Source organism: Streptomyces sp. NPDC046261, assembly GCF_040646235.1.
Taxonomy (GTDB): Bacteria; Actinomycetota; Actinomycetes; order Streptomycetales; family Streptomycetaceae; genus Streptomyces.
Map to the genome: position 1 here is coordinate 58,097 of NZ_JBEYZU010000014.1, position 105,160 is coordinate 163,256.

Genomic DNA, 105,160 nt, shown 5'->3' on the forward strand with positions numbered 1-105,160 from the left:
GGCTCCCGGCTCCCGGCTCCCGGCTCCCGGCTCCCGGCTCCCGGCTCCCGGCTCCCGGCTCCCGGCTCCCGGCTCCCGGCTCCCGGCTCCCGGCTCCCGGCTCTTCGTATGCTGTCGCTCATACCGTCTCGCACACCGCCCCCGCAACCTTTCCCCGGCACCGTCACCGGCGCCGTGCCCCCGCGCCCGTCGTGCCCCACGGTAGACGAGCGACCCGCGGTCCGGACCTTCTCAACTCCCGGTTAAGTCCTTCACCTGCTCGTAACCACGGGCGGACTAGTGCTCGGCATTCATCCCGTGACAGGATGCCTCTCGCGGCTGGACAGCACTTAACTGGCCGTGAAAGACCTAGAAGCCGTGTGACTCAGCAGGCTCGAAGGAACGGGGCAGATGGCAGCCGGGGGGGACAGGACGGCCGGTGACGCGGGCAGCCCGCTCGCGCAGCGGCTCAACTACCTGTTCGCGAACATGCACCCGCCCGGTGCCCCCTACACCAACGGGCACGTGGCCGAGGAGATCAGCCAGGGGGAGGAGTACGGCGACGTCAGCCTCACCGAGCAGTATCTGTCGATGCTGCGCAACGGCAAGCGCGCCAACCCCAGCCCCGACGTCCTGCGGGCGCTGGCGAAGTTCTTCGCCGTGCCGGTGGGCTATCTGATGGGGGATCTGTCGGCGTCGCAGGCGGCACGGGTGGAGGAGGAGGTCCGCTTCCTCGTCGCCATGAGGGATCAGCGCGTCCGGGCGATCGCCCTGCGTTCGGTGGGTCTGCCGCCGGAGGTGCAGGACAGCCTGACCACGATCATCTCGCAGTTCCGGCAGCAGATGAACCTTCCGTCCGACCCGCCCGACGCGGGTGGTGAGGAGCGCCCGTGACCGTCATCGCGGAGGACCGGCTCTTCACTTACTGGCGGCGTAGCGAGGACGAGGACGGTGCAAGCATGCGGGTGGGGCGCATACGCCGGCGCTGCAAGCAGCTCATCGCTGAGCTCGCGCTGCCCGCGTCGACCGATCTGCAGGGCATGTGCGACGCCGTCGCCCGGCACGTCGGCCGGCCCATCCACCTGGTGCCGATGAGCCTGGACGGCGTCGTCTCGGGCATGACGGCCACCACCGACGACGCGTTCTGGGTCGTCTACGAGCAGAAGACCTCGCCCTGGCACCAGGTCCACATCGTGCTGCACGAGATCGGCCATCTCCTGCTGGGGCACGACCAGGACCCCGTCGTCACCGAGGACGCCCTCAAGGTGTGGACGCCGTCGGTCGACGTGGCGACCGCCATGCGGCGCATGGGCCTGACCATGGGCCTGGCGCGCCACCACTGCTACGACAACCTCACCGAGCGCGAGACGGAGATCCTGGGCACCCTCCTCATGGCGAAGGTGGTGCCCCCTCCGCCGGGCCAGGAGCAGCCCCTGGAGGGCGACGCCGCCGAGCTCGCCGCCTCGCTCGGGCCGGCCCTGCAGCACGTACGCGGCAGTCTGCGGCGCCAAGACGGCGCGAGTGGCGCGACCGGCGCTAGCGGCGACGCGGGTGACGCCGGGGGAACGGCAGGGGGCGAGGCCGGTGTTTGACGTCCTCTACCTGGCGTTCAGCGCCGTCGCCTGGGCCATCGTCGGCTACAAGGCCCGTGCCTGGTTCCGCGACCGCGGCAACACGGACCTGGGGCTGACCGCCCTGATGACCTCGGGCGTCCCGGTCGTCTTCCTGTTCTCGGCGCCCAGCGTCTACCGCGCCTTCGACCGACTGACCGGCGTGGCGAACCTGGCCATGGTCTTCCTGTACTCGGCCGTCGTGCTGTTCGCGTCGGGCGCGAGCGTGCTGCTGCTGCGCTGGACCAGCAGGGGTGACGCGGCCGCCCACGCCCGCGCGGCCGTCCGGTCCCGGTGGGCGGTGGCCGCCCTGGCGGTCACCTGGACCACGGCGATCGTCTGCTTCGCCGTCGGCCGGCCCGACGACGTGGAGCATCCCCGCGACTTCAGCACCGCCTACGCCCACGCCCCCGGCGTGGTGGCCTTCCTGGTGCTGTACCTGGCCATCTTCGGCATCAGCCTCGCCGGCCTGGGCACCCTGTGCCCGCGCTACGCCGCCCAACTGGGCCGCTCCTGGCTCGCCAAGGGACTACGGACGCTGGCCGCCGGCTGCTGGCTGGGCCTGCTCTACTGCGCCTGCAAGCTGGCCGGCTTCGTCCTGACGTGGGCCGGGCACGATGTGTACTGGCTCTCCAACGGGGTGGCGCCGATGAGCGCTTCGGTGGCCGCGCTGCTGGTCCTGCTGGGGTTCTCGCTGCCCGCCGTCGGACCCCGGGCGGCCGCCTGGCGCCGGCTGCGCCGGCTCGGCCCGCTGTGGCGGGAGGTCACCGCACACGCCCCGGAGGTCACCATCGGGGAGTCCCGCTGGACGAACCGCTGGCCCTTCGCGGACCTGGAGTGGCGGGCCAACCGGCAGATGGCGGAGATCCGTGACATCCAGCGCGGCGTCCGGCGCCACGTCGAGCCCGCCGCCCTGGAGATCGCCCTGCGCCGGGCGGGCGAGGCGTCCCTCGACGAGCACCGGCTCGCCGCCGTGGTGGAGGCGGCCGCACTGCGACGGGGCCTGGCCAACCAGCAGACCGGACACGTACCGATGCCGCACGCCGACAGCGTGGTGATGACCGTCAGCGCCGATCCGGCCGAGGAGCACGAGCACTTGGCGCGCGTCGCGGACGTCTACCACGATCCGCTGGTGGACGCCGTGCTCACCGAACTGAGAGAGGTCAGCGCGGCCCGCCGTCCCTGACGGCGCGCGACCCATGGACGAGGCGGCCCTGGACGGGGGTCAAGGCCGCCTGCGACACAGGCCGGTGCCGGATCCGTACGGATCGACGATTCGTACGGATCCGGTGCCGCCCGTGCGACCGATCCGCCCGGAACCGCACCACCGGTCCCCTCTAGAGTCGGATGCCATGCAGCCCATCGACGTCAAAGCGCTGATCGACGACCCGTACGGCACGTACGACAAGCTCCGCGAGGCCGGGCCCGTGCACCGTGTCACCGGCCCGGACGGCAAGCCGGCCTGGCTGGTCACCCGCTACGAGGACGTCCGCAAGGGCCTGGCCGACCCGCGGCTCTCCCTCGACAAGCGCAACGCCCTTCCCGGCAACTACGGCGGCTTCTCGCTGCCGCCGGCGCTGGACGCCAACCTGCTGAACATGGACCCGCCCGACCACACCCGGGTGCGCCGCCTGGTGGTGAAGGCGTTCACGCCCGGCCGGGTGGACAAGCTCCGCGCACCGGTGCGCCGGGTCGCCGACGAACTCCTGGACGCCGTCGAGGCCGACGGCCGGACGGACCTGCTCGCCACCTACGCGGGACCGCTGCCGATCATCGTCATCTGCGATCTGCTCGGCATCCCGCCGCGCGACCGACGTGACTTCCGGGCCTGGACCGACGCCCTGATCACCCCGGACCGTGAGCGGCCGCACCTGATGAAGGAAGCCGTCGTCAGCATGATGCGCTTCTTCACCGGGCTCATCGAGACCAAGCGGGCCGAGCCCGGGGACGATCTGCTCTCGGACCTGATCGCGGTGGAGGACGGCGGGGACACGCTCTCCCGGGACGAGCTGACCTCGCTGGCCTTCCTCATCCTCTTCGCCGGTTACGAGAACACCGTCCACCTCATCGCCAACGCCGCCCTCGCCCTGCTGGACCACCCCGCGCTCCTGTGCGAGCTGCGAAAGAATCCGGACGGTCTCGCGACGGCCGTGGAGGAGCTCAGCCGGTGGGACGGGCCGGCCCCGCTGGCCATCCGCCGCTTCCCGCTGGAGGACATGGAGATCGGCGGAGTGACGGTCCCGGCCGGCGAGACCGTGCTGCTGTCCGTCGCCTCCGCCAACCGCGACCCGCGCCATTTCCCCCACGCGGACCGCCTGGACCTGCGGCGGGAGCGGTCGGGCCACCTCGCGCTGGGGCACGGCATCCACTACTGCCTGGGCGCGCCGCTGGCCCGGCTGGAAATGGAGACGGCGCTGGCCGCGCTGCTGGAGCGCTTCGAGAATCTGGAACTCGATGTTCCGAGGGAGTCGCTGACGTGGCGTCCGACCATCAGGGCGCGTGGCCTGATTTCGCTCCCCGTTCGCTGGTAATCGACGAGCCGAACAGGTTTTTGATGCATAACCCATCCTTGATGAGGTAGAACTGTCCTCGAGCCCGCCCGGTGTGCATCCCCCGTCGCACCGGGCGGGCCTTCGGCGTTCCGGCGCGCCTCAGCCGCTGCCGGGCGGGAACTTCAGCAGGACCACCGCCGCCAGCATCTGGACGCTCACCGACGCCGCGGCCCGGTGGGTCGGCAGATGGTGCTGTCCGCGGATCAGCAAGGTGGCCAGGGCGCAGCCGAACGCCGCCGTCACCGAGGCGGCGGCCCGCACCGGGACCGAGCCGGCCGGCAGCCAGGTGTCGAGCGCCAGCCGGGGCAGGTCGCTCGCCCAGAAGATGACCACGAACAGGCTCGCGGTGGGCGCGAAGCGGCCGTTGCCCCCCAGGCGGCGGGCGATGGCGTGGGTGGCGGCGCCCAGGAGCAGGCTGGCCAGCATCATCACGGCGGAGCCGATGGCCATCGCCTCCAGCGCCAGCACGGGACTGACCCCCCACTGCCCCCAGAAGGAGTCCTTGGCCAGCGTCCCGAGCGCCCCGCACAGCAGGGAGACGAACGCGGCCGCGCCCCACACGCTCCGGTCCCGTGCCTCGTCGAGCACTTCGACGGGCCGGTACCAGAGCCCGAATATCAGGCGGTGCCACAACAGCTTGCGCGGCTTGGCGGTGGGAACGGGCGGGGGAGGGGCAGTGGTCACGGGCATGGGTGCCGTTTTATCACCGTTCGGCCGGACCGTCGGAGTCCGGCCCATGGGCCGGGGGCGACGGACGCCCCGTCAGGCCGGGGTGGGCTCCTTCGTGTCGGGGTCCGTGTCGGGGTCCGTTCCGGGGCCCGTCCCCGGCCCCGTCGCGTCGTGGCGGGCGTCGGGATCGGGGGCGTCCAGGAACTCCTCGCTGATCTCACGCGGCCCGAACGGCCAGACCTTCTCGTACGCCGCCCAGAGCACGAAGGCCACACAGCCCGCCGCGACCCAGGCCAGCGACCACTCGATCGGGTGCCGTCCGGGGGAGTTCTTGTCCGCGTAGCCGTAGATGACCAGCCAGCCCGTCAGGGCCACCAGGCTCGGCAGCGGGTAGAGCCACACCCGGTACGGCCGGCGCAGCCCCGGCTGACGCCGACGGAGCACGGTCAGCGCCAGCACCTGGGCCAGGGCCTGCACGATCACCATCACGGCGGTCAGCAGGGAGATGAGCGTCGCCAGATCGGTGTGGCGGCCGATCAGGAAGCCGACGGAGGTCAGCAGGCCCATCGTCGCCAGGCCCAGCACCGGGAAGCCGTGGCGCGGATGGAGCTTGGCGTACGGGCGGAAGAAGACCTTCTCGCGGGCGGCGTCGTAGGGCGCGCGCGAGCCGCCGAGCAGCCCGGTGAAGACCGAGGCGACGGCCGTGACGAGGATCAGCACCGTGACGGTGTTCGCGGCGCCCTTGCCCCAGGCTTCCTCCAGCACGGCGGACGCGACGGAGGAGTGGGCCGTCGAGGTGGGATCGAGCATCTCCCGCCAGTCGATCACGCCCAGCGTGCCGATCTGCAGCAGGAGGTAGATGCCCATGATGCCGAGGATCGAGTACACGATCGCGCGCGGCATGGTGCGCCCGGGGTTCTTGATCTCCGCACCCAGGTAGGCGACGGTGTTGTAGCCCATGTAGTCGTAGATGCCGATCGTCAGGCCCGCGGCGAAGCCGATCCAGAACTGATGGCTCGTCACCTCGAAGGCATCACCCGGGTAGGTGAAGGCCCGTTCGGCGCTGAAGTGGGTGAAGGCGGCCACGATGACGAGCGCGACCGAGGTGAGCATGACGCACCACAGCACGGCCGTGATGCGGGCGATGTGGTCCACCCGCCGCCACAGCAGCGTGATGATCAGCGCGATGACGGCCAGCCCCGTGAGGTCGCCCTCCGTCTGCCCCATGCCCGGCCACAGATAGCCGAGGTACTGCACGAAGCCGATGATTCCGGTGGACATGCCGATGGGGATGAAGAGCATCGCCGTCCAGACGAACAGGAACGGCACCAGCTTGCCCGTCCGGTACTGGAACGCCTGCCGCAGGTAGACGTAACTGCCGCCGGCTCTCGGCATGGCGGCCCCCAGCTCCGCCCAGATCAGGCCGTCCGCCAGCGCCAGGATCGCCCCGGCGACGAAGCCGATGACGGCCTGTGGCCCGCCGAAGGACGCCACCATCAGGGGGATGGTCACGAAGGGCCCGATGCCGCACATCTGGCTCATGTTGATGGTCGTGGCCTGGAACAGTCCGATGCGGCGCACGAAGCCGCCCTGCCGGTCCGCTGCCACCGCCTCGCCGGGCCCCTGCCCCGCGCCTGCTGCCGAATCCGTCATGGCGTCAGCCCCTTCGCCCCTCGTTTAGGTCCACTGCACTCGTACACCGGCCTGCCGGACGCGTCCATCACCTGCGGAGTGTCGGCGACTCTGGTGCCGCGGACGACGGACAGTCAAGATCTGTGCACGAAGCGCTCGACGGAGAGGAGAGGCGAGGGTGACAGTGCACGGAGGAAGAGTGGCCGTGGTGGGCGGCAGCATCGCGGGATGCGCCGCCGCGCTCGCGGCGGCGCGGGCCGGCGCCGGGGAGGTCGTGGTCTACGAGCGGACCCCCGGCGGGCTCCAGGACCGGGGCGTCGGCCTCGCCGTCCGCGACGAGCGCTACCGCGAACTGGAGGCGGCCGGCTACGTCGACGCCGCCATGCCCTGGGTACGACTCACCAAGCGCACCTGGCTCACCCGGGACGGCGGCGACCGCGCCGGACGCCGGCTGGGGGAGCTGCCGTTCCCGTTCCGCTCGTACAACTGGGGTTCGCTGTGGCGGGAGTTACGCGAGCGCGTCCCCGCCTCCGTCGACTACCGGCAGGGCGCCGCCGTCGAGCGGGTCGTCCCCGAACCCGACGGAGCCGTGGTGCGCCTGGCCGACGGGCGCGAGGAGCGCTTCGACCTGGTCGTCGGCGCGGACGGCTACCGCTCGGCCGTACGGGCCGCCACCCGGGCCGCCACCGTGCCCGCCTACGCCGGCTACCTGGCCTGGCGCGGCACCGTGCCCGCCGACGCGCTGCCGGGCCCGCGCACCGCCTGGCCCGAGGACGAGGCGGCGACCGTCACCTTCCCCGGCGGCCACATGATCGTCTACCGCATACCCGGCGCCCACGGCGCCGGCACCTGCGCCAACTGGGTCTTCTACACCGCCCCGCCGCCCTCCGCCGCCGCGGCGCTGCGCGAGGCGACGAGCCTGCCGCCCGGCACGGTCACCGAGGAGCTGATGGCCCACCACGCCGCCGTCGTCGAGCGGTACTTCCCGCCGTACTGGCAGGAGTTCGTCCGCCTCACCCCCAAGGAACAGACCTCCGTCCAGCCCCTGTACGACCTCGCCGTGCCGCGCTACGGCGAGGGCCGGCTCGTCCTCGCCGGCGACGCGGCCGCCGTCACCCGCCCCCACACGGGCAGCGGCGCCGTCAAGGCCCTCCAGGACGCCACGGTGCTGGAGCGCTGTCTGCGCTCGGCCACGACCTGGGACGAGGCGGTACGGGCGTACGACGCCGGGCGCTCGGCCGCCGGCCTGGCCGTCGTCGACCTCGCCCGCCGGCTGGGCCGGGCCCAGGTGGAGGCCACACCCGACTGGGCGGCCATGGACCAGGGCGCGCTCGAGCGGTGGTGGCGGGAGGCGGCCGACGGGGAACGGGTCTTCGGGGGTCACGAGCTGCGGTGACCCGGCCGGCGGTCAGGGGCGCGCGCATCCCCCGCGCTCGCATTCCTTGCGCGCGCTGATGACGGGCGGGCCGCTGCCCGCGGGCTCCTCCCGCACCACCACCCGGGTCGGCCCGCCGCACGTCAGGCACGTCCGCGAGGAGGGATCCCGCTCCCGGTCGATCGCCGCCGCGATCCTGTGCAGAGGGTCCGCGGCGGTGCCGGTGTCGGACATGGGCCATCCCGTTCGCTTCCACGGTTGTCGCACTGCCAGAGGGCTGCATCGTGACGCACGCCCCCTGATCACGTCAGCGCCTTGCACCGCCATCACCCTCAGGGGGTCAGGTGGCGCCCGGCTGACGCCGCGGCGGCCCGCGCCTAGGCGCGGGCCGCGGGCAGCGTCACCTCGAAGCGGCAGCCGCCCGGGACGTTGCGGACCGTCACCCGGCCCGCGTGCGCCTCGACGATGCCGCGCACGATGGCCAGGCCCAGGCCCGCGCCGCCGTGACCGTGGGCCGAGGGCGTACGCGCCGCCGAACCGCGCCAGCCGGTGTCGAAGACGCGCGGCAGGTCCTCCTCCGGGATGCCCCCGCACTCGTCGGTGACGGACACCACCACCGTGCCGGCCGCCCGCCGCGCGGCGACCGCCACCGTGCCGTCGGCGGGGGTGCGGCGGATGGCGTTGACGAGGAGGTTGCCCAGGACCCGGGTCATCTCCTTGCCGTCGACCTCGACCGGTACCGCGTCGACCTCCCCGCCCACCAGACGCACCCCGTGCTCGCGGGCCAGCGGCCCGGCGCCGGCCAGGGCGTCGCCGACCAGGTCGTACACCGACATGCGGGCCGGGCTCAGCGGCAGCGCCCCGGCGTGGATGCGCGAGAGCTCGAAGAGGTCGCCGACCAGCGCGTTGAGCCGGTCCACCTCGGTGCGGATCTGACGGAAGTAGCGCTCCGGATCCTCGGCGACGCCGTCCTCCAGTGCCTCGGACATCGCGCGCAGCCCCGCCAGCGGGGTCCGCAGGTCGTGCGAGATCCAGGCGACCAGCTCCCGCCGGGACGCGTCGAGGGCGCGTTCGCGCTCCCGCGACTTCGCGAGCCTGGCACTGGTCGCCGCCAGCTCCCGGGCCAGCTCGGCCAGTTCCGCCGTGGCCCCGCCGTCCGGGGCGGCGAAGCCGCCCTCGTCGAAGGAACGGGCCGCACGGGTCAGGGCGTTGCTGCGCGCGACCACCCAGCGGCCCAGCAGCAGGGCCGTGGCCAGGGAGACGACGGCGGCCATCGCGCACACCGTCGTCACGACCGTCAGGTCGTGCGAGGACAGGAACATCGCCCATGCGACGGCCAGCGTCCCGGCCAGCATCGCGGTCACCGGAACCGCGGCCACCACCGCCAGCGACACCGCGACCGACCGGTGCCGCAGGGCCCGCAGCGCGAGGGCCCCCAACAAGCCGGCGGCGACCGCGCCCAGCAGGGCGTAGAGGGCGATGAGCAGGACGTCACGCACGGCCGGGCTCCCGGTGCGTGCCCGGCGCGGCGAAGCGGTAGCCGACGCCCCAGACGGTCTGGATCAGCCGCGGGTGCGCCGGGTCGTCCTCGACCTTGCCGCGCAGCCGCCGCACGTGGACGGTCACCGTGGACAGGTCGCCGAACTCCCAGCCCCACACCTCCCGCATCAGCTCCTCACGGGCGCAGGCCCGGCCGGGGTGGCGCATCAGGAACGCCAGGAGGTCGAACTCGCGGACGGTGAGGGAGAGTTCGGTGCCCTCCTTGGTGACGCGCCGGGCCGCGGGGTCCAGCGTCAGGCCCGCCGCGCGCAGCGGCGGCGTGCCCGCCGGGCCGGGCGCCCCCGTCGCCCGGGCGCGGCGCAGCACCGACCGCACCCGCAGGACGAGTTCGCGGGGGCTGAACGGCTTGGTGACGTAGTCGTCCGCGCCGACCTCGAGGCCGAGAATGCGGTCCTCTTCCTCGCCACGGGCCGTCAGCATGATCACCGGGAGGGCGCCGTGCGCGCGGCGCAGCGCGTGACACACCGCGAAGCCGTCCATGCCGCCGGGCAGCATGAGGTCGAGGACGACCAGGTCGGGGCGGGCCCCGGCGGCCGCCGCCAGGGCGGCGGGGCCGTCCGCGGCGCGGGAGGTGGTGAAGCCGGCGCGGGTGAGGTAGCCCGCCACGATCTCGGCGACGGTGGGGTCGTCGTCCACGACGAGGACGTGGGCGGGGGACGTGTCGTGCATGCCCTCAGCTTGGCACTCCGGAGGGCTCTTCCCCGATCCCGCCCTTTCACCGTTTCTTGTCCTCAATCGCCGGACGGGCTGAAATTCAGCCGGGGTCTGGGGCGGAGCCCCAGTTACGGGGAGGGGCGGGGTGGGGAAATAGAATCGGTCCGCCCCGCACCGTGCGCCGACCCGAACCGCGGAGACCCCCCATGCACGACCCCTACGTCCGCGTGCGCGGCGCCCGCGAGCACAATCTCCAGGCCGTCGACGTCGACATCCCCCGCGACGCCCTCGTCGTCTTCACCGGCGTCTCCGGCTCCGGCAAGTCCTCCCTCGCCTTCGGCACCCTGTACGCGGAGGCCCAGCGCCGCTACTTCGAGTCCGTCGCCCCCTACGCGCGCCGCCTCATCCACCAGGTCGGCGCGCCCAAGGTGGACGAGGTCAGCGGACTGCCGCCCGCCGTGGCGCTGGAACAGCGACGGTCCGCGCCCACCTCGCGCTCCTCCGTCGGCACCGTCACCACCCTCTCCAACTCGCTGCGCATGCTCTACTCCCGCGCCGGCACCTACCCCGACGGGGCCGCGCGGCTGGACTCCGACGCCTTCTCGCCCAACACCGCCACTGGGGCCTGCCCCGAGTGCCACGGCCAGGGGCGCGTCCACCGGGTCACCGAGGACTCGCTGGTCCCCGACCCGTCGCTGTCCATCCGCGAGGGCGCCATCGCCGCCTGGCCGGGCGCGTGGCAGGGCAAGAACCTGCGGGACATCCTCGACACGCTCGGGTACGACATCGACCGGCCCTGGCGGGAGCTGCCGCGGGCCGAGCGCGAGTGGATCCTCTTCACCGACGAGCAGCCCGTCGTCACCGTGCACCCCGTGCGGGACGCCGAACGCATCCAGCGCCCCTACAAGGGCACGTACATGAGCGCCCGCCGCCATGTGCTGCACACCTTCGCGGACTCCAAGAGCGCCGCCCTGCGGGCCCGTGCCGAGCGACACCTGGTCAGCGGGGCCTGCCCGGTGTGCGACGGGCGGCGGCTGCGGCCCGAGGCGCTGGCCGTCACCTTCGCCGGGCGGGACATCGCCGCTCTCGCCGCGCTGCCGCTGGAGGCGCTGGCGCGCACCCTGCGGCCCGTACAGGACGGCGAGACGGTCGCCGCGGCGCTCGCCCGGGACCTTCTCGCCCGCATCGAGGTGCTCACCGAGCTCGGCCTGGGCTACCTCAGCGTCGACCGCCCCACCCCGACCCTGTCGGCCGGCGAACTGCAGCGGCTGCGGCTCGCCACCCAGCTGCGGTCCGGCCTCTTCGGCGTCGTCTACGTCCTGGACGAGCCCTCCGCGGGCCTCCATCCGGCCGACAGCGCCGCCCTCCTGACCGTCCTGGACCGGCTCAAGGCGGCCGGGAACTCGCTGTTCGTCGTCGAGCACCACATGGACGTCGTCCGCCGCGCCGACTGGATCGTGGACGTCGGGCCCGCGGCGGGCGAGCACGGCGGGCGGGTGCTCTACAGCGGGCCCGTGGCCGGGCTGGCCGAAGTGGCCGGATCCGCGACGCGCCGCTTCGTCTTCCCCGACGGCGCCGGGCCCCGGGCCCGTACGCCCCGCGAGCCCTCGGGCTTCCTGGGGCTGCGCGGCGTCACCCGGCACAACCTCCGCGACCTCGACGTGGACGTCCCGCTCGGGGTCTTCACGGCCGTCACCGGGGTCTCCGGCTCGGGCAAGTCGACGCTGGTGGGCGAGGCGCTGGCGGAGACCGTCGCCGCGCACCTGGAGGGCCGGCAGCCGGAGGTGAAGGCCGAGGGGCTCGCGGCCCTCGACCGGCTCGTGCGCGTCGACCAGAAGCCGATCGGCCGTACCCCGCGCTCCAACCTGGCCACCTACACCGGCCTGTTCGACGCCGTGCGCAAGGTCTTCGCGGCGACGGACGAGGCCCGCGCCCGGGGCTACGGCGCCGGCCGCTTCTCCTTCAACGTCGCCGCCGGGCGCTGCGAGGTCTGCCAGGGCGAGGGGTTCGTCGCCGTCGAACTGCTCTTCCTGCCCGGGACGTACGCCCCCTGCACCGCCTGCGGGGGAGCGCGCTACAACCCCGAGACGCTGGAGATCACCTACCGGGGCGCGAGCATCGCCGACGTCCTCGGCATGACCGTCGACGCGGCCGCCGTCTTCCTCGCCGACGTGCCCGCCGCCCGGCGCGGCCTGCGCACCCTGCGGGAGGTGGGCCTGGGCTATCTGCGCCTGGGCCAGCCGGCCACCGAGCTCTCCGGCGGGGAGGCCCAGCGCATCAAGCTGGCCACCGAACTGCAGCGCACCCACCGCGGGCACACCCTCTACGTGCTGGACGAGCCGACGACCGGACTGCACCCGGCCGACACCGAGGTGCTGCTGCGCCAGCTGCACGGCCTGGTCGAGGCGGGCAACACCGTGGTGGTCGTCGAGCACGACATGACCGTCGTGGCCGGCGCGGACCGGGTCCTGGACCTGGGGCCGGGCGGGGGCGCGGAGGGCGGCCGCCTGGTCGCCGCGGGCACGCCGCAGGAGGTGGCGCGGGCGCAAGCGAGCGTGACGGCGCCCTATCTGGCCGAGGCCCTGCGGGCGTAGCCACGCGCTCTGGACGGAGTGCACCCCTTCTGGTTACGTCATGGTCACGTGTTCGACATGGCTCGACGTGTGAGGGCGGAGCGACACCATGGCCCATGTCCTGATCATCGGCGGCGGCATCGCCGGACCCGTGACCGCGATGGCCCTGCGCAGGGCCGGCATCGACGCGACCGTCTACGAGGCGTTCCCGGCCGGCGCGGACGACGTCGGCTCCTTCCTCACCCTCTTCGCCAACGGCCTGGCCGCCCTGCGCGCCATCGACGCCGACGGGCCCGTGCGCGAGGCGTCCTGCGTCGCCGAGACGGTGGAGTTCATCAGCGACACCGGCAGGCTGCTCGGCCGGCGGCCCCTGTCGGGCTCCTGGGACGACGGACTCGGCCCCCGCACCCTGCGCCGCTCCGAACTGTGCCGCACCCTGCGCGCCGAGGCGGCCCGCCGCGGCGTGCGCGTCGAGCACGCCAAACGCCTCGTCGACCTCACCGTCCGCCCCCGGGGCACGGTCGTGGCCCGCTTCGCGGACGGCACCCGCGCCGAGGGCACCGCGGTCGTCGGCGCCGACGGCCTGCGCTCGCGCACCCGTACCCTCCTCGACCCGGGCGCGCCCCCGCCCCGCCACACCGGCCAGCTCACCGTCTGCGGCCGCACCCGCGACGCGCACGCCCCCGTCCCGGACCGCACGTACCGCATGTACTACGGGCAGCGGGCCTTCTTCGGCTGCACCAGGGCACCGGACGGGACCACCTACTGGTTCGCCAACATGCCCGGCCCCGAGCTCCCGCGGGCCGCCCTCGCCGCCGCCACCCCCGACCAGTGGCGCCACCGCGTCACCGAGGCCTTCGCCGGCGACCGCACGCCCGCCGCCGCGATCGCCGCCGCCACCGGGGACGACATCGTCGGCATCAACGCCTACGACATCCCCACCACGCCCGTCTGGCACAACGCCCACACCGTCCTGGTCGGCGACGCCGCCCACGCCACCGCCCCCAACGCCGCCCAGGGCGCCTCGATGGCCATCGAGGACGGCGTCGTCCTCGCCCGCTGCCTGCGCGACCTGCCCGGCAACGAGCAGGCGTTCGAGGCGTACGAGGGGCTGCGGCGCGAGCGCGTCGAACGGGTCGTGGCCCTGAGCGCCGCCATGGCCGGGCGCGCCCCCGGTACGGCCGAGGAGCGGCGGACCCGCGACGCGGAGGTCGAGCGCCGCATGGCCGAGGACCCCCGCCCGCGCATGAACTGGCTCACCGGCTACCGCATCGACTGGGCCGCCCCCGTCCACTGAGTTGCCGCTCCCGCCCGCTGCGGCAGACTTGAGCCATGCCGGAACTGCCGGAGGTCGAGGCCCTCACCGACTTCCTGGCCGAACGCCTCGTCGGCCGCGGGATCGAGCGCGTGCTGCCCACGGCGGTGAGCGTCCTCAAGACCTACGACCCGCCCCTGGTCGACCTCCAGGGGCGTGCGGTGACAGCCGTGCGGCGGCACGGCAAGTTCCTCGACGTGGTCACCGACGACGGCCCCCACCTGGTCTTCCACCTCGCCCGCGCGGGCTGGCTGCGCTGGCGCGAGGACCTTCCCGAGGCACCCCCGCGCCCGGGCAAGGGCCCCCTCGCGCTGCGGGTGCGGCTGGCCGGCGGCGACGGCTTCGACCTCACCGAGGCCGGCACCCGCAAGCGGCTCGCCGTGTACTGCGTCCGCGAACCCGCCGACGTACCGGGCATCGCCGGGCTCGGCCCCGACCCCCTCGCACCGGAGTTCACCCTCGAAGCGTTCGCCGCCCTGCTGCGCGACGAGCGCCGGCAGCTCAAGGGCGTCCTGCGCGACCAGAGCGTCATCGCCGGCATCGGCAACGCCTACTCCGACGAGATCCTGCACGCCGCGCGCATGTCGCCGTTCAAGCTCGCGGCGAGCCTGACGGACGAGGAGACCGCCGCCCTGTACCAGGCCCTGGGCACCACCTTGCGGGAGGCCGTCGAGCGCTCGCGCGGGCACGCCGCCGCCGAGCTGAAGGCCGAGAAGAAGGGCGGCATGCGCGTCCACGGCCGCACCGGGCAGCCCTGCCCCGTCTGCGGCGACACCATCCGCGAGGTCTCCTTCAGCGACTCCTCCCTGCAGTACTGCCCCACCTGCCAGACGGGCGGCAAGCCCCTGGCCGACCGGCGGCTGTCGCGGCTGCTGAAGTAGGCGGCCCTCACGCCAGCGCCAGGGCCGTCAGCACGGCCGACACCAGCGCGGTGAGCGCGGCGGCCAGGCCGAGGCCGGTGCGGCGCGCGGAGACGGCGGCCTCGGTCAGCAACTGCGCCACGACCGCCAGCGCCGTGGCCGCGGCGAGCCGGAATCCGCGCTCGCCGGCCGCCTCGGCCCGGTCCACCTGCCGGTGCTGGTGCGCCAGCAGCGCGCGCCACTCCCGCGGTTCGGTCCGCAGCGCCGCCGCCGTGGCGCCATCGACGCGGTCGGCCCCTTCCGCGGGCCGGCCCATGTACCGCGCCGTCCGCACCATGCGGCCGGCGGCCTCCGCCTCGGCCACCGCCACGGCCTGCTCGTGCGCGGCGTCCTGGGAGCTCCCGGCGTCCACCGCCGCCGACAGGCGTGCGGTCGACTGGAGGTCCGCCGCGAGCGCGGCCTGCACGCTCGCGGTGAGGAACGCCGTGCGCTGGCCGCTCACCTCGACGGCCGTGGAGATCCCCGCGGCCCGGCGCGCCGCCTCGGCCTGCGCGCGCTGCTCGTCGCAGGCCGCCACCATCTGGCCGAGGGGCAGCGCGAGGAGGATCGCGGCCAGGAACAGCCGGAAGCGTGCGACGCGGCGGTCGTCACGAGACGGGGCGGTGGCCGGCTGCGGGAGGAGTTCAGGCCCCCGCAGCACCCGGGGCGCCGGTGGCGGGGCCGGCGGGCGGCGCCACCGCACGGGCCGCAGGACGTTCGCCGCCGCCGCGGCCAGGAGGAGGGCCGTGACCGCGACCCACACCGAGATCCGCCCCCACACGGCCCGGCGGTCCCCCTCGCGCAGCGTGGCGCCCGGGTCGAGGGCGTAGAGCGCGGCCGACCGCTTCTGCAGGTCGGCCAGTCGGCGCGGGACGTCGTAGCCGAGCTCGCGGTGGACGTAGACCTCGTCACCGAGGGACCCGGCTGTGGCGCGCGCCGCGAGCGCGTCCTGGGTGGCGAGGGCGTACTCGGACGCGGCCAGCCGCCCCCGGCCCTCCAGGGGCCGCAGGGCATCGGCCCGTATCCGGGCGGCGGCCGCCCGGAACGCCCCCGGCGCCTCGTCGCCGTAGACATGGCGGACGTCCTCGCGCACCGCGGCCTGGCGCTTGACCTCTTCGCGCACCGCGTCCTGGTAGGCGCCCCCGGCACCGCTGAACTGCCAGGTGGCCGCCAGCGTGGCCAGGGCCACGACGCTCAGCACCACGATCTGCAGCCGGATGCGGACACTGAACCGGCTCCCGCCGGTCACGGGCGCACCCGCTCGACGTCGTCCGGAGTGAAACGATGGGCGAGCGTCACCGACCGCATCATGCGCCCCCGTCGGTTGTCGCACCGCCGCCTTTCATGGAGCGGCGGCGGTTCGGTTCACCGACGGTAGCGCGGCCGGGGAACGAAAGGAACGGGCCATGGCCGGAAAGTCATATCTTTGTCAGTCATGCAGAAAGGCCGGTCAAAAGAGACCGGCCTCCTGTCATTTATGGCTGCGGTGCGCATCCGATCCGCGGCTAATCCCGGGGGATACCGCGCTCGTCCGCCTTCGCCAGCTCCGAGTGGCGGTAGGAGTAGGCGAAGTAAATCACCAGCCCGAGCGCGAACCACACCGCGAACCGCGCCCACGTCTGCCACGCCAGATAGGTGATCAGCCAGAGCGACGCCGCGACCCCGATCGCCGGCACCACCGGCATCCAGGGGCAGCGGAAGCTGCGCGGCAGGTCCGGTCGGCGGTAGCGCAGCACGATCACGGCGGTGCACACCACCGCGAAGGCCAGCAGGATGCCGATGTTGGTCAGCTCCGCCGCCTCGCCGATCGGGACGAACCCCGCGATCGCCGCCGAGGCGACACCCACGATCCACGTCACCCGCGTCGGCACGTGCCGCGTCGGGTGCGTGTGGGCGAACCACTTCGGCAGCAGCCCGTCCCGGCTCATCGCGAACCACACCCGGGTCACACCGAGCATGAACGTGAACATCACGGTGAGAATCCCGATGATCGCGCCGACGGCGATGACGTCGGCGATCCCGCTCAGCCCCACCGACTTGAAGGCCGTGGAGAAGCCGCTCTCCTTGTCGATGTCCTGATAGGGCTGCATGCCGGTCAGGACCAGGCAGGCCAGGACGTACAGCACCATCGAGACGGCGAGCGAGTACATGATCGCCTTCGGCATGTGGCGCTGCGCGTCCTTCGACTCCTCCGCCGCCGTGGACATCGCGTCGTAGCCGAACACCGCGAAGAAGACCGTCGCCGCTCCCGTGAACGCCCCGCTGATCCCGAACGGGAAGAAGGGCGTGTAGTGCTCGCTCTTGACGTGGAAGAAGCCCACGACGATCACCAGCAGCACCACCAGGACCTTCAGCACCACGACCACGGTCTCGAAGCGGGCCGCGTTCTTGATGCCCATCGTCAGCAGATAGGCGATCAGCAGACACAGCACCGCCGCGAACAGGTCCACCCGGTGCCCGTCACCCGTCCCCGGCGCCCCCAGCATCCAGTCGGGCAGCTCGGCGTTCATCTCCCCCAGCAGGAAGTTGATGTAGCCGGAGATACCGATGGCCACGACCGCGACGATGGCCGTGTACTCCAGCAGCAGGTCCCAGCCGATGAACCAGCCGCCGATCTCGCCGAGCACCGCGTAGCCGTACGTGTAGGCGGAGCCGGCGCGCGGGATCAGGCCCGCGAACTCGGCGTAGGAGAACGCCGCCGCCGCGCTCGCCACGCCCGCGATGAGGAAGGAGACCAGCACCGCCGGACCCGCCACGCCGTTGGCGATCGTGCCCGCGAGGCTGAAGATGCCGGCGCCGATGATGCCGCCGACGCCGATCGCGGTGAGCTGCCACAGCCCCAGCGTGCGGGTCAGATGCTCGCCGTGGGCCTCGGTCTCCTCCGCCTCCTCGATCGTCTCGATCGGTTTGCGGCGCAGTACGCCCTGACCAACCCGGAGCCCGGCCATGCCTTGTCCTCTCGTCGATCCTTCAGGGCGGGACCGCGGTCATCATGGCCGAGCCGGGGCGGCGACGGAAGGCGCCGCCCCGCACCGGCCCCGGGGATCAGCCGATGGCGGGCGGCACGGCCCGGGCGGACGTCCCCCAGCCGGAGGGCTCCGGCCCGACGGTGAAGTCCAGCCGCTCGCCCTGGCGGATCGCGTCCGTCGTCAGATACGTGCGGTCGTACGCCTGGCCGTCCAGCCGCACCGCGCGCACGTACCGGTCCTCCCGCGAGGTGCCCGGCGCGCTGACGGTGAAGCGGCCCCGCGGGTACCAGCGCCGGTCCAGGCGCAGGTCGACCCGGTCGAAGACCGGCGTGCTCAGCCCCCACACGTCCGCGCCCGGCTGCACCGGGTACACCCCGATGGCCGACAGCACCATCCACGCCGACATCGTGCCCAGGTCGTCGTTGCCGGTCATCCCGTCCGGGCTGTCGGTGAACAGCGTCAGCGCGGCGTGCACCACGTCCGTCGTCTTCCACGGACGCCCGGTGGAGAGGTAGGTGTAGGGGGCGATGAGGTCCGGCTCGTTCTGCGGGTTGTACTTGTCGGCGTTGTAGTAGTCGTACGGGCCGTTGACCCACACCTCGCGGGCGGTGCGCGCCGGGTCGGCGAGCAGGCGGTCGTAGGCGAAGAAGGAGTCGAGCCGCTTGTCGGTCGCGTCCTTGCCGCCGATCAGCCGCACCAGGCCGGGCAGGTCCTGCGGCACCAGCCACTGGTACTGCCAGGCGGTGCCCTCGTGGAAGCCGGGGCTCTTGGCGGGGTCGGCGGACCCGGTGAAGGCCCCGGAGGCGTCCCGGGGCCGGAAGAAGCCGGTGGCCGGGTCGTGGAGCTTGCGGTAGTTCAGCGACCGCTTCGCGTAGCGGTCGGCGTCCGCGCGGTGCCCCAGATCGCGGGCCATCCGGGCCAGCACGCCGTCGGCGAGCGCGTACTCCAAGGTGGCGGAGGCGCCCTGGTGCAGGTCGGAGTCCCCGGGCTTGCGCTTGGGGCGGTCGGGCAGATGGGGCACGTAACCGTCACGCAGGTACTGGACGTTGCCCTCGCGGCCCACGTACGGGGAGGCGGTGGGGGGCACGCCGTCCGCGTTCTTCTTCAGGACCCGGTAGGCCTCCTCCTCGTGCCCGGCGAGCAGTCCGTGCTGGAAGGCGTTGGTGAGGTAGGGGGTGACGGGGTCACCGGTCATGATGTTGGTCTCGACCGGCCCGTAGCCCCACTTGGGCAGCCAGCCGCCCTCCGCGTCGATCCGCAGCACCGACAGCGCCATGTCCCTGGACTCGCGCGGTGCGAGGAGGGCCAGCAGCTGGGCCTGGGTGCGGTAGGTGTCCCACAGCGACCAGTTCTGGTAGTAGGTGAAGCCCCTGGCCTGGTGCGTCTTGTGGTCCCAGCCGGTGTAGCGGCCGTCGACGTCGCTGCCGATGTTGGGCGCGAGGAAGGAGCGGTAGAGCGAGGAGTAGAAGGTCCGGCGCAGGGTCGTGCCGCCGCCCTCGACCGTTACGTCGCGAAGCCGCCGCTCCCATGCCTCGTGCGCCGCCAGGGCCGTGCGGTCGAAGCCGTCCTCCTCGGCACGCAGATTGCGCCGCGCGCCCTCCGCGTCGACGTAGCTGACGGCGGTGGTGGCCTCGACGTCCCGGTCGTCGGTGGTGTCGAAGCGGACCCAGGCCCCGTTGCGGGTGCGCGAGGTGGAGGCCCGTGAGCCCTCGGCCAGCGCGTCGCCGTTCCAGGTGCCGTAGCCGGTGAAGGGCCGGTCGAAGCGGGTGAGGGTGTGCAGGGTGTACGGGCGGGTGTCCTGGCAGAAGCCGCGCCCGGTGATGGTGGTGCGGACCGTGCGGCTGTCGACGATCTCCACGCTGGTGGAGACCGTCTTGTGCAGCGACTGGCCCGTGTTGAACAGGACGTTGGCCTTCTGCGTGGCGGGGAAGGTGTAGCGCTGCCGGCCCGTGCGCTCGGTCGCGGTGAGCTCCGCCGTGATGCCGCCGTACGAGCCGAGCTTGACGCGGTAGTAGCCGGGGCGGGCCCGCTCGTCGCGGTGGCTGAACTCGGCGGCGTAACGGGCGTTGTCCGTCTGCTTCACATCGCCCGTCGTGGGCAGCACCGGCAGGTCGCCGCCGATGCGGCAGCCCACGCCGGACAGATGGATGGTGCTGAAGCCGCGGATGTGGTGGTCCTGGTAGTCGTAGCCGGTGTTGTGGCCGGTGTCGGGGGAGAGCTGGACCATGCCGAAGGGCACGGCGGCCCCCGGAAAGGTGTTGCCCTCGTTCTGGGTGCCGATGAAGGGGTTGACGAGGCCGGTGAGCTCCTCGTCCGCGGCCGTCGCCGAGGCCGGCTCCGGGGGGACGAGGGCGGTGGAGCCCAGCATCGCCACGAGGGCGAGCGCCATCACGCCGGTGCGGCGCAGCAGTGGGTGTACGGCCCGTCTCATCCGACCACGCCCCTTGAAGCGACATCGATGTCAGCTGAGGCTACTAAGCCGGGGCGCGTGACAGTGAGTCAAGTACCCGGCGGACCCGGGCGCGCCCTTTGCCGGCGGCCATCACCTACTCGGGTGACTGCCCGACCCGTTCCGTTTCGCTCCGGCCGCAGCGGGGGAGTTGCCCTGGGCAGGCGGGAAGTGATGGGTCTTCAGGGGGCGGGGCCATGGCAGACGCCGGTGTCAGGCGTGCGCGAAGGACGGGCCGGGCCGGCGGCCGGCGCACGCTGCGGGCCACGCTGGCGATGCTCGTCACGGCGGTCACGGTGGCCGTGGCCGCGCCCTCCGCGGTCCCGGCCGGGGCGGGCGCCGGGCACGAGCGCACCCGGGCCGCCATGGAGGCCGCCGTCCGCGACGGCATACCCGGAGTGCTGGCCCGGGCCCACGACGGGCGGGGCCCCTGGCAGGACTCGGCCGGGGTCTCCGACCTCACCACGCGCCGGCCGTACCTGCCCGGGGACCACTTCCGGACCGCCAGCATCGCCAAGACGTTCGTCGCGACCGTCCTGCTCCAGCTGGAGGCGGAGGGCAGGCTCGCCATGGGCGACACCGTCGAGACGCGGCTGCCCGGCGTGGTGCGCGGCCACGGCCACGACGGACGGAAGATCACCATCCGCCGGCTGCTCAACCACACCAGCGGAGTCTTCAACTACCTCGACGACCCCACCGTCCGCGAGAAGGCCTACGGCAAGGCATTCCTCGAACACCGCCACGACGCCTGGAGCGGCGAACAGCTGGTCCGGCTCGCCATGACGCACGCCCCCAACTTCGCGCCGGGCACGGGCTGGTACTACTCCAACACCGAGTACACCCTCGCCGCGATGATCGTCGAGCGGGTCACCGGCCACCCGTACGCCACCGAACTCCGACGCCGCATCACCGAACCCCTCGGCCTGCACTCCACCACCCTGCCCGGCGCCGACAGCAGGCTCCCCCGGCCCAGCGGACGGGCCTACACCCGCTTCCACGACGACCCGGGCACCACGCACGACGTCACCGAGTTCAACCCGTCCCTGCTGTGGGCCGTCGGCGACCTGATCTCCACCACCGCCGACCTCGACCGCTTCCTGGGCGCGCTGCTCGGCGGCCGCCTGCTCCCGCCGGCGCAGCTGGCCGAGATGACGACCACCGTCCCCCTGGGGGACGACGCGGACAGCGCCACCGGACTGGGGCTGTTCCGGTACAGGCTGCCGTGCGGCGTGGAGGTGTGGGGCCACGACGGCCTCTTCTACGGCACGCAGAGCATCGCCTACGCCACCCGGGACGCGGCGCACCGGCTGGTCCTCGACTTCAACGGCGACTGGCTCGCCGGGACCAGGGCCGCGGGGGACGTGCTGCGGGCGGAGTTCTGCTGACGGTCCTGGCCACCGTGGTCGAGGGCCCCAGCCGAGGGTCGACAGGCGAAAATGATCAAGACATTCTCGGCCGCCCACTCCACTGCCAGCGCCGGACCGACAACCGTGCGGTTTACGGCGACAGCCGGTGTCACGCTGCGCGATCTTGCGCTCACCGCGGTGGCCGGATCGCTGCTGACAGGCCGGGCGGGCTTTGCCTCACCGGCGCGGACGCTGATGACATGTCCGCAGAAGGCCGTGCTGGGGGAGCCGTCTTCCGCGCGGCGCTGCCGCGCGTCTCCAGCCCGATGCCAACCCGGTGATCTGCTCCGTGCCGCCGCGTAGCCCATCGGGCGGTCGTGTCGGAATCAGGGGCGGAAGGCGGCGGCATGCCGGTCGAGGTCATCTTCTTCAACGTCGGGCAGGGGGACTGCACGTTCCTGTGGTTCTACGAGGTGCGGGGCGGTGGCGGTGGCGGCACCTCCAGCCTTGCGAACCGGGTGGGCGTGGCAGCTGCGCTGATCGACTGCGGGTCGCTGCTTCCGACTCCCCACCACAGCACGATCGGCCAGCCGGGCACCGACGAGCAGCGCATGGTCGGTCACATCCGGCAGGTCATCGCCGACCGGCTGGGGCGGAATCGCGGAGCGGCCAAGGACCGGCTGGACTACCTCTTCCTCAGTCACCCTGATACCGATCACCACAACATGCTCGGTGCCCTCCTGTGCAACTCGGCCGGCAAGCTCGACTTCGGGATCCAGGAGGTCTGGTACACCGGAAAGCCGAAGGACTACTACGGCAGCCGGACCTCAGGATTCATCTACGAGTTGCTCGCGCCGGGGCGGCGGGGGCGCCTCGACAACGGCGCGCACGTCGTGGCGAAAGACCCGTGGCTCGCCCGCCTGTACGAGAGGGCTCTGCCCGTCCCGATAGTGCCGGGCACGGCCGGAATGCCGGAGCTTCTCCTCATCAGTTCCTCCTTGTACGCGGAGCCGGGCGGCAATAAAGCGGTCTCCAAGGTTCCGGGGAAACGCAGCTCCACCTGGAAGAACGCGGCCAGTCTCGTCTTCCTGCTCAGGGGACAACCCGCGCCCGGCAGCGGCCTGCGGCAGAAGGTGCTGCTCATGGCTGATGCCGAGCAAGGGGTCGAGGAATTCCTCATGGGCTCGGACGTGGTGGAGCAGAAATACCGGAGGGAGAACAACCTCTGGCTGAAAGCCGGTCACCACGGCAGTGCCTGGGCCACGAGTGATGCATGGGTCGACTACACCTCTCCTGACGCCCTGCTCATCAGTTCCGGACGAGCCTCGTTCGGTGGCACAGGGATGCCCGCCGAATCGCACCTGAACGACATTCGCAAGACCCTCGCTCCGCACAAGATTCCCCAGCCGGCCATAGCTCCACGCCAGCAGCACGCCTACGCCTCGTTCCAGCGTCGGGCGCTGCCGTCGCCGTTCGTGGTCCAGAACACGGCGGAGGGTATCTGCACGACCCTGGCGGAAAGCCCGTCCGGTGGACGCGGCTGGTACGGAGTCGACTGGCACCTGATCCTGGACGACCCCCGGCCCGGCGCCTACCACCTCGCCTACAACTGAAGGAGCAGGAGCAGCCCGTCATGGCACTCACGGTCGCCGCGCTGCAAGCGGTTCTCGACCAGACGCAGGGGACGTTCCGGCTCGACACCGGCACCCTCGAACTGCCCGACTTCACCACGCAGTGCACCACCTACCTGGGCGCCGGTGAGCTCGTCGTCACCGACGTCACCCACGTCGACACCGCCGGCTTACGGGTCGACGGCACCGTTTCCCTCAAGAGCGGGGTGACGACCCCCGGCAGCGTCACCTTCACCGCCGACGACCAGGGCACCACCGTGACCGGCGCCCGGGTGGAAGCGGACGTCCCGGCGGACAGCGCACTCCTCTCCGACGCCGCCCGCGCGGCCGTCGCGAGCCTGGCCGTGCTCAAGCCGGGCGCCCGTCGCCTGGTCTTCGGCTGCGAGCCCGGCCGCGACGCCCGGGTCGCCGCACGCACCGGCGTCGGTGTCACCCTGGACTTCCCCGCGCCCGACGCCACCGCCAAGCCGTACCTGTGGGCGTACGAGCCCGCGCGGGACGGCGAGGCGTGGCAGATGGCGGGGGAGTTCGACGGCGTGCCGCTCGCCGGCCTCTCCCACCTCGCCGAGCTCACCGGCACCCCGGACGGCGACGGATTCACGCTCCCGCAGGACGCTCCGGCCCCCGCTTTCCTCTCCCTCACGGCGCTGTCGGTCTCCTTCGCCCCCGGCAAGGAGGGGGACGCGGCGAGGCTGCTGTCGATGTGGACGCGCGTGGCTCTGGGTGTCCGGTGGCAGCTGTTCGGCGGTCAGCTGGTGGTCGAGGACCTGCACGCGGAGTTCGGGGTCGTCCTCCCGCAGAGCGCCAAGCCCAAGCTGACAGCTCTGCTCGGCGGCGAGGTCGTGCTGGCCCAGGACGTCGCGGTGGACGTGGAGCTCACTCTGCCGGGCCGCGAGATCCGCGCGCGGCTCGACCACCCTGTCGCCCTGAAGCCTCTGGTGGAGAAGCACTTCCCGGGCGCCCCGGCACCGGACATGACGGTCGACGACCTGACCCTGTGGGGCACATTCGGCGGCGACGAGCCCGGCTACGGATTCGACCTCGGCCTCGCGGACGTCTGGCAGATCACCGACCAGGCCGCGCTGTCCCGCGTCACCCTCTCCGTCGGCACATCCGGCACCGAGACCTCGGCGTCGCTCGACGCGCTGTGGAACCTCGGCGGCGCCGACCTGGACGTCCACGGCGAGTGGGCGTCGGGCTCCGGCTGGAAGCTCTCCGCCCACGCCTCCAGCCTGTCCCCGGCCGACCTGTTCGCCGCCTTCGGCATCGCCCCGCCGCCGGTCCTCAAGGACGTCACCCTTGAGCAGGTGGCGGTCGACTACGACAGCCAGGCCGGCTCCTTCCACCTCGGTCTCAGCGGCGGGTTCCCGATCGGCACGGCCCGGGCCGCACTCGGGCTGACCGTCGACCTCACCAAGCGCTCCGGCGAGTCCGGCTACGACCAGCGGTACGAAGGCAGCATCTCCCTGGCGATCCCCCGCGAGCAGGGGGACCCCCGCGTGCTCACCTTCACCGTGAAGGACGTCCAGCAGGCGGAGTTCACCGCCACCTGCCAGGACTCCACGGGCGTCTCCTTCGCCGACCTCGCCCGGCTGCTCGGCGTCACCGACCCCTCCGCCGGGCAGATCCTCGCCGCCCTCGGCACTTTCGACGCGCTCACGGTCTCCTACGCCTCCGCCCGCAAGGCGATCGTGCTCGCGGCCAAGGAGAAGAGCGGCGGCTCGCTGGTCGTCGTGTCGGACAAACCGGCCGCCGGCAGCCGCGCCTGGGCCGTGCGCGTCGGCGTCGGGCTGGACGCCCGGCTCTCCCAGGTGCCGCTCCTGCGGGGACAGATACCCGAGGCCGAGGACGTCGGCCTGTGCGGTCTGGGCGCCCTGGTCGCCTCCGAGGCCCTCACCGCCGCCCGCGTCACCGAGCTCAACAAGGTGCTGACCGCGACCGACCCCGCGCTGCCCCTGCTGCCCGCCGACGGCCTGGCCCAGGGCATGGCCGTCACGGTCGAGCTGAAGCTCCCGGGGAAGGCCGGGACCACCTCGCTCGCCGTCCGCGGCGCCGGCGGAAGCCACAAACCCGAGGCGCTCCCGCACCCGCACCCCGAACAACACCCGGACCCGCATCCGGACCCGACGCCGCCCGCGCCCCCGCGGACCGTCACCCAGGACGGCACGCCCGTCACCCAGGACGGCACGCCCGTCACCGGGAGCGGCAACGGCGGCGCCACCGGCCTCCCGCTCGTCGCCTGGATCGGCGTCCAGCGCTCCGCCGGCCCGCTGACGCTGCGCCGCGTCGGCGCCGGCTTCGCCGACGGCACGGTCTGGGTGCTCTTCGACGCCTCCCTCGGCATGGCCGGGCTCACGGTCGGCGTGGACGGACTGGGTCTGGGTGTCCCCCTGTCCGACCCGGCACACCCGCAGGTCCGGCTCGACGGCCTGAGCGTCGCCTACTCCCGGCCGCCGCTGTCCATCGAGGGCGCGCTCGTCGTCAAGGAGAACCAGGACTACGACCCGCTGGTCGAGGGCGTCCTGGCCGTCAAGGCCGAGGACTTCGGGCTCACCGCCCTCGGCGCGTACGCCCGGCCGACAGACCCCGCCGCGCAGCCGTCGTTCTTCCTCTTCGGCAAGGTCAGCGGCGAGTTCGGCGGGCCGCCGCCCGTCCAGGTCACCGGCATCTCGGCGGGCTTCGGGCTCAACACCGACCTGCGCCTCCCCGAGGGCGACAAGGTGCTGGACTTCCCCTTCCTCCAGGACCTGGGCACCACCGACCCGCTGCGGATCCTCGACACGCTCATGACGGGCACGGACGCCTGGGTGCGGCCCGCGGCCGGACAGGTGTGGTTCGCCGCCGGACTGGCCTTCCGGGTCTTCGAGTTCCTCGACGGGCAGGCACTGCTCGCCCTGGAGGTCGGCGACGACTTCGCCGTCGCCGTTCTCGGCACGGCGGAGGCCAGGTTCCCCAAGGACCAGTCCCTCGGCACCTACGCGAAGGTGCGGCTCGGCATCTCCGCGAAGTACCGCGCGAGCGAGGGCGCCCTGAAGGCGACCGCCCAGCTGGCTCCCGGCTCCTTCCTCCTCGACCCGGACTGCGTGCTCACCGGCGGATTCGCGCTCGCCACCTGGTTCGACGGCCCGCACGCCGGGGACTTCGCCCTGACCTTGGGCGGCTACCACCCCAGGTACCCCGTCCCCGCCCACTACCCGAAGGTGCCGCGCCTCGGCTTCAACTGGCCGGTCACCCCCGAGCTGACCATCAGCGGCGGCTCCTACTTCGCCCTCACCCCCGGCGCGATCATGGCCGGTGGCGCGCTGGACGTGAACTTCCGCTCCGGCGACCTGCACGCCTGGCTCAACGCCCACGCCGACCTCCTCATCGAGTGGGCCCCCTTCCACTTCGACGCGGAGATCGGCGTCAGCATCGGCGTCAGCTACGTCCTCGACCTGTGGCTGGTCCGCGAGACCATCAGCGTCGAGGTCGGCGCCTCCCTGCGCCTGTGGGGGCCGCCGACGGCCGGCGAGGTCACCGTCCACCTGTGGTTCATCTCCTTCACCATCGGCTTCGGCGACGGCAGCGCCCGCGGCGACAAGGCCGCCCCCTGGGCGGACGTCGTCAAGCAACTCCCCGCCAAGGAGGACGCCGTCCGCCTGGTGCCCAGGGACGGGCTCCTGCCCGCGCGCGCCGCGGACGGCAGCGGCGGCGAGCTGTGGGTCGTCGCCCCCGGCGCCTTCTCCTTCGCCGTGCGGACCGCCGTCCCGCTCTCCCGGCTCGACCTCACGCGGGGCACGGACGCCCAGGAGATCGCGGGCGCGCAGGTCAACATCCGGCCCCGCCGCGACGAGGGCACCGGCCTGGACTCGGTCCTCACCGTCACCCTCACCAAGGGCACGGACGTCCACGACCTGAGCACCTGGTACGCCGGTCGGGCCGCACAGGACCGGGCCGCCCTGCCCGCCGCCCTGTGGGGCGCCTACGACGGCAAGCTCACCACGCACAGCGCCCAGCAGGTGGGCGACCAGCTCATGGGCGTCGACCTGCGGCTCCCGCCGCCCGGGCGCGGCAGCACGCCCGGGCCGGTCAGGGCCGGGGCGATCGCGTTCGACGACCGGACGCCCGACGGGACCCTGCCCCTGCAACAGCCCGCGGTGCCGCGCACCGTGGCCCTGCAGGCCGCCACCCCGGAGGACACCGCTGTTCCGCGGCCTGCCGGACCGGAGACGCCCGCCTCCGCGCCCGCCGTCGAGACCCTGCCGGCCGCCGGCAGGCGCCCCAGGATGAGCTCCGTCACCGCCGGCATGACCGGCACCGTGGTCGACCAGTCCCGCGACCGCCTCTTCGCCGCCATGGCGGAACTCGGCATCAGCCCCGGCACCAACGACACGCTCACCGCCACCGACGGACTGGTCGCGGGCGACATCGACGCCACCCCGGCACCGCCCGTCCCCGGCACGCCGACCGCCAGCGAGCGCCTGTACGTCCTCGGCGCGGCGCGGACCGTCACCCCGGTCGACGCCCAGAGCCTGACGGCGTACGAGCCGATCACGACGGCGTACCCGAACCCGGAGCACCTCGCCACCGGCCCCGACGGCAGCCGCCTCCTCGTCACCGCCCCGGCCTCGCAGCACGTCGCCGCCTTCGACATCACCGCCAACCCGCCCGGCCCCGCCGTCGACCTCAACGGCGCCTCCCCGGCGTGGCTGGGGCTGAACGCCCGCGGCGTGGCCTTCTCCCCGGACGGCGCCTGGGCGTACGTCACCTACTCCGACCCGAACCAGCTGATCATCCTCGACGTCCATGACGGCGCCCCGGCCTCCCGCCACCAGTACGGGACGCTCACGGCCGGCGGCGGGCCGGCCGAGCCCGCCGACGTCGCGCCCGCCGTGCCGTGGGACGCCGACCATCAGTCGGTCTACATCGCCCTGCCCCAGGAAGGCAGCGTGATGCGGGTGGACGTCCGCAACCTGGACAACCCCACCGCCCAGGCGTACCTCCCGGCCGGCCCCGCGCCCACCCGGCTCGCCGTGGATCCCCGCGGCCGCTGGCTGTACGCCCTCAACAAGGGCCACGCGACGGTGACCGTCGTCGACGTCGCCACCGGAAAGGCCGTCACCACCCTCCGCACCGGCACGGGCCCCGGCGCCCTGGCCGCCTCCCCGGACGGCAACCGCCTGTACGTCGCGAACGCCACCACCGGGACCGTGTCCGTGTTCGACACCTCCGGCACCCTGCCGCAGGAGGCGGGCGAACCGGTGTGGGTCGGCCCCGGGCCGAACGCCCTGGCCGTCTCCGCCGCGAGCGACCGGCTCTACGTCGCCCGTGAGAAGAACCGGGCGGTCCAGATCGTGGACGTCGCCGCCGCACAGCCCGTGCTCCTGACCGGCACCGTCCCCCTGACCGACGACCCCGTGGCGCTCGCCGTCACCGTCCCGCCGCCGGCCGAGAAGACCCCGGCACCGACCCGTGAGACCCGAACCACCGAAGGCGGTGCGGCATGAGCCACCCCGAGCACGCCCCGGCACCCGACCCCACGCTCACCGTGGAGTTCGCCGACTCCCTCGTCCCGCAGATCACCGCCGGCCGCTACACCCTCACCGCCCACCAGACCCTCACCCGCAACGGCGCCCGCGCCGACGAGGACGGGTACCTCGACCCGCCGGCGCGCCAGGAGATCGAGGTCCGCGCCCCGCGCTTCACCGTCCAGCCCGAGTGGATCCACGGCGCCTACCCGACCCCGGGCGCCACCGGCCTCTACGACGACGTCCTGCCACACGTCACCCTCGACCGGCCGACCCTGCCCTGGGAGCGCGACGAAGGCACCGCGCCGGGCGGCGCGCGCCTGCCCTGGCTGGCCCTCCTCGTCCTCGGCGAGGGCGAACTGCCCGGCGACCCGCACTGCCTCGGGCAGACGGAACCCAGGACGGTCCAGGACCTGCTGGGCACCGAGCCCGGCGTCGTCCTGCCCGCCTTCGACCAGGCCGCCGACCCCGTCGCCGACGACGACAAGGCCACGGTCTGCCGCACGATCCGCGTCCCCCGCGCCGTCTTCCACTCCCTCGCCCCCACCGCGGCCGAACTGCCGCTGCTCACCCACGTCCGCACGGTCGACGAGCAGCACCAAGGCGTGACCCTGAGCGAGGACCGCGTCCAGGCCGGCGACTACGCCGTCGTCGTCGGCAACCGTCTGCCGCGCGCCGCCGGCGGCCGCTACGTCGCCCACCTGGTCTCCCTGGAGGGCTGGCAGTCCCGTCTCCCCGACGGCACCCAGGAGGCCTACTCCGGCCCCGACGAGACGCTGCGCCTGATCTCCCTGTGGTCGTGGTCCTTCGAGACGATCCCCGACCACGCCCCCGGCTTCGCCGCCCTCACCGAGCACTTCGTCGACACCGAGGGCGACCGGGGCTCCGGGCTCCTGCTGCGCGTGCCGCTCGGGGAGCGCCCCGTCTCCGGCGCCGACCAGCAGGAGGTCGCCGACCGCCTGCGCGCCGGATACCTGCCCGTCTCCTGCCGCACCGAGTCCGGGCGCTCCACCTTCGCCTGGTACCGCGGCCCGTTCGTCGCCGAGCCCGCCGCGCCGCACACCGACCGCGAGCGCCGGCGCTGCGCGGCCGAGGCCCTCATCCACCTGCAGGAGTACGGCGTCTACGACGTCAGCCTCGCCACCGCGTTCACCGCGGGCCGCGGCGTCGCCCTGTCGGACCATCAGTTCGGCGCGGCGCTCCTGCGGCTGCGCGGCAAGGTCCAGCGCGCGGTGCAGCAGTCCGCGGGCGCGGCCGGCGGGGCGCGGGCCCGCGTCGAGCACCTGGCGGCCAACGGCCTCGCCGGGCACCTGGGCCGGGCCCTGGCCGCACCGGCGCGGCCCCGGACCACCCCGGCAGGGTCCGGGGCACCCGCAGCCGCCCCGTCCGTCACCCCGGTGCCCGCGGCCACCGACCTGCCCGCACCGGCCGGCCCCGCCGCACGGCAACCGCGCGGCGGCACGCCGCTCGTCGACCCGCACGACGAGGACCTCGCCCTCGTCCGCAAGCGGCTCACCGGCCTGCGGAACCTGGAGGGCGTGCCGTTCGCCCACCTCGTCCCCGACGCCCGCATGCTGCCGGCCGAGAGCCTGCGCTTCTTCCACGTCGACGCCGACTGGACCGCCACCCTCCTCGACGGAGCGCTGAGCGTCGGGCTCGCCCACTCCTTCGACCTCACCTCCGACGCCCTGCTCCTCGGGCCGGACGGCCAGGCACCGCTGCCCGTGCCCGCGGGCCCGGTCACCGGCCTGCTGCTGCGTTCCCAGCTCGTCGCCGGCTGGCCCGCCCTGGAGGTCCGCCCCTACGCGAGCCCCACCGCCACCGGCGACGACGAGCAGACACTGCCGGTGCTGCGCCGCCAGGCGCTCGCCGACGACGTCCTCCTCGTCCTCTTCGAGGGCGTCCCGGGCCGCGTCGAGATCACCGAACCCCAGCAGGGCGTCCACTTCGGCATCGACGAGCCGGCCGACGGCCGCGGCGCCGATCCCCTCGACGACGGCGTCATCCGGCTGCGGGCCCTGACGGGCGACGCCCTCGGCCGGGAGACCGGCGCCGCGTTCCCGGCCGACGGCAGTGGCCTCCGCTCGTACCTGCGGGCCACCGGCGCCGGCCACCCCGGCACCGTGCTGAGCGTCGCGCGCCTCGCCGCCGCACTCAAGGGCGCCCTCGCCCTCGACCACGACCTGACGCCCGCCGAGTTCGCCCTCCAAATGATCAACGCCGCGCAGCGCCGCACCTTCACCACGGCACCGCGCACCGAGCACACCCCCGTCACGACAGGAGACACCACCGATGGCTGACCGCGACGAGACCCTCATCGTCCCGGTGGACGTGGACGCCCTGGTGGTCAACCAGATGGTGCGGGAGCGCGACGGACGGGGCTTCCGCCGCTGGCAGCCCAACTTCAACCTCCTGCGCCACAACCGCACGCCGGAGCCGGACCCCTTCACCAACGAGGAGAAGTGGAACGCCACCGGGACCGGCGAGAGCGACGACGCCTACCAGCAGTACGACGGCGTGTACGTGCGCTGGGAACTGCCCGACGCCCTGCGCCGCGGCGCCGCCCGCGAGCCCGGCGGACGTACGGAGTTCCCGCTCGTGCCCAACCGCTGGCTCGTCGTCCGGCACGTGCAGGGCAGCCCCGAGCTCACCACCGGCTGGGTGGTCGAGAGCGACTGCCTCGACCGGCAGAACGGCACCTCGCGCTTCCTCCACCCCGTCAGGCCGGACGTGCGGGACCCGGCGGCGACGCCCTACCGCTCCACGATCATCCCCACGAAGATCGGCCGGGCCCACGGCATCGGACCCGCCGGGGCCGCGTGGAGCGAGCCCGCCGACACCTCCGAGGCCCGCAAGGAACTGTTCCTCACCGCGGTCGGCCCGGGCATCATGACCTTCCACGCCTACCAGCCGTACCACGAGAACGTCTTCTCCCTGCACGACCCCCTCACCGGCATCCAGGGACAGGCCGACCTCGACTACCAGATCGTCGGCTGGTACTCCGACCCCGCACAGGAAGAACTGCGCCGCCGCCTCGGTGCCGCGGGCGCGACCGTCGACGCCGTCCTGGCCGGCCTCGGCTGGACCGTCGACGACCTGCCCGCCGGCTGGACCCCCGGCAGCACCACCTACTGCGGCCGCGCCCTCGGCGTGCGGTGGACGCCCGGCACGCTCCCGGACTCGGACCGGCCCGGGAAGAACGACGTACGCGACAAGATCGCCGTCGGCAGCAGCGCGGACGAGGCGCACACCCAGCTGATCGCCGCCTCCGGCCACGACACCCTCGCCGCCACCGACCCCGCACTCCTCCACGCCCTGGGCAGCGGCCTCCTGGACACCCTCGACGGCCCCGACGGGCCCGTCAGGACCGGCCAGGCCCTGCACAAGAGCTGGTTCCGGCGCCTGCCCGGCGGCACCCTGTGGCGCCTCGCCGACACCACCGACAAGGGCAACGCCTCCGGCGACCCGAAGTCCGTCACCTGGACCGGCGTCGATCCCGAACACGAGGAGTGGCTCGCCCGGCTCAACAGCGCACAGAGCGCCTACGACGAGAAGCAACGCGACGTCACCGCCCTCCAGCAGCGCCTGTACGCGCTGTGGTGGACGCACGGCCTGCCGCTCATCCCGCGCCAGTACACCCGCGAGCAGTTCCGCGCCGAGATCGACCCGGCGAACCCCGACGGCCTCGCCGCCCGTGTCGCCGGCGAACTCGCCGACCTCCGCCGCCTGCGGGAGGCCGTCACCGCCCTCGTCGACGGGCACACCCTGCCCGCGCACTACGAGCTCCGCAAGGAGACACTGCCGCCCTTCTACCAGGTCACCGACCCCACCGTCGTCCTGGCCGGAGCGAAGAGCCACACCGCGCACCGGGCGCTGAACGCCGACGGCGCCCTCGTCTGCCGCACCCCCGCGCAGATCCTCGGCGGCATCGCGCCGGGCGCCCCGCTCCCCGCCCCCTTCGCCTCCCTGAAGGCGAGCGGCCTGCCGCCGGTCGCGGCCGCCCTGCTCGGCGAGTTCCTCCACATCCTCGACCCCGCCCACACCGGCGGCCTGGCGCCCGGCATCCTCCCGGAGCCCTGGCGGCAGCCCTGGAAGCCCCTGCTGTTCCAGTGGACCGTCCGGCACTGGCCCGTGCCCTACGGCGACGAGAACCACCCCAACTGGACCTTCGACGGCACCCACTACGCGGTGCGCGACGGCTCCGCCGCCGGGGCACCGGTCGAGATCACCGGACGACGCTTCCTCGTCCCCCTGCCCCAGCACACCCTCGGCAGCGCACTCGAACGGCACGCCGCCGACCACCCCGACGCGGACGTCGCCGCAGCCCTCGACGCCGCCGCCGCCGACATCAAGGGCCTGGACCTCCTCTCACAGCGCCTCGACGGCCTCACCGACGCCTTCGCCCTGCGCGACCCCGCCCCCAGCCTCAGCCCGCCCGGAGCCATCGGCCGGCTCGTCGGCGACGCCTTCAGCCACCTGCCCGACCCCGGCGCCCTCCCCGAACCGTTCAAGGGCTGGCTGCCCTCCGGCTTCCAGCAGATCAGGGCCGGCCAGTTCGAACTGGTCCGCCTCAGCATCGTCGACGCGTTCGGCCAGACCCTCGACGTCCTGCTCCCAGGCGACGCCGGCACCCTCCTGCCGCACATCGGGGACAGCCTGCGCCCCACCGGCGCCGTGGTGCGGCAGGAACTGACGCACCAGCTCGTCCAGTTGCCGCCCCGCCTGCTCCAGCCCGCCCGCCTGCGCTTCGACTTCGTCGACGAGCACGACGACACCCGGCTCGTCGACCTCACCGCGCACACCACACCCGTGGGCGCGTGGATCGTCCCGAACTACGTCGACCGCTCGCTGCTGTGCTACGCGCCGACCGGCGAACCCCTCGGCGAACTGCGCCTCGAACTGCGGGAGGACTCCACCGGATCCGTGGCGGAAGTCGTCGGATGGGGACCCCTCCCCGACTCGGGAACCCGCACGATCGACGACCTCCGCACCACCCGGCCGCAGCTCCACGCCTTCGCCCGGGAACTGGCCGCCAAGGGCCCCGACGCCTTCACCGACCTGATGGCCACCGTCGACCGCGCGCTCGCCGGCATCGACCCCGGCAACCCGTACGGCGACGAGGTCCTGGGCGCCCTCCTCGGCCGCCCCCTCGCCCTCGTCCGCGCCCGCCTCGGCTTCGAGCTCGACGGCCTGCCCGTCTCCGACGCCGGCTGGCAGTACGCCCTGGACTGGAAGACGCCCACCGAGTGGCGCACCCGCCCCGGCGGACGGCCCGCGCCCCCGCAGATCGCCCACCTCGACTACCGGTGGCCCATCCGCCTCGGCAACGCCGGGCAGCAGGGCGACGGCCTCATCGGCTACTTCACGGAGAACGACTACGAGACGTTCCACGCCGTCACGACGCCGGGCGGGACAGCCCGCACCGACTACGTTGCCAAGATCGGCGCGGACGCCAAGTGGCCCGCCCTCCCTGCCGACAACACGGCGCAGACGCACCTCACCCTTCTGCTCGACCCGCAGGCCGCCGTCCACGCCACCACGGACGTCCTCCCCGTGACCGAGCTCCGGCTGCCGACCCGCTTCACCCGCACCGCCATGGCGGCCATGAGGGTGGCCCTGCGGCTCAGCCCCGTCCTGACCACCCACCGCAAGGTGCCGGCCAAGGACACCGGAGCCGGCTCCGGAGCCGACGCGCCCCGCTTCGTCGACGCCCTCGCGCTGCCGCACCCCACCTCCCCGCAGGGCACCTGGGACTGGGCCGAACTCGACACCGCCTCCGAGTGGACCCACCGGCCGATCGTCCAGATCGACCAGGACGCCCGGCTCGACGAGGACGGTCCCGTCGTCCGTACCGGCTTCCTGCGCCTGAGCGGCGGTTTCACCGACGCGTGAGCACCGCCGCCCACCACCGCCTCCCCGTGACCCCGAAAGGATCCGCCCTCGTGAACGCGCCGGACATCGGCACCACCCTGCTGGACTACGACATCATCAGCGAGCCCTTCCCGCTGTACGCGGGAACCGCCGACGCCCCGTCGACGACCGTGCACCTCGTCGTCTCCAACGGCCGCGGCGACACCGTGTACTGCCGGGAGATCATCTTCTCCCTGCCGCACGGCGACCTCGCCCAGAGCCTCGTCGACACCACCTCCGGCGACGGCGAGGCCGGCGCCGACGGCTGGACCGTCCAGGAAATCCAGAAGGGCGCCGACATCGTCGTACCGGACGGCGACTACGCCCACTTCGTCGCCAAGGCCCCGGAGGGCGGCGCGCCCGTCGACGCCTCCGGCATCACCATCACGCTGAAGAACCTCACCGTCAGCAAGCAGCCGGGCGTCGCCCGCGTCGAGGTCTGCGAGAAGGCCACGTTCGACACCGGGAACTGGCCCGAGAGCCCCGGATTCCGTTCCCTGACCATCACGAAGTTCCCGCCACCGGTCATTCCCGTCCGGGCGGTGAGCGACTTCCGCGCGGACAAGCTGGAGGTGTCGGCGGGCGACCCGGTCCGCCTGACGTGGAACGGCCCCTCCACCCTCGAGTACACGGTCCTGTACTCCGGCGGTGCCACACCGGCGAAGGACCAGAAGGACACCGTCACCGGCCACGAGTGGAGCGGGACGGTCACCCGGGACACGACGTTCTGCCTGCAGTACGTCACCGGAGAGACGACGCACTACCTGACGACGACGGTCACGGTCGCCGACCCGACGCTCACCGGACTGACGGTGCAGGGCGACGCCTCCGTGACGCATGACCTCACCGTCGGCAAGGACATGAACGTCACGGGTGCCCTGGAGGCCACTGACGACATCACCACGAAGGCCCAGTTCCTCGACCCCCGGGGCACGCCGCTGCAGGGGAAGCGGGTATGACGGGCAAGGTCACCGTGGGCGGCCGCGTCGACGTCACGGGCGACGTCACCGCCGGCGCCCGCCTGAGGATCCTCAACCCGTCGGGCAGCCAGGACTTCTCCGACAACGGCACCTTCACCGTCCCCGACCACGTGACCATCCTGTCCCTGCACCTCCAGGGCGCGGGAGGCCGGGCGGCAGGCGGAGCGAGCGGGGGCAAGGGCGCCGGCATCCAGGCCCTGCTCTACGTGAGCCCCGGGGACACCATCGGCGTCCGCATCGCGCGCGACGGCGCCTCGGGGGCCTCGGCCCAGGTCCTCCACGGCACCACGCTGATCGCGGGAGCGGGCAGTGGTGGGGACGCCGGGCAGCGGGGCGGTGACGGCTCCGGCGGCTCCGGCGGAGAACAGGGCGGACAGGGCAACACCGACGGCAGGCCCGACGGCGGCTCCGGCGGTTCCGGTGGCGGAGGAGGCCGAAGCGGCGCCGGCGGCGACGCGGGCCTCGCCACCGCCGCCGGCGGCACCGCGACCGGGGCCGCCGGCAGCGCGGGGGAGACCGGGTCCGGAGGCAACGGCGGAGGCGACGGGGGCAAGGGCTGGGGCTACTGGGGCCAGACAGCGGGTGGCGGAGGCCACGGCGGCGGAGGAGGAAACCCCTCCTGGGCCGGCTCCGGCGGTGCCGAAGGCGACAGCTCGGGCCATGACGGCGGGTCCGGAAGCGGTCAGCAGGGCGGTGCGGGTGGCTCGCCCAAGACCTCGGACGGTGACAACCGCGGCGGCTGGGGCGGCGGCGGGGGGTCCGGCGGCGGAGGCGGTTCGGGCGGCTCCGGCGGCGCTAACGGAAGCGCTGCCGGGCGCGCGTCCGACGGGGCGTCCGGCAGCGCGGGATACGGCGGTGGAGGAGGCGGTGGCGGAGGCTCCGGCACCGGCTTCGGATGGAGCTACGCCGGCGGCGGTGGAGGCGGCGGTGGCGGTGGAGGCGCCGGCGGCCAGGGCGGTGCCGGCGGCCACGGCGGCGACAGCTACTTCGACGCCGGAAGGGCCACGCTGATCTCCGCCGACGTGAGCAACACTGGGGCGGCGAAGGTGAGCATCACCTGGGGGGAGCACGTCTTTCCGGCGTGACCCCGGCGCGTTGCCGGCCCGGAGCCAGGGCTCCGGGTCGGCAGGCCCGATTCCGCGTCTGCGCAGGTAGGAGCGGATCTTCAGGGGACGAGTGGCCCCCGGTCTGCTCAGGTCACGGCGCGATGCACGCCGTCCCCGGAACCTCGGTGGGGAGAGCGATGTCGGCGGGGTCCAGGACGCCGGTCACTTCCTGGACGGCACAGTTGACGGTGGCCACCGGGTCCGGAACGGCATTGGCGGGAGCGGTGACGGCACCGAGGAGGGCGAGCGTTCCGACGGCGATGGACGCGATGCGGCGCATGAGGAGCCTTTCTGCGTAAGGGGGTGATCGCTGTGGGGCGGTGTGACACCTGACGCCCTCTCGTGGGTGTTCAGGTGACGTTGAGGAGACCGAGGACGGTGGTGAGGGAGGGGTGGTTGGCGTTGTCGGTGGCGAAACAAGTGGTGGCGCGGAGAGGGCGCATCTTCGGATCTCCTGTTTTTCAGACATGGCTCATATGCGCGGCTCAACGCGTGCGGCAGTCGCGGGGTGCGGGTGCGATGGAGGGAACGGTGAGGAGGAAGTTTGACGATCATCAGTACATCGCCATTGGGTACTCAGCGGCGTTGAACTGATGGAACAGAACTGCACCCGGCTGCCGTTCCCGGCTTATCCGAGGGGCGATGGCCACGCTGTTCTTCTCCTCCCGCTCGGTCAAAAATGGACTATCCTCCACCACGCGTACCAGCCGGGACAGGAGAACGTCTTCTTGGACGCGCCGTAGCGGAAACAGGCAGCCCAGCCCCGAAGGACCGGGTCGGGGCGGACGACCGACCTAAGGAACCGACCGGCCCATGCGCCTTCGCGAACTCGCCGACGTCGGGCCGTTCTTCGCCCTGCGCACCGGCGACGACCCCGACGGCACCGGCTATCTGCCGCTCGGCGAAGAGGCCGTACGGCTGCGCGTGGAGACCGTCGCCGGGCGGCTGGGGACGACGGACCGGCGCGTGGCCGCGTCCATCGCCTTCCAGGGCATCGCGGGACGGTTGTTGTCCATCGCGCTCGGCTCGGCCGTCCTGACCGGGCGGGTGCCCGCCCTCGCCGACGGCGATCTGCGCTGGCACCCCGCCCGTACCGCCCCCGACGACCTCCTGCTGCCCGCGCCGGCCGCCCTCGCGCCCGCCGTGGACCCGGCGGCGCGGGCCGCGCAGATCTCGGCCGTCGTCCTGCACGGCCTGCTGGTTCCCCTGCACCACGCCACCCGTGCCGTGACGCCCGTCTCCGCCCGGCTGCTGTGGGGCAACGCCGCCTCCTCCCTGGCGGGTTCCCTGCGTGTCCTGCACACCTGGTGCCTGGAGCGGGACCGCCCGCGGGACGCCGGCCAGGCGCTCGCCCTCACTCGGGCCCTGTTCCAGGACCCGCTGCTGCGCGACACCGGCACCCTGCGCCGCACGCGCGGCGGCCCGGTCTTCGAGCGGCGCACCTGCTGCCTGTACTACCGCGTGCCCCAGGGCGGCATGTGCGGGGACTGCGTGCTGCGTCACCCGCCCCGCGGGCGCTGAGCGGCGGGCGGCAGGGGCGGCCACTGCCCGGGGGTCAGCACGCCCAGCACATACGCCTTGGCCACCAGGGCCGTGCGGTTGGGCACCCGCCAGCGCCGGGTGAGCCGGCCGAGGTGGTAGTTGACGCCGTCCACGGTCAGTCCGACCGCCTTGCCTATGGCGGCCGTCGTGGCCCCGGCGGCGGCCAGCGCCAGGATCAGCCCCTCCACCTCGCTGACCTCGGGCACCGGTTCCTCCGCCGCGGGCTCGTCCCGTACGCGCAGCACCGCCAGCAGCGACGGGTACTCCGGGGACGGGTCACCGACCGGGTCCACCAGCAGCTCGCCCTCCCGCTCGGTCTCCCGCGCGCCCTCCCGCCAGCGCACCTCGATGGTGTAGCGCGACCGGCGCCCCAGCCGCAGCGCCTCGGCGAGCCTGCCGAGCTGGCCGGCGGCGCTGCTGCTGGGCCGGAAGAGATCCAGCAGCCTGCGGCCCCGCACCTGGCCGGGGGACAGGCCCCACTGGGCGGCCATGGCCGGGTTGGCGACGGTCACCACGCCCTCGCAGGTGCAGATGGCGATCGGCACCGGGACGCGGTCGAGCAGCATCAGGAAGTAATTGCGCCACGCGAAGAACTGCTCGCTGTCCACGGACCCGGTCTCCTCGCTCGTCCACCTCGGTGCCGGCACCCCGTACACGCGCAAGCGCGACGCGCCGGGAGCCACTGCACAATCATGTAGTCCCCGCGCCGGGCCGCCCGGGGCGGGGCAGCCAGGCTGAACGCATGACGCATCCGACCCAGGCCCCCGCGGCCACCATTCCCCTCGTGGACGTCTCCGCCGTCGGGACCACCGGTACCCCCCTGCAGCAGGCGATGCGCCTGGCACGCCGGCACGGCCCGATCTTCCGGCGCCGCCTGCACGACAACGACCGGCTCTTCGTCACCTCGCTCGACCTGGTCGCCGAGCTCGCGGACGAGGAACGCTTCACCAAGCACGTCGGCCCGGCCCTGGAGAACGTCCGCGAATTCACCGCCGACGGCCTGTTCACCGCCTACAACCACGAACCCAACTGGGCCAAGGCGCACGACATCCTGATGCCCGCCTTCGCCCTCGGCTCGATGCGCGCCTACCACCCGGCCATGGTCAAGGTCGCCCGCCGGCTCATCGACTCCTGGGACGCCCACCTCGCCGCCGGCACCCCCGTCGACGTCCCCGAGGACATGACGCGGATGACGCTCGACACCATCGGGCTCGCCGGGTTCGGCTACGACTTCGAGTCCTTCGCGCGCGGCGGTCAGCCGCATCCCTTCGTCGGCGCCATGGTCCGCTGCCTGGAGTGGAGCATGAACCAGCTGGGCCGGGACCCCGGCGGGGACTACGCGGCCGAGGACGCGGCCTTCCGGGCCGACGCCGCCTTCCTGACCACCGTCGTCGACGACGTCGTCCGCGCCCGCACGGCCTCCGGCGACACCCGGACCGACGACCTCCTCGGCCTCATGCTCGGCGCCCCGCACCCCGCCGACGGCACCACCCTGGACGCGGCCAACATCCGCAACCAGGTCATCACCTTCCTCATCGCCGGGCACGAGACCACCTCCGGAGCGCTGTCCTTCGCCCTGCACCACCTCCTGAAGGACCCCGTCTCCCTGCGCCTGGCCCAGCGCGAGGCCGACGAGCTGTGGGGCGACACCGAGGACCCGGACCCCACGTTCGAGGACATCGGGCGGCTGCGCTGGACCCGGCAGGTCCTCAGCGAGGCACTGCGGCTGTGGCCCACCGCGGCCGCCTTCGTCCGCGAGCCCCGCGAGGACACCCTGCTCGGCGGCCGCTACCGGCTGCGCGCGGGGGAAGGCGTCACCATCCTCACCCCGATGCTGCACCGCGACCCCGTCTGGGGCGACAACCCCGAGCTGTTCGACCCCACGCGCTTCGCGCCCGAGGCCGAGGCGGCCCGCTCACCGCACGCCTACAAGCCCTTCGGCACCGGCGAACGCGCCTGCATCGGCCGCCAGTTCGCCCTGCACGAGGCCACCATGCTGCTGGCGCTGCTGGTCCACCGCTACCGCCTCATCGACAGCGTCGGCTACCGGCTGCGCGTCAAGGAGACCCTCACGCTCAAGCCGGACGGCTTCACCCTCACCCTCGCCCGCCGCACCTCCGCCGACCGCGCCCTGGGCCGCGGCGCCCTGCCCGGCGGCCCCACCGCCACCGCGCCCACCGGCCGGGACACCGGGCCCGCCGCCCCCGCCGGCCCCACCCGCGCCCGCCAGGGCACCGGCCTGCTGGTCCTGCACGGCTCCAACTACGGCACCTGCCGCGACCTGGCCCGGGGCCTCGCCGACGAGGCCGGCCGGCTCGGGTTCGACGCCCGCCTCGCCCCGCTCGACGACCACACCGGCGCCCTGCCCGCCGACACCCCCGTGGTCGTCGTCGCCGCCTCGTACAACGGCCGCCCCACCGACGACGCCGCACGCTTCACGCGGTGGGCCGAGCACGAGGCCGGCCCGGGCGCGGCCGCCGGAGTCCCCTACGCCGTCCTCGGCATCGGCGACCGCAACTGGGCCGCCACGTACCAGCGCGTACCCACCCTCCTCGACGAGCGCCTCGAAGCCCTCGGCGGCCAGCGCCTGCTGCCCCGCGCCGAGGCCGACGCCTCCGGCGACCTGAACGGCCATGTGGAGGCGTTCACCCGGGCCCTGACCCGGACGCTGCTGGAGCACTACGGCGACCCGGCGAGCGCCGGCGCTGAGCGGCCGGCGCCCGACGGCCCCGCCCACACCGTCACCGAGGTCACCGGCGGCCCGCTCGCGGCCCTGGCGGCCCGCCACGACATGGCGCGGATGACGGTCACCGAAGCGTACGAACTCACCGACCCGGCACATCCGCGCAAGAAGTACTTCCTGCGCCTGGCCCTCCCCGACGGCGTCACCTACCGCACCGCCGACCACCTCACCGTCCTGCCCGTCAACGACCCCGCCCTCGTCGCCCGCGCCGCCGCGCTCTTCGGCGTCGACCCCGACGCCGTCCTGGCCGTCCACCCCTGCCGCACCGGACGCGAGAGCCTGCCCGTCGACCGGCCGCTGACCGCCGGCGAACTCCTCTCCCACCACCTGGAACTGTGCCGGCGCCCGACGCCCCGTCAGCTCCAAGTGCTGGCCGAACGCAACCCCTGCCCGCCCGAGCAGGCCGCGCTGCGGGCCGTCGCCGCCGACGACCCGCGCACCGTCCTGGAGCTGATCGAGGACCACCCCGCCCTGCGCGGCACCCTCGGCCCGGCCGACCTGCCGGAACTGCTGCCCCCCATGCGCCCGCGGCACTACTCCATCTCCTCCTCCCCGGCCGCCGACGCCCGCCACGTCGACCTCATGGTCTCCCTCCTGAAGGCCCCCGCCCGCTCCGGCCGGGGCGACTTCCTCGGCACCGGCTCCGCGCACCTGGCCGGCCTCCGGCCCGGCGACACCGTCCTGGCCCGCGTCCAGCCGTGCCGCGAGGCGTTCCGCGTCACCGACCACGAGCGGACCCCCGTCGTGCTGATCGCCGCCGGCACCGGGCTCGCCCCCTTCCGGGGCGTGGTCGCCGACCGCGCCGCCCTGGCCGCCGCCGGCACCCGGCCGGCGCCCGCCCTGCTGTACTTCGGCTGCGACGACCCGGACGCCGACTTCCTGCACCGCGCCGAGCTCCACGCGGCCCAGGAGGCGGGCGCGGTCTCCGTGCGCCCCGCCTTCAGCACCCGGCCGGAAGCGGGCGGCGGCCCGTTCGTCCAGCACCGCCTGGCCGCCGAGGGCGACGAGGTCTGGTCCCTGCTGGAGGCCGGGGCGCGGGTGTACGTCTGCGGCGACGGCGCCCGCATGGCCCCGGGCGTACGCGCCGCCCTGCGCGACCTGTACGCCCGCCGGACCGGCGCCGACGCCCGCGCCGCCGACGCGTGGCTGCGCGAACTGACCGACGCCGGCCGCTATGTCGAGGACGTCTACGCCGCCGGCTGAGACCTGGGTTCCCTGCCACGGCGTCAACTCCCGTAACCTGCTCATCGATCACATCAGTGATCACATCAGCGATGACAGTGCGCGGAGACGAAAGTGGTGGGGACCTTGCGGACGGCCATACGAACCGGAGTGACGGCGGTCGCGGCGGCGGCCGCACTGGCCGTGCCGACCGCCCCCGCCGGGGCGGCGCCGGCCGCCTCCGACTCGTACGCCGCCACGACGTCGGTAGGGGTGCACAACGCCTACGAACAGGCCAAGTACCCCTACTTCGCCGACGCCCTGGACTCCGGAGCCTCCCTCCTGGAGCTCGACGTCTGGTCCAACGGCTTCGGCGGCAGCTCCTTCCGCGTCTCCCACGCCAACCCGCTGCGCAACGCCAACAACTGCGAGGGCGCCGGCTCCCCGGCCGAACTGCGGACCAAGGCCCGCAACCAGCCGCTGGCCGGCTGCCTCGCCGACATCCGCGCCTGGCACGACGCCCACCCCGGCCACCGGCCGGTGCTGCTCAAGGTCGAGATGAAGGACGGCTTCAACGCCGACAGCGGCCGCGGCCCCGCCGAACTCGACGCCCTGCTGACCGAACGGCTCGGCGACGCCCTCTACCGCCCCGCCGACCTGCTGGGCCCCCACGCCACCCTCGACGCGGCCGCGCGGGCCGGCGGCTGGGCCGACCGCTCCGCCATGGCCGGCAAGTTCATCGTGGAGCTCCTCCCCGGCACCGTCGAGGAGCGCAACCCCGCCGACCGGCTGTGGACCGACCGCGAGTACGCCACGCACCTGCGCGACCTCGCCGCCGCGGGCCGGATCCGCGAGGCCGCCGCCTTCCCCGCCGTCCACGGCGCCGTCCCGGGCGACCCGCGCACCCGCTACGCCGACCCCGGCCTCCGCCCGTGGTTCGTGCTCTTCGACGGCGACGCCGCCATCTACCTCAAGGGCGGCATCGACACCGCCTGGTACGACAGCCGGCACTACCTCCTCGTCATGACCGACGCCCACGCCGTCGCCCCCGCCGTCGACATCACCCGCCCCACCCCGGCCCAGGCCCGCGAGCGCGTCTCGCTCCTGGCCAGAGCGCACGCCAGCTTCGCCACCGCCGACTGGTACCCGCTGCCGCAGGTGCTCTCGACGGTGGCGCCACGCGGCTGACGCCGCACCGGGGCGGGTGGGGAGACGGTGATCGTGGTGCGATGGCGGCTGGGACCGGGCGACAAGCGCCCGGCAGGCATCAGGGAACAGTGCGAGGAACGGGTACGGGCCCTCGGCCTGCCCACCCGGGGCACCGTGACGATCGACGAGGTCTGCGCGCACATCAGCCGGCTGCACGGCCGCCCCATCCACCTCATCCCCCTGGACCTGCCGCTCGGCAGCCCCGACGGCCTGTGGGTCTCCGCGGAGGCCCAGGACTACGTCGTCTTCGAACAACGCCTCGCCCCGGTTCACCAGCACCAGGTGATCCTCCACGAGATCGGCCACGTCGTCTGCGACCACGACGCCGCACCCGTGATGACGGCCGACTCCTCCCGGCTCCTGCTGCCCTCCCTCGACCCCGAGATGGTGCGCAGAGTGCTCGGCCGCGAACACGAGCACTCCGAGGTCGAACTCGAAGCGGAGCTCGTCGGCTCCCTCATCGGCCGGCAGATCGGCACCTGGACGACACAACGGACCTGGACCGTACCGCCGGAAGCCCGGGAGCTGGCCGCCCGGCTCGCCGCCCTGGAGTCCCCGACCCCGCGAGGGAGAGATGAATAGCGTCCTGTACCCCGTCTGCGCCGGCGTGGCCTTCGTGGCACTGCTCTACAAAACCCGGGTCCTGCGCACCGACCGGTCTGCCGCGCAACTGGCCCTGACGGGCAACTTCCTCCTCCTGTCCATCACCTACACGGTCTCCACGCCCGTCGTATGGGTGGCCACCAGCCGGGCCGCGGGCATCGTCAACTTCTCCGGACTGCTCACCCAGAGCTGCGTGGTGCTGATGTCCGCCTGCCAGCAGCTGGTGCTGCTGCACCTCACCCACGAACGGGCCACCGCCTGGCGCAAGGCCGTCCCCCGCCTCATCGGCCTCGCCCTGGTCCTCGCGACGATGGTGACGCTCTTCTCGGTGGCCACCATCCAGCGGGAGGCACCGAACGACTTCGCCCTCTCCAAGGCCCAGTACTACCCCGCGTACATCACCGTCTACCTGCTGGCCTACACGGCGAACCAGATCGACGTCGGTGTCCTGGGCTGGCGCTACGCCAAGGTCGCCCCCACCCCGTGGCTGCGCCGCGGCCTGCTCCTGATCGCCCTCACCCTGCCGTTCGCCCTCGTCTACAGCGCCTGCCGGGCCGCGGACGTCGTCGCCGGGCAGTTCGGCACCGACGGGCGCGCCTGGGAGCCGGTCGCCCAGATCGCCGTCACCATCGCCACCATCACCAAGATCATCGGCTGGACGCTGCCCGACTGGGGACGCCACCTGAGCACCCTCGGGGACGGCGTCAGGGACCGCCTCACCTACCGGGAGCTGGCCCCCTTCCACCGCCGGGTCACCGCCCTCGTACCCGAACCCGTCATCCCGCTGGACCCCCGCGCGGACCTGCGCACCCGCCTGTACCGCACGGTCGTCGAGATCCGCGACGCCCAGTGGTCCCTGCGGACCTGGATGGACCCCGCCGTCGCCGACGCCGCCCGCCGGCGGGCCGAGGCCGCGCGGCTACGGGACGACGACGTGGCCGCCGTCATCGAAGCGGCCCAGCTCCGCGCCGCGCTCCAGGCGAAGGCCGCTCAGCGGCCGCCGGCCACGCACACCCACGCCCCGCGCGTCGCCGAGCCCGGCGACCTCGCCGCCGAACTGGCCTTCCAGCGCAAGCTGGCCCGCGCGTTCGCCGGCTCGCCCCACGTCACCGCCGCCCTCGCGGACACCACGAGCCCCAGGACCGAGGAAGCAGCATGACCCTGCCCATGCCGTTCGACGCGGCGTTCTTCACCGACCCGTACCCGGTGTACGCCCGGCTGCGCGCCGAAGGCCCGGTGCACCACGTCACCACCCCGGACGGCGCCCCGATCTGGCTGGTGCTGCGCGAACGGGACGTGCGCGCCGGGCTGGGCGACGCGCGGCTGTCGGTCGACAAGGCCCACGCCCGCGGCGGCTACAAGGGCTTCGCCCTGCCGCCCGCCCTGGACGCCAACCTGCTCAACATCGGCCCCGCCGACCACCTGCGCCTGCGCCGCCTGGTGTCCAAGGCGTTCACCCCCCGCCGCGTGGAGGACCTGCGCGAGCGGGTGCGGGCCGCCGCCGGCCGCCTCGCCGACGGGCTCGCCGCGCACGACGGTCCGGTCGACCTCGTCGAGCACTACGCCAACCCGCTGCCGCTGATCGTCATCGGCGACCTGCTCGGCGTGCCCGAGGACAGCCGGCGCTCGTTCTCCGCCTGGGCCGGCGCGATGTTCGACCCCGCTCACCCCGGACAGATCGCGGAGAGCGTCGCCCACATCCACCGCTTCCTGCTGGACCTCATCGCCGTCCGCCGCGCCGCCCCCGGCGAGGACCTGCTCTCGGCGATGATCGCCGCCCGTGACGAGGGGGACCGGCTCAGCGAGGACGAACTGGTCTCCCTGGCCTTCCTCATCCTGCTCGCCGGCAGCGAGAACACCCAGCACCTCATCAGCAACGGTCTGCTGACCCTGCTCGGCCACCCCCGCCAGCTGGCCGCGGTGCGCGCCGATCCCGGCCTCCTGCCGGCCGCGGCCGAGGAGATCCTGCGCCACGCCCACCCCAACCAGTGGGCCATCCGCCGCTTCCCCACACAGGACATCGACATCGACGGCGTCCGCGTGCCGGCCGGGGACACCGTGATGCTCGGCATCGCCTCCGCCAACCGCGACCCCGAACGCCACCGGGACCCCGACGCGTTCGACATCCACCGCGAGGACAAGCAGCACCTCTCGCTCGGCCAGGGCCTGCACTACTGCCTCGGGGCGCCGCTGGCCCGCATGGAGACCACGATCGCGCTGGGCACCCTGCTGGAGCGCTTCGCGCGCGTCGATCTGGCGGCCGCGCCGCGGACACTGCGGTGGCGGGCTTCGTTCCGGTCCCACGCCCTCAAGGAGCTGCCGGTCGCCGTGGGCTAGGTGTCCTCCAGCCGGAACCCGACCTTGAGGCCCACCTGGTAGTGCGCGATCGCACCGTTCTCGAGGTGGCCGCGGATCTGCGTCACCTCGAACCAGTCCAGCTCCCGCAGCGTCTGCGCGGCGCGGTTGATCCCGTTGCGGATCGCCTCGTCCACGCTCTGCTGCGAGGAGCCGACGATCTCCGTCACCCGGTAGGTGTGGTTGGACATGCTCCCACCGTGCCCCACCTGACGCGCCGGCGCGAGGCGGGGCGGGCACGGGGGCTACGGCACGACCGTCACCGGCCACCGCCCCGCCTTCACCAGGCGTACCGCCACCGAGCCGACGATGCGGTGGCCCGCCTGCTCCGAGGCGCCCACGACCACCGCGTCGGCCTTGAGCTCGTCCGCCGTCCGCACCAGGCCGCTGTAGGGGTCGCCGCGGAAGGTGTGGAACTCCCAGCGGACCTCATGGACGCCGCGCAGGCGTTCGGTGGTCTCGCGGATCTCGGCCAGCAGTTCCTCGGCGACCTCCTCGGTCATCTCCACCACGGGTGCGCCCAGGGCGGCGCCGCCGATCAGCACGGGCTGGACGTAGACGAGCGCGAGCAGCGCGTGCTGCCGGCGGGCCAGGCCCGCGGCGTAGGCGGCGGCCCGCCAGGAGGTGTCCGAGCCGTCGACGCCGACAACGATGACCTTGGGGCCGTCCGTGCCGCGTTCGAAACCGGCCGGAAGGCTGTCGTTCCGCTTCTCCTCGTTCACAACAGGAGGCTAACCAGCCGCCACCGGTACCGACAGGGACAGGGCGAACCGGCCCTCCTCGTCCGTCCACCAGTGGGTGAGTTCCAGCCCGGCCGCCGCCAGCTCCGCCCGGACGCCTTCCCGGCGGAACTTCGCCGAGACCTCCGTGCGCAGCTCCTCGCCCGGCTCGAAGTGCACGGCCAGGTCGAGCGCGGGGATCTTGGCGACCACCGACGTACGGGCCCGCAGCCGCATCTCGATCCATTCGCGCCGCGCGTCCCACAGGGCGACGTGGTCGAAGTCGGCGGGGTCGAAGTCCGCGCCGAGCTCGCGGTTGATGACGCTCAGGACGTTCTTGTTGAAGGCGGCGGTCACCCCCCGGGCGTCGTCGTAGGCCGGTACGAGCACCCGCTCGTCCTTGACCAGGTCGGTGCCCAGCAGCAGGGCGTCGCCGGGGGCGAGGCCGGAGCGGATGCCGGCGAGGAAGGTCGCGCGCTCGGCCGGCAGCAGATTGCCGATGGTGCCGCCGAGGAAGGCGACGATGCGCGGGCCGGGGACGTCGGGCAGGGTCAGCCCGTACTGGAAGTCGGCCACCAGGGCGTGCACGGTCAGCGCCGGGTGCTCGGCCAGCAGCGTCCGCGCGGCGCCGGAGAGTGCGCTCTCGCTGACGTCCACGGGGACGTAGTACGCCAGCTCCTCCAGGGCCCGGATCAGGTGGCGGGTCTTGTCCGAGGAGCCCGAGCCCAGCTCGACGAGCGTACGGGCGCGGGTGGCCGCGGCGATGTCACCGGCCCGGGCGATGAGGATCTCGCGCTCGGCACGCGTCGGGTAGTACTCGGGCAGCAGCGTGATCTCGTCGAAGAGCTCGCTGCCGCGGGCGTCGTAGAACCACTTCGGGGGGAGTTCCTTGGGCGAGCGGGTCAGGCCTTCGGCCACGTCCGCCCGCAGGGCGGCGGCCGTCGCGTCGAGGGGGAGGGTGCGGGTGAGGACGAACGGGCTCACAGAACGGGCTCCTTGAGCGGAAAACGCGCGGGACGCGAGGGAGAAGAGGCAGCCGGGGACCGGGGGTCGAGTGGGGACAGCGTGACGCCGATGCGGTCGGCGGTCAGGAGCGTGCGGTCGGGGACCTCTCTCCAGCGTGGATCGTCGTCGTACGGCTCGGATGCCACGACCGTCCGGCGTGCGGCGGGGTCGCTCAGGTACCACAGCGAGTCACCCCAGGCCGTGGCCGCGACGGCCGCCCCGTCCGTCAGGAGCAGGTTCAGCCGCGAGCCCGGCGCCGCCTGGAGGAGCGTTGTCACCGCCCCCGCCAGCGCCCGCCCCAAGGGCTCGCCGGCCAGCAGCCGGCGCTCCACCAGCGCCCAGACGAACGCCGAGTCCGAGCGCGCCGCGAGCCGCAGCAGCGCTGTCGGCGGCAGCAGCGTGGCGAGCGGGGCGGCCGAGTCGGGCCACCCGGTCAGCGCGCCGTTGTGGCTGAACAGCCAGGGACCGCCCGCGAAGGGGGCCGCCGCGGCCTCGGCGTCCGCACCCGCGAACGTCGCGTCCCGCACCGCCGCCAGCAGCGCCGGGGCCCGCACGACGCGGGCGAGATCGGCGAACGACTCGTCCCCCCATATCGGACCGGCCCGCCGGTAGCGCGCCGGCAGCGGATCGCCCGGCGCGTACCAGCCGACGCCGAAGCCGTCCGCGCTGACCGTGCCGTTGCGCATGTACCGGGGCGCCCACGACTGGCGCACCAGCGCGTACACAGGCTCGACGAGGCTCTCACCGAGCGGGGCGTCCGGGCCCAGCACGGCGATATGACGGCACATCAGAACACTTCCGCGTCACGAGCGGTGCGGAAACCGGAGAAGATCTGCCGGCGTACCGGCAGATCCCAGTTGCGGAACGTCCCCCGGCAGGCCACCGGGTCGACGGCGAAACAGCCGCCCCGCAGCACCTTGTGGCGGTCGCCGAAGAACACCTCGGAGTACTCCCGGTAGGGAAAGGCCCGAAAGCCCGGGTACGGCAGGAAGTCGCTCGCCGTCCACTCCCACACGTCCCCGATCAGCTGCCGCACTCCCAGCGGTGACGCACCCCGGGCGTAGGCGCCGACGGGCGCCGGGCGCAGATGCCGCTGGCCGAGGTTGGCGCGCCCGGGTGTGGGGTCCTCCTCACCCCACGGATAGCGCAGGGAGCGGCCCGAGATGGGGTCGTGCCGGGCGGCCTTCTCCCACTCGGCCTCCGTGGGCAGCCGCCGCCCCGCCCAGGCCGCGTAGGCATCGGCCTCGTACCAGCTCACGTGCAGCACCGGCTCGGCCGGCGGCACGGGCTCCACGACCCCGAACCTGCGCCGCACCCACACGCCGCCCTCGCGCCGCCAGAACAGCGGGGCGGCCAGCCCGTGGCGGCGCACCTGCTCCCAGCCCCGCGGGTGCCACCAGCGCGGTTCGGCGTAGCCGCCGTCCTCGATGAACCGCAGATACGCGCCGTTGCTCACCGGCACGGTGTCGATGAAGAACGACGGTACGAAGCGCGGATGCGCCGGCCGCTCGTTGTCCAGCGCCCACGGCTCGGTGGACGTGCCCATGGTGAACGAGCCGCCCTCGACCAGCACTTCCGCCGGCAGCAGGGCCGCGTCCGGTGCCGCGGGCGGCGGCTCGGGGGCGGTGAGCGCCGGCGGGCCGCCGCGCAACTGGTGGGTGATGAGCATGGTCTCGTCGTGCTGCTGCTCATGCTGGGCGATCATGCCGAAGGCGAAGCTGTCCTCCACCAGCGGCCCGCCGCCGAGCACCGGGGTGCGCTCCAGGACGTCCAGCACCCGGCCGCGCACCTCCGCCACGTACCCCCGCGCCTCCTCGGGCGGGAGCAGGGGCAGTGACGGCCGCTCGGCGCGCGCGTGCTCGAAGGCGTCGTACACGGAGTCGATCTCGGGGCGCAGCGCCTCGTGCCCGGCCACGGCACGCAGCAGCCACAGCTCTTCCTGATTTCCGATGTGCGCCAGGTCCCACACCAGCGGGGACATCAGCGGCGAGTGCTGCGCGGTCAGCTCCCGCTCGTCGACGCAGCCGGTCAGGGCGCGGGTGCGCTCGCGGGCGGTGAGCAGGGCGCTCGCGGCGCGCTCCCGCAGCAGGGCGGGGTCCGTCCGCGGGGCGGTCATCGGCGGACCCCCTTGCCGGCGCTCTCGTCGAGCAGATCGTCGGCGGGGCAGCGGCCGCGGTCGACGTAGCGGGCGGTGAACTCGTCCACGGCGTCGAGGACGCGGACCTGCGCGCCGAGCCGGGGCAGCGCCTCGCGGGCGGCGGCGAAGCAGGCCACGGCCGCGGCGTGCAGCTCGGGGTCGGCCAGGCCGTGCCGGGCCGCCCTGCGCCAGAGCGCGTTGCGCGGCGGGGGCTGCCGGCTGGGCGTGTCCGCCAGCGCCTTGACCGCGCGGAAGGCGGCCTCCGTCGCCGACGGATCGTCGAACAGCGCGGCGGTCACCGCCAGCGGCACGATCCAGCCGTCGTCGCCCGGCTGCGCGTCGATCATGCGCAGTTCCAGGTGGCCACGCGGCCTTATGGGCGGGAACAGCGTGGTCAGGTGGTAGGCGACATCACCGACGGTGGGCCGGCGCGGGTGGCCGGTGCGGGCCCACTGGCGCAGGGGCAGCCCTTGCTGCACCGCCCAGGGCCCGTCGTCGGACCGCAGGAACATCACGTTCGCGTTCAGCGCGTACGCCGCCCACGCGGCCCGCAGGTCGCGGTTGCCCACCGGGGCCATGGTGCGGCCCGGGTCCATTCGCGCGTAGCAGGCCTGCCGGGTGGAGCGCCAGCCGCTGGGCCGGCCCAGATGGAGGGGCGAATTGGCGAACGCGGCGGACAGCACCGCGCCCAGCAGGTGCGCGAGCCGCCAGCGCTGCCCGTACCCCAGCGGCCCCGGCTCCTCGTACCCGGCGTCCACGCAGACCTGCACCGATGCCGTGCGGCACATGACGTTGCGCCCGGCGTCGTTGATCCGGTCGTAGTAGATCTCCATCGCGTTGTAGCGGGCCTCGTCCCGGACGCGAGGGGGCTCGTACCAGGGCTCCTTGCCGTATCCCGCCAGGGTCAGGCCCAGCTGGTGGAGCTCGGCTCGGGCGAGGGCGAGGTCGGCGGTGAGCTCCTCCACACAGGCGGTGAGGGATCCGGCGGGCTGTGAGCTGAATTCCAGCTGGCCGCCGGGTTCCACGGTGAACAGCGACCGCAGCGGCAGCGCTCCCACACGGTCGGCGGCGGCCGCCAGACGGTGGGGGGCGACGGGGCGGGTGCGGTCGTGCAGATCGTGGACGAGCCATTCCAGTTCGACACCGAGAAGGCGGGGCGGCCCGGTCTTGAAACAGATGCCGCGCACGAACGCGTCGGCTTCCGATTCGCCGACCGGCCTGGTGAGGCCTTCCTTGTCAGCAAAGCAGTCGGTCACGCTTGCTACCTCCCGTCCGTTGGTCCGTACCCCCAAAACACCGGCGACAGTCGGACGCGGTGGGTGACGGACGTGAACCGGTCAATCCGCGGCCCCCGGGCGGCCCGGGGAGGGGACGGCGTAGCGCGTGGTGGCATGCGCCGCCGGGCCGTCCACGCCCGCCCTGGTGAGCGTGACCTCGGCGAACAGAAGCCTGACCGGAAATCGTGTCTCCCGACGAGGATCTTGCCGGTCCCTTCCGGACTCATGGTCACGCCGACATTGTGACGACGCCTTGACGAGCCCGCCAGAGGAGGACGTACGGTCCCGCAGATGAGCACACGCGACACGAGTGCCGTGTTCGACCCCGCCACCTACGCCCGTGGCGTCCCCTACGAGCTGTTCCGGGAGCTGCGCGAGCGTGCCCCCGTCTGCCGGGTGCCGGAGCCGGCGGTCGGCCCCTGGCCGGCCGGCCCCGGCTACTGGGCGGTCTTCCGGCACGCCGACGTCCGGCACGTGCTGCGCACCCCCCGGCTCTTCTCCTCGTACCTGGGCGCCACCCAGATCCGCGACCCGGACACCGCGGGCGACCTGGCGTTCGTGCGGGCCATGATGCTCAACCAGGACCCGCCCGCCCACGCCCGGCTGCGCCGCATCGTCGCCGCCGCCTTCACCCCGCGCGCCGTGCGGGAACTGGCGGCCGTCATCGAGGAGCGGGCCCACGCCCTCGTCGGCGCCGTCGCCCACCAGGGCGCGGCCGACTTCGTGGAGGTCGCCGCCGACCTGCCGGTGTGGACCCTCGCCCATGTCATGGGCGTGCCGGAGCAGGACCGGCGGCTGCTCCTCGACTGGTCCGACCGGGTCATCGGCTACCAGGACGCCGATCACGCGGCATCGCGCACCGCCGACCCCGCCGTGCTCAGCCCCCTGGGCCGGGCCGCCCTCGCCCACCGGCCCGCGGCCACGGTGAAGCCCGACGGCACCCCGCTGAACCCGCGCTCACGCGAGGCCCTCGCCGACATGTTCGCCTACGCCCACGGGCTCGCCGACGCGCCCCGGCCCGGCAGCGTGATGGCGCGGATGCGGCAGGCCGGACTGACCCGCGAGGAGTTCGAGACCATGTTCTTCCTCTTCGCCGTCGCCGGGAACGAGACCCTGCGCAACGGCATCCCCGGCGGCCTGCTGACCCTCCTGGACCACCCGGCCGGCTGCGAAGCGCTCCGCCGGCGGCCGGATCTGACGGCCCCGGCCGTGGAGGAGGTGCTGCGCTACTGGCCGCCCGTGCTGGACTTCCGGCGCACCGCCACCGAGGACACCGAACTCGGCGGGCAGCGCATCCGGCGCGGCGAGAAGGTCGTCGTCTACCACGCCTCCGCCAACCGCGACGAGCGTGTCTTCGCCGACCCCGACCGCTTCGACATCACCCGCAGCCCCAACGACCACGTCAGTTTCGGTTTCGGACCGCATTTCTGCCTGGGCGCCCACCTCGCCCGGCTGCAGCTGCGGGCCATGCTGCGGGCGGCGCTGGACCGGCTGCCCGGCCTCGAGCGGGCGGGCGAGCCGGTCCGGCTCACCTCCAACTTCCAGAACGGCCTCAAGCACCTGCCCGTCAGATGGAGAACAGCTCGCTGAACGCGCCCGTGGCATCGCCCACGCCGTGCCCGAAGGGCGAGTTGAAGTCCCAGATGAGGAAGAGGAGGAAGGCGATCAGCGCGCTGTAGAGCCCGGCCAGCAGCAGCTCGCGCGGTGAACGCCTGATCTGCAGCGTGAAGATCAGCCCCACCGCCACCAGCGCCCCCGCGATCAGCCCGAACCACACCACGCCCGGCATCGTCGGCCCGGCGGACTGGGCCCGTGCGTGGCGTGCCGCGTCCGCCGCGCCGACCTGGTCCAGCAACGGCTGGTAGGACTGGCCCTCGTGGTCGTCGCGCGGTTCGTACGCCGTGAGGTCGGCGCGCACCTTGTCCAGCAGCCGGGTGCCCTTGTCGGTGAGTTCGCCCTCGTCGAGCATGACGGGCCACTCCTTCCTCACCACATGCGTCACATAGGCGTTCACCTGCTCGCGCGTACGGTCCCGCATGGCCGGCGCGTACGCCTGGACCCGCTCGCTGACCTCGTGCAGGGCCTGGGCCTCGGCCCGGACGGTGTCCTGTGCGGTGTTGCGCGCCTCCCAGACGCCGGCGATGGCCAGTCCCAGGACGATGGCGTAGACCACGCCGACCATCATCGTCATGTATTCGATGACGTCGGGGGTCTCGGACGGGTCGTCGTCCTCGCTGATCCTGCGCTGCCTCAGCACGGTGATGGACAGGACGACCGCGCACGCGGCGAGCATGGCGAGGGCCAGAACCAGCCACTCGGACAAGGGAAACCTCCAGAGGCGATGGTGCGGGGGTCAGCGGCTGCGGCCGCCGCCGGAACGCGGGCGCAGCAACGCGGCGGCGAGCACGGCCGGGGCGGTGAGCACCAGGGTGAGCGTGACCAGCGAGGTGCCGCCCTCGGCCGGCTTGGTGACGCTCTGGTGGTACGCGCGGGGCGCGATGGGGGCCTTGGGCAGCGGGACGGCCGCCGGGGCGGGGGCCGGTGGCGGGGGCGGTGTGGGCCGCGGGGGCGGCTGTGGCGCGCGATGGAGTACGGGCCGTGGCGCGGGCGGCGCGGGCTCGGGCGGGGCGGGGGGCTTTGGTGCCGGCTTGTGTGGTGTCGGCTTCAGCGCAGGCTTCAGCGGTGGCGGCGGTGGGGTGGGCCGGGGCGCGGGGGCCGGTGGGGGAGTGGGGGAGGGCGGTGGACACAGCGCGGCCATGGCGAAGCTGTCGCCGTTCCCCGCGAAGGCCGTCAGGCAGCCGGGCGCGATGCTCACGCGGACCGTGGCGGGGCCGTCGGTGGTGCCGGCGTGGACGCGTGCCGTCACGGACGGTGGGGCTCCGGGCGGCTCGTCGTCGGCGGCGGCCGTGGTTCCCGCCGTCGCCAGTACGGCCACGAAGGCCACGCATCCCGCCCGCCCCGCCCGACGCCATCCACTCACGACGGCGATCTTGGGCTGCCCGCGTTCCGTTGTGCGCGCGGCTTCGTCCCTATTCCTCCGAAGAGGTGAAATCAGGACACGGTTGGGTTATCGGCCCCTCACGGTTCGGTGTCGTCCCCGTGCCGTCCCGCGCCCGCCACGAAGCGGGCCGCGCCCTCGCCGGCCATCGGCAAGGAGGCGGCGGCGTGGGCGAGTTCGGCCGCCAGGGCCCGTTCCTCGGGGAGGCCCTCCTGGCCCAGCAGCGAGGCGCGGTCACCGCGCAGGCACTCCTGCGGGAAGCGGGCGATGCGGGCCGCCAACTCCTCGGCCGCCGCACGCGAACCGCCGGGCGGCACCAGACGGTTGGCGAGCCCGATGTCGTACGCCTCCCGCGCCGGCACCGGGCGGCCGGTGAGGACCATGTCCATGGCGCGACTCGTCCCGATCAGCCGGGGCAGGCGGACCGTGCCGCCGTCGATCAGGGGCACGCCCCAGCGGCGGCAGTGGACGCCGAAGACCGCGTCCTCCTCGGCCACCCGCAGATCGCACCACAGGGCCAGCTCCAGGCCGCCCGCCACCGCGTGACCGCTCACCGCGGCGATGACCGGCTTCGACAGGCGCAGCCGGGTGGGGCCCATCGGGCCGTCGCCGTCGGGGGCGACGCGGTTGCCGCGGCCGGTGCCCAGCGCCTTGAGGTCGGCGCCCGCGCAGAACGTGCCCCCCTCGCCCCACAGCACCGCCACCCGCGCCGACGCGTCCGCCTCGAACGCCCGGAACGCGTCGGCGAGCGCGCTCGCGGTGGGGCCGTCCACGGCGTTGCGGACGGCGGGCCGGGACAGCACGACCGTGGTCACCGGCCCCCGGCGCTCGCTGCGGACGGCCTCGTCGGTCACAGCTCGTCCTTGAGCCGTGCCCGGTCCAGGACCGGGCCGAAGTCCGTGCCGGCGGGCAGGGTCCCGAACGCCTGTCCCCAGTCCCCGCCGAGCCGGGAGGCGCAGAAGGCGTCCGCGACGGCGGGAGTGCTGTGGCGCACGAGCAGGCTGCCCTGGAGGACGAGCGTGATCTGCTCGGCGACGCGCCGGGCGGCCTGCTGGGCGCGCCGGTGGTCGCCGAGCGAGCCGAGCAGGTCCCGCAGGCGCGCGACGGCCTCGTCCAGCCGGCGGTCGGCGCCGGCCGCCAGGCCGACCTCCGCGAAGTAGGCGTTCAGCGCGGCCGGTTCCCTCTCCAGCACCCGCAGCACGTCCAGCGCCGCCACATTGCCGGAGCCCTCCCAGATGGACAGCAGCGGCGCCTCCCGGTAGAGCCGGGGCATGCCGGACTCCTCGACGTAGCCGTTGCCGCCCAGGCACTCGAGGGCCTCGGCGGCGTGCGTGCTGCCCCGCTTGCAGACCCAGTACTTCCCGGCCGCCAGGCCCAGCCGCCGCAGGGCCGACTCCTGGGCGTCGCCGGCCTCGGAGCGGTCGAGGGCCGCCGCGAGCCGCATCGCCAGCACGGTGGCCGCCTCGGACTCGACGGCGAGGTCGGCCAGGACGTTGCGCATGAGCGGCTGGTCGATCAGCTCGGCGCCGAAGGCCCGGCGGTGTGCCGTGTGGTGCAGGGCCTGCCGCAGCCCGGCCCGCATGCCGGCCGCGGAGCCGATGACGCAGTCCAGGCGCGTCATGTTGACCATCTCGACGATCGTGCGCACCCCGCGCCCGGGCTCGCCCACCGGCCAGGCCACGGCCCGCTCGTACTCGATCTCCGCCGAGGCGTTGGAGCGGTTGCCGAGCTTGTCCTTCAGCCGCTGCAGCCGCATCGCGTTGCGGGTGCCGTCGGGCAGGACGCGCGGCATCAGGAAGCACGTGAGGCCCTGGCCGGTCCGCGCCAGCACCAGGAAGACGTCGCTCATCGGCGCGGACGTGAACCACTTGTGCCCGGTGATGACATACGAACCGTCGCCCGCCGGCTCGGCCGTCGTGGTGTTGGCCCGTACGTCGGAGCCGCCCTGCTTCTCCGTCATCGACATGCCCGCGATCAGGCCCCGCTTGTCCAGCGGCGGGCGCGGCCCGAAGTCGTAGGTCAAGGACGCCAGCAGCGGCTCGTAGGCGGCGGCCAGTGCGGGCTGCGCGCGCAGCGCGGGAACGGCGGCGTAGGTCATGGAGATGGGGCAGCCGTGACCGGGCTCGGCCTGGGCCCAGGCGTAGAACTTCGCCGCCCGCACCAGGTGCGCGCCGGGCCGGGCCTCGGCCCACGGGGCGGCGTGCTGGCCGCTGCCGACGGCCTCGGCCATCAGGTGGTGCCAGGCGGGGTGGAAGTCGACCTCGTCCACCCGGTGGCCGTACCGGTCGTGGGTGCGCAGCACGGGCGGGTACGCCTCGGCCAGCCGTGCCCACTCCTGCACCTCCGGCGACCCGGCCCGGGCGCCCAGGGCGCGCACCTCCGCCTCGCCCCAGCCGGCGCCGTCCCGCCGCAGGGCCTCCAGCAGGGCGGGGTCGTCGGCGGTGGAGAAGCCGGTCAGGGGCGGGGCCTGGTTGAACACTTCGTGCGTGGCGCTCACGGCGACCTCCGGCGTGCGGGGTACTCGGCGGCATTACACTTTCATGATGCGTGATGGGAGACTGTAATGGACAGGGTGCGGCCGGACATGAAGGAAACGCTTTCCCTGCGGCCCCTGACGGCCCGCTCCGTCGTGCTGTCCACGCTCCTCGGCCACCATCCGCCCGCGCTCCCCGCCCGGGCCCTGGTCCGGGTGGGCGCGCTCTTCGGCACCGCCGAGGGGACCGTGCGCACCGCGCTCACCCGCATGGTGGCCGCCGGCGACCTCGAACAGCGCGACGGCACCTACCGCCTCACCGAGCGGCTCCTGGCCCGCCAGGCCCGGCAGGACGACAGCCGCGCCCCGCACACCCGCCCCTGGGACGGCACCTGGGAGATCGCCGTGGTCCGCGCCGAGCGCCGCCCCGCCCCCGACCGGGCCGCGCTGCGCCAGGCCATGACCGCGCTGCGCCTGGCGGAACTGCGCGAGGGCTGCTGGCTGCGCCCGGCCAATCTCGTCCGCGCGGACCGGCCGGCGGTGGTCGCCGGGCAGTGCACCCTGCTCACCGGCGTCCCGGAGGAGGACCCGTCGGCGCTGGCGGCCGCCCTGTGGGACCTGGCCGGCTGGGCCCGGCGGGCCCGGGCCCTGGAGGCGGCCCTCGCCGACCGCCCCGGGGACCTCGCCGAGCGCTTCACCGTCTCCGCGGCCGTCCTGCGCCACCTCCTGTCCGACCCCGTCCTGCCGCCGCCCCTGCTCCCCGCCGACTGGCCCGGCGAACGGCTGCGCTCGCGCTACGAGGACTTCGACCGGGACCTGCGGGCACTGCTGCTGCGGCACATCGCGTGAAGGGGGCGCGGCCGCGAATATGAGCACTCGGTGACAGTTCCACCGGCGGCCCGGCCCCGATGCGCGTTCGCGCGTACGCACGACCGATACTGGACCCCATGTCACGCGTGCTTCTGATCGAGGACGACCGGGCCGTACGGGAAGGTGTCACCCTCACCCTGCGCCGTCGCGGCCACGAGGTGGAGGCCGCCCCCACCGGCGGGGCCGGGCTCGCCGCCCTGGAGAGCTTCCGCCCGGACCTGGTGCTGCTCGACCTGATGCTGCCCGACATGAGCGGCTTCGAGGTCTGCCGCCGCGTCCGCGCCACCCAGCAGATCCCGATCATCATGCTCACCGCCCGCGGCGACGACATCGACGTCGTCCTCGGCCTGGAGGCCGGCGCCGACGACTACATCGTCAAGCCCGCCCGCGGCGAGGTCCTCGAAGCCCGCATCCGCGCCGTCCTGCGCCGCGCCGCCCCCGTCGACGGCGGGGCGGACCCGGCCGTGCCCCAGGCCGCCGCCGAGGTCCACGGCGACCTGGCCATCGACCGCGCCGGCCTGCTCGTCTCCAAGAACGGCCAGGACCTGGCGCTCGCCCCCTCCGAGATGAAGCTGCTGCTCTACCTGTCCGCCACCCCCGGCCGGGTCTTCAGCCGCCAGCAGCTCCTCGAACACGTGTGGGAGCACAGCTACCACGGCGACGCCCGCCTCGTGGACGCCTGCGTCATGCGGTTGCGCACCAAGGTCGAGGAGTCCACCCGCTCCCCGAAGTACATCCAGACCGTGCGCGGCTTCGGCTACCGCTTCGGCCCCCTGTAGAACGAGCGAACGAGCGGTACTGCTGTGAAACGACCGGCGCTGCGTCGCCCCACCGTGCGGCGCCCGGCCCTGCGCACCCTCGTCCGCGGGCTGCGCGCCCGGCTCGTCGTGGCGTTCCTGCTCGTCTCGGCGCTGAGCGCCCTCACCACGGCCGCGCTCACCTTCCGCGAGGCGCGCACCGCGATCCTCAAGCGCACCCAGGACACGGCCGTCAACGCCCTGCGCTCCCAGGTCGACTCCCAGGTGCCCGACCTCCGCTTCCCGCCGCGCAACAGCGACCTGATGAAGTTCACCCAGGACCTCGGCCGGGCCGGCCAGGCCCAGCGCTGGATCGTCCACGCCCGCTACCAGAACGGGCCCATGGTGCCGAACAACCTCAAGGGCACCCTGGACTCGCACCTGCCGTCCGGGGTCCGGGAGAAGGTCCGCAGCGGCATCGCCGCCTTCCAGCGCGTCGACATCGACGGATCGCCCTGGCTCGTGATCGGCCTGCCCGTCGCCTACCGCGACGACGCCGGCCAGATGTCCGGCCTGGAGGTCTACGCCCAGGTGCCGCTGCGCCAGGACGAGGCCAACGTCCGGGCACTGGTCGAGGCGGCGCAGAGCGGCGCCCTGCCGGCCATCGCCCTGGCCGTGGTGCCCGCCCTGTTCGCCGCGCGCGGAGTGCTGCGGCCCGTACGCGAGCTGCGCCGCGCCACCCAGCAGATCACCGAGGGCGAGCTGGACACCCGCCTGAAGGTGAGCGGCCGCGACGAACTGGCCGACCTCTCGCGCACCTTCAACGGCATGGCCGCGGCCCTGGAGGAGAACGTCGCCGAGCTGCGCCGCATGGAGGCCAACTCCCGGCGCTTCGCCGCCGACGTCTCCCACGAGCTGCGCACCCCGCTGGCCGCGATGACCGCCGTCGTCGACGTCCTCGACGAGGACGCCGCCACGCTCGACCCGGACACCGCCTACGCGGTCCGGCTGATCAGCGAGGAGACCGGCAAGCTCGCCCGCATGGTCGAGGACCTGATGGAGATCTCCCGCTTCGACGCCGGCGCCGCCGCCCTGCACCTGGACGAGGTCGACGTCGCCGAGACCGTCCGCAAGACCCTGCAGGCCCGCGGGTGGCAGGAGAAGGTGACGGCCGACCTGCCGAAGGACGTACGGGCCCGGCTGGACCCGCGCCGCATCGACGTCGTCGTCGCCAACCTCGTCGGCAACGCGCTGCGGCACGGCGGGGAGCCGGTGAGCGTCTCCGTGCGGGTGGAGCGCCCCGGCGACCCGGAGGCCGAGGCGCGGCTGCTGATCGAGATCGCCGACCGGGGCGAGGGCATCGACCCCGAGGTGCTGCCGCACGTCTTCGAACGGTTCTTCAAGGCCGACGCCGCCCGCGTCCGCTCCGAGGGCAGCGGCCTGGGCCTCGCCATCACCCTGGAGAACGTGCGCCTGCACGACGGAACCGTCCGGGCCGCCAACGGACCCGAGGGGGGAGCGGTGTTCACCGTCGACCTCCCGCTGCGCCGAGGAGGCGAGGAAGCGTGAGAGCGCGACGCGTGGTCGCCGCGGTGACCCTGGCCGGCGCGCTCGCCGGCGTCCTGGCCGGCTGCGGCATCGAGCCGACCGAGGTCATCGAGGTGGGCCGGCCCGCCCAGGGCGCCAAGCGCCCGGGCGCCCCGGTGAAGGAGGCCCGGCTCTACTTCGGCTACCCCGGAGGACTCCAGCCGGTGTCCCGCCCCGCCGAACAGGAGGTGAGCGCCGAGGAGGCGGTACCGCTGCTGCTGGCCGGGCCCAACGAGGCCGAGAAGTTCCGCGGGCTCTACTCCGAGCTGCCCAGGGTCACCGGACGGGTCGACGTCTTCACCGGCCAGGGCACGGTGACCATCCAGCTGCCGCTGGACGTCACCCGCCTGTCGGCGATCGCCCGCAGCCAGCTGGTGTGCACCGCCGCCCACAACGGTGTGCCCGGCGACCTGCCGGCCGAAGAGGTCAAGGTCGTCCTCACCGGCGGCGGCAAGAAGCTGGCCGACCAGGTCTGCGACAACAAATACATCGCCCCCGTCGTCGTCCCGAGCACACCGCCCCCTCTGCCCTGACGGGCGCCTTCGGGCCGGGGCGCCCCCAGGGGCGTCAGGGCTGCAGGCCGCCGAGCCTGCCCTCCAGGAGGACGAGGAGCTCGGCGAGGGTGTCCGCGAGCTCGGCCTGGCGGTCCTTGCCCAGGCCGCCCAGCAGCGCCTGCTCGTAACCGAGCTGGAGGGGGATGAGCCGGTCGATGAGCTCCTCGCCGGCCCGGGTCAGGGAAAGGTGCGCCACTCGCCGGTCGCGGTCGTCGGGGCGCCGGGCGACCAGTTCCCTGCCCTCCAGAACCCGTAGTCTTTTGGTGACGGCCGCACCGGAGGCGAAGGTCTCCCGCGCGATCTGCCCCGGGGTCAGCTCCCGGCCCGTGCGGCGCAGGGTGCCCAGGATGTCGAACTCCGCCCGGGTCAGTCCTTCCCGCACCAGTGGGGCGTCCGTCGCCTGCTGGAGCAGGGCGGCGCAGCGGTTGAGCCGGCCGATGACGGCCATCGGCGCGGTGTCGAGTCCCGGGTGGACCTGCTGCCACTGGCGCAGCACGCGCGCGACGATGTCCTCGGCCACAGTGTCGGTCCTCTCCGGTGGGTGCTCTCGGTAAAGATTCTGCCGTGGCCGGTTCCGACGGGACCCACTGGAGTACCCCCGCGTTCACGCGGCGGTCGCGGAAGCCCGTTCCCGCTCGCCCGGCGCGGCCAGGATCCGCCGGCCCTCGCGCTCCTCCAGCGCCACCCGGTCCTGCGGGAGGGCGCGCTGCCACCACTCGCCAGCGGCGACGTCCGCGGCTTCGCGCAGTTCCCGCAGCGCCGCCGCGAGCCGGTCCCGGGCCCGGGCCGCCTCGTCGTCGGGCGCCTGCTCGTGCAGGGCGGCCGCGGCCGCGCCGCGGGCGGCCGCGGCGTGCGCGAGGGCGGCGTCGACCCGGTCCGCCGCGCGCCGGTTGGTGATCAGCACACAGACCAGCAGGCCCATGGCGGCGCCGACGAGGGTGTCGGTCCAGCGGTCGGCGACGAGCCCGCCGGCGGGGTGCGCCCCGCCGAACTCGCCCAGCAGCAGGGCCATCGGTGTCACGCACAGGCTGCCCAGCCAGTAGTTCCGCGCCATGACCGCCTCGGCGCCGATCTGCAGGGCGAGGGCGACGAGCACCAGTGCCGCCTCGCCCGTCCTGACCAGCGGCAGCAGCGCGGTGAAGAGCAGCAGGCCCAGGAGGTTGCCCAGGACGCGCTGCACGGCCCGTTGCCAGGAGAGCGTGGTGTTGGCCTGGAAGACCGCGGCGGCGGTGACGACCGCCCAGTACGGGTGGGCGCTGCCCAGCGCCAGCGCGGTCCAGCCCGCGAGGCAGGCCCCGACCGCGACCCGGACGCCCACGGGCACCAGCGGCGAGCCGCGGCGCAGCCGCGCCAGGGTGCCCGGCGCGGGGCGGGGGCCGGTGGCGGGAGCGTGCGGGCGGACGAGCGCGGGGGCCATGCAGATCAGCCAGGCCAGCGTGCCGGCGGCCAGGACGAGGCCGAGGCGGCCGGGAATCTCGCCGGGCCGCTGCGGCACGAAGAACGCGGTCGACGTGATGAAGGTGAGCACGATGGGGCCGGGCGGGCCGATCCTGCTCGCGTCGCACACCACCTTCTGGACCGCCGCCACCAGCGCGGCGCACAGGACCAGCAGCGGGGCGGACGCGGTGAGGGCGGCGCAGGTCAGCGCCACCCCGACGCCGCCGACCGCGCCCAGGACGACCAGGGCGAGGGTCCGGGCGCGCAGGGCGTACGGCCGGTCGTGCCCGTAGAGCGCGCAGAGCGCCCCGGCGGCCGTGTACAGGGCCAGGTCCAGGCGGTCGAGGGCGAGCAGCGTGCCGTCGGCCACCGCCATCGCGGCCGCCGCGCTGAACGCCGGCCGGGGCCAGCCGGCCGCCGCCGGCTTCAGGCGTATCAGGCCGCGCATCGGCAAGGGCAGAGGCCGGGGCCGGGGAGAGGAGGGCTTCGCCATACAGAAGAGATTAACAGGTGTTTTACAAGTGAATGATATCTCCTTGGAGGACCCTCGCCCGGCAGTCGGCCGGGCTTCCCCAGGCCGAGCGCAGCGCCCGGGCCTTGCCGATCCACAGCGACAGGTCGTACGCGGCCGTGTAGCCGATCGCCCCGTGCACCTGCAGCGCGGTACGGGCCGCCGCGTACGCGGCCTCGCAGGCGGCCACCTTCGCGGCCGCCACGTCCGCCGCGGCCCCCGGCCCGCCCGCCGCCAGCGCCACACCGGCGGCGTCCAGCAGGGGCCGGGCGAACTCCAGGGAGACGAGGGTGTCCGCGAGGCGGTGCTTGACGGCCTGGAACGAGCCGATGGGCCGGCCGAACTGGACGCGCTGCCGGGCATAGGCGACGGTCCGGTCGAGCAGGGTCAGGCCCACGCCGAGGGCCTGGGCGGCGGTCGCGAACGCCGCCCACTCGGCGGCCCGGGCGGCCGCGTCCCGCACCGGGGGCCCCGCGGCCAGCAGCTGCCCGCCCGGGCGGGGACGGGCGAGCCGCCGCGCGGGGTCGAGCGAACGCCGCACCGGGCCGTGGCCGGGCGCCAGGCGCAGCTCGTCGTCGGCGGTCACCACGAAGAGCGCGTCCGCCACGTCGGCGTCCAGCGCGTACGGGCCCGCGGCCGGCGCCGCCAGCGTCACCCGCGCCTGTCCCTCGCACACGCGTGGCACCCACGCCCGGGCGGGCGCCGGCTCGCCCGACTCCGCCAGACGCGTCAGCAGGACCGTGGCCGCCACCGTCTCCACCAGCGGGCCGGGAACGCAGTGCCGGCCCCACGCGACGCAGGCGACGGCCAGTTCCACCGGCAGCGCGCCCACCCCGCCGAGGGCCTCCGGCGCCGCCGGAGTGAAGACGCCGGCCCGCGCGGCCCGCCCCCACAGCGCCAGCCCCGGGCCGTGCTCACCGCGGGCCCAGGCCCGTACGACCGACGGGGTGCCGGCCGCCGCGAAGATGCGCTCCAGCACCTGCCCGAAGGCCACCTGTTCGGGTTCCGGCGCGAACCTCATCCCCGCCGCCCCTTGGGAAGGCCGAGCAGGCGCTCCGCGATGACGTCGCGCTGGATCTCGTTGGTGCCGGCGTAGATCGGCCCGGCGAGGGCGAACGTCCAGCCGTCCGCCCAGCCGCCGTGCGGGTGCCGCCGCCTGTCGGCGTCGTCCGCGAGCTCGCCGTCCGGTCCCAGCAGGTCCAGCGCCGTCTCGTGCAGGGCGAGGTCGAGTTCGGACCAGAAGACCTTGGTGAGGCTGGACCGGGCACCGCCCGCGCCCCCGCCGACGCCGCGCGCGGCCTGGGCGTAGCCGTACAACTGGTAGGCCCGCGCGCCGATCACCGCGTCCGCGACCCGGTCGCGCAGCGCGGTGTCGCCGGGGTCGGCGGCCGAGTGCCACAGTGCGGCGAGCCGCCGGGCCGCCGCGGTGAAGCGGCCGGGGCTGCGCAGGGTCAGCCCGCGCTCGTCGCCGGCCGTGCTCATGGCGACGCGCCAGCCGTCGCCGGGCTCGCCGACGACGTCCGCGTCGGGCACGAAGACGTCGTCGAGGAAGATCTCCGCGAAGGCCGGCCGCCCGTCGAGCCGGCCGACGGGCCGCACGCTCACCCCTTCGGCGTCGAGCGGGAACATCGCGTACGTCAGCCCCTGATGCGGCCGCCCCGCGCCCGGGTGGCTGCGGAACAGCCCGAAGGCGCGGTCCGCGAAGGCGGCCCGCGAGGACCAGGTCTTCTGCCCGCCGAGCAGCCAGCCGCCCTCGGTGCGGACCGCGGTGGACCGCAGCGAGGCCAGGTCGGAGCCCGACTCCGGCTCGGACCACGCCTGGGCCCACACCGTCTCCCCGCTCGCCATGGCGGGCAGGAGGCGGGCGCGCTGTTCGTCCGTACCGTGCGTGAAGAGCGTGGGGGCCAGCAGATGGATGCCGTTCTGGGAGACCCGGGCGGGGGCGCCGGCCGCGTAGTACTCCTCCTCGAAGACCAGCCACCGCAGCAGCGTGGCGTCCCGCCCCCCGAAGCGGTACGGCCAGGACACCACCGACCAGCGGCCCTCGTACAGCGTCCGCTCCCACGCCCGGTGTTCGGCGAAGCCCTGCCGGGTCTCGAGCGAGGCCAGCGGCGCCGAGGGCACGTGGTCGGCCAGCCACGCGCGGGCCTCCGCGCGGAACGCGGTCTCCCCGGGGCCGAAGTCCAGGTCCATCAGGCGTCCTTCATGGCGCGGACGTCCATGCCGCCCAGCGGGTCCGCGGAGGTCTCCGCGTTGTGCGCGTGCGCCAGATGGTGCAGCCCGAAGACGGAGTCCAGTCCGGCGTGCAGGCCCTGCAGGTCCTCGGCCTGGTTGACGGCCCGCTTGGCCAGCGCGAGACCCATGCGGGGCATGCGCGCCACGCGCCCCGCCAAGGTGTCGGTGGCGGCGGCCAGTTCGGTCCGTGGCACCAGGTGGTTGACCATGCCCACCTCGTACGCGCGCCGCGCGCTCATCCGGTCGCCGGTGTAGAGGAACTCCTTGGCCACGCGCGGCGGCATCACCCACGGGTGCGCGAAGTACTCGACGCCGGGGATGCCCATGCGGACGACCGGGTCGGCGAAGAAGGCGTCCTCGCTCGCCACGATCAGGTCGCACACCCACGCCAGCATCAACCCGCCCGCCACACAGGCACCCTGCACGCTCGCCAGCACCGGCTTGGGCAGCTCCCGCCAGCGGCGGCACATGCCGAGATAGACCTCGGACTCGCGGGCGAACCGCTGCTCCGCGCCCTCCTTGTCCGAGTGGTCCCACCACAGGCCCGCCCGGCGCTCGAAGGGCAGATGGGCATCGCGCCGCGGTGTGCCGATGTCGTGGCCGGCGGAGAAGTGCTCGCCCGCCCCCGCCAGCACGATCACCTTGACCTCGTCGTCGTCGGCCGCCCGGTAGAAGGCCCGGTCCAGGGCGTAAGTCATCGCCGAGTTCTGGGCGTTGCGGTACTCCGGCCGGTTCATGGTGATCCGTGCGAGCGGGGCGCGCCGCTCGTAGAGGACCGTTGCGTCAGGGGCCATCGGACATCCTTCCCTAACAAGTGTTTGGTAGGTTAGCGTGGGGCCATGAGCAGCGTCGAGGGTCCCGGCCCCCCGCCCTACGTCCCCGCTCACGACCTGCTGTCCGGGCGCGCCGCCGTCATCACCGCGGCCGCGGGGACCGGCATCGGCGGCGCCACGGCCCGGCGCTTCCTCGAAGAAGGCGCGAGCGTCGTCCTCGGCGACGCCCACGCGCGCCGCCTCGCACACCACATCGCCGCCCTCGCCGACGAGTTCGGCGAGCGGCGGGTGGCCGGGGTGCCCTGCGACGTCACCGACGACGACCAGGTCGCCGGGCTGCTCGACCTCGCCGAACGCCGCCACGGCACGCTCGACATCCTCGTCAACAACGCCGGCCTCGGCGGCACCGCCGACCTCGCCGACATGACCGACGACCAGTGGCACAAGGTCCTCGACACCACCTTGACCGGCACCTTCCGCTGCACCCGCGCCGCCCTGCGCCGCATGCGGGCGAGCGGCACCGGCGGCGTCATCGTCAACAACGCCTCCGTCGTCGGCTGGCGGGCCCAGCGCGGCCAGGCCCACTACGCCGCCGCCAAGGCCGGCGTCATGGCCCTCACCCGCTGCGCGGCCGTCGAGGCGGCGGCCTACGGCGTGCGGGTCAACGCCGTCTCGCCCAGCCTCGCCGCCCACCCGCACCTGGCCAGGGTCACCACGCCCGCACTGCTCGCCGAGCTGGCCGGGCGCGAGGCGTTCGGCCGGGCCGCCGAGCCCTGGGAGGTCGCCAACGTCATCGTCTTCCTCGCCAGCGGCTACTCCTCGTACATGACCGGCGAGACCGTCGCCGTCAGCAGCCAGCGCGCGTGACCGAGAATGAAGAGGTGCCGATCAGCAAGAAGACCACCACCGACAGGCCGGCGCCCGACCGGCGCGGCGAACTGCTCGCGACGGCGGCCGAGGTGTTCGCCGAGCAGGGCTACAGCGCCACCACCGTCCGCCGGATCGCCGACGAGGCCGGCATGCTCGCCGGCAGCCTCTACTACCACTTCGACTCCAAGGAGTCGATGCTGGACGAGATCCTCTCCACCTTCCTCGACGAGCTGTGGGAGGGCTACGACGCCGTCGTCGCCGCGCGCCTGGGGCCCCGCGCGACCATCGAGGCCCTGGTCACCGAGTCCTTCCGGGAGATCGACCGGCACCGTGCCGCCGTCGCCGTCTACCAGAAGGAGGCCCGCCACCTCGTCGACCACCCCCGCTTCGGCTACCTCGCCGAATCCCAGGAGAAGTTCGAGCGGCTGTGGCTGGGCACCCTCCAGCGCGGCACGGCCGAGGGTGCCTTCCGCCCCGACCTCGACATCCGGCTCACCTACCGCTTCCTGCGCGACACGGTCTGGGTGGCGGCGTCGTGGTACCGGCCGCACGGGGCGCACAGCCCGGAGGAGATCGCCCGTCAGTATCTGTCCATGGTCCTGGACGGCATCGCCGTACGGGACTGACGACCCGCGGGAGCAGCAGCCATGGCCGAGGCCTACATCGTCGAAGCGGTACGCACCCCCGTCGGCCGGCGCGGCGGCGCGCTGGCCGGCGCGCACCCCGCCGACCTGGGCGCGCACGTCATCACCGCGCTGATGGAGCGCACGGGCGCCGACCCGGCCGCCGTGGACGACGTCGTCCTCGGCTGCCTCGACACGGTCGGGCCGCAGGCCGGCGACATCGCCCGCACCAGCTGGCTGGCCGCCGGGCTCCCCGAGCACGTACCCGGCGTCACCGTCGACCGCCAGTGCGGCTCCGGCCAGCAGGCCGTCCACTTCGCCGCCCAGGCGGTGCTCTCCGGCACCCAGGACCTCGTCGTGGCGGGCGGCACCCAGAACATGTCGCAGATCCCCATCGGCTACGCCTTCCAGCGCGCCACCGAGCCACTGGGACTGACCCGGGGGCCGTTCGCCGGCTCCCGGGGCTGGCGGGCCCGCTACGCGGACCGGCCCGTCAGCCAGTTCCACGGCGCCGAGCTGATCGCCGACCGGTGGGGAATCTCCCGCCAGGACATGGAGCGGTACGCGCTCAGCTCCCACCACCGCGCGCTGCGCGCCATCGACGAGGGCCGCTTCACCCGCGAGATCGTCGCCTACGGCGACGTGAGCACGGACGAAGGACCGCGCCGGGACACCTCCCTGGCCAAGATGGCCGCCCTCGCACCCGTCGTGCCCGGCGGCCGGCTGACGGCCGCCGTCTCCTCCCAGGTCTCCGACGGCGCGGCCGCCCTGCTGATCGCGAGCGAACGCGCCGTACGCGACCACAGCCTGACGCCCCGCGCCCGCGTCCACCACCTCTCGGCGCGCGGCGAGGACCCCATCCTCATGCTGACCGCGCCCATCCCGGCCACCGCGTACGCCCTGCGACGGGCCGGGCTCACGCTCGACGCCATCGACCTGGTGGAGATCAACGAGGCGTTCGCGCCGGTGGTCCTGGCCTGGCTGACGGAGACCGGAGCCGATCCGGAGCGCGTGAACGTCAACGGCGGCGCGATCGCCCTCGGCCACCCCCTGGGAGCGACCGGCGCGAAGCTGATGACGACACTGCTGTACGAACTGGAGCGCACAGGCGGGCGCTACGGCCTGCAGGTGATGTGCGAGGGCGGCGGCCAGGCGAACGTCACGGTCATCGAGCGGCTGTGAACGCCCCGGCGGCCGCCCCGGCTCCGCGCTACGCCGGGCGCGTCGCCAGGCGCCGCAGGACGTCGTCCGCCTCCGCCATGATCCGCCCGACCAGCTCGGCGCAGGACGGCAGGTCCTCGATGACGCCCGCCACCTGCCCGGCGGCCATCACGCCCAGGTCGGTGCGGCCGTCCACCATGGCGGCCTTGAGCAGCATCGGGGTGTTCGCGGCCAGCAGCACCTGGGCCCAGGTGAGGTCCCTGCCGTGCCGCGCGGCCAGCCCGTCCCGCAGCAGCCGCGGCCAGCTCAGGCCCGACAGCTTCCGGAACGCCGCCGCGTGCCGCAGGGCCCGTACGAGCACCCCGGCGCGGCCCGCGTGCTCGAGGCCGGCGACGAAGGGCGTGCGCAGCATCCGGTGGGGAAGGCCGTCGACGCGGTCGGTGACGGTGACGTCCCCCACCGACGCCGCGAGGTAGGCGGCCTTGACCGGCGCCGGCACCGGGCTGTCGGAGGTGAGCAGGAAGCGGGTGCCCATGGCGACGCCCGCGGCGCCGTAGGCGAGGGCGGCGACCAGGCCCCGGCCGTCCCGGAAGCCGCCCGCCGCCACGACCGGGATCCCGACCGCGTCGACGACCTGCGGCAGCAGCACGGAGGTCGCGACCTGCCCGGTGTGCCCGCCGCCCTCGCCACCCTGCACGACGACCGCGTCCGCGCCCCAGGCCGCGACCTTCTCGGCGTGCCGCCGGGCGCCGACCGAGGGGATGACCACGACGCCGGCGTCCTTGAGCCGGGCGATCAGCTCGCGGGAGGGGGCCAGCGCGAAGGAGGCCACCCGCACCCCCTCCGCCACGATGATCGCCGCGCGTTCGGCCGCGTCGCCCGCGTCGGCGCGCAGATTGACCCCGAAGGGCCGGTCCGTGCGGGACTTCACCTCCCTGATGGCGGCGCGCAGCTGCCCGGGCGTCATGGTCGCCGAGCCCAGGACGCCGAGGGCGCCGGCCTCGGCCGTGGCGGTCACCAGGCGGGGGCCGGCGACCCAGCCCATCCCGGTCTGCACGAGGGGGTGGCGGACGCCCACCAGGTCGGTGAGCGCCGTCCTCATGGCCGCACCTCGCCATCCCGCAGCCCCGCCGGGTCGAGGACCTCGCGGATCAGGCGCAGCTCGGCGGCCGTGGGGGAGCGGGTGACCGGGACGGCGGCGGGGACGGGGAGGGGAAAGCCGGTGGCCGCCCGCACCTCGTCGGCGGTGACACCGGGGTGCAGGGAACGTACCCGCATCGTGCGGCCGGGGGTCTCGAAGTCCAGCACGGCGAGATCGGTGACCACGCACGGGATGCGGTGGAAGCGCGCCGCCGACGGCCCGGCGGCAGCCGCCCGGTCGTAGCCGACGCCGCAGACCATGTCGACGCGCTCGACCAGGACCCGGGGCGAATGCCGGGGGATCCAGTAACTGGTGGGGTGGTTGAGGGTGTTGACGGGGGCGCCGCGGACGCCCAGCAGTTGGCGGGCGGGCCGTTCCCAGTCGCCGATGCAGCTGATGTTCTGGTTGCCGTGCCGGTCGAGCTGGCTCGCGCCCATCATCACGTGCCGCCTGCCGCCGGTGACCAGCGCCAGGTGGCGGCGGTAGGGCAGCCAGCCCTCGGCCACCGCGGGCCCCGAGCCCAGCGGCGGCACGTCGGCCATCAGCGTCGCCTCGCCGTCCGTCAGCAGCAGCTCCGGCGCGAACGTCAGCCGCGCCAGCCGCGCGCCGATCGTGGGCACCACCCCCATCGGGCTCGCCAGGATCTCGCCGTTCCCGCGCCACGCCTCCGCGCACGCCACGACGCACGTCTCCGCCCTGCTCGCTCCCGCCGTGCCGCTCATACGCCCTCCCGGACCGAGGCCGCGACCGCGGCCCGGTAGTCGTCCTCGTCGCCGGACAGAAAGCGCTCCGTGAACTCCCGCCACGCGCCCGGGTCGGCGGCGGCCCGGGCGTACGCCGCCTGGAAGACCTCGTCCCGCTCGTAGTCCGGTGCGCAGGAGGTGAAGTGGGCGCCGCCCGGCGCCTCGACGACGCCGGTGACGCAGTGCCGCTGCACCAGCAGCGTCTGCGGCCCGCCGCCGGAGGCGAACTCCGCGCTGTCGACGACGCGTTCGCAGGAGACGTACGCCTGGCGCGCGGCCTCGCAGAACAGGTCGTCGAAGTACGGGTCCGGGCCCAGGTACTGGGCGTTGCCGCGGCGGTCGGCGCGGTTGAGGTGGACCAGGGCCGCGTCGAGGGTGAGCGCCGGTACGGCGACGAGCTCCTCGCCGTCCGCGTAGGGGGAGGTGACCGTCCGCAGCCCGGGGTTGACCCGCATCACGTCCGACCCCAGCCCGGCCCGCACCGGCAGGAACGGCAGCCGGTGCGCGGCGGCCGTCAGCCCCCACATGAACATCGCCTCGTCCAGCTCCATCAGCTCCAGCTCGCCGCGCTCGCGGGCCGCGCGGAAGTGCGGTTCGAGGGGGATCGAGTCGAGGGTGGCGAAGGCCGCGACGAGCTTGCGTATCCGCCCGGCCGCCGCCAGCAGCCCGACGTCGGGGCCGCCGTAGGAGACCACGGTCAGGTCGGTGAGGCCGGCGCGCAGGACGGCCCGTACGAGCGCCATCGGCTTGCGGCGTGAGCCCCAGCCGCCGATGCCTATCGTCATGCCGCTCTCCAGCCGGGCCACGGCCTCGTCGGCGGTCATGGTCTTGTCGGTGCTCACGGCCGCTCCTTCGCCACGAACGCCTCCCGGTGGCGGTCGGCGACCCCGCTGAGGTTCGCCTCGAACGTGAAGCCCTGCTCGTAGCGGTAGCTGCGGCGGACGTCGACGGGGTCGATGCCGTTGAGGGCGGCCTTCGCCAGCCGCAGCAGCGAGCCGTCCTTGGCCGCGATCTCCCGCGCCAGGTCCAGCGCGGCCTCGCTCAGCGCCGCGCGCGGCACGACCCGCCACACGGAGCCGTGCCGGTGCAGCTCCTGCGCGGTGACGGTGCGGGAGGTGTAGTAGAGGGTGCGCATCAGATGCTGGGGGACGAGCCGGGCGAGGTGGGTGGCGGCGCCGAGCGCGCCCCGGTCCAGCTCGGGAAGGCCGAAGGTGGCGTCGTCGGAGGCGACGACGGCATCGGCGTTGCCCACCAGGCCGATGCCGCCTCCCAGGCAGAAGCCGTGCACGGCGGCGACGACGGGGACCGCGCACTCGTAGACGGCGGCGAACGCCTCGGCGCAGCCGTGATTGGCACCCAGGAGCGCCTGGTGGCCGGGCGTGCGCTGCAACTCCTTGATGTCGACACCGGCGTTGAAACCGCGCCCGGCGGCGGTGAGCAGGAGGCAGCGGACCGCGCGGTCGCCGCCCGCCGTCCGCACGGCCTCCGCCAGGGCGTACCAGCCTTGTACGGGAAGGGCGTTGACGGGCGGGAAGTCCACGGTGACGACGGCCAGGCCCGGTTCGGGGTATGCGGTGGAGACGCCCATCAGTTACCTTTCCACCAAACGTTTGTTAGGTATTGCCGAAGGTAGCAGCGGACTGCTCACTGCGGGAGGCGCGAAATGAGCGGAACTCCGGACGCCGCCGATGCCGGCCACCGCCCGAGCCGGGAGCCCTGACATGAGCGGAATCTGCACCGGCCGCGTGGCCGTCGTCACCGGCGCCGGCCGGGGCCTGGGCCGGGCCCACGCCCTGGCCCTCGCCGCCGAGGGTGCCCGCGTCGTCGTCAACGACCTCGGCACGGGACCGGACGGCGAGGGGGCCTCGGCGGGCCCCGCACACGAGGTCGCCGGGGAGATACGCGCCCGGGGCGGCGAAGCCGTCCCCCACACCGGCGACGTCGCCACCGGCACGGGCGCCGCCTCGCTCGTGACCACCGCGCTGGAGACGTACGGGCGCCTCGACGCCCTCGTCAACAACGCCGGCTTCCTGCGCGACCGCATGCTGGTCAACCTCGAGGAGGACGAGTGGGACGCGGTCGTCCGCGTCCACCTCAAGGGCCACTTCCTGCCCCTCCGGCACGCCGCCGCGCACTGGCGCGCGGAAGCCAAGGCGGGCCGGGTGCCGGCCGCACGCGTGGTCAACACCACTTCCGGCGCCGGGCTGCTGGGCAGCGTGGGGCAGGCCAACTACGCCGCCGCCAAGGCCGGCATCGTCGCCCTCACGCTCGTCGCCGCCGCCGAACTGGACCGCTACGGCGTCCAGGTCAACGCCGTCGCCCCGGCCGCACGCACCCGGATGACGCAGGGGCCCTTCGCAGCGGCGATGGCCGCACCGGCGGACGGCGGCTTCGACGCCATGGCTCCCGCCAACGTCTCCCCGCTGGTGACCTGGCTCGCCTCACCGGCCTCCACCGGCGTCACCGGCCAGGTCTTCGAGGCGGAGGCCGGCCGCATCACCGTGATGGAGGGCTGGCACCCGGGACCGGCGGCCGACAAGGCCGACCGCTGGACGCCGACGGAGGCGGGGCAGGCGGTGCGGGACCTCCTGCCCGGCATGCGGATGCCGAGGCCGGTGTACGGGGCGGGGTGACGACCGGCCCGTCAGGACACCACGTCCTTGCCCCGGAAGTGCCGGAACGCCAGCGCGAACAGCACCAGCGCGTACGCCACCGACACCGCCGTCCCCTTGATCATGCCGCCCCACTCCGCATGGGGCTGGAGCGCGTCCGCCCAGGCGTACTGCCAGTGCGCGGGCAGCAGATCCCGCCAGTGCCCCAGCGCCGTCACCGCGTCCAGGACGTTCCCGACGATGGTCAGCCCCATCGCGCCCCCGACCGCGCCCAGCGGCGCGTCCGTGACCGTCGACAGCCAGAACGCCAGCGCGGCCGTCACCAGCTGGCTCACGAACACGAAGGCGACGACGACCACCAGCCGTCCGGTGGCCGTCCCCGCGTCCAGCGAGCCGCCCGTGGGGATCCGCAACGGCCCCCACCCGTAGGCCGCCGTCCCGGCGACCAGCGCCACCAGAGGCAGCAGCACCATCGCCGCAGCACTGAACCCCAGGGCCACCACGAGCTTGCTCAGCAGCAGCCGGGAGCGCGGCACGGGCGCCGCCAGCAGATAGCGCAGCGAGGACCAGCTGGCCTCCGAGGCGACGGCGTCACCGCAGAACAGCGCCACCGGAACCACCAGCAGGAACCCCGCCGAGACGAACAGCGCCGTCGCCGCGAAGTTCAGCCCCGACGCGGTGGCGGTGTCCATCAGCGTCACCCGCCCGTCGCGCCCCGCGGGGTCGCCGCCGATCGCGAAGGCCGCGATCAGCACGAACGGCAGCACGGCCAGCACCGCCCCCATCACCAGCGTGCGGCGCCGCCGCAGCTGCCGTGCCGCCTCCACGCGCAACGGCAGGGTGTGCCGCGCGCGGTAACCGGGTGCGGATGCCTGCGCCGCGCTCATGCCGAGCCTCCGATCAGGGTCAGGAACGCGTCCTCCAGCCGCCGGTGCGGGCCCACGCTCGCCACCGGGATCTCCAGCCGGACCAGTTCCACCAGCAGTTCCGGCGCGCTCGCGCCGTCGAGCCGCACCAGCAGCCCCTCGTCGGTCGTCACGGCCGACGCCACCCCGGGCAGGGCGGCCACCTTGTCGACCGTCACCTCCGACAGCCGTCCCTCGACGCCCACCAGCAGCGTGTCGCCCGAACCCACGATCTCCGCCACCGGCCCGGCGCTGACCAGCCGCCCGCGGTCCATGACCACCAGATGCGTACAGGACTGCTCGACCTCGGCGAGGAGATGGCTGGAGACGATGACGGTGCGCCCGCCCGCCGCGTAACGGATCATCACCTCGCGCATCTCCCGGATCTGCGGTGGGTCCAGGCCGTTGGCCGGTTCGTCCAGGATCAGCAGGTCCGGCAGGCCCAGCATGGCCTGGGCGATCGCCAGGCGCTGCCGCATGCCCTGCGAGTACGTGCGCACGGGCCGGTCCAGCGCGGAGCCCAGCCCCGCGATCTCCAGGGCCTCCTCCAGACGCGCGTCCCCGGCGGGCCGGCCGGTCGCCCGCCAGTACAGGTCCAGGTTGGCCCGCCCGGTCAGGTGCGGCAGGAAACCCGCCCCCTCCACGAACGCGCCGACCCGCGACAGCACCGGCGCGCCCGGCCGGATCGCGTGCCCGAAGACCCGGATCTCTCCCGCGTCCGGGCGGATGAGGCCCATGAGCATGCGCAGCGTCGTGGTCTTGCCGGCGCCGTTCGGCCCCAGCAGCCCCAGCACCTGCCCGCGCTCGACCCGGAACGACAGCTCCCGCACGGCGTACCGGTCGGCCGACTTGGCGTACCGCTTGCTCAGGCCCGTGATCTGCAGCGGCACGTCCGCCAGTGCCGGATCCGGGGCGGGCACGGCCGTGCGCCGCCGCCCGGTCAGCAGCACGGCCGCCGCGACGAGCGCGGCTCCGGCCGGCAGCCCCCACGTCCACCACGGCAGCCCGGCCGAACCGGTCCGCACCCCGGGCGCCGTCGGGACGCTCAGGCCGCCGCCGTCCCCGCCGCCCGCGAGGGAGACGGTGTAGGTGGCGGGCCCGGCCGGTGAGGCGTAGCCGAGGTCGGTGGCGGCGAGGACCAGCCGCATCCGGTGCCCGGCCTCGAAGGTGTGGTCGATGGCCGGCAGCCGCAGCTCGACGGTCCTGCCGTCCTTCGCGTCGCCGACGCGCACCGGCGTCACCAGCTGACCGGGCAGCACCTGCTGTCCGCCCGGCCCCACGTCGTAGACCTTGGCGAAGAGCACGGCCTCGCCGGAGTCCGAGGCGATCCTCACCTTGGCGGTGGGCGAGCCGGTGACGCGTACGCCCTCGGTGAGCTTGCCGGAGTCGAACCGCGCGTGCTGGCCGGGGAAGTCGAGGGACACCCCCAGGCCGAGGCCCGACAGCTGGGAGACCGCGCCGATGCCGGGCACGGCGGACAGGGCCGGCGGCGTCGCACCGGCCGGGTTGCCGAACGACTGCTCGCCGCCGGTCAGCGCGACGGTACGGGCTTCGTTGCGCAGCCCGGGGTAGCGGGTTCCCGTCGCGGCGTGCGTCCGTGCCCTGCCGTCGGTGGTGTCGATGCCTCCGGTGCGGCTGACGCGGAACGCGGGGCCGGTGCCGGTGTGTTCGTCGCCCTTGAGGTAACGGTCGAACCACGCGCGCGTGCGCCGCTCGACGCGGCCCTCCTCGCCCGAGGTGCCGGTGTCGTGGCCGCCTGCGATCCAGTCGACGGCGACGGGCGCGCCGTTGCGCCGGATGGCCTCGGCGGCCGCGTCGGACTGGTCGAGGGGGAACAGCGAGTCGCTCTGCCCCTGGACGAGGAGGGTGGGGACCTTGATGCGGTCCGCCACGGCCGAGGGGCTGCGGCGCTCCAGCAGGGCGCGCGCCGCCGCGTCCGGCCTGCCGGCCACCGCCACGCGCTCGTACATCTCGCACAGGCTCTTCTCGAACCTGCCGCAGCCGCCGCCGGTGGGCGGGGCGTCCGCCGCGCCGTCGATGCCCGTGGTCGCCGGGCCGGGGGTGGTCGAGCCGGTGGTGGTCGAGCCGGTGGTGAAGAAGATCCCGGCCCACAGTTTCTTGAAGACGTCGGCGGGGAAGAGCGCGTCGGCGAGGTTCCAGTAGGTGATCTGCGGCGCGATGGCGTCGACCCGCTTGTCGTGCCCGGCGGCGAGGAGCGCGACGGCACCCCCGTAGGAGCCGCCCGCGATGCCGACCCTGGGGTCGCCGGTCGCGTCCAGCCGGACCTCGGGGCGGTGGGCGAGCCAGTCGACGAGCCGGCTCACGTCGGCGACCTCGCGGTCCGGGTCGTTGAGCGCGATCCGCCCGCCGGACCGTCCGAAGCCGCGCGCCGACCAGGTGAGCACCGCATAGCCGGAACGGGCCAGCTCCTCGGCCTGGTCTTGCAGGTCGTCCTTGCTGCCGCCGAAGCCGTGCGCGAGCAGCACGGCCGGCCTGCGCCCCCCGGCGGGCCCGGAGGTGAAGAACGAGGTGTCGATGCGGACGGTGTCCCGGCTGCCGGCCGCCTCGGGCATGCCGATCAGCCGGTCCTCGCGGTGCACGGGTGGATCGCCGCCGGTGGCCGAGGCCACGGTCCAGGTGCCGGCACCGGCGAGCACGGCGACGGCGGCCGTGGCGGCGAGCGGCCGCCGCCCGCGTGGCCGGGGGAAACGCAGCTTCATGTTCGAATGCTAAGCGGAGCCGGTTTCCACCTGAGCGGCACCGGTGCGGCGGGTCCGCTCGCCGGCCTCCGCTCAGCCGTCCGCCATGCCGGCGAGCTTGGTGACGGTGTTCCAGTTGCGCGCGGTGCCCGCCGACCCCAGGCGCCGTTCGGTGAGCACCTTCGCCAGCTTCGAATCCCGGATGCCTGCCGCACAGTGCAGGTACACCTCGCGCTCGCCCAGGGCGAACTCCTCCGGTGCGTACGCCGCCGGGTCGAGGTCCGCGACGGCGGCCGGGTCGGGGGGATCCGCGAGGAAGATGACCAGGAACCGCGCGGGATCGACCTGCTGTCCGGCGAACGGGTTGGCGTCAACGACACGTCGGATGTCACTCGATTCGCGGACGAGACACGTCACCGACAGCCCGAGCGTCTCCTCGACGGCCCGCTCCAGCCCGGCGGCCAGCGACGCGGCGTCGGCTCGCGGATGCGTGAACACCGCGTTGCCGCTGTTGAGATGCGTACGGACCGCCTCGCAGCCCATGCCGGCCAGGAGCTCCCGGAGGGTCTGCATGGGAACCCGCTTCTTGCCACCCACGTTGATGCCGCGCAGCAGCGTCACATACGTTGTCACACCGTCACCCTAATATGACGTGCGTCACCACCTTGATGGAGAGTCAGATGACGCACATGGCTGACCGACAGGTACGACGCAGAGGCGAGGCGTGGGTGAGGCCGAGATGGGCCCTGCTCGTGCTCGCCCTCCTGCTGCCGCTGCTGGCCGCGCCGCCGACAGCGGGCGCGGCCCCGGCCCGGGCGGCCGCCGGCCCCGCCCGCGTGGTCAAGGAGGTCCGGGTCGGCGACCGCATGCTCGACCTCGCCGTCTCCTCGCCCAGCACGGGCGCCCCCGTCAAGTGGGTGCGGCTCCTGCTGCCCAGGCACTGGTCCAAGCGCGCCGACCGCACCTGGCCGGTGCTGTGGCTGCTGCACGGCGGTGGCGGTAACCACAAGGACTGGACCGACAACACCCACATCGAGGAGCTCACCGCCGGCCGGGACGTCATCGTCGTCATGCCGGAGACCAGCGCCTGCAGCGGCTACAGCGACTGGTGGAACTACGGCAAGGGCGGCGCCCCCGCCTGGGAGACCTACCTGCTCGACGAGGTGCGCCCGCTGCTGGAGAACGGCTACCGGGCCGGCACGGCCCGCGCGATCGCCGGGCTGTCCATGGGCGGCCAGGGCGCCCTGAAGCTCACCGCCACCCGCCCGGGCATGTTCCGCGCCGCCGCCTCCTACAGTGGTGCCGTCAACCCCCTCTTCAAGTCGCCGGACGGCGGATTCGACGGCCCCGACGCGGTCAAGGCCGGCGGCATCGTCTGCCTGACGGACTGGAAGCGGCTGTGGGGCGAGCCCGGCTACCCCTTCGACACCGACGACCCGGCCGACCTGCGCCAGCAGCGGCTGTGGCAGCGCAACAGCCCCCTGCACCGGGCCTCGGCGCTCGCCGGCACCCCCCTCTACCTCTCCTACGGCGACGGCACCCACAGCGGCACGGGCTGGAAGTGGGGCGACCCGCCGCCCTCCGCCGCCCGCTGCGTCGATCCGCCCAAGCACGGCACGGAAGCGATCGAGCGCGTCATCCACGGCATGAACCAGCAACTGCGCGCCCGGCTCGCCGAGCTCCGCATCCCGGCCATGGTCTGCGCCCACAAGGGCGTGCACACCTGGCCGTACTGGGAACGCGAGCTGGTGGCCTCCTTCCCGATGCTGATGAGGTCACTGGGGATTCCCGGCCCGTCCGGCGGCTGACCTCAGGCGCGGGTCAGCCGCAGCGTGACGATCTCGAACGGCCGCAACGCCAGCGGGACGCTGCCGTCCTCGACGTCCACCGCCCCCACGACCCGCTCCAGCAAATCGCACACACCCACCGCCCCCACGTCGAACCCCGCCACGAGACGGACCCGCGCCCGCCCGCCCAGCGACTCGTACAGCCGGACCACGACGTCCCCGCTCCGGTCGTCCGCCAGCTTCACCGCCGAGACGACCACCGCGGCGGCGTCGTCTCCGGCCGGCGACACCAGCGGCTCCACCCCCGCCGAGCCCGGCACGCGCCGCTCCGGCAGGTTGATCCGGTAGCCCTCGCGCACCGCGTCCCCCACACACGCGCCCGGCACCAGCGCGTACCGGAAGCGGTGCACGCCCTGGTCGGTACGGGGGTCGGGGAAGCGCGGGGCCCTCAGCAGGGAGAGCCGCACGGTCGTCGTGGTGCCCGCGCCGCCCTCCCGCGCCGCACGCGTCACGTCGTACCCGTACGTCGAGTCGTTGACCAGCGCCACTCCCCAGCCCGGTTCCCCCACGTGCACGAACCGGTGCGCGCAGGCCTCGAACTTGGCGGCGTCCCAGCTGGTGTTGGTGTGCGTGGGGCGGTAGAGGTGACCGAACTGGGTCTCCGCCGCCACCCGGTCCGTATGGACGTCCAGGGGGAAGGCGGCCTTGAGGAACTTCTCCGTCTCGCGCCAGTCCACCTCCGTCGCGATGTCCAGCCGCCGCACACCCGCCGGCAGCCCGATGCGCTGCTCGACGCGCGAGGCCCCGAAGCGCCGCACCACCCGCACCGAGCCGTCGTCCGCCCGTTCCAGCACGTCGACGTCCGTCAGGTCGGTGACGGTGTTGCGGTAGAAGTGGTCCACATCCCAGGCGTCCCACATGTTCGGGAAGTCCTGGTGCAGCTGCAGCAGGTTGGCCGCCCCGCCCGGCGCGACGGCCTCCCGCCCGCTCTCCAGGTCGTACACCGACACCACGAGCCCCCGGCCGTCGATCACGACCCGCAGCAGACCGTTGTCGAGGACGTAGCCGCCGCCCTCCCGCCCGGTCACCGCCACCGGTTCGCCCTCCTGCGGCCGGACCGGCACCGCGCCGTGCGCCGGCACGCCGCCGCGCCCGTGCGGCGCCGCGTTGAACGCGAGCGTGCCCGCGGACGGGTCGTCACCGGCCAGCACCGCCAGCGCCCGGCCGACGAGCGACTCCAGCTCCGCGGTCACCTCCGTGTACGTCCGCGCCGCCTCCCGGTGCACCCACGCGATCGACGTGCCGGGCAGGATGTCGTGGAACTGGTGCAACAGCACCGTCTTCCACAGCCGGTCCAGCGCCTCGTACGGATACGGGAATCCGGTGCGTACCGCCGCCGTCGCCGCCCACAGCTCCGCCTCGCGCAGCAGGTGCTCCGAGCGCCGGTTGCCCTGCTTGGTCCGAGCCTGGCTGGTCAGCGTCGCCCGGTGCAGCTCCAGGTACAGCTCGCCCGCCCACACCGGGGCGTGGGGGTACTCCGCGTGCGCCTTCTCGAAGAACGCCGACGGCTTTTCGAAGACGACCTTCGCCGACCCCTCCAGATCCGCCAGCCGCTTCGCCCGCGCCAGCATCTCGCGCGTCGTGCCCCCGCCGCCGTCGCCCCAGCCGGTCGGCGCGAGCGAGCACGTGGCGCCGCCCTTCTCCTGGAAGTTGCGGACCGCGTGCGCGACCTCCTCGCCCGACAGCTGGGAGTTGTAGGTGTCGATCGGCGGGAAGTGCGTGAAGACCCGGGTCCCGTCCAGGCCCTCCCACCAGAAGGTGTGGTGCGGAAACTTGTTCGTCTGACTCCAGGAGATCTTCTGGGTCAGGAACCACTTCGCCCCGGCCAGCTTCACCAGCTGTGGCAGCGCGGCGGAGTAGCCGAACGAGTCCGGCAGCCACACCTCCTCCGTCTCGATGCCGAACTCCTCCAGGAAGAACCTCTTCCCGTGCACGAACTGCCGCGCCAGCGCCTCCGAACCGGGCATGTTCGTGTCGGACTCCACCCACATGCCGCCCACGGGCACGAAACGGCCGTCGGCGACCGCCTTCTTCACCCGCGCGTACACCTCCGGCCGGTGCTCCTTGAGCCACGCGAACTGCTGCGCCTGCGACATGGCGTAGACGAAGTCCGGCTCGTCCTCCAGCAGGGCCGTCATGTTCGACGTCGTACGCGCCACCTTGCGAACCGTCTCGCGCAGGGGCCACAGCCACGCCGAATCGATGTGCGCGTGCCCGACCGCGCTGATCCGGTGTGCCGAGGCGTGCGCGGGCGCGGCCAGCACCCCCGCGAGCTCCCCGCGCGCCCGCTCCGCCGTGCCGCCGACGTCCCGCAGGTCCACCGCGTCCAGCGCCCGCCCCACGGCCCGCAGGATCTCCCAGCGGCGCGGCGAGTCGGCCGACAGCTCGGCCACCAGCTGGCCCAGCACCTCCAGGTCCTGCACCAGCTCCCACACCGTCCGGTCGAAGACGGCCAGGTCCATCCGCGCCAGCCGGTAGCGCGGAACGTCGTCCGCCGTTTCCCGGTCGCCGAGCTCGGTCGGCACGAAGGGCCGGTAGTCCATGATCACCGGGTTGGCGGAGGCCTCGATGTGCAGCGACACCTGTTCGCCGCCCCGCACCCTCTCGCCGACGCGCACCCACTGGTTGCGCGGGCTGAGCCCCTTCACCGGGGAGCCGTCCGGGCGGTAGACGAGGCCCTCGCACTGGAATCCCGGCATGTTCTCGTCGAAGCCCAGGTCCAGCACCGCCTCGACCGTACGCCCGGCCCACGCCGCGGGCACCGTCCCGGACACGGTGAACCAGCTGGTGCCCCAGGCCGGCCCCCACGGCGAGCCCACCGCGATGGGCATGCGCTCCGCGGCGATCCCTTCCGCCACCGGCACGGGCTCGCCCGGGGCGTGCCACACGCCGACGTCCAGCGGCACCGACTCCGGGTACACGGCCGGGCGGATGCGCTCGTCCAGCACCCGCTTGAGACGGGCTTCGGTGATCAGGCTGTCGTTGTGCATACGTCGGGTTCCTTACGCAGAGGGCCTGGTGGCGGACCAGCGGTACGTGACGGAAGCGGGCACCGAGGCGGCGTACAGCTCGTCCACGGCGCGCACGTCGATGCGCGTGGCCGCCTCCTCGGCCGTACGGCGCAGCGCCGGGACGTAGTAGGCATGCCCGCACGTGCCGCCCAGGAAGCGGAATCCGCCCCCGGGCAGCGCCTGCCGCAGCTCGTAGTGGCGTACGGGCCCCGGGGACGCGCCCCACGCCAGCCGCAGCGCCACCGTGCCGCCGGGGCCCGGCCGCGCGGCGGTGACGGTCACGGCCCCCGGCCGGCCGGGCGCCTTGGGAACGGCGTCGCGCACCGCGAGCCGGCCCAGCCGCCAGCGCAGCGGAGCGCCGTCCCGCGCGGTCAGCCGGACGCCGAGGGCGTGGACCGTGCGCCCGCCCCGGCCGCGCAGCAGCGCGCCGACGCGCAGCGCGACGGTGGTCCAGCCGCTCCCCCCGGCACGCAGGGTGCCCGCCGGCAGGTACGAGAAGCGGTACGGCCGTTCCTGAAGGGCGACCGCCAGCTCCACGCGGACGCCCGCCGAACCCGGGTCGCAGCGATGGGCCAGCTCCACCACCGTCGCCTGCGACAGCGGCAGGCGCGCCGCGTACAGCTCGACCGTCGTGGGACCGGCCGGCCGGCCCTCCACCAGAAGACTGCCGCCGCCGTGCCAGGCGTCGGCGAAGTCGAAGCCGACGGCCGGCCGCTCGCCCGCCGTGTGGATCACCCAGCGGCGGCCGGGCAGCCGGTCCTGCAGGCCCAGATGGTTCCAGGCGGCGTCGGAGGTCCGCCGGCCCCGCTCATACCAGCCCAGACCGTGGCCGGTGTTGAAGGTGGTGGCAAACGGCAGCGAGGTCAGCGTGGAGCGGTCCGCGACGGACGCGGCGGGAGCGCGCCACGCTCCGGCGTCCGGGCGGGCCGGGTCCAGGGACGGCCCGGACCAGAAGCGGTCGTCCCGGGCGTGGAAGGCGGCGGGCGTACGCGCGCCCGCCGGGAGGCTCTTCCACGTCCACTCGGGCCGGTAGAAGCCGAACGAGGCCAGGTGCGGGCGGTCGGCCGGTACGACCGCGTCCCAGTCGACGCGGGTGTCCCAGCCGTTCGCCTCGACGTCGATCCCGGCCCACAGCTCGTACGGGCCGCGCCCCAGGCCCCTGGCGAGCTCGCCGGAGGAGACCAGGCCCGAACGGCTCCAGTTGAAGTTCAGGAACATGGTGTCGGCCGAGCGGAAGAACGGCGCGTTGCGTTCGTTGAGCTCGTTCTGCCAGGAGACGTCGCCGGAGATCGCCATCGCGTCGTACCAGTTCACGCGCAGCCCCGCGCCGCGGGCCCGCAGATAGGCGACGAAGTCCCGCATGTCCGCGCCGAGCCGGGCGTCCCCGCCGCCGGTCTCGGCGTTGAGGAACCAGCCGTCGAACCCGTACGCACGGGCCACCCGGATCAGCTGATCGGCGAGCGGAAAGCCCCCGCCCGCCTCTCGCGCCACCAGCTCCCGCGTCCAGCGCAGCTGCCCGCCGTAGGCGGCGGGCGGGAGGAAGACCGTGCCCAGCACGGGCACGCCGTTGCGGTGCGCGGCGTCCACGACCGGGGCGTTGGGCGCGAGGATCAGGCCCTCGTCCGAGGAGCCGCCCCAGAAGACCAGTTCGTCGAGGTAGGCCCAGTGTGTGAGCGCGTAGTAGTCGGCGGTGGCGGACCCCTGCGAGGGGTTCGCGGACGTGGTGGCGAAGGCGGCGAGGGCGCAGACGCGGGCCTGGCCGGCGCGCGCGGAGCCGTTGGCCGGCGGCGGAGTGAACCGCGGCGCGAGGGGCACACTCGCCCTGTTGAACGCCAGATCGGCATCGTCCCGCGCCCGCCACGCGCGCAGACTCCGCCACCGGACGCCCGGGGCGGGGGAGCCGGCGGGCAGGCTGTCGGGGTACCAGTAGGAGGCGTACGGCTGCAGCTCGGTTCCGGCGGCGGCCCGCCCGGCGGCGGCGGGCAGGGCGGCCGCCACGGCACCGGCACCACCGGCGAGGAGGAGGGCGCGGCGTGTCACACGCATGGAGACTCCTTGTCGATTCAGCCCGTCCGGCGCTTGAGGACCGGGGGCCCGGGGGCGGAGCCCCGGTTGCGGGAAGGGGCGGGGCGGGGGAACACACCGGCTACCGCACTTGATCCACCGCGAGGACCTCCCCGATGCCCCGCGCCGCCAAATACGCGGCATCCCCCGCCCACTGCTCCAGCACCACCGCCGGCCGCCCCCCACGCGAAGCGACCCGCATCCACGCCTCGAAGAACTCCCCACCCGGCGCACACACCGCACGCCCAGGCGCCCGCTCCGGATCGCCCACGTCCAGCACCAGCCCGACCGCGCGCGCCGCGGGCGCCTGGTGCGCCCCCTCTTCCCGCCACTCCCGGACGATCCGGGACATCACCTCCCCGGCAGGTTTGATCCGCCGGTCGTTGGTGAACAGCCCGAGCCCGTACTCCACCTCCGGAAAGTCGGCGAGCGCACGGTCGACGTCATGGGAGCACCACCAGGTGACGCCCCACACGCCCGGGCAGTCCAGCGCGCCCGCCACCGTCGCCTCGGTGAACGCGGCGGCGTGCTCGGGCGGAATGTGCGGGGCGGGCGCGCCGACCTCCTGGAGCCAGACCGGCCGGGCCGGGTCCTCGGCCCACGCCTTGGACAGCTCGACGAGATACGCGGCGTGCAGTTGCGTGGCGCGCCCGTCGTGGCCGTGCCGCTGCGCGGTGCCGTTGAAGACCCACGAGTGCACGGCGGTCACGGCGCCGAGCCGGGCCGAGTGGGCGGGGGTGAAGGGATGCGTGCCGTCGTACCAGGCGGGGTCGTACGAGGCGTGCAGGTGCGTGCGGCCCGGTGCGCCCTTCTCGCAGGCGTCGAGCATCCGTGCCAGCCACCGGCCGGCCTGGTCCGTGTCGACGCGGTCGGGGTCGGGGTGCGGACGGCCGGAGAACTGGTCGACCTCGTTGCCGACGGTCATGCCGAGGAAGTTGGGCCGGTCGGCCAGGGCGCCGGCGAGTACGCGGAGGTACTCGGCCTGCGCCTCGACGACGCCGGGGTCGGTGAAGATGTTCCTCCGGTGCCAGGTGGTGGTCCAGGACGGAAGGAAGTCGAAGCTGGACAGATGACCCTGGAGGCCGTCGACGTTGACGTCGAGGCCCCGCTCGCCGGCCGCGTCCACCATCTGCAGGAGCTGTTCGACGGCACGCGGCCGGATCAGGGAGCGGTTCGGCTGGAAGACGGGCCAGATCGGGAAGACGCGGATGTGGTCCAGGCCGAGGACGGCGATGGAGTCGAGATCGGCGCGGATCTCGTCGAGGTCGAAGTCCAGCCAGTGGTGGAACCAGCCGTGCGTGGGGGTGTAGTTGACGCCGAAGCGGGGGGCGACGGCCATGGTGGGTCCTCCTCGGGTGGCGGGGAAGCGGGGGTCAGCCCTTGACGGCGCCCTCGCCGGCTCCGCGGAAGAAGTACCGCTGGAGGCAGGCGAACATCACGACGAGCGGGGCGACCGCGATGACGGTTCCGGCGGCGACCAGCCGGGGGTTCTGCGCGAAGGTGCCGTGCAGGAAGTTCAGTCCGACGGTCAGCGTGAACTTGTCCGAGTCGGAGAGGACGATCAGCGGCCACAGGAAGTCGTCCCACGCCCCCATGAAGGCGAAGATCGCGACGACGGCGAGCGTGCCCCGCACCGACGGCAGCGCGATCCGGGTGAACCGCTGCCATGCGTTCGCCCCGTCGATCACGGCCGCCTCCTCGATCTCGTACGGCACGGCGGCGAAGGCGTTCCGCATGAGGAGCACGTTCAGGGCGCCGACGGCACCGGGCAGGACGACGGCGGTGAGGGTGTTGTTGAGGTGAAGATCGCGCACCATGGTGAACTGCGCGATGACGATGGACTCCAACGGCACCAGCAGCGCCGCCACGAAGGCGATCCCCGCCGCCTTACGGCCGCGGAAGCGCAGCCGGGCCAGGGCGTAGCCGGCCATGGAGGCCCCGGCGAGGTTGGTGAGCACGCTGGCGAGGGCGACCTTGAGCGAGTTCAGGGCGTAGTCCCACACGGGGATGATCTCGGCGACCTCGGCGTAGTTGCGCAGGGTCGGGTGCGCGGGCAGGAAGCGCGGGGGAGAGGTGTAGATGTCCTCGGTCGTGCCCTTGAGCGAGGTGGACAGCTGCCACAGGAACGGGCCGACGGCGACGGCCAGGACGAGCAGCATCAGGATGTAGCGCAGCGCCTTCTCCCAGCCCGGCGTCCGCGACATCAGGCGTCCTCCTTCCGGTCGGCGCGCAGCACGAGCAGCATCAGCAACAGGGCGATGACGAAGACGACCAGGGAGATGGCGGAGGCGTAGCCGACACGGCCGCTCAGGCCCGTACCGGTGCGCTGGACGAGCATGACGAGGGTGGTGTCCTGGCCGGCGGGGCCGCCGGTGGGCCCGGCCAGGAGATACACCTCGGAGAAGACCTTGAACGCCGCCACGGACGACAGCGCGCCGACCAGCACCATCGTCGAGCGCACGGCAGGGACGGTGACGCTGGTGAAGCGGCGCAGGGCCCCGGCCCCGTCGACGGCGGCCGCCTCGTGCAGCTCGCGGGGCACGTTCCCGAGCGCCGCCAGGTAGATGACCATGTAGTAGCCGAGGCCCTTCCACACGGTCAGCGCCATGGCGCTGAACAGCAGCAGCCACTCGTCGCCGAGGAAGCCGACGGGCCCGGCCCCGAGAGCGTGCAGGATGCCGTTGACCAGGCCGCGGTCGTCCAGCATCCACGCCCAGATCAGGGCGACCACGACCACGGACGCCACGACGGGGGTGTAGAAGGCGGAGCGGAAGAAGGTGACACCGGGCAGCTGCTTCTGCACCAGCAGCGCCAGCAGCAGCGGCAACAGCACGGTGAACGGCACGACCAGCAGCACGTACAGGCCGCTGTTGCGCAGGGCCACCCAGAACTGTTCGTCCTCCAGCATGGCGCGGAAGTTCTCGAGCCCGACCCACTCGCCGGGGGTGAGGGTGCGGGCGTCGGTGAACGCCTTGTGGACGGTGGTGAGGAAGGGATAGAGGCTGAAGGCGGAGATGACGGCGAGGCCGGGCAGGAGGAAGAGCCAGGGGCTGGCGGCGCGGTGCGTACGCACGCGGGAGGCGGGGCCGCGGCGCACGGGTCAGCTCTGCCGGAGCAGCTTGTTGCTCCGGGCGGCCGCGTCGTCGAGCGCCTGCCGGGGCGACTTCTTGCCCTGCAGCGCCTTGGCGACCTCATTGCGCAGGACGGTCTTCATCTCGTCGCTCATCACGACGGGCGTGTAATTGACCGCGCCCTTGAGCATCCTCGCCGAGGCCACCCGGACCCGTCCCTCGTCGGTGCCGTCGTCCTTCGTCCAGTACGGCTCGTCCAGGGAGCCCTTGGTGCTGGGGAAGACGGCGACCTTGTGCGCGAAGGCCTCCTGGTTCCGCTTGTTTGTGACGAAGTGGGCGAAGGCGATGGCCGCCGCCTTGTGCTTGCTGCGCTCGTTGACGGCCAGGCCCATCACATACATGTTGGGCTTGCCGGTGTTGTTCGGCGCGTCGGTGATTCCCAGATTGCGATAGAGCGAGGGTGCGTCCTTCTTGAACTTCTCCATGTCGTGGGCGCCACCCGGATTCATGGCGACTTTCTGCTCCAGGAACTTCTGCCCCGCCTTCTCGGGGGTGTTGGTGAGCGCCTGCGGGTCGAGCCCGCCCCGGTCGTAGAGCTCCTTGTACTTCCCGAGCAGTTCGACGCCCTTCGGCTCGTTGTACGTGAACTCCGTGGCGTCGTCGTTCATGAGCCGGACCCCGTAGCGGCCGAAGTCCTCGATGGACGGGGTGCCCGCGAGCGTGGCGGCCTTTCCACCGGACCGCTGTGCCATCCGGTTGGCGACGGCGAACAGCTCGTCGTAACTCTTCGGCGGCTTCTCCGGGTCGAGGCCGGAATCCCGGAACAGGGCCTTGTTGTAGAACAGCGGTCCGGTGTTGAGATACCACGGGAAGGCGTACGAACCCCCGAGTCCCGGCAGCACATTGCCCTGCCAGGCCTCCCGCGTGTACGTGTCCTTGAACCGGGCCGCGGCCTTCTCCTTGTCCAGGTTCATCAGGACCCCCGCCTTGGCCAGCGGATAGGACAGGTCGGGGGAGACGTTGACGACGTCCGGGAGGGTGCCGCCCGCGGCGTCGGCGCTGAGTTTCTCGGCGTAGTGCTCCGCAGGCTGGTCCAGCCATTTCACCTTGACGCCGGGGTGCTGCTCTTCGAAATCCCGCACCAGGCCCTCGAAATAGTCCTTGAAGTTGGCGCGCAGATTCCAGGTCTGGAAGGTGATGCCGCCCTCCGGCTTCCCGTCGGCGCCCGCCGGCCGGTCGCCGTCCCCACCCGATCCGCATCCGCCGAGCGCCAGGACCGCGGCGAGGAAGGGCACGGTGGCGACGGCGGCTCTGCGGGACCGGGATCGTGACCGGGGCCGTGATATGGGCATGGTCGACGAGCTCCTTCGATCGGGCCGGGTGCGAGGGCCGGGGGGCCGGGAGGAGGCAGCTCAAAACCTGCACCCGGGACGGGAGTCGCGTCAACACTGCCGCCAGGAACTAATGCGCTTTAGTGTGGGGCCACTTGTGTGCCCGAGAGGGGAGACGGCCATGCGCCGCACGCCGGCCCGACGCCCGACGATGAAGGACGTCGCGCGCCGCGCGGGCGTCTCCGAGAGCGCGGTCTCCTTCGCCCTCAACGACCGCCCCGGCGTCTCCGCCGCGACCCGTGCCCGGGTGCGCCGCGTCGCCGAGCAGCTGGGCTGGCAGCCCAGTGCCGCCGCCCGCGCCCTGTCCGGGGAGGGCGCGGCCACCGTCGGTCTGGTCCTGGCCCGCCCGGCGCGCACCCTGGGCGTCGAGTCCTTCTTCCTCCAACTCGTCTCAGGCGTGCAGGAGGCGCTCGCCGGCCGCCGGCTGGGCCTGTTGTTCCAGGTCGTGGAGGACGTGGACGCCGAATGCGCCGTCCACCGCCGCTGGTGGGCCGAGCACCGCGTGGACGGCCTCCTCGTCGTCGACCCCCGCGACGGCGACCCGCGCCCGGCGCTCCTGGCGGAGCTGGGCCTGCCCGCCGTGATCATCGGTGCCCCGGGCGCCGGCACCGTCCCGCCAGGGGCCGCGATCTCCACCCTCTGGGCCGACGACACCGCCGCGATGGCTGCGGTCGTCGATCACCTGCACGGCCTCGGGCACCGCCGCATCACGCACATCGCCGGCCTGCCCGGCCTCGCCCACACCAGGCGCCGCATCGCCTCCCTGCGCGCCGAGGCGGCCCGCCGCGGCCTGACGGACATCACCTCCGTGACCACCGACTACTCCGACGCCCAGGGGGCCGAGGCCACCCGGCACGTCCTGGCCGCCACCCGCCCGCCCACCGCCCTCGTCTACGACAACGACGTCATGGCGGTGGCCGGCCTCGCCGTGGCCGCGGAGGCCGGGCTGTCGGTGCCCGGCGAGCTCTCCATCGTCGCCTGGGACGACTCCGTCCTCTGCCGCAACACCCACCCCGCCCTCACCGCCCTGGCCCGCGACACCGCCGCCTTCGGCCGCCACGCGGCAGAACACCTCATGGCCCTCCTGGACGGCGCCCCCGCCCAGAGCACCCAGGACACCCTCCCGCACCTCTCCCCCCGAGGCACCACAGGCCCGGCCCCCGAGGGGGCCGGGCCTGTGGAGTGAAGGCTCGTCGCGTGCCGAGTGCGTCAGTTGCAGAGGTAGGCGTACTCGGACTTGTAGTCCGCGATGCGGACGCCGCTGGAGGTCGTGATGTACGCGGTGACGGTGGCGCACACGGGCTCGCTGGTGCGCACGGGCCCGGCGTACTCGCTGAACTTGCCCTTGTCCTCCTGGCAGGCGTCGCCCTTCCACGAGCACACCTTGAGGAACATGTTCTGTGCCTTGCCGGTGTTGTTGTCGTAGATCGAGCAGCCGCTGTCGTTGCCGCCCTTGGTGTAGTTGAAGAGCGTGGCCAGGCGCATCTTCGGGTCGGTGCCCTTCGGCAGCGGCACGGCGCTGTTCAGCACGTAACCCGCCCCGCAGGCGTTCGCTGCGGCCGCCGCCACCTTCGGGCTGGCCTTGGCGAACTCGACGGTCTCCTTCGACGCCGTGGCGGAGACCTTCACGCCGGGCACGGGCTGCTCGGTGGCGGACGCCTGCGGGGCGACGATGCCGCACGCGGCGATCACGGCGACGGCGGGCGCGAGACGCAGAACGGAACGAACGTTTACGGACATAAGTGTGCCTTCCCCCATAAATGCCAAAGTGACTGGATCGCGGAAGCCGTTCTCCGGCCTCCGGGGCCATGGAGCCGGACCGTCCTCGCGATCAAGCAGGAATGTATGCCCGGGGGGCCGTGCCCGCACGGCGCCGGCATCGGCTCCGCGCGGGCCGCCGTGGGTGTCGGTGACGGGCTGTCATGGGGGTGGAACTCATGGGGCGGTATGTCCTGATGTATCGGCGGCATATACCCTTTCTGTGGTCACGAGGGGTCACGTGTGGCGTTGGTCACGAACTGGCCGCGGAGTGCGTCAACTCCCCTTTTGGAAGAGGAAGTTCCCGTTTCCGTCAGGGGGAAGGGCCGTAACCGGGTGTGTGGCCCGACGGGGGATGCCTGGTTTACGTGCTGTTTAATTGCGAGAAGTTCGCAATTGCAGTTGATCGTGAAATACCTGAGCAGCAGTACATGAGTAGAGGTGTGGGCATGACGGCCCGGTCCATACGGGGAGTGGCCGCCACGGCCATGGCAGGGGTTCTCGCGGCCGGTGCGGCGGCCTGTTCGACGCCCGGCGGCGGGAGCGGTGGGGCGGCAGGTGGAGGCAAGGACTCGCTCGTCGTCGGGCTCGCCAACGAGCCCGAGACGCTCAGCCCGCTCCTCGGCTACGGCAAGGACGGGAACTCCAAGATCTTCGACGGGCTGCTCCGGCGCGACGCCGCGATGAAGCTCCAGCCCGCCCTCGCGGCCGAGCTGCCGAAGATCACCGACGACGGGCGCACGTACACCTACAAGCTCCGCCAGGGCGTGACGTTCAGCGACGGCAAGCCCTTCTCCGCCAAGGACGTGGTCTTCACCTACCGGACCATCCTCGACGAGAAGACCAACAACGCCGCCAAGGGCGAGCTCGACGCCATCGACAAGGTGACCGCCGAGGGCGACGACACCGTCGTCTTCGCGCTGAAGTACCCCTACGCGGCCTTCGCCGAGCGCACCGTCCTGCCCATCGCCCCCGAGCACGCCGCCAAGGGCCAGGACGTCAACACCGGCTCCTTCAACACCGCGCCCATCGGCACCGGCCCGTACGTGCTCACCGGGTGGAGCAAGGGCGAGAAGCTGAGCTTCAAGGCCAATCCGGGGTACTGGGGCGGCGAGCCCAAGGTCAAGAAGCTCACGATGGCGATCATCAAGGACGACGACGTCCGGGCGACCCGGCTGCGCTCCGGCGACCTCGACGGCGCCATCCTGCCGCCCAACCTCGCCAAGGGCTTCAAGGGCGACAAGGGCAAGCTCACCATCACCGCCAAGACCACCGACTTCCGCGGCGTGACCCTGCCCACCGCGAACAAGGTCACCGGCGACCTCGCCGTGCGCCGCGCCCTCGACCTGGCCGTCGACCGCAAGGCCATGGTCGACAAGCTGCTCGAGGGCGCCGGCCGGGCCGGCCACGGGCCCGTCCCGACCGACAGCGAGTGGTTCGCGAAGGGCACCGAGCGGCCGCACGACCCGGACAAGGCCAGGAAGCTGCTGGACGACGCGGGCTGGAAGCCCGGCGACGGCGGCATCCGGGAGAAGGACGGACAGCGCGCCGCCTTCACCCTCTGGTTCCCCGCGGGCGACAAGCTGCGCGAGGAGCACGCCCTCGCCTTCGCCTCCGACGCCAAGAAGGCCGGCATCGAGGTCAAGGTGCAGAGCGGCACCTGGGAGGTCATCGAGCCGCGCATGAAGAACGACGCGGTGCTCGCCGGCGGCGGCAACCCCGCCGACCCCGACTTCGACCTCTACAACCTGCTGCACTCCTCCCTCGCCCTCGACGGCTTCAACAACATGGCCGCCTACACCAACCCCGACGTCGACAAGGCCCTGGAAGAGGGCCGGCGCAGCGGCGACAAGGCCGCCCGCAAGGCCGCCTACGACACCGTCCAGCGCGGCCTCGCCGACAACCCCGGCTACACCTTCCTCACCCACGTCGACCACCTGTACGTCATGAACGACGCCTGGCAGGAGATCACCACCCAGGTCGAGCCCCACGACCACGGCCTGGGCGCCGGGCCGTGGTGGAACGTCGAGGACTGGCAGCCCAAGAAGTGACGAGCAGGTCCCCCGGCATCCCCTGGGGGCCGATGGCCCGCATGGCGGGACGGCGGCTGCTGGCCGCCGTCCCCCTGCTCGCCGTCGTGACCTTCGGGGTCTTCGCCATCGCCGCCGCCTCGCCGTTCGACCCCGCCAAGGCGTACGCCGGTTCCGCCGGGCTCAGCGCCGGCCAGGGCGTACTCGACCAGCTGCGCGAGAACCTCGGCGCCGACCGGCCCTTCGTCGCCCGCTGGTGGGACTGGATCACCGCCGCCCTGACCGGCGACCTCGGTGACTCCACCGCCCTGCGCCAGCCCGTCGCCCAGGTCATCGGCGAACGCATCGGCTGGTCCGTCCTGCTGTGCGGCCTCGCCTTCGTCCTGGCCGTGACCGTGGGCACCGCGCTCGGCGTCCTCGCCGCCCGCCGCCCCGGCGGCCTCCTCGACCGGATCGTCACCCCGCTGTCGTACACGCTCGAAGCGGCACCGCCCTTCTGGCTCGGGCTGCTCGCGATCTGGTTCTTCGCCATCCGCCTCGGTGCCCTTCCGGCCGGCGGCCTCACCGACACCGGCAGCGACGTCGCCACCGCCGGACAGGTCGCCTCCCACCTGGTGCTGCCCGCCGTGGTGCTCGCCACCACCCAGCTGCCGTGGTTCGTGCTGTACGTACGCCAGGGGGTCGGCGACGCCCTGGCGGAGGACCCGGTACGCGGCGCCCGCGCCCGCGGGCTGAGCGAGCGCAAGGTCCTGCTCGGCCACGCCCTGCGGTCGGGACTGCTGCCCGTCCTCACCCTCATCGGCTCCCGCGTGCCCGAACTGATCACCGGAGCGCTGCTCGTGGAGACCGTCTTCAGCTGGCCCGGCATCGCCTCCGCGACCGTCGAGGCGGCCACCAAGGCCGACTTCCCGCTGCTCGCCGCGCTGACCGTGCTGGCCACGGCCGCCGTGCTCGTGGGCAATCTGCTGTCCGACCTGCTGTACGGACTGGCCGACCCCAGGGTGGGCTTCGATGGCTGACACCCTGCGGGTCCGTATCGCCGCCGCGCTGATGACGGCCGTCGTGCTGGCCGTCCTCGTGGTGCCGTGGGCGGTGCCGCTCGACGAGCAGGCCGTCGACCTCGCCGCGAAGCTCCGACCGCCCACCTGGGCCCACCCCTTCGGCACCGACGAGGTGGGCCGCGACCTGCTGCTGCGCAGCGTGTACGGGCTTCGGGTCTCGCTCTTCGTCGGCGTCGTCGCCGCCCTCACCGCGACCGTCATCGGCACCGCCGTCGGCGCGGCCGCGGGCGCCCTGGGCGGCTGGGCGGACCGTGTGCTGATGCGCCTCGTGGACCTCTTCTCCTCGGTCCCGCACCTGCTGCTCGGCATCTTCGTCGTGGCGATGTTCCGCCCCGGCGTCTGGCCGGTGGTCGCGTCCATCGTGGTCACGCACTGGCTGTCGACGGCACGGATCGTACGGGCCGAAGTGCTGTCCCTGCGCTCGCGCCCCTACATCGACGCGGCCGTCTCCGGCGGCGCCTCGCGCTGGCGGGTGACCGTCCGCCATCTGCTCCCGGCCGTACTGCCGCAGGCCGGGCTCGCGGCCGTCCTGATGATCCCGCACGCCATCTGGCACGAGTCCGCGCTGTCCTTCCTGGGCCTCGGCCTGCCCACCCACCAGGCCAGCCTCGGCAACATGGTCCAGAGCGCACGCGGCTCCCTCCTCGCCGGCGACTGGTGGCCCACCCTCTTCCCGGGCCTGTTCATCATCGTCCCCACCCTGGCCGTGGCGGGCCTGGCCTCGGCGTGGCGCGACCGGCTCAACCCCCGCCGCCGATCGGAGCTGACCCTGTGACGGCGCATCACGTGGAACCAGCCCGTCCGGCGTTTGAGAACCACAGTTCCGCCAAACAGCGAAAGGGCGGGACCGGGGCCCCCTCGCCCAGCGAACCGGTCCTGGACGTGCACGGCCTGACCGTCCGCTTCCGCATGCGCGGCGGACGCGACGTCGCCGCCGTCACCGACGCGACCTTCCGCCTCCACCGGGGAGAGTGCCTCGCCCTGGTCGGCGAGAGCGGCTGCGGCAAGTCCGTCCTGGCGTCCGCGCTGCTCGGCCTGCTGCCGGGCAACGCCGTAACGAGGGGGCGGGCGCTGCTCGGGGACCTGGACCTGCTCACCGCCGACGAGCGCACGCTCGCCCGCACCGTACGGGGCCGCCGCATCGGCCTCGTACCGCAGAGCCCCGCCGCGCACCTCACGCCCGTACGCACGGTGCGTGCGCAGCTGGAGGAGACCGTGCGGGAGCTGACCGGCGTCCGCGGGAGCGGTCTGCGCGCCGCCGCCGAGGCCGCCGCGGAGCGGGCGGCGTTCCCAGCCGACCACCTCGACCGCTACCCGCACCAGCTCTCCGGCGGCCTCGCCCAGCGCGCCACCACCGCGCTCGCCCTCGTCGGGGACGCCCCGCTGCTGCTCGCCGACGAGCCGACCACCGGCCTGGACCGCGACCTCGTCGACCGCACGGCCGACGAGCTGCGCCGGCACGTCGACGCCGGCCACGCCCTGCTGATGATCACCCACGACCTCGCGGCCGCCGAACGCATCGCCGACCGCGTCGCCGTGATGTACGCGGGCCGCATCGTCGAGCTCGTCGACGCCGCCGGCTTCTTCGGCACCCCGGGCCCCCGTCACCCCTACGCCCGCGGCCTGCTCGACGCCCTGCCCGAGCGCGCCTTCACCCCCGTCCCGGGCATGCCTGTCGAGCTCACCGACCTGCCGCCGGGCTGCGCCTTCGCCGCCCGCTGCGCGCGGGCGACGGCCGCGTGCGCACAGCGGCCCGCGGTCACCGACGGTGTCGCCTGCCACCATCCGCACCGGGACGAGTCGGAGTCACCCCGTGCTTGAGCTGCGCCACATCACCGCCGGGTACGACCGGCGCCACCCCGTCGTACGCGACGTCTCCCTCACCATCGCCCCCGGCGAGGCCACCGGCCTCCTCGGCCCCAGCGGCTGCGGCAAGTCCACCCTCGCCCGCGTCGCCGCCCTCCTGCACCGGCCGGCGGCCGGCACCGTCGTCATCGACGGCGAGCCCGCCCGGGGCTGGCGGCACCGCGCGCCCCGCGAACAGCGCACCGCCTTCGGCGTCGTCTTCCAGCAACCACGCCAGTCCGCCGACCCCCGGCTGCGGCTGAACGACCTGATCGCGGAGCCGCTGCGCGCCGTGGGCCGCCGCGCCGACGTCCCCGAACGGGTGGCGGAGCTGGCGGCCACCGTCGGACTGTCCGGGGAACTGCTGGCACGACGCCCGCACGAGGTCAGCGACGGCCAGCTGCAGCGCGCCTGTCTGGCCCGGGCCCTCGTCCTGCGACCGCGCTGGCTGATCTGCGACGAGATGACCGCGATGCTCGACGCGTCCACGACCGCCGCCCTCGTCGCGGCCGTGGAGACCTACCGGCGCGAAAGCGGCGCGGGCCTCCTCGCCGTCGGCCACGACGCGGCCCTGCTGGACCGCTGGTGCGACCGCACGGTGCGCTGGGCGGACCTCTCCCCTCAGGCCGGCCCTAACGGTGCCGCACCAGCGGAAACGGCAGCGTCTCCCGGATCGACAGCCCCGTAAGGAACATCACCAGCCGGTCCACACCGATCCCCAGCCCGCCCGTCGGCGGCATCGCGTACTCCAGGGCCCGCAGGAAGTCCTCGTCGAGCTCCATCGCCTCCGGGTCACCCCCGGCCGCCAGCAGCGACTGGGCCGTCAGACGGCGACGCTGCTCGACGGGGTCGATCAGCTCGGAGTAGGCCGTGCCGAGCTCCGTACCGAACGCCACGAGGTCCCAGCGCTCGGCGAGCCGCGCATCGGCCCGGTGCGGGCGGGTGAGGGGCGAGACGTCCGTGGGGAAGTCCTTGTAGAACACCGGCAGCGTCGTCCGCTCCTCCACCAGGCGCTCGTACATCTCCAGCACGATGTCGCCCCGCCCGTCCTGCGGCCGGTGCGGCACGCCCGCCGCGTCGCAGTGCGCGCGCAGCGCCTCGACGGTGGTGTCCGCGCCGACCTCCTGCCCCAGCGCCTCGGAGAGGGCGCCGTAGACGGTCTTGACCGGCCACGGGCCGGAGATGTCGTGCTCGACGCGCTTGCCCTCGTCGTCCACGCGCACCGCGACGGCCGAGCCGTGCGCGGCGACGGCCGCCTGCTGGATCAGCTCACGGGTCAGGTCGAGCATCACCCCGTAGTCGGCGAACGCCTGGTACGCCTCCAGCATCGTGAACTCGGGGTTGTGCTTGTACGAGACACCCTCGTTGCGGAACGTACGGCCCAGTTCGAAGACCTTCTCCATGCCGCCGACGCACAGCCGCTTCAGATACAGCTCCGGCGCGATCCGCAGGTACAGATCGAGGTCGTAGGCGTTGATGTGGGTGGTGAACGGGCGGGCGTTGGCGCCGCCGTGGATCTGCTGGAGCATCGGGGTCTCCACCTCCAGGAAGCCCCGGTCGAGCAGCCCCTGCCGCAGCGCCTGGACGGCCGCGCTGCGCGCCCGCACGGTCCGCCGGGCCTCCGGGGAGACCGCCAGGTCCACGTAGCGCATACGGACCCGGGCCTCCGGATCGCTCAGCCCGCGCCGCTTGTCGGGCAGCGGGCGCAGGCACTTGGCGGTCATCCGGGCGCGCGTGACGAAGACGGTCGGCTCGCCGCGGTCGGTGGTGCCCGGCTCGCCCTCGGCCTCGAGGTGGTCGCCGAGGTCGATGTGGGTGGTGAACCGGCGCAGCAGTTCCTCGCCGGAGCCGTCGCGCGTGAAGGCGAGCTGCAGATCGCCGGACCAGTCGCGCAGCACGGCGAAGGCCACCCCGCCGTGGTTGCGGATGAGCAGGACCCGCCCGGCCACGGTGACCCGCTCCCCGGTACGGGACGAGGGCGGCAGCCCGGCGACGGCCGCGCGCACCGCGGCGAGGGTATGCGTGCGGTGGGCGTCCACGGGGTACGGGTCGACGCCCGCGGCACGCAGCCGCTCCAGCTTCCGCCGCCGCACCCGCACCTGTTCCGGCAGGCCCGCGAGCTCGTCGGATTCCGCCGCACCGGCGCCGGCCCCGGGGCCCGCGGTGGCGAAGCCGAGCTCGGAGAGCGAGGGCAGGCCCGCCGTGGAAGCCGGGCGGGCCGCGCCCCTGGCCCGGCCCCGGCTCCACAGCTTGCCCAGACTCGGTACGGCGACGAAGCCCTCCGCGATGCCGGCGGCCAGCCCGATCCGGGCCAGCGCCCCCGCGTCGGCGTAGCACAGGAAACGCGGGTGCCACTCGGGGTTGTACTTCACGTTCGAGCGGTAGAGGGCCTCCAGCTGCCACCACTTGGAGAAGAACAGCAGCAGCTTGCGCCACAGCCGCAGCACCGGCCCCGCGCCGATGCGCGCGCCCTCCTCGAAGGCCGACCGGAAGACGGCGAAGTTCAGCGAGATGTGCTTGACCCCGAACCGCCCGGCCTGCGCGCACAGCTGGGTGACCATGAACTCCATGACGCCGTTGGGCGCCGCCCGGTCACGCCGCATCACATCCAGCGAGACCCCGTCGGAGCCCCACGGCACGAACGACAGCAGCGCGATCATCGTGCCGTCTTTGTCGAAGGCCTCGACCAGCAGACAGTCGCCGTCGGCGGGGTCGCCCAGTCGGCCCAGGGCCATGGAGAAGCCGCGCTCGGTCTCGGTGTCCCGCCAGGCGTCGGCGCGCCGGATGACCTCGCCCATCTCCTCGTCGGAGAGCGACGCGTGGCGTCGCACGCGGACGGTCGCGCCCGTCCGCTCGACCCGGTTGACGGCCTGGCGGGTCACGCGCATCTCCCGGCCCTCCAGGTCGAACGAGGCGACCTGGAGGATGGCCTCGTCACCGAGCTGCAGCGCGCCCAGCCCCGAGCGGGCATACGCCTTGGCGCCCTCCTCGCTGGCCCCCATCACGGCGGGCTGCCAGCCGTAGCGGCCGGCGAGCTCCAGCCAGGCGTCGACGGCCGGCGTCCAGGCCTCGGGGTCGCCCAGGGGATCGCCGGATGCCAGGCAGACGCCCGCCTCGACGCGGTAGGTGACGGCGGCCTTGCCGCTGGGGGAGAAGACCACGGCCTTGTCGCGCCGGGTGGCGAAGTAGCCGAGCGAGTCCCGGCCGCCGTAGCGGCCGAGGAGGGCGCGGATGCGCGGCTCCTCGTCGTCGTGCAGGGCCGCTTCCAGGCGCTGGGAGCGGAAGAGGGCCATGGCGGCGTTGAGCAGGGCCAGGGCGCCGAAGAGGCCGAGGAGGAAGTAGACCCAGTGCGGCGGGTAACCGGTGAAGTGCCGGCTGCTGACCAGGCCGCCGCACACCTTGTTGGCGACGAACAGCAGCCGGTTGCCGCCGCCGCGCTCCAGGGTGCCGGGGAACAACGACACCAGGGCCCAGCCGAGCAGGGTGGCGACGGCCAGACCGGCCGCCAGGACGAGCAGGGCGCGCAGGAAGGCGCCGCGCCGGGAGGCGGCGTAGAACTCGCGCCGGGCCAGGATCAGCAGCGTCATCGCGGCGACGCACAGCACGAGCGAGGGGATCGTGTCCCAGTAGCCGACCGCCATCAGCACCGCGTCCGTGAACAGCAGCAGCGTGAGATAGCCGAGGACGAACCAGAGCGTGACGCGCTTGCGCGCGGCCGTCGCGGCGGCGAGCAGCAGCAGGAAGACGGCGTAGGCGAGGTTCGGGGCCGTGGGGACCGTGAGCAGGTCCAGCGCGTCGGTCAGCGGCCGGGCCGCGCGCCGCAGTGGCGGGATGAGCGAGGTGAGCGCGCAGAAGACGCCGAGCAGTCCGAAGAAGAGCGCGAACCCGTTGGGAACACGGTGCAGGAAACGGTGCCAGGCGCTCTCCCGCCCGGCCGTCTCCGGGCCGGCCTTCTGTGCCCTCGTCTCCTGTGCCGTGCTCTCCTGTGCCGTGGCGGGACCGCGCTCCCGGACTGTGCGGCTCATTCCGTCAGCCTAGGCACGGGCCCGGCCGTACGCCCGTCGAACGCCCTCGTGCCCGACGGCCGGGCGCCTGCTCTGCCGTCCGCCCCCGGTTGCCGTGCCCTCCGTATGTCGTCTCAGGTTTTTTCATTGCTTGTCATGGTTTTTCGCGGCTGATTCGCTGATTTTCCACCCGGATGGAGTATGTCTGTCGCACCGGTTGTGAGGGTGCGATGGGCGAGACTGACGAACATCCGCCGCTCCGCCGAGGAGGTACACCATGGCTGTTTCGATTTCGGTGGTCCTGTTGCTTCTGATCCTGGCGGTGGTCTTCATGCGCAGCGGAGGGCTGCGCACCTCGCACGCGATCGTCTGCGTCCTGCTCGGCTTCCTGCTCGCGAGCACGAGCGTCGCGCCCACCATCTCCCACGGGCTCTACGCCACCGCCCACCTCGTCAGCGGCGTACGGCCCTGACCGGCCCCTCCGCCCCCGGCGGGGCGCTGTCGGCCCCTGCGGGGGGGCGGAGAAGGGTCAGCGGCCGATCTCCACGTCCTCCAGGATGCCGAGCGCGTCCGGCACCAGCACCGCCGCCGAGTAGTAGGCGCTCACCAGATAGGACGAGACCGCCTGCTCGCTGATGCCCATGAAACGTACGTTGAGGCTGGGCTGGTACTCGTCGGGGATGCCGGTCTGGTGCAGACCGATGACGCCCTGGTTGTCCTCGCCGGTCCGCATCGCGATGATCGAGCTCGTCCCCTTGTCGCTGACGGGGATCTTGTTGCAGGGCAACAGGGGCACGCCCCGCCAGGAGCGCACGGTGGTGCCCATGACGTCGATGTTCTTCGGGTACAGGCCCCGGCTGTTGCACTCGCGGCCGAACGCGGCGATGGTGCGCGGATGGGCCAGCAGGAACTGGGTCTTGCGGCGCCGGGAGAGCAGCTCGTCGAGGTCGTCGGGGGTGGGCGGGCCGCTGCGGGTGTGGATGCGCTGGCTGAGGTCGGCGTTGTGGAGGAGGCCGAACTCGCGGTTGTTGACCATCTCGTGCTCCTGGCGTTCCCGCAGGGCCTCGACGGTGAGCCGCAGCTGCTGCTCGACCTGGTTCATCGGCTCGTTGTAGAGGTCGGCGACCCTGGTGTGCACGCGCAGCACCGTCTGGGCGACGCTCAGCTCGTACTCCCGAGGCTTGAGCTCGTAGTCGACGAAGGTGCCGGGAAGGGCGGGCTCGCCGACGTGTCCGGAGGTCACCGCGATGTCGGCCTCACCCCGGTTGTTCGCCGGCGGCGTGGGGCGGGACGAGAAGCCCGCCACATGGGCGCGCAACGATTCGGAGCGGTCCGCCAGTTCCTGGAAGGCCTGCAGGGGCAGGGCCAGGACCGTGCAGCGCGTCACGGCGCGCACGGTGAAGTTCCACGTGGCGTCCGGCTCCAGCGGGACCCGTTCGCCGAAGTAGTCGCCGTCCGCCAGCGTGCCGAGCGCGGTCTCGTCCCCGTATTTGCCGGTGCCCGACTTGGCGAGCTTGCCGTGGGCGATCAGGTAGATGTGGTCGGCGGGCCGGCCGGCCTCCACGATCGTGTCGCCGGCGGCGTATTCCCGCTGGACGAAGGCGTCCGCGAGCGCCTCCAGGGCCTCGCTGTCCCCGAAGCCCCGCAGGAGCGGCAGTTCACCCAGCTCGGGCGGGATGACCCGGACCTCCGTGCCGGTCGACACGAACTCGACGCGGCCGTCCCCGACGGTGTACGTCAGACGCCGGTTGACCCGGTAGGTGCCGGCGGACACCTGTACCCAGGGCAGGACGCGCAACAGCCAGCGCGAGGAGATCCCGCGCATCTGGGGTACGGACTTGGTGGTCGTCGCGAGCTGGCGTGCCGCGTCGGTGCCCAGGCTCAGCTGTGCCTGCGTCGTCTGCTCGGAGCGCTCCGGCTCGACTGACGTGGTCATTAGTGGTGATCACCCATCTGTGAGAAACATGGCGCGTACGAGGTATGAGCCTGTAGCCCGCCGGCCCCGCATCCACCGGGTCGTCGGTTCCGGTGGCGGCTGAGCGGGGCCGAGCGGCCTACGGGCGGGCAGAACGTCTGTGTCGGGGCTCTCCGTCAGTGCCCGATCTCGACGTTCTCAAGAATTCCGAGAGCGTCGGGAACAAGAACGGCCGCCGAATAATAGGCGCTCACCAGATAGGAGATGATCGCCTGTTCACTGATGCCCATGAAACGCACGGAAAGACTCGGCTGATATTCATCGGCGATTCCTGTCCGGTGCAGACCGATGACACCTTGGGACTCTTCCCCGGTGCGCATCAGCAGAACGGAGCTGACGCCGGTGTCGCTGATCGGGATCTTGTTGCACGGGAAGATGGGCACGCCGCGCCAGGCGGGCACGGAGTGGCCGCTGACCTCGACGCTGTCCGGGTAGACGCCCCGGCGGTTGAACTCGCGGGCGATCGCCGCGATGGTGCGCGGGTGCGCCAGCAGGAAGCCCGGGTCCTTCCAGACCGTGGCCAGCAGCTCGTCGAGGTCGTCGGGGGTGGGCGGGCCACTGCGGGTGTGGATGCGCTGACGCAGGTCGGCGTTGTGGAGGAGGCCGAACTCGCGGTTGTTGACCATCTCGTGCTCCTGGCGTTCGCGCAGGGCCTCGATGGTGAGCCGCAGCTGTTGCTCGACCTGGTTCATCGGCTCGTTGTAGAGGTCGGCGACCCGGCTGTGCACACGCAGCACCGTCTGGGCGACGCTCAGTCCGAACTCGCGCGGCGAGGGCTCGTAGTCGGCGAAGACCCCGGGCAGCGCGGGTTCCCCGACATGGCCGGAGGCGACATTGATGGCCGACTCGCCGTGTTCGTTCTGGGGGAGGCCGGACCGGGTCCGGTAGGCCTCGACATGGGAGCGCAGCCCCTGTGAGCTGTCCAGTACTTGCTGGAACTCCTGGCGCGGCAGCGTCAGTACCGTGCAGGCCGTCACCGCCCGGACGGTGAAGTCCCAGTTGCCCGCCTCCGGTGCGGCGAGCGCCTGGTCGCCGAAGTACCCGCCGTCGGCCACCACGCCGAGCACGGCCGGGTCGCCGTACTCGCCGTCACGCACCTTCTCGGCCTTGCCGTGGGCGATGAGGACGACTTCGTCGGCGGGCTGTCCGGCTTCCACCAGGACGTCACCCGGACCGAACTCCCGCTGCGTGAACCGTCCCGCCAGGGTCTCGAGCACCTCCGGGTCGGAGAAGCCGCGCAGCAGCGGCAGCTCGCCCAGCTCCGCGGGGATGACCTGCACCTCGGCCCCGGTGTTGAAGAACTCCACCCGGCCGTCGCCGAGCGTGTGCGTCAGCCGCCGGTTCACCCGGTACGTGCCACCGGAGACCTGGACCCACGGCAGCAGCCGCAGGAGCCACCGCGAGGTGATCCCCTGCATCTGTGGCACGGACTTTGTCGTGGTCGCCAGATTCCGGGCGGCCTCCGTGCCCAGACTCAGCCGGCCCGGTGCATTGTCCGTGCCGGATCCGGACTCCACTGACGTCGTCATAATCGAATGCCCACCCATCCAATGCGGAACCGCCCGTTACGGGGTCGCAGCGAATTCCCGCTCGGCCCCATTCGAAGTTAGCAGCGGCATTCGGCGGATGCGATCACTCAAAAGGATGGGATTGAAAGGTGATGTCAACGTCGGATAAAAACGCCGATGCCGTTGGCCACCGGCCGCTCCGCACCACCCGACGGATGGTTGCGTACCGTCGCGTGCGTGCTGCCCCCGCCCCGGGTGACCAGGGTGGAGGATCCGCCGCCGTCCAGGTTGAAGGCGTCCACGGCCCCCAGCTTGCGCATGGTGCGGGCCAGTTCGGCGACGGTCAGCCCGGAGCGGTAGGCGCGGCCCCCGTCCAGCGCCAGCAGGTACAGCCGCCGTCCCCGGTCGGCCAGGCCCGCCGCCGTCCGTACGGCCGCCGTCGCCAGGTCCAGCCCGACCAGGGGCCGGCCGCCGCGCAGGATCGGGAATCCGCCGATCGCGAACCGGAACGCTCCCGAACCCCGCGGCCGCAGCCGCTGCTCGACCGTCACACGATCGCCGACCTCCAGCTTGCGCAGCTCACGCGCCCCTTCCTCGCGCCCCACCAGCACCACCGAACCGTCGGCGATCGCACCCCGGCCCGGTTTCTCCGCCACCGAGACGACCCGGCCGCGCCGCACGGTCAGCTCAAAGGTTTCGTCGCTGCACGGCGCGCCACGCTCGGTGTCCGTACCGCACGTCGCCCGCAGCCGTGAGGTCCTGCCCCACGCGGGGGTGAACACCCCGATGCCGTCCACCGGCAGGGCGTACTGATTGAAGCCGCTCAACGGCAACTCGTCGTACTCCGTGCGCACCGACCCCTCCAGCCCCAGGCGGCCCATGCGGGCCACGCGGTTCGTCCCCACCCCGAAGACGTCCTCCGTGCTGACGCCCGGCGGCATCGCCGGACCGAACCGCTGGCCGTCCGGCACCGCGGCCTTCAGCGAGCGGCCGCCCGCGACAGCCGGGCCGACCGGCGCGCCCGTGGCCTCCACACCCGGGTGCTGAGCCTCCGCGATGTTGAAGAAGTCCCCGTTCACCGCGCCCACCGCGCTCCGCTGGTCGGCGAGGCGGGACACCCGCTCCCGCCCGCCGACCGCACCGGGGTACAGCAGATCCACCGAGACCCGCCGGTTGCGCAGATCGACGGTGAGCAGATGCCCGTACGCCGGTCCGTGGGAGCCGTTCAAGGAGAACCCCCGGTACGTCACCCCGGGACCGATCGCTGAAGGCGCCTCCAGCCGCAGCGCGGAGACCTCCTCCACGCCGGCCCACGCCGTACCGCCGCCTACGAGTGAGACCCATGCCACCAGCACCGTCAGAACCGCGCGCACGCGGCGTACACGTCTACCCACAGTCACCCCAGAGGTCCCGTCAACCCTGTCATGACGCAAGGGACTTCACCATGCCCCGAAAGAACGACAGGGAAAGCCCGGGCATCGGCCTGGGCAACTCTCCACTCGTCCCTGTCAAAGGGCCCGGTGGGCCCCGATACTCACAAACGTCAGCTCACGTGCTGTCCCCACCTATTCGCCCGCCGAGCCGCCGGGAGGCACCCCCATGCGCTGTACGCGCCGAGCCGCCGTCGTCACTCTCACAGCCGCGCTCGCGGCATCCTTCGCGACACCCGCTGTCGCCGACGCGCCCGCCCAGGAAGCCGCGGGGCGCGGCAAGCGGCCGCTGCCCCAGGCCCACGCGCACAACGACTACGCACATCCCCGCCCGCTCGCCGACGCGCTCGCCCACGGTTTCAACAGCGTCGAAGCCGACATCTGGCTCGTCGGCGATCAGCTGCTCGTCGCGCACGACGCCTCCGAGCTCGACCCCAGGCGGACCCTGGAGGCCCTCTACCTCGATCCGCTGCTGCGCCGTATCAGAGCCAACCACGGTCGCGTCCACCGCGGATACGACCTCACGATGCAACTGCTCATAGACATCAAGACCCCGGGCGAGGCCACCTACCGGGCCCTCTCCCGGCACCTGCGGCCCTACCACTCGATCCTCACCGTCAGCGCCGGCGGCCGGGTCCGTCGCTCCGCCGTCACGGCGGTCGTCTCCGGTGACCGCGGCGCACGGATCCCCATGGAGGCGGAGCGGGTCCGGTACGCCTTCTACGACGGCCGCCTCACCGACCTCGGCGGTGCGCCCGCCTCCTTCGCGCCGCTCGTCAGCGACAACTGGAACCAGCACTTCACCTGGCAGGGCACGGGTCCCATGCCCGAGCCGGAGCGGACGGCGCTCCGAAGGATCGTCGCCACGGCGCACGCGGAACGCCGGAAGGTGCGGTTCTGGGCGACGCTCGACCAGCCCGGACCGGCCCGTGAGGCCCTGTGGAGGGAACTGCTCGCGGCGGGGGTCGACTACCTCAACACCGATGATCTCGCGGGGCTGGAGGCCTTCTTGCGCGCAGCTCGCTGAGCACCCGTCGCACCTCCGGCCGGGGGACGGCTGGCAGCAGCAGCGCCACCGCGTACACGAGCTTGCCGAGCACGAAGGTGGTGTCCGGTGTGGCGCGCACCAGCTCCCGAACCGTCTCCGTGTCTCCCCGCCACACGGATTCGAGCAGCACTGCGACATCCGGTGCGGCCTCCTCGTCCGTCTCCACCCACCCGGGGTCGTCCGGCACGCGCCGGACGAAGTGCCGCAGCACCTCGTCGGCGGCATCGGGCCGGTACGCCTTGTCGATGGCCTCGTTGGCGACCCAGGCGAGCGCGGAGACGAGATCCCGGGCCTCTTCGGCCGCCATGGCCTCGGGCAGGGAGTCGTCGAACGCCGCCTGGTTGCCGTGCCGGAACGCCAACAGGAGGCGTGCCGCACGGGCCTTCGCCTCGATAACGCGTAGCTGGCTGATTTCGGCACTCATCCGGGGAATCGTACTGTTAACTGATCTTTATCCCGGTAACGCCACGCAGGTGCCAAGCGGCTGGAATGTCGCATTCCGGAGCGGAACGTGTAGCGGAATGGTCACCGCGCGCTCGTGGCCGTACGACCTTGGGGACTCTGGCCGTATGGCCACCCCACCAGGACCACCGCCCGGTCCCCCGTACGGACCGCCCCCGGGCCCGCCCCGGAGCCGACATCGCGCGGTCCCTCCTCCCCTGCCCGATCATGGGACGGAGGTGAACCGATGACCGAAGTCCTCCTCCTGGTGCTCGCCCTG

General features: G+C 73.5%; 83 protein-coding genes. 39 read left to right on the forward strand and 44 right to left on the reverse strand.

The window, feature by feature from the left end; all coding sequences use genetic code 11:
* Window positions 1-390: 390 nt before the first annotated feature.
* From ABZ956_RS22705 to ABZ956_RS22720, 4 genes are all read left to right on the forward strand, one after another.
* On the forward strand, window positions 391-873 hold the full coding sequence (locus ABZ956_RS22705) for a helix-turn-helix transcriptional regulator (protein ID WP_361896550.1): 483 nt from the start codon (window positions 391-393) through the stop codon (window positions 871-873).
* A complete protein-coding gene (locus ABZ956_RS22710) occupies window positions 870-1,571 on the forward strand; it encodes a hypothetical protein (protein WP_361896552.1) in 702 nt (233 codons plus the stop codon). The genes ABZ956_RS22705 and ABZ956_RS22710 overlap by 4 nt, the downstream gene beginning before the upstream one ends.
* Window positions 1,564-2,775 carry an MAB_1171c family putative transporter gene (locus tag ABZ956_RS22715; protein WP_361896554.1) on the forward strand — a complete coding sequence of 404 codons (1,212 nt, stop codon included), beginning with the start codon at window positions 1,564-1,566 and terminating at the stop codon, window positions 2,773-2,775. Before ABZ956_RS22710 ends, ABZ956_RS22715 begins: the two co-directional genes overlap by 8 nt.
* Window positions 2,776-2,941: 166 nt before the next feature.
* Complete coding sequence (locus tag ABZ956_RS22720; RefSeq protein ID WP_361896557.1) at window positions 2,942-4,120, forward strand: cytochrome P450; 1,179 nt, start codon at window positions 2,942-2,944, stop codon at window positions 4,118-4,120.
* A 120-nt stretch (window positions 4,121-4,240) separates the two neighbouring features.
* On the opposite strand, the gene ABZ956_RS22725 is transcribed toward ABZ956_RS22720, so the two are convergent.
* Window positions 4,241-4,831 (reverse strand): YIP1 family protein, encoded by a 591-nt coding sequence (locus ABZ956_RS22725; RefSeq protein WP_361896560.1) that lies wholly within the window; start codon window positions 4,829-4,831, stop codon window positions 4,241-4,243.
* Between the two features lie 72 nt (window positions 4,832-4,903).
* The gene (locus tag ABZ956_RS22730; protein ID WP_361896563.1) at window positions 4,904-6,463 is read right to left on the reverse strand and encodes an APC family permease; all 1,560 of its coding nucleotides are present in this window, start codon (window positions 6,461-6,463) and stop codon (window positions 4,904-4,906) included.
* A 157-nt stretch (window positions 6,464-6,620) separates the two neighbouring features.
* On the opposite strand from ABZ956_RS22730, the gene ABZ956_RS22735 reads away from it, so the two are divergent.
* Window positions 6,621-7,838, forward strand: a complete 1,218-nt coding sequence (locus tag ABZ956_RS22735) for an FAD-dependent monooxygenase (RefSeq protein WP_361896566.1) — start codon at window positions 6,621-6,623, stop codon at window positions 7,836-7,838.
* Window positions 7,839-7,850: 12 nt separating this feature from the next.
* Here the strand turns inward: ABZ956_RS22735 and ABZ956_RS22740 are convergent, their stop codons facing one another.
* The 3 genes from ABZ956_RS22740 to ABZ956_RS22750 all read right to left on the reverse strand — a co-directional run bounded on the left by ABZ956_RS22740 (window position 7,851) and on the right by ABZ956_RS22750 (window position 10,046).
* On the reverse strand, window positions 7,851-8,051 hold the full coding sequence (locus ABZ956_RS22740; protein WP_361896569.1) for a hypothetical protein: 201 nt from the start codon (window positions 8,049-8,051) through the stop codon (window positions 7,851-7,853).
* Window positions 8,052-8,194: 143 nt separating this feature from the next.
* Window positions 8,195-9,316 (reverse strand): HAMP domain-containing sensor histidine kinase, encoded by a 1,122-nt coding sequence (locus ABZ956_RS22745; RefSeq protein ID WP_361896572.1) that lies wholly within the window; start codon window positions 9,314-9,316, stop codon window positions 8,195-8,197.
* Entirely contained in the window at window positions 9,309-10,046 is a 738-nt protein-coding gene (locus ABZ956_RS22750; protein ID WP_361896574.1) for a response regulator transcription factor, read from the reverse strand. Before ABZ956_RS22750 ends, ABZ956_RS22745 begins: the two co-directional genes overlap by 8 nt.
* Before the next feature lie 191 nt (window positions 10,047-10,237).
* Here ABZ956_RS22750 and ABZ956_RS22755 point away from each other — a divergent pair, with 191 nt between their 5' ends.
* The 3 genes from ABZ956_RS22755 to ABZ956_RS22765 all read left to right on the forward strand — a co-directional run bounded on the left by ABZ956_RS22755 (window position 10,238) and on the right by ABZ956_RS22765 (window position 14,800).
* Window positions 10,238-12,625, forward strand: coding sequence for an excinuclease ABC subunit UvrA (locus ABZ956_RS22755; RefSeq protein ID WP_361896577.1), 2,388 nt, complete (start codon window positions 10,238-10,240; stop codon window positions 12,623-12,625).
* Between the two features lie 88 nt (window positions 12,626-12,713).
* On the forward strand, window positions 12,714-13,901 hold the full coding sequence (locus tag ABZ956_RS22760) for an FAD-dependent monooxygenase (protein WP_361896580.1): 1,188 nt from the start codon (window positions 12,714-12,716) through the stop codon (window positions 13,899-13,901).
* Window positions 13,902-13,936: 35 nt separating this feature from the next.
* Window positions 13,937-14,800, forward strand: a complete 864-nt coding sequence (locus tag ABZ956_RS22765; protein WP_361896583.1) for a DNA-formamidopyrimidine glycosylase family protein — start codon at window positions 13,937-13,939, stop codon at window positions 14,798-14,800.
* Window positions 14,801-14,807: 7 nt separating this feature from the next.
* Here ABZ956_RS22765 and ABZ956_RS22770 read toward each other — a convergent pair whose 3' ends face one another.
* The 3 genes from ABZ956_RS22770 to ABZ956_RS22780 all read right to left on the reverse strand — a co-directional run bounded on the left by ABZ956_RS22770 (window position 14,808) and on the right by ABZ956_RS22780 (window position 20,218).
* Window positions 14,808-16,067 (reverse strand): hypothetical protein, encoded by a 1,260-nt coding sequence (locus ABZ956_RS22770; RefSeq protein WP_361896586.1) that lies wholly within the window; start codon window positions 16,065-16,067, stop codon window positions 14,808-14,810.
* Window positions 16,068-16,323: 256 nt separating this feature from the next.
* Window positions 16,324-17,766 (reverse strand): amino acid permease, encoded by a 1,443-nt coding sequence (locus tag ABZ956_RS22775; protein WP_361896588.1) that lies wholly within the window; start codon window positions 17,764-17,766, stop codon window positions 16,324-16,326.
* 97 nt (window positions 17,767-17,863) lie between these two features.
* Window positions 17,864-20,218, reverse strand: a complete 2,355-nt coding sequence (locus ABZ956_RS22780; protein ID WP_361896591.1) for a GH92 family glycosyl hydrolase — start codon at window positions 20,216-20,218, stop codon at window positions 17,864-17,866.
* Window positions 20,219-20,433: 215 nt separating this feature from the next.
* Here ABZ956_RS22780 and ABZ956_RS22785 point away from each other — a divergent pair, with 215 nt between their 5' ends.
* The 7 genes from ABZ956_RS22785 to ABZ956_RS22815 all read left to right on the forward strand — a co-directional run bounded on the left by ABZ956_RS22785 (window position 20,434) and on the right by ABZ956_RS22815 (window position 36,695).
* Window positions 20,434-21,621 (forward strand): serine hydrolase domain-containing protein, encoded by a 1,188-nt coding sequence (locus ABZ956_RS22785; protein ID WP_361896594.1) that lies wholly within the window; start codon window positions 20,434-20,436, stop codon window positions 21,619-21,621.
* A 368-nt stretch (window positions 21,622-21,989) separates the two neighbouring features.
* Window positions 21,990-23,195 carry a hypothetical protein gene (locus ABZ956_RS22790; protein WP_361896597.1) on the forward strand — a complete coding sequence of 402 codons (1,206 nt, stop codon included), beginning with the start codon at window positions 21,990-21,992 and terminating at the stop codon, window positions 23,193-23,195.
* 20 nt (window positions 23,196-23,215) lie between these two features.
* Window positions 23,216-28,699: a DUF6603 domain-containing protein gene (locus ABZ956_RS22795; RefSeq protein WP_361896600.1), complete on the forward strand. Its 5,484-nt coding sequence runs from the start codon at window positions 23,216-23,218 to the stop codon at window positions 28,697-28,699.
* The gene (locus ABZ956_RS22800; RefSeq protein ID WP_361896603.1) at window positions 28,696-31,020 is read left to right on the forward strand and encodes a hypothetical protein; all 2,325 of its coding nucleotides are present in this window, start codon (window positions 28,696-28,698) and stop codon (window positions 31,018-31,020) included. The genes ABZ956_RS22795 and ABZ956_RS22800 overlap by 4 nt, the downstream gene beginning before the upstream one ends.
* A complete protein-coding gene (locus ABZ956_RS22805; protein WP_361896606.1) occupies window positions 31,013-34,612 on the forward strand; it encodes a hypothetical protein in 3,600 nt (1,199 codons plus the stop codon). Before ABZ956_RS22800 ends, ABZ956_RS22805 begins: the two co-directional genes overlap by 8 nt.
* 50 nt (window positions 34,613-34,662) lie before the next feature.
* A complete protein-coding gene (locus ABZ956_RS22810) occupies window positions 34,663-35,589 on the forward strand; it encodes a hypothetical protein (protein ID WP_361896609.1) in 927 nt (308 codons plus the stop codon).
* On the forward strand, window positions 35,586-36,695 hold the full coding sequence (locus ABZ956_RS22815) for a hypothetical protein (RefSeq protein ID WP_361896612.1): 1,110 nt from the start codon (window positions 35,586-35,588) through the stop codon (window positions 36,693-36,695). Before ABZ956_RS22810 ends, ABZ956_RS22815 begins: the two co-directional genes overlap by 4 nt.
* Before the next feature lie 112 nt (window positions 36,696-36,807).
* Here ABZ956_RS22815 and ABZ956_RS22820 read toward each other — a convergent pair whose 3' ends face one another.
* Window positions 36,808-36,996, reverse strand: coding sequence for a hypothetical protein (locus tag ABZ956_RS22820; RefSeq protein ID WP_361896615.1), 189 nt, complete (start codon window positions 36,994-36,996; stop codon window positions 36,808-36,810).
* A gap of 533 nt (window positions 36,997-37,529) precedes the next feature.
* On the opposite strand from ABZ956_RS22820, the gene ABZ956_RS22825 reads away from it, so the two are divergent.
* The gene (locus ABZ956_RS22825; protein ID WP_361896618.1) at window positions 37,530-38,237 is read left to right on the forward strand and encodes a (2Fe-2S)-binding protein; all 708 of its coding nucleotides are present in this window, start codon (window positions 37,530-37,532) and stop codon (window positions 38,235-38,237) included.
* Here the strand turns inward: ABZ956_RS22825 and ABZ956_RS22830 are convergent.
* On the reverse strand, window positions 38,216-38,866 hold the full coding sequence (locus ABZ956_RS22830; RefSeq protein WP_361896621.1) for a PAS domain-containing protein: 651 nt from the start codon (window positions 38,864-38,866) through the stop codon (window positions 38,216-38,218). The two genes, ABZ956_RS22825 and ABZ956_RS22830, sit on opposite strands and share 22 nt — an antisense overlap.
* 134 nt (window positions 38,867-39,000) lie before the next feature.
* On the opposite strand from ABZ956_RS22830, the gene ABZ956_RS22835 reads away from it, so the two are divergent.
* From ABZ956_RS22835 to ABZ956_RS22855, 5 genes are all read left to right on the forward strand, one after another.
* Window positions 39,001-42,204 carry a cytochrome P450 gene (locus ABZ956_RS22835; RefSeq protein WP_361896624.1) on the forward strand — a complete coding sequence of 1,068 codons (3,204 nt, stop codon included), beginning with the start codon at window positions 39,001-39,003 and terminating at the stop codon, window positions 42,202-42,204.
* A gap of 129 nt (window positions 42,205-42,333) precedes the next feature.
* Window positions 42,334-43,350 (forward strand): phosphatidylinositol-specific phospholipase C domain-containing protein, encoded by a 1,017-nt coding sequence (locus tag ABZ956_RS22840; protein ID WP_361896626.1) that lies wholly within the window; start codon window positions 42,334-42,336, stop codon window positions 43,348-43,350.
* Window positions 43,351-43,377: 27 nt separating this feature from the next.
* Window positions 43,378-43,953, forward strand: a complete 576-nt coding sequence (locus tag ABZ956_RS22845; RefSeq protein WP_361896628.1) for a hypothetical protein — start codon at window positions 43,378-43,380, stop codon at window positions 43,951-43,953.
* Window positions 43,946-45,133, forward strand: a complete 1,188-nt coding sequence (locus tag ABZ956_RS22850; protein WP_361896631.1) for an MAB_1171c family putative transporter — start codon at window positions 43,946-43,948, stop codon at window positions 45,131-45,133. The genes ABZ956_RS22845 and ABZ956_RS22850 overlap by 8 nt, the downstream gene beginning before the upstream one ends.
* Entirely contained in the window at window positions 45,130-46,311 is a 1,182-nt protein-coding gene (locus ABZ956_RS22855; RefSeq protein WP_361896634.1) for a cytochrome P450, read from the forward strand. Before ABZ956_RS22850 ends, ABZ956_RS22855 begins: the two co-directional genes overlap by 4 nt.
* On the opposite strand, the gene ABZ956_RS22860 is transcribed toward ABZ956_RS22855, so the two are convergent.
* From ABZ956_RS22860 to egtA, 6 genes are read right to left on the reverse strand one after another with little or no spacing between them, the layout of a single operon-like run.
* Window positions 46,308-46,520 (reverse strand): dodecin, encoded by a 213-nt coding sequence (locus ABZ956_RS22860; RefSeq protein WP_361896636.1) that lies wholly within the window; start codon window positions 46,518-46,520, stop codon window positions 46,308-46,310. The genes ABZ956_RS22855 and ABZ956_RS22860 overlap by 4 nt on opposite strands.
* Before the next feature lie 54 nt (window positions 46,521-46,574).
* On the reverse strand, window positions 46,575-47,051 hold the full coding sequence (locus ABZ956_RS22865; protein WP_361896638.1) for a universal stress protein: 477 nt from the start codon (window positions 47,049-47,051) through the stop codon (window positions 46,575-46,577).
* Window positions 47,052-47,060: 9 nt separating this feature from the next.
* Window positions 47,061-48,032 (reverse strand): L-histidine N(alpha)-methyltransferase, encoded by a 972-nt coding sequence (gene egtD / locus ABZ956_RS22870; protein WP_361896641.1) that lies wholly within the window; start codon window positions 48,030-48,032, stop codon window positions 47,061-47,063.
* Window positions 48,029-48,841, reverse strand: coding sequence for an ergothioneine biosynthesis protein EgtC (egtC, locus tag ABZ956_RS22875; RefSeq protein ID WP_361896644.1), 813 nt, complete (start codon window positions 48,839-48,841; stop codon window positions 48,029-48,031). The genes egtD and egtC overlap by 4 nt, the downstream gene beginning before the upstream one ends.
* Window positions 48,841-50,169, reverse strand: coding sequence for an ergothioneine biosynthesis protein EgtB (gene egtB, locus ABZ956_RS22880; protein ID WP_361896647.1), 1,329 nt, complete (start codon window positions 50,167-50,169; stop codon window positions 48,841-48,843). The genes egtC and egtB overlap by 1 nt, the downstream gene beginning before the upstream one ends.
* Window positions 50,166-51,446: an ergothioneine biosynthesis glutamate--cysteine ligase EgtA gene (egtA, locus tag ABZ956_RS22885; protein WP_361896649.1), complete on the reverse strand. Its 1,281-nt coding sequence runs from the start codon at window positions 51,444-51,446 to the stop codon at window positions 50,166-50,168. The genes egtB and egtA overlap by 4 nt, the downstream gene beginning before the upstream one ends.
* Before the next feature lie 312 nt (window positions 51,447-51,758).
* Here egtA and ABZ956_RS22890 point away from each other — a divergent pair, with 312 nt between their 5' ends.
* Entirely contained in the window at window positions 51,759-53,057 is a 1,299-nt protein-coding gene (locus ABZ956_RS22890; RefSeq protein WP_361896652.1) for a cytochrome P450, read from the forward strand.
* On the opposite strand, the gene ABZ956_RS22895 is transcribed toward ABZ956_RS22890, so the two are convergent.
* The 4 genes from ABZ956_RS22895 to ABZ956_RS22910 all read right to left on the reverse strand — a co-directional run bounded on the left by ABZ956_RS22895 (window position 53,035) and on the right by ABZ956_RS22910 (window position 56,962).
* Window positions 53,035-53,790 carry a hypothetical protein gene (locus ABZ956_RS22895; RefSeq protein ID WP_361896655.1) on the reverse strand — a complete coding sequence of 252 codons (756 nt, stop codon included), beginning with the start codon at window positions 53,788-53,790 and terminating at the stop codon, window positions 53,035-53,037. The two genes, ABZ956_RS22890 and ABZ956_RS22895, sit on opposite strands and share 23 nt — an antisense overlap.
* Window positions 53,791-53,820: 30 nt before the next feature.
* A complete protein-coding gene (locus ABZ956_RS22900) occupies window positions 53,821-54,447 on the reverse strand; it encodes a hypothetical protein (protein WP_361896658.1) in 627 nt (208 codons plus the stop codon).
* 98 nt (window positions 54,448-54,545) lie between these two features.
* The gene (locus ABZ956_RS22905; RefSeq protein ID WP_361896661.1) at window positions 54,546-55,319 is read right to left on the reverse strand and encodes a crotonase/enoyl-CoA hydratase family protein; all 774 of its coding nucleotides are present in this window, start codon (window positions 55,317-55,319) and stop codon (window positions 54,546-54,548) included.
* Window positions 55,316-56,962 (reverse strand): acyl-CoA dehydrogenase family protein, encoded by a 1,647-nt coding sequence (locus ABZ956_RS22910; RefSeq protein WP_361896664.1) that lies wholly within the window; start codon window positions 56,960-56,962, stop codon window positions 55,316-55,318. Before ABZ956_RS22910 ends, ABZ956_RS22905 begins: the two co-directional genes overlap by 4 nt.
* A gap of 87 nt (window positions 56,963-57,049) precedes the next feature.
* On the opposite strand from ABZ956_RS22910, the gene ABZ956_RS22915 reads away from it, so the two are divergent.
* The 4 genes from ABZ956_RS22915 (at window position 57,050) to ABZ956_RS22930 (ending at window position 60,665) form a co-directional block, all read left to right on the forward strand.
* A complete protein-coding gene (locus ABZ956_RS22915; protein ID WP_361896667.1) occupies window positions 57,050-57,787 on the forward strand; it encodes a PaaX family transcriptional regulator C-terminal domain-containing protein in 738 nt (245 codons plus the stop codon).
* Window positions 57,788-57,885: 98 nt separating this feature from the next.
* Window positions 57,886-58,587, forward strand: coding sequence for a response regulator transcription factor (locus tag ABZ956_RS22920; protein WP_361896670.1), 702 nt, complete (start codon window positions 57,886-57,888; stop codon window positions 58,585-58,587).
* Between the two features lie 24 nt (window positions 58,588-58,611).
* Window positions 58,612-60,114: an ATP-binding protein gene (locus tag ABZ956_RS22925; RefSeq protein ID WP_361896673.1), complete on the forward strand. Its 1,503-nt coding sequence runs from the start codon at window positions 58,612-58,614 to the stop codon at window positions 60,112-60,114.
* Entirely contained in the window at window positions 60,111-60,665 is a 555-nt protein-coding gene (locus ABZ956_RS22930) for a hypothetical protein (RefSeq protein WP_361896676.1), read from the forward strand. The genes ABZ956_RS22925 and ABZ956_RS22930 overlap by 4 nt, the downstream gene beginning before the upstream one ends.
* 34 nt (window positions 60,666-60,699) lie before the next feature.
* Here the strand turns inward: ABZ956_RS22930 and ABZ956_RS22935 are convergent, their stop codons facing one another.
* The 5 genes from ABZ956_RS22935 to ABZ956_RS22955 form a co-directional block, all read right to left on the reverse strand.
* Window positions 60,700-61,206 carry a MarR family transcriptional regulator gene (locus ABZ956_RS22935; RefSeq protein WP_361896678.1) on the reverse strand — a complete coding sequence of 169 codons (507 nt, stop codon included), beginning with the start codon at window positions 61,204-61,206 and terminating at the stop codon, window positions 60,700-60,702.
* Between the two features lie 84 nt (window positions 61,207-61,290).
* The gene (locus ABZ956_RS22940) at window positions 61,291-62,616 is read right to left on the reverse strand and encodes an FUSC family protein (RefSeq protein WP_361896681.1); all 1,326 of its coding nucleotides are present in this window, start codon (window positions 62,614-62,616) and stop codon (window positions 61,291-61,293) included.
* 22 nt (window positions 62,617-62,638) lie between these two features.
* Entirely contained in the window at window positions 62,639-63,655 is a 1,017-nt protein-coding gene (locus tag ABZ956_RS22945; RefSeq protein WP_361896683.1) for an acyl-CoA dehydrogenase family protein, read from the reverse strand.
* Window positions 63,652-64,827, reverse strand: coding sequence for an acyl-CoA dehydrogenase family protein (locus tag ABZ956_RS22950; RefSeq protein ID WP_361896686.1), 1,176 nt, complete (start codon window positions 64,825-64,827; stop codon window positions 63,652-63,654). The genes ABZ956_RS22945 and ABZ956_RS22950 overlap by 4 nt, the downstream gene beginning before the upstream one ends.
* Window positions 64,827-65,663 carry an enoyl-CoA hydratase gene (locus tag ABZ956_RS22955; protein WP_361896689.1) on the reverse strand — a complete coding sequence of 279 codons (837 nt, stop codon included), beginning with the start codon at window positions 65,661-65,663 and terminating at the stop codon, window positions 64,827-64,829. Before ABZ956_RS22955 ends, ABZ956_RS22950 begins: the two co-directional genes overlap by 1 nt.
* Window positions 65,664-65,708: 45 nt before the next feature.
* On the opposite strand from ABZ956_RS22955, the gene ABZ956_RS22960 reads away from it, so the two are divergent.
* The 3 genes from ABZ956_RS22960 to ABZ956_RS22970 are packed head-to-tail and all read left to right on the forward strand — an operon-like array spanning window position 65,709 to window position 68,317.
* A complete protein-coding gene (locus ABZ956_RS22960; RefSeq protein WP_361896692.1) occupies window positions 65,709-66,509 on the forward strand; it encodes an SDR family oxidoreductase in 801 nt (266 codons plus the stop codon).
* A 14-nt stretch (window positions 66,510-66,523) separates the two neighbouring features.
* Window positions 66,524-67,138: a TetR/AcrR family transcriptional regulator gene (locus tag ABZ956_RS22965; RefSeq protein WP_361896778.1), complete on the forward strand. Its 615-nt coding sequence runs from the start codon at window positions 66,524-66,526 to the stop codon at window positions 67,136-67,138.
* 21 nt (window positions 67,139-67,159) lie between these two features.
* Window positions 67,160-68,317 carry an acetyl-CoA C-acetyltransferase gene (locus ABZ956_RS22970; protein WP_361896695.1) on the forward strand — a complete coding sequence of 386 codons (1,158 nt, stop codon included), beginning with the start codon at window positions 67,160-67,162 and terminating at the stop codon, window positions 68,315-68,317.
* Between the two features lie 28 nt (window positions 68,318-68,345).
* Here the strand turns inward: ABZ956_RS22970 and ABZ956_RS22975 are convergent, their stop codons facing one another.
* From ABZ956_RS22975 to ABZ956_RS22990, 4 genes are read right to left on the reverse strand one after another with little or no spacing between them, the layout of a single operon-like run.
* Window positions 68,346-69,398 carry a nitronate monooxygenase gene (locus ABZ956_RS22975; protein ID WP_361896698.1) on the reverse strand — a complete coding sequence of 351 codons (1,053 nt, stop codon included), beginning with the start codon at window positions 69,396-69,398 and terminating at the stop codon, window positions 68,346-68,348.
* Entirely contained in the window at window positions 69,395-70,159 is a 765-nt protein-coding gene (locus ABZ956_RS22980; protein ID WP_361896701.1) for a CoA-transferase, read from the reverse strand. Before ABZ956_RS22980 ends, ABZ956_RS22975 begins: the two co-directional genes overlap by 4 nt.
* A complete protein-coding gene (locus tag ABZ956_RS22985) occupies window positions 70,156-71,004 on the reverse strand; it encodes a CoA-transferase (RefSeq protein ID WP_361896781.1) in 849 nt (282 codons plus the stop codon). Before ABZ956_RS22985 ends, ABZ956_RS22980 begins: the two co-directional genes overlap by 4 nt.
* Window positions 71,005-71,018: 14 nt before the next feature.
* Complete coding sequence (locus ABZ956_RS22990; RefSeq protein ID WP_361896704.1) at window positions 71,019-71,768, reverse strand: enoyl-CoA hydratase family protein; 750 nt, start codon at window positions 71,766-71,768, stop codon at window positions 71,019-71,021.
* Window positions 71,769-71,901: 133 nt separating this feature from the next.
* Between ABZ956_RS22990 and ABZ956_RS22995 the strand changes: the two genes are divergently transcribed.
* The gene (locus tag ABZ956_RS22995) at window positions 71,902-72,813 is read left to right on the forward strand and encodes an SDR family oxidoreductase (RefSeq protein ID WP_361896707.1); all 912 of its coding nucleotides are present in this window, start codon (window positions 71,902-71,904) and stop codon (window positions 72,811-72,813) included.
* A gap of 11 nt (window positions 72,814-72,824) precedes the next feature.
* On the opposite strand, the gene ABZ956_RS23000 is transcribed toward ABZ956_RS22995, so the two are convergent.
* The 3 genes from ABZ956_RS23000 to ABZ956_RS23010 all read right to left on the reverse strand — a co-directional run bounded on the left by ABZ956_RS23000 (window position 72,825) and on the right by ABZ956_RS23010 (window position 77,029).
* On the reverse strand, window positions 72,825-73,679 hold the full coding sequence (locus tag ABZ956_RS23000) for an ABC transporter permease subunit (protein WP_361896710.1): 855 nt from the start codon (window positions 73,677-73,679) through the stop codon (window positions 72,825-72,827).
* On the reverse strand, window positions 73,676-76,417 hold the full coding sequence (locus tag ABZ956_RS23005) for an alpha/beta fold hydrolase (protein ID WP_361896713.1): 2,742 nt from the start codon (window positions 76,415-76,417) through the stop codon (window positions 73,676-73,678). The genes ABZ956_RS23000 and ABZ956_RS23005 overlap by 4 nt, the downstream gene beginning before the upstream one ends.
* 72 nt (window positions 76,418-76,489) lie before the next feature.
* Window positions 76,490-77,029, reverse strand: coding sequence for a DUF1697 domain-containing protein (locus ABZ956_RS23010; RefSeq protein ID WP_361896716.1), 540 nt, complete (start codon window positions 77,027-77,029; stop codon window positions 76,490-76,492).
* Window positions 77,030-77,085: 56 nt separating this feature from the next.
* Here ABZ956_RS23010 and ABZ956_RS23015 point away from each other — a divergent pair, with 56 nt between their 5' ends.
* The gene (locus ABZ956_RS23015; RefSeq protein ID WP_361896719.1) at window positions 77,086-78,204 is read left to right on the forward strand and encodes an alpha/beta hydrolase family protein; all 1,119 of its coding nucleotides are present in this window, start codon (window positions 77,086-77,088) and stop codon (window positions 78,202-78,204) included.
* A gap of 2 nt (window positions 78,205-78,206) precedes the next feature.
* Here the strand turns inward: ABZ956_RS23015 and ABZ956_RS23020 are convergent, their stop codons facing one another.
* From ABZ956_RS23020 to ABZ956_RS23045, 6 genes are all read right to left on the reverse strand, one after another.
* Window positions 78,207-81,233, reverse strand: coding sequence for a glycoside hydrolase family 38 C-terminal domain-containing protein (locus ABZ956_RS23020; protein WP_361896722.1), 3,027 nt, complete (start codon window positions 81,231-81,233; stop codon window positions 78,207-78,209).
* Between the two features lie 12 nt (window positions 81,234-81,245).
* Window positions 81,246-83,300: an endo-beta-N-acetylglucosaminidase gene (locus ABZ956_RS23025; protein WP_361896725.1), complete on the reverse strand. Its 2,055-nt coding sequence runs from the start codon at window positions 83,298-83,300 to the stop codon at window positions 81,246-81,248.
* A 100-nt stretch (window positions 83,301-83,400) separates the two neighbouring features.
* Window positions 83,401-84,657, reverse strand: a complete 1,257-nt coding sequence (locus ABZ956_RS23030; RefSeq protein ID WP_361896728.1) for a glycosyl hydrolase — start codon at window positions 84,655-84,657, stop codon at window positions 83,401-83,403.
* 34 nt (window positions 84,658-84,691) lie between these two features.
* Window positions 84,692-85,522 (reverse strand): carbohydrate ABC transporter permease, encoded by an 831-nt coding sequence (locus tag ABZ956_RS23035; RefSeq protein ID WP_361896731.1) that lies wholly within the window; start codon window positions 85,520-85,522, stop codon window positions 84,692-84,694.
* A complete protein-coding gene (locus ABZ956_RS23040) occupies window positions 85,522-86,415 on the reverse strand; it encodes a sugar ABC transporter permease (RefSeq protein WP_361896733.1) in 894 nt (297 codons plus the stop codon). The genes ABZ956_RS23035 and ABZ956_RS23040 overlap by 1 nt, the downstream gene beginning before the upstream one ends.
* 3 nt (window positions 86,416-86,418) lie before the next feature.
* The gene (locus tag ABZ956_RS23045) at window positions 86,419-87,741 is read right to left on the reverse strand and encodes a sugar ABC transporter substrate-binding protein (protein ID WP_361896736.1); all 1,323 of its coding nucleotides are present in this window, start codon (window positions 87,739-87,741) and stop codon (window positions 86,419-86,421) included.
* A gap of 160 nt (window positions 87,742-87,901) precedes the next feature.
* Here ABZ956_RS23045 and ABZ956_RS23050 point away from each other — a divergent pair, with 160 nt between their 5' ends.
* Window positions 87,902-88,966: a LacI family DNA-binding transcriptional regulator gene (locus tag ABZ956_RS23050; protein ID WP_361896739.1), complete on the forward strand. Its 1,065-nt coding sequence runs from the start codon at window positions 87,902-87,904 to the stop codon at window positions 88,964-88,966.
* A gap of 23 nt (window positions 88,967-88,989) precedes the next feature.
* On the opposite strand, the gene ABZ956_RS23055 is transcribed toward ABZ956_RS23050, so the two are convergent.
* The gene (locus ABZ956_RS23055) at window positions 88,990-89,520 is read right to left on the reverse strand and encodes a hypothetical protein (protein WP_361896742.1); all 531 of its coding nucleotides are present in this window, start codon (window positions 89,518-89,520) and stop codon (window positions 88,990-88,992) included.
* Window positions 89,521-89,987: 467 nt separating this feature from the next.
* Between ABZ956_RS23055 and ABZ956_RS23060 the strand changes: the two genes are divergently transcribed.
* From ABZ956_RS23060 to ABZ956_RS23080, 5 genes are all read left to right on the forward strand, one after another.
* The gene (locus ABZ956_RS23060; protein WP_361896745.1) at window positions 89,988-91,589 is read left to right on the forward strand and encodes an ABC transporter substrate-binding protein; all 1,602 of its coding nucleotides are present in this window, start codon (window positions 89,988-89,990) and stop codon (window positions 91,587-91,589) included.
* Window positions 91,590-91,621: 32 nt separating this feature from the next.
* On the forward strand, window positions 91,622-92,587 hold the full coding sequence (locus tag ABZ956_RS23065) for an ABC transporter permease (protein WP_361896784.1): 966 nt from the start codon (window positions 91,622-91,624) through the stop codon (window positions 92,585-92,587).
* On the forward strand, window positions 92,580-93,404 hold the full coding sequence (locus ABZ956_RS23070; protein ID WP_361896748.1) for an ABC transporter permease: 825 nt from the start codon (window positions 92,580-92,582) through the stop codon (window positions 93,402-93,404). Before ABZ956_RS23065 ends, ABZ956_RS23070 begins: the two co-directional genes overlap by 8 nt.
* Before the next feature lie 134 nt (window positions 93,405-93,538).
* The gene (locus tag ABZ956_RS23075) at window positions 93,539-94,450 is read left to right on the forward strand and encodes an ABC transporter ATP-binding protein (protein ID WP_361896787.1); all 912 of its coding nucleotides are present in this window, start codon (window positions 93,539-93,541) and stop codon (window positions 94,448-94,450) included.
* Complete coding sequence (locus ABZ956_RS23080) at window positions 94,443-95,162, forward strand: ATP-binding cassette domain-containing protein (RefSeq protein WP_361896751.1); 720 nt, start codon at window positions 94,443-94,445, stop codon at window positions 95,160-95,162. The genes ABZ956_RS23075 and ABZ956_RS23080 overlap by 8 nt, the downstream gene beginning before the upstream one ends.
* On the opposite strand, the gene lysX is transcribed toward ABZ956_RS23080, so the two are convergent.
* Window positions 95,107-98,499 (reverse strand): bifunctional lysylphosphatidylglycerol synthetase/lysine--tRNA ligase LysX, encoded by a 3,393-nt coding sequence (lysX, locus tag ABZ956_RS23085; RefSeq protein ID WP_361896754.1) that lies wholly within the window; start codon window positions 98,497-98,499, stop codon window positions 95,107-95,109. The genes ABZ956_RS23080 and lysX overlap by 56 nt on opposite strands.
* A gap of 256 nt (window positions 98,500-98,755) precedes the next feature.
* On the opposite strand from lysX, the gene ABZ956_RS23090 reads away from it, so the two are divergent.
* Window positions 98,756-98,950, forward strand: a complete 195-nt coding sequence (locus ABZ956_RS23090; RefSeq protein ID WP_361896757.1) for a hypothetical protein — start codon at window positions 98,756-98,758, stop codon at window positions 98,948-98,950.
* 57 nt (window positions 98,951-99,007) lie between these two features.
* On the opposite strand, the gene ABZ956_RS23095 is transcribed toward ABZ956_RS23090, so the two are convergent.
* The 3 genes from ABZ956_RS23095 to ABZ956_RS23105 form a co-directional block, all read right to left on the reverse strand.
* Window positions 99,008-100,414 (reverse strand): family 2B encapsulin nanocompartment shell protein, encoded by a 1,407-nt coding sequence (locus tag ABZ956_RS23095; protein ID WP_361896760.1) that lies wholly within the window; start codon window positions 100,412-100,414, stop codon window positions 99,008-99,010.
* Window positions 100,415-100,569: 155 nt separating this feature from the next.
* Window positions 100,570-101,982: a family 2B encapsulin nanocompartment shell protein gene (locus tag ABZ956_RS23100; RefSeq protein ID WP_361896763.1), complete on the reverse strand. Its 1,413-nt coding sequence runs from the start codon at window positions 101,980-101,982 to the stop codon at window positions 100,570-100,572.
* A gap of 134 nt (window positions 101,983-102,116) precedes the next feature.
* On the reverse strand, window positions 102,117-103,334 hold the full coding sequence (locus ABZ956_RS23105; RefSeq protein ID WP_361896766.1) for a phosphodiester glycosidase family protein: 1,218 nt from the start codon (window positions 103,332-103,334) through the stop codon (window positions 102,117-102,119).
* Window positions 103,335-103,560: 226 nt separating this feature from the next.
* Here ABZ956_RS23105 and ABZ956_RS23110 point away from each other — a divergent pair, with 226 nt between their 5' ends.
* Entirely contained in the window at window positions 103,561-104,418 is an 858-nt protein-coding gene (locus tag ABZ956_RS23110; RefSeq protein WP_361896769.1) for a phosphatidylinositol-specific phospholipase C/glycerophosphodiester phosphodiesterase family protein, read from the forward strand.
* Here the strand turns inward: ABZ956_RS23110 and ABZ956_RS23115 are convergent.
* Window positions 104,366-104,863, reverse strand: a complete 498-nt coding sequence (locus ABZ956_RS23115; RefSeq protein WP_361896772.1) for a hypothetical protein — start codon at window positions 104,861-104,863, stop codon at window positions 104,366-104,368. The two genes, ABZ956_RS23110 and ABZ956_RS23115, sit on opposite strands and share 53 nt — an antisense overlap.
* Between the last annotated feature and the right edge of the window lie 297 nt (window positions 104,864-105,160).

Bases quoted from the DNA above. Each gene is read 5' to 3' on its own strand.
- ABZ956_RS22805 (WP_361896606.1), top strand. From the start codon at position 31,013: ATGGCTGACCGCGACGAGACCCTCATCGTCCCGGTGGACGTGGACGCC.
- ABZ956_RS23090 (WP_361896757.1), top strand. From the start codon at position 98,756: ATGGCTGTTTCGATTTCGGTGGTCCTGTTGCTTCTGATCCTGGCGGTG.
- ABZ956_RS22855 (WP_361896634.1), top strand. From the start codon at position 45,130: ATGACCCTGCCCATGCCGTTCGACGCGGCGTTCTTCACCGACCCGTAC.
- ABZ956_RS23100 (WP_361896763.1), bottom strand. From the start codon at position 101,982: ATGACGACGTCAGTGGAGTCCGGATCCGGCACGGACAATGCACCGGGC.
- egtC (WP_361896644.1), bottom strand. From the start codon at position 48,841: ATGTGCCGTCATATCGCCGTGCTGGGCCCGGACGCCCCGCTCGGTGAG.
- ABZ956_RS22950 (WP_361896686.1), bottom strand. From the start codon at position 64,827: ATGGACCTGGACTTCGGCCCCGGGGAGACCGCGTTCCGCGCGGAGGCC.
- ABZ956_RS23045 (WP_361896736.1), bottom strand. From the start codon at position 87,741: ATGCCCATATCACGGCCCCGGTCACGATCCCGGTCCCGCAGAGCCGCC.
- ABZ956_RS22945 (WP_361896683.1), bottom strand. From the start codon at position 63,655: ATGAGGTTCGCGCCGGAACCCGAACAGGTGGCCTTCGGGCAGGTGCTG.
- ABZ956_RS22835 (WP_361896624.1), top strand. From the start codon at position 39,001: ATGACGCATCCGACCCAGGCCCCCGCGGCCACCATTCCCCTCGTGGAC.
- ABZ956_RS23055 (WP_361896742.1), bottom strand. From the start codon at position 89,520: ATGTCCGTAAACGTTCGTTCCGTTCTGCGTCTCGCGCCCGCCGTCGCC.
- ABZ956_RS23025 (WP_361896725.1), bottom strand. From the start codon at position 83,300: ATGCGTGTGACACGCCGCGCCCTCCTCCTCGCCGGTGGTGCCGGTGCC.
- ABZ956_RS23115 (WP_361896772.1), bottom strand. From the start codon at position 104,863: ATGAGTGCCGAAATCAGCCAGCTACGCGTTATCGAGGCGAAGGCCCGT.
- ABZ956_RS22825 (WP_361896618.1), top strand. From the start codon at position 37,530: ATGCGCCTTCGCGAACTCGCCGACGTCGGGCCGTTCTTCGCCCTGCGC.
- ABZ956_RS22760 (WP_361896580.1), top strand. From the start codon at position 12,714: ATGGCCCATGTCCTGATCATCGGCGGCGGCATCGCCGGACCCGTGACC.
- ABZ956_RS23095 (WP_361896760.1), bottom strand. From the start codon at position 100,414: ATGACCACGTCAGTCGAGCCGGAGCGCTCCGAGCAGACGACGCAGGCA.
- ABZ956_RS23035 (WP_361896731.1), bottom strand. From the start codon at position 85,522: ATGTCGCGGACGCCGGGCTGGGAGAAGGCGCTGCGCTACATCCTGATG.
- ABZ956_RS22750 (WP_361896574.1), bottom strand. From the start codon at position 10,046: ATGCACGACACGTCCCCCGCCCACGTCCTCGTCGTGGACGACGACCCC.
- ABZ956_RS22780 (WP_361896591.1), bottom strand. From the start codon at position 20,218: ATGAGACGGGCCGTACACCCACTGCTGCGCCGCACCGGCGTGATGGCG.
- ABZ956_RS22755 (WP_361896577.1), top strand. From the start codon at position 10,238: ATGCACGACCCCTACGTCCGCGTGCGCGGCGCCCGCGAGCACAATCTC.
- ABZ956_RS23110 (WP_361896769.1), top strand. From the start codon at position 103,561: ATGCGCTGTACGCGCCGAGCCGCCGTCGTCACTCTCACAGCCGCGCTC.
- ABZ956_RS22730 (WP_361896563.1), bottom strand. From the start codon at position 6,463: ATGACGGATTCGGCAGCAGGCGCGGGGCAGGGGCCCGGCGAGGCGGTG.
- ABZ956_RS22955 (WP_361896689.1), bottom strand. From the start codon at position 65,663: ATGGCCCCTGACGCAACGGTCCTCTACGAGCGGCGCGCCCCGCTCGCA.
- ABZ956_RS23075 (WP_361896787.1), top strand. From the start codon at position 93,539: ATGCGCGGCGGACGCGACGTCGCCGCCGTCACCGACGCGACCTTCCGC.
- ABZ956_RS22705 (WP_361896550.1), top strand. From the start codon at position 391: ATGGCAGCCGGGGGGGACAGGACGGCCGGTGACGCGGGCAGCCCGCTC.
- ABZ956_RS23065 (WP_361896784.1), top strand. From the start codon at position 91,622: ATGGCCCGCATGGCGGGACGGCGGCTGCTGGCCGCCGTCCCCCTGCTC.
- ABZ956_RS23020 (WP_361896722.1), bottom strand. From the start codon at position 81,233: ATGCACAACGACAGCCTGATCACCGAAGCCCGTCTCAAGCGGGTGCTG.
- ABZ956_RS22765 (WP_361896583.1), top strand. From the start codon at position 13,937: ATGCCGGAACTGCCGGAGGTCGAGGCCCTCACCGACTTCCTGGCCGAA.
- ABZ956_RS22995 (WP_361896707.1), top strand. From the start codon at position 71,902: ATGAGCGGAATCTGCACCGGCCGCGTGGCCGTCGTCACCGGCGCCGGC.
- egtB (WP_361896647.1), bottom strand. From the start codon at position 50,169: ATGACCGCCCCGCGGACGGACCCCGCCCTGCTGCGGGAGCGCGCCGCG.
- ABZ956_RS22775 (WP_361896588.1), bottom strand. From the start codon at position 17,766: ATGGCCGGGCTCCGGGTTGGTCAGGGCGTACTGCGCCGCAAACCGATC.
- ABZ956_RS22720 (WP_361896557.1), top strand. From the start codon at position 2,942: ATGCAGCCCATCGACGTCAAAGCGCTGATCGACGACCCGTACGGCACG.
- ABZ956_RS23070 (WP_361896748.1), top strand. From the start codon at position 92,580: ATGGCTGACACCCTGCGGGTCCGTATCGCCGCCGCGCTGATGACGGCC.
- ABZ956_RS22940 (WP_361896681.1), bottom strand. From the start codon at position 62,616: ATGGCGAAGCCCTCCTCTCCCCGGCCCCGGCCTCTGCCCTTGCCGATG.
- ABZ956_RS23000 (WP_361896710.1), bottom strand. From the start codon at position 73,679: ATGAGCGCGGCGCAGGCATCCGCACCCGGTTACCGCGCGCGGCACACC.
- ABZ956_RS23050 (WP_361896739.1), top strand. From the start codon at position 87,902: ATGCGCCGCACGCCGGCCCGACGCCCGACGATGAAGGACGTCGCGCGC.
- ABZ956_RS22860 (WP_361896636.1), bottom strand. From the start codon at position 46,520: ATGTCCAACCACACCTACCGGGTGACGGAGATCGTCGGCTCCTCGCAG.
- ABZ956_RS22960 (WP_361896692.1), top strand. From the start codon at position 65,709: ATGAGCAGCGTCGAGGGTCCCGGCCCCCCGCCCTACGTCCCCGCTCAC.
- ABZ956_RS22785 (WP_361896594.1), top strand. From the start codon at position 20,434: ATGGCAGACGCCGGTGTCAGGCGTGCGCGAAGGACGGGCCGGGCCGGC.
- ABZ956_RS23060 (WP_361896745.1), top strand. From the start codon at position 89,988: ATGACGGCCCGGTCCATACGGGGAGTGGCCGCCACGGCCATGGCAGGG.
- ABZ956_RS23030 (WP_361896728.1), bottom strand. From the start codon at position 84,657: ATGGCCGTCGCCCCCCGCTTCGGCGTCAACTACACCCCCACGCACGGC.
- ABZ956_RS23005 (WP_361896713.1), bottom strand. From the start codon at position 76,417: ATGAAGCTGCGTTTCCCCCGGCCACGCGGGCGGCGGCCGCTCGCCGCC.
- ABZ956_RS22820 (WP_361896615.1), bottom strand. From the start codon at position 36,996: ATGCGCCGCATCGCGTCCATCGCCGTCGGAACGCTCGCCCTCCTCGGT.
- ABZ956_RS22970 (WP_361896695.1), top strand. From the start codon at position 67,160: ATGGCCGAGGCCTACATCGTCGAAGCGGTACGCACCCCCGTCGGCCGG.
- ABZ956_RS22975 (WP_361896698.1), bottom strand. From the start codon at position 69,398: ATGAGGACGGCGCTCACCGACCTGGTGGGCGTCCGCCACCCCCTCGTG.
- ABZ956_RS22740 (WP_361896569.1), bottom strand. From the start codon at position 8,051: ATGTCCGACACCGGCACCGCCGCGGACCCTCTGCACAGGATCGCGGCG.
- ABZ956_RS22915 (WP_361896667.1), top strand. From the start codon at position 57,050: ATGAAGGAAACGCTTTCCCTGCGGCCCCTGACGGCCCGCTCCGTCGTG.
- ABZ956_RS22725 (WP_361896560.1), bottom strand. From the start codon at position 4,831: ATGCCCGTGACCACTGCCCCTCCCCCGCCCGTTCCCACCGCCAAGCCG.
- ABZ956_RS22890 (WP_361896652.1), top strand. From the start codon at position 51,759: ATGAGCACACGCGACACGAGTGCCGTGTTCGACCCCGCCACCTACGCC.
- ABZ956_RS23015 (WP_361896719.1), top strand. From the start codon at position 77,086: ATGGCTGACCGACAGGTACGACGCAGAGGCGAGGCGTGGGTGAGGCCG.
- ABZ956_RS22815 (WP_361896612.1), top strand. From the start codon at position 35,586: ATGACGGGCAAGGTCACCGTGGGCGGCCGCGTCGACGTCACGGGCGAC.
- ABZ956_RS22795 (WP_361896600.1), top strand. From the start codon at position 23,216: ATGGCACTCACGGTCGCCGCGCTGCAAGCGGTTCTCGACCAGACGCAG.
- ABZ956_RS22985 (WP_361896781.1), bottom strand. From the start codon at position 71,004: ATGACCGCCGACGAGGCCGTGGCCCGGCTGGAGAGCGGCATGACGATA.
- lysX (WP_361896754.1), bottom strand. From the start codon at position 98,499: ATGAGCCGCACAGTCCGGGAGCGCGGTCCCGCCACGGCACAGGAGAGC.
- ABZ956_RS22800 (WP_361896603.1), top strand. From the start codon at position 28,696: ATGAGCCACCCCGAGCACGCCCCGGCACCCGACCCCACGCTCACCGTG.
- ABZ956_RS22850 (WP_361896631.1), top strand. From the start codon at position 43,946: ATGAATAGCGTCCTGTACCCCGTCTGCGCCGGCGTGGCCTTCGTGGCA.
- ABZ956_RS22980 (WP_361896701.1), bottom strand. From the start codon at position 70,159: ATGAGCGGCACGGCGGGAGCGAGCAGGGCGGAGACGTGCGTCGTGGCG.
- ABZ956_RS22920 (WP_361896670.1), top strand. From the start codon at position 57,886: ATGTCACGCGTGCTTCTGATCGAGGACGACCGGGCCGTACGGGAAGGT.
- ABZ956_RS22990 (WP_361896704.1), bottom strand. From the start codon at position 71,768: ATGGGCGTCTCCACCGCATACCCCGAACCGGGCCTGGCCGTCGTCACC.
- ABZ956_RS22790 (WP_361896597.1), top strand. From the start codon at position 21,990: ATGCCGGTCGAGGTCATCTTCTTCAACGTCGGGCAGGGGGACTGCACG.